We start from the raw sequence: 81,576 nt of genomic DNA, 5'->3' as shown, positions 1-81,576 counted from the left end.
TCTAAGCATCGGATGACTGACCACTTAATTTCAACACAGTACTTTAACAGAGCCTTCATTTACTGCTTTAAATTGAGTCTTCATCCCAAAAATCCTCTATTTCCTTCATAATTTCACTTGAAGGTGTTAAAGTAGCTTCTACAATTGATTTTCCTGTCTTTTTTAGATAATGCTTAACCATATGATAACCGCAAGCATATCCTGCACAATATGGAAGTCCTACAGGGAAAAAGCCTCGTAACTGAGCCATTTCATCACCATAAAGATACGCTGTAATATTCTCAAATCCAGTTGCATTTAAGCCATCTTTAATAATTGGCTTGATATAATTATTAAGAGTTTCCATATCCGTTTTACTTACCCAAGTTCCAATCATATCCTCACCAAATATTGAGGTGGCAAAGTTTTCAGCCAGACCCTCACTAATCATCATCTCTGCTAATGTAATATCATTTTTCCACTTTTCAAATTGAAAACGCACATTATGATTACATTCATGTGCCAAGGCTACAGGAAGTCTTTTAAGTGTATACTCATTTGGAACCAGGGATACAAAAATATATCCTGGGATACCTCCATCACCGCAATAACCATCATTCATAGACATATATGGGCTTTTAGGATTACCAAGTAAAATTGAAAATAAATAATCTTTTACAGGCAACTCATACCCAACTTTCATAAAACATTCTAAGGAATTTTTAATTGTATTTTCACAAGCACGCCATAAATTTGGGTCTGAAATCATCTCGATGTTTTTCTTTTGTTTATCATCTACCTCTGATGGGGCTAAAAATCCAAACATATTACTTGCTATAACTACATCATAACCACCTTTTTGTGATGATTTTATGGGTACATTAATGGAAGACCACTTAAATTCAAAAGGCTTCATCATTTCATAGCGATAAATGTCATCACGTTTTTCCTTTGGTGAATTCATCATTTTTTTATAAATTTCATCTGAACGCATTAGTGTAATATTCATTTAATCATCTCCCTTGTAATATTAATGTAAACTATGACGTAACGTGAATGTCAATATATTCTATAAAACAAATTGTAGATGTACAAAAGACCAGAATACATTTTTAATTTTACTATTGGCTCACATTGTAACAAGTCATATACTGTCTATGTATACTATATGCTGACCATATTAGGGTCATATTTAAACCTCTGTGAAACCTTCAAATATAAGAAGGAAGATCTAACCACTGCAATGCTAATGGATATAGCAGATAAGCCCTTTACTATGGAAGATATAATTTACTTTAAATAGCATATAAAAATTATTTTTGAAATATTTGTATTTTATGGAATTCCTATATATAATTATAATTAATACTTGTGGCATATGATGAATTGGATAAATAGAAATTTGTATATTAAAAAATTACGAGGTGAATTATGGAACAAAACAATTCAAATAATTACATAGTAAAATGGATTATCTTCATAGTAGTAGCAGTTGGAATTGCTTTTTTTATAAATAAAATATTAGAAAATATGGAGATAAATTTTTGGATTGCAAGGGTTATTGGTGGTGCGGTTATTGTTATTGTAGCAGTTCTTTTGTATAATTTGGTAATCAAAAACACTAAAAAATAAACCTACAAATCTAATTTGTATGTCAGTATAAATTATCGTTCATAATACACTTAAATAACAAAATAGAGGCAGCATCAATATGTAAAATAGACCCTATAGAATAGACAGTTAAAAAAACGTGCAAGACACGGTTTTCAATTGATTCTATTTTATAGGATCTTTTTTTATTGTAAACTATTTTAAAGGGGTTGATTATAATAGGAAAAAACTATTTTACAGAGGAACAATTAGAAAATGTATTAAAGAATCCTTACATAAAGAGCGCCAGCTCAAAGTCCATAACATACTCCGAAGAATTTAGAGCATATTTTGTATCAGAATATTAATCCGGTAAACTACCATCAGAGATATTAAGAAACTGTGGCTTTGATACTATTGCTTTAGGAAAACAAAGAATTGATAACATATCTCGACGCTTTAGGAATATGAGCAAACGCGAAGATGGATTTAACGACATGAGAAAAGGCTCATTTGGACGTCCATAAACAAAAAAAATTCCACACAGATGAGCAAATTGCACGCTTGCAGCACCAAGTTAAATACTTAAAACAAGAAAATGAATTTAAAAAAAATAAATTTTATAAACCAACAGGCGCAATGGAAGAACAAGCAAAGCCAGAAGAAAAGTTCAAAATAATTCAGAAAATGATTCGACGAGATAATAACTTGTTGAATATAAGCTGGTTGTGTGAATGTGCAGAAAGCGTACCTTTCAACTATCTTGGATGCTTAAACAAAACAGATTTTAATATATGTCTTAAGCGACTCTCTAGAAGTTGATTTTGTACTTAATACAGTAAATATACTGGTACGTGATCATGGTATTTCATTAACAAAGCAAACCATTTTTCTTGATATTAAAGTTTTAATACCACCAATCAAACCTGGTTCTTTTTTAAAGATGTTATAGACTTTACTTACATTCTTTACAGATATAAATTCACTCATTATATGTCTCCTTATTATAGTTATAGAATTACATATTCTCGCGAGTTAATTAATATTTTACCAGTATTTGTACAATTTACTAGACTTATAATTTCCTTTGTGTTACCCTATAGCTAGAGGTCTTTGTAAATATAAAATTGACTTTTTACCAAACAAGTCTTAACTAAAAATAACTTGGTATATTAACGTATTAGTTAAATAATTAAAGTATAAAATAGTATTTTCAAATATATATTATGATGATGAAAACTCTTACCTTGTAAATATGGTGAGAGTATTTTTATTTTCAAGGGTAATAGCAATGAAAAGTATTAGCTATTTAATGGAGCTAAAAAAAGATCCATGGATGAATTGATGGTAAAAGCTGATGAATGCGTTTATGTGGAAGATGGAGGAAGTTTTGAAATAGAAGCTGCTAAAGAACTAGGAATGATTGCAGTCCAAGCAGTTTTGGATTTACAAGATGGAACTTTCCAACCATCAGGCAGAAAAGAAAACTTTAAACAAATCGAGAAACCGCTAGATGTATTAAATTATATATAGATACTGATTGGGACAAGTGTGATCCCAATTTGTAGAGGAGGTCAAATATTGAATAATGATAGAAACTGGACAGTTTTATTTATTGGTGGAGCTTCAGGAATAGGAAAATCAAGCATAGCTTATGAAATTGCTAGATTCTATGGTGTGAATGTCTTGGAAGTAGATGATGTTCACCTATCTGTAGAAACAGTCACAACAAAAGAAAGTTTTCCTGCAATACATTATTGGGATACTGGTGTAAGTTGGAAAAGCATCGGAGTCGAAGGTAATGTAAACTGGTTGATTGATGTAAGCAAAGAAATGATTCCAATATTGAAAGCACTTGTAAACAGGCATCTCGAAGATAAATTACCTATCATTATTGAGGGAGATTTTATCAATCCTGAATTTACAAAATCTTTCCATAACCCAGAGGTAAAATCAATTTTTGTGAAGGAATCAGACAAAAATCAAATATTGCAGAATTATTTATCACGAGAAGGCGGCGATTTGCAACATTACAGAGCGGAAATAAGCATTGCATATGGAAAGTGGATCGTAGATACTTGTAATCAAAATGGCATTACAGTGATTGAGTCAAGACCTTGGGATAGTGTTTTAAATAGAGCTATAAAAAGTTTATTGTGATGCAAATGCTTTGCTTTGCAATCTGCAGTAAGATAATAAAGCAAAATGCTAAGCTCACAAGTTCCAGTTTAAAAGGGGTGAGGTTAAATCTGTGATTTAGAAATACGAAATAATGAAGTGAATAGAGCCATAGAAATTATGAGAGAAGTTGCTGAATGGGGAAGAAGTAGAGGCTTACGTGTTTGGTTAGATGAGTGGCTTTCTGCGGAACAATTAATTACTGATGAAGCTCAAGCAGAGAATTTTTATGTTGGAAGTGTCAATGGTGAGGATGTTTGCAGCTTTATTCTTCAATGGCAAGACAATGAATGGTGGCCGGATTCACCAAGGTATGAAGCTGCATATTTGCACAAGTTTTGTGTGCGTAGGCCATATGCTCACATGAAAATGACATGTAAGGTTCTTGAATGTATTAAGAAGGAATGTAAACAATATGGGGTTAGATGTATTAGATTAGATACTGGAAATAATGAAAAAGTAGTAAAGCAAATATATTTAGATGCGGGATTTAAGATAGTTAAGGTGATTGAGTTTGATAATGGAAAAGCAATGGCATTATATGAGCTGTGGTTTTAATATAAATAAGTTTTCACTTATAATTTCAATATGGTATTTTAACAGAGCTATAATTTAATAAAGTAAAAATTTAGAATGAAAAATACAGTTGTTTGTTTTATAAAAATTTGAATACTATAAAAAACGATTTGCACTATAAAAATAACTAAGTGTAACTAGATGAACTGTCTACATTGATAATACTATTTTAAAATTGAATATTGCAGATAAGAATGGTATTAGAAATTTCAAATAACCAAAAATGATATGGTATTAATTACTCCTAAATGATATAATTACAATTAATTGTATGATTTAGGAGTAATTAAAGATATAACAAATTATATTAAATGGAGAGTAAATCATGAATAAAGACATAAGAATGAATTATATATCTTTATCTATGGCTGTTTTTTTTATTTTTATTATGGGATTAATATACTTTTTGCTGAGAAAGTCAATGATTTTTCCATTAAAGGTAGGTTATACAGTTCTTGCATTGGTTTCTATTGCGTTAATCGTATTTAATATTATTATGATAATAAGAAAGTCAAATATAGAACATATAGAATAGTGGTGAAAAGTATAAGATATTATACTACCTTAGGGTTATTTAATATCTTTGCGTATAATCAACTGTTTTTTTACGGAATCTAATTTTTGAATATTGGTAGACCGCAAATTAAGAAGAGTAAGTTCTTAATCTGCGGTCTTTTGATTTGATGATGGCTTGAATGTAATTTGGTTGACACAGCTTTTTGTCGCCAATATAGAAAACTATATACTGCAATGTCTATAGCTTTAGTATTTATGAAGTTCGTAATCATGAATGGTGAACCAATAAACAATAGTAATTGAAATGTATAGTCTTAGGCGTTGTTATAACTTGACTAAGGCTATTTTTACAACTAAAAATACAGTTTCATAAGTAAGTTGTTAAAACAATTGGAATATACAATATTTATAAAAAATGTTATTATACACAATATACAAGGCTGATAAATTGTAATTCAGATAGGAGAATTAAAAATATGAATAATAAAATAATCATAGAAACAGATAGATTATTTATAACTGAACTAGATGAAAGTATGATAGAAAGTGTACATCTGAATTCATTAGATGATGATAATAGACGTTTTGTTCCAGATGAAGTATTTGAAACTATTGATAAAGCACGTGAAACTGTAGAATGGCTTATTTCTTGTTATCAAGGTGATGAAGGTCCTTTTTTATATCCAATGTTACTAAAGGACGGAAAAAACATTGGATATGTGCAAGCAGTACAAATAGAGAATGGGTGGGAAATTGGGTATCATGTAGCTAAAAAGTATACTGGAAATGGGTATTCAACAGAAGCAGTAATTGCTTTTTTGCCAGTGATATTGAAACAGCTTAATATATCAAGTATTTATGGAATTTGCCTTGAAGAAAACATTGCATCACAAAGGGTGTTGGACAAGTGTGGCTTCGTTATGGAATATGCAGGGCTTGGCAGTTATCAAGGTGTTGAACGACCAATTCGTCGATATAAATATAGCATATAGATAGTAAACAATTATATTATTAATTTTGAATAGCATAGTAAAAAGATTAAAAAGGGGATAAGATATGGGGAATTTTACACTTAAAAATACTTTAAACACAAGAGATTTAGGAGGGTATTTGTTAGAAGAAGGGGATGTAACACTTGAAAATTCCTTTATACGTAGTGATGCACCACTAAATTTATCAAATGAAGATATAAATTTATTAATAGAAAATAATATTAAAACAATTATAGACTTAAGAAGTGAGGAGGAAGCTAGGAAAAAACCTTATGCTATTATGAATAATAAAGATTTCAATTACTATCATTGTCCAATGTTTGGTGGAGCTGAGGTTCCTAAAAGCGAGGAGCTTGTGCCGAAATCATATTTTGAAATGGTGGATGAGCAAAAATCAATTTATAAAGTTATGAAGGTTTTAGCAAAGACACAGGATGGAGCTCTTTATCATTGTGCAGTAGGTAAGGATAGAACAGGTGTTATTTCAGCTCTTCTTTTATTACTTGCAAATGTAAAAAGAGAAGAAATCATTACTGACTATACAACTTCATGGGATAAATTGAAGAAAGAATTAATTGAATATTGCCAAGTAAATAAGAATATAGACTTAGGTATTGTAACACCTAAGAGGGAGTATATGGAGTTATTTTTGGATCTATTCCATGAAAAATACAATTCAATAGAAGAATATCTTATAAAAATTGGACTAGAAGAAAATGAAATTATAGCACTAAAAAGAAAGTTAAGAAAATAGATTAATTTACAGCGGGACGGAGTTTCTGTACCAAGTTTACGATAAATGATAGTTTGTAAAGGAGATTAAAATATGGGATTATTCGATTTTTTTAAAAAAGATATAAGTAAAATAGATTTTGCCAATATTGATTCTAATGAAAAGGCTCAGGAATTATATAAGAAAAAGATTCTTGAGCCTCTTTATTTGATGCCGTTGCGTTTTAATGGTCAACCTGTTCTTCATAATACATTATATGTGCCGCCGATAGTAGTTACATTAAAGGATAGGTATGATAATATGGTTGAAGAATTGCTAAAGCAGGAAAAGGTGAATGGCTATGAATGCAGACCAGAATATAGTGGTACTAGTTTCATTCCATGCTCTTTAACTATTATAGCTAAAAAAAACGGACAAGAAGTTTTTACTGAAACTATAAAAGTATGGTAAGTGGATTTTGATTTAAAATTTAGTAATGTAAATAGTAATTTATCGAGCAGTTTTAACTGCGGATTATTTATATTTTGCATAGGAGGGAAAATATGAAAAATTATACTCAGGTTTATGTGAAAAGTAGTTTTGAAGCGGCAGAAATGTATTGCAAAGCTTTTGGCGCAGAAATTACATTTGAAGTGAAAAATGATACCGAAACTGCTTATGTACACTGTGAATTATCCGTAAATGGTGAAGGTTTTTTAGCATTAGGAGAAGCAGCAAACCCTTGTGACATAAACATAGTTCACAAAATGAAATGGGAAACAATGACTTTTAATGTTTTTGAGATGGGAAGTGAGGAAGCGGTTTGTAATGCCTTTAATATTTTGAGTAATGGCGGTGTTATTATAAATCCCATTCAGGAAGTTCCATGGAGCAAGTGTTGTGCGACTGTTATAGACAAATTTGGAGTGTGTTGGTGGATTGCAATATGATAAACCCAATAAGCATAATACGAAACTGACAAATTCCAATTTGCAGTTAAGATATCTATACTATATAAAGGAGATAACATGAAAAAACATATAATTATTGCAGGTGTGCCACGTGCTGGTAAAAGCACAGTATCACAGATGGTTTCTAAAAAATTCGGCTATCAACATATTAGCATGGACTCAATTATTGCAGGAATCGAAAAAACCTTTCCTGAAACTGGAATTGATTCTGATGCTGATATGCAACCATGTGATAACCTTGTTAATATAAGTTCAAAAATGGCGCCATTTATTCGTGCAATGATGGACAGTGGTGAGTATGATGAGCTTGATTATGGAATGGTAATTGATATTTATCAACTTTTACCCCAGGACTTCATGCAATATATAGATGATTCTATTTGTGATATTTATTACTTTGTTACCTCAGAGGTTACAGCTAAAGAAAGATATGAGCTGTTAAAAACATACGATACACCAAATGACTACACATATTACTTATCTGATAAAGAAAATATGGAAAGCTGTATTTCAATTGTTGAAATAAGTAAATTACTAAAAGAACAATGCTTAAAGTTTGACTTACCTTATTTTGAAACCTCAAATAATAGGAAGGATGTTATTAAATCTTTCTTAAAATCATTGAAGTAATAAATAATGGGACATTCTTATAATACGAAGCTAACTAATTCTAATTAATATGTTAGCAAATACTAATAGAGCAACAAATTCCAACTTAAAGTTGAGTGATAAAATAGTAATTGTAAGTATTTAAGAAAGAAGGCTATAAGGTAATATGGATAAAGAAATTGCAAATAAAAAGTTCTGGGAAAAGGTTGCAAAATTTTATACACCAATACAGGAAAGAAAAAATGCAAAACTATATCGAGAATTATGTGAAATTATATCAAAGTCGCTGGATAACAATATGCAGGTTTTAGAATTGGCCTGCGGAACTGGACAACTTTCAGTTCCCCTATGTAGGAAAGTAGCTGCCTGGGAGGCAACGGATTTTTCAGAGAAAATGATTGAAGAGGCAAAGGTAAGAGCATCTAATTTACCTATTGCTTTTTATGTGCAAGATGCAACGGATCTACCATATGAGGATGGAAGGTTTGATACAGTTATTATTGCAAATGCGCTTCATATTATGCCTAATCCTGATAAAGTACTTACAGAAATTAGACGTGTGTTAAAAAAGGGAGGATTGCTGATTGCACCGACTTTTGTATATGACGGGAAAATTAATAGGATACGAATTTGGTTAATGGAAAGAGTTGGATTCCATACTTTTCACAAGTGGAAATCTAATGAATATGTAGAATTTGTCTGTAAGAAAGGTTTTTATTTAATCCATAGTTCTGTAATTGAGGGCGAAATGTTGCCTGAATGTGTATTGATTTGTAAAACTTAGATTCAAATTTAAGGTTAAGTAATATTAGTAATAATTTAATGATGATTCTCATACAAGGAGATAAAGGAATGATTTTATTTGTAGAATGTATTATTGCATGTGCATTATTTACACTAATTATATTACCGCCTTTCTACAAAGATCCAATTAAGCATATTATGTCTTATCCTAAGGAAATTAGAGAAAGAGTAGAAAGTTTGCCACAGTATAAAGATAGTATACAAGCAAAAGAAAAAACACATTTAGCAGTTAAACTAATTGCTTTATTGATTTTTTCAATTGTACTTGCTGTCGTTTCATATTTCTCTGGTGCAAAAGACTTTACAGCTGCATATTTCCACGTATTCATATTATTTTTTGTTGTGAACATTTATGACATGATAGTTTTAGACATTGGCCTTTTTTGCCATAGTAAAAAAGTAAGGATACCAGGAACTGAGGATATGGATAAAGAATATAGAAATCCGTGGCATCATATAAGAGGTGCTGTTATAGGAACTATAATTGGTGCTGTTGTTGCATTATTATCAGCTGGAATAGTTGGTGCTATCTAAATAATCCCTGTAATGTTGCTCGATATAACAGAAAAGCCATTTACTTTGGAGGATATAATATATTTTAAATAATAAACAATATTTCCTTCAAGGATTTGGAATTATGTTAATATTTTAGATATAATAATAGTTAATACTTGTATATTATGGTGAATTAATTGGAGGTAAAAGTAAATGGATTATCCATTTGATTGTATAAGTGAATTTATATTTGCTGAATCTGAGATAAAGAAATCAGATGTAATTTTAATACCAGGAGCAAGTCAACATCAACTTATGGAAAGAGCAGTGGAACTTTATAAAAGTGGATTTGCTAAATATATACTGCCAAGTGGGGGACCCAATTTTAAATTACCTAATAATAAGTCAGAGTGGGATTATTTAAAAGCAATAGGAATTAACTTAGGTATACCTGAAAATTCAATTTTAAAAGAAGATAAAGCACAGAATACATTTGAAAATGCTAAATTTTCATGGAATGTATTACAGTCATTAGATATGCAAATTGAAAGTGTTATTTTAGTGTGTAAAGCATATCATGCAAGAAGAGCCTTATTAACATACAAATCAGTTTTTCCTTCAAGTGTAAATTTTTATATCTCTCCTATAATAGATAAAAGAGGAATCTCAAAGGATAACTGGTTTTTAAATGAAGATAGTATTAGAATCGTTATGAATGAAGTGGTGAAAATAGGAAGTTATTTTGAAGATAAAATAAATAAGTTGGTTTAGTGTAATACTCAATTTTTATAAATAGCGAATAAAAACATGACAAAAACAGCACTAATATATGGGAATATTAGCGCTGTTGTGAAAATACAACATATCTCTTATGATTCAAGTTGAATTGTCTTGAATCTTTTTAATTCTTCTTTATTAAGAATGTGTTAGAAAGTACAAAAGTATGAATATCCTAATTTTTATTTTTATTACGTATAATGGTATTATTGGAAGATAATATAAAACGCAACAAATTAGAAATCTATTTATAAAGTAGGTGGAAGCGTTGATATATATATAAGATTCTTCTGAAAATGAAATGATATTAGAATTCATTTATGCAGAGTTATTTTTAGATAGATTTTCTGAGAAAGTTAATAAAGCAATAAGAGACAGTAATTCTAACATTGATATTATTACTAATCCAAACTTAAATTGTGATATCGAAAACCGATTAAGAAAAAATATTTTTGAAGAATATCATGACTATAAAAAGGATTGCAGGGATTAATATTTTTACAATCACAAGCGACAATAGGGAGAATATCTTAGAAAATATACTTTATGAAATATAAGTATTAATTCAATTACGGCATCAATCATAGATTATAATGAAAATTATTCTGAAGCAACATTGTAATATAAAACAACTAAAAGGGGTGGGATAGTGCCATATATAGAAAATGAAAATATACAAATTTATTATGAGGATATTGGTATCGGTGAACCAATAATTTTTTTACATGGGTGTTTTTCAAGGGGGATCATATCTTTTTCTTCTCAAATGTTTTTCTTTCAGGCAACGACAGAGTTCAGAAGTATTTTACCAGATCTAAGAGGGCATGGACGGACTATTTCAAAATGTAACGAATGGACAACTCCACAATTAGCAGACGATATCATTAAATTAATGGATTCATTAAATATTTATAAAGCACATTTAGTTGGACATAGTTTTGGCGGTGATGTTGTATTTTATTGTGCGATTAAGTACCCTGACAGATTTTCCTCAATTACATCTATAAGTTCTACAGGTTCGGTAAATGATAGTGTTCTAAATATGAATGAAGAATTTAATCCTGAAACATTGGAAGGCAAAGGGAAATTCAAATTAATAGAGATTTTAAAAAAGAATCATTTTGATTCTTGTAATGGAGATTGGAAGCATTTTCTTAAACAAGTTTTATTAAATAATGAGAAGTATCCAGATTTTTCAGATGAAGATTTGAGAAAGATATCTGTTCCAGCATTATTTATTTTTGGTAAAAATGATGATTTAATTAAGGAAGAAGAAATATTTCGTTTAAAAGAAAATATAAGAGATATACAAATTGAAATCTTAGATGGATGTGGACATAGCCCACATACCTTGTTAGAAGAACCTATGAAGGTAAATGATATAATATATAATTTTTTCAAGAAAGTAAAAAAAGAATGTTAACTCACATCTTTCTTAAGAGACTAAGATACTATCAAGGTAGCATAGATTTAGATTTAATAAGTAAAGGTTAAGATTATAGAAAGCTTGCCAAAAGCTATATAATATTCATCTGTACATTTGATTTGCTTAACAAAGGACGACATAAATATACTTTTCAAAATATATGTTTAGAAGATAATAGTATAATGTTAAATGATGAAGCGCAGAAGATAGTATTAAATACAAAAGGATTTATGAAGGATTTAAGTGAAGAGTTATTGGAACTTCTAGGGTATGTAGAAAATTCAACAGATTCTATGGCAAAAGGTACTAAAGGAAATCTCGTTAAAAGCATACATAGAAGGGGCCAAGAAGGAAAAATAGAAGTTGCGAAAAATTTACTGGATATCTTAGATGATGAAACAATTGCTAAAAAAACAGGATTATCAGTAGAACAAATAAAAAAACTTAGAAATAATGACAATAAAAATTAATGATTTAAGGCTAGCTATGAAGATTAGCCTTTATTTTTGTATCTGTCACAGATAAATTCAAATTTGAAAGGATAGTGCAATATGGTGAGAGAAATTTGGGATGCTTATGATAAAGATGGTAATAAATTAGGATTTGACCAATATAGAGATGAGCCTATTCCAGAAGGTATTTATCATATTGTTGTTGAGATTTATGCAATAACAGAAAATAATGAAGTGTTGATAACTCAAAGACATAAAAATAAACCATGGGCATTAAAATGGGAAGTGACTGGTGGCTCAATCTTGAAGGGTGAAACACCAGAGCAAGGTGCTATAAGGGAACTAAAGGAAGAAACGGGAATAGAAGTAACTGTTTCTGACCTGAAATTTGTATATTCTTATATTTATAAGAATATTCCTTCAATTTACAAATGTTTTGTAGTATTCATAGATAAAGAAACAACAAAAATTCAATTACAAGAAGGAGAAACTATTGATTATCGTTATCTGTCCTATAATGGGTTTAAACAATTTATTCAAACAGATGATTATGTCGATTTGGTAAGAGAACGTTTTTGTGTTCATGAAAAATTATTTGATACCGTTATTAATCAGAGATAAATTCCAACTTATATGCTTGAAATTAAAGTTTTTAATATAAAAAATTATATAGGTTTATTTTTTATAAAAATTTTACATTATATAAATAAGAAAAAATTAGTGCGCTAACACTAAGTTAATCCTTAGAACATTTATTTTGTTTTAGGGCTTTAGAAAGATTTTTATAGCTAATTCTAGCATATCTAATGCCACCCCTACTAACTATGATGAAATATTCACCAATAGTTTAGTGAAAATAAAGAGTAATAATTTTTACGGACAATGCCAGGAATACATAGGAGTAAAACCTTCAAAACTTCCGTAGCTATCAACTACTGATTTCAAAATATTGCTTTAGAATTATACCATAATTATTATAAATATGAGGTTTGGCAATGCATCAAAATCGAAGAGGAAAAATCAGCTCTACAGAGTAGATACTATAAATCTGTTTTGTAGAGCTTTATTATTTTGACTTTGGGGCTTTAGGTTTTGGCTATGTTAAACAGAGTACTTTAACAGAGCCTAGTTTTTAAATGCTTTTTAAGTGAATGCTGCATATAAACATATTTTTATTGTATATATGCAACAATATGTTGGATATATGCAACATTGACCGTATAATATATACAAAGGAGGATTGTTATGGTTAGAAGAGGAAAGATTTTTAATACAAAGATAAAATTATTAAGAACTGAACGTGGCGTTACACAAGAGGATTTAGCTATTGATTTAGGCGTTAATAGAAGTACAATATCAGAAATAGAGAGAGGTACTTTTAATCCTTCATTAAAACTTGCTTTTTCAATTGCTAACTATTTTAATAAAACCGTTGATGAAATATTTGAGGTGTTGGAGGTAGATGATAATGACTAATATGCAATCGATATACTTTGAACTACATTTACTATTTTCTGTAATGATTATGGGTGCATATATTGTTCTTATGGTTATTGTTAAGGATGAATTAGAAGAAAAAGCTCAAGGTTATGCTTTAAAGGCTTCAAATTTATTGACTATTATAGCATTTATATTATACGTATTATATAAAGCAGTAGCAGGAAATATTGACTTTACAGTTCATACAATATTATTTTTTATCAATATTCTCTGTGTACTTTATTTATTATTTAATCATCTTTATATGAAAGGTTTAGTAATATCTTTTAAGATTAAAAATGTTAAGATTTTAAATATCATATGTAGTATATCAGCAGGGATAAGCGTTGTTTTATTTATTACAGTGAGTTTTAAGGTGAAAATTTTTGAGCTTTCTTCAAGCTTTATTAGATTAGATACTTTATTAATGATGATAAACCTAATAATTATTTCATTAATGATAGGATTATATCCAAGGAAAAAGGTAGGTAGAGAAGAATATAAAGAGATGAAAAAGACTGCAGATAAGGTATCGAAAATATTTTATATAGTTTATGGAGTATTTACCTTATGTCTAATGGGATACTTTGTCTATAAATTTTATACTCAATAATATAAAGTGAATTCTTATATTAGTTTATTAGTTTAATAGTTTAAGATGCTATTTTACAACGGGATGAGTTCTCTTCTCTTTAAAAAGTGATAATAATTTGGGACAGGGGGACAGACTAATGTCCCACACAAGAGTAAAGTTGTAAGGAAGATAAAGATTGTAATGGAAATTATTAGACGAAGCTACGTAGAAATGCTATAATTAAAAATATTCTAATGAATAGGTTATCATTATGCAAGTTTTTACGGCAGAGTATGAATTAATATTTGTCAAAGCTTGTTCTAACAGAAAATCATATTTTTAATTATTAAAGGAGATAAATATATGTGGTGTCACTTCTTATATAATAACAATAAAATCCGTTAATTTATAATAATGAATAAAAATTTATCCACATTTAGGTGGTCTTTTTCTTGTGAAAAAAATTGTTATTATTAAGGAGAATGATATTATGAATATTAAAGATAATGTATTAAGAAAATATCTTGAGAATGTATATATAATAGGTGGAAATGCCTGTTCTGGTAAGTCAACAATGGCAAAATTAATAGCTGAAAAATATGGATTTACCTTATATCAAATGGATGAGCATTATGAAGAACACAGAAAAATGGCCAATGAAACCGACCAACCTAATATGTGTTATCCAAGAGATGATATATATGCATTTTTTAATCGTCCAGTTTTGGAGTATGCAAGCTCATTGCAAGGTGCCATAAAAGAAGAGGTTCCTATGGTATTATTAGATTTAATTGAGCTTCAAAAGGACAAGCCTGTAATAGCTGATGTATTATTTACACCAATGGATATTGAGGGGGTTATACCAAGAGATAGAGCTGTATTCTTGACATCTAATAGAGAATTGGTAGAAAGTGATTATTTTAATAGACCAGAGAAAAGAGACTTTTATGATTGTGTTATGTCATTTCCTAATCCAGAGGCAAGCTTTGAAAATGTGTTTAATGTAGTGGATTTAATCAATCAACGAGAAAAAGCTATTATTGAGGCAAGTGGATACTATTCTATTGAAAGAAAGATAGATAGTAAGGTATTAGATGTTGTTAGATGTATAGAAAAGCATTTTGATTTATAAAGGGACGGAGCTACTGTCCTAGGCCGTGCAAAGATAACTTTATGAATATGAAGATCATAACTTGAAGGTTTATTCAGATGAGGAAATATGTAGGATGAGGTTTAGGATAATTTACGGTTAACCGTACCATAAGTAAATGAGGTTTATAGTCTTAGACATTGATATTACTTGTCTAAGGCTATTTTTATTAGTGAAAATACCGTGTCATAAGTAATAATAACTTGGGGAAATATGTATGATAAAAGAAAAAAGTTTTAAAGTAATATACCAATAGTAATTCGTCAGTGGTTTCAGTTGTTCATTTCACAAATAACAGCTGAAGATAAATACATAGTGGGTGGAGGAAGAAATGGAAAATAATATTGAAAAAAATCAAAAGTATTTACACAATGGAAGTGATGAAGCTATGGATAATCGAATTGAAAGACTTAGAAAGTATATTGATGAAATTCTATTAAATATGAAAGACGCTGAAGAAAGAAGATGTGGTTATCTCCATCTATATGGAGTTTCACAAGCATGTGCAATGATTGCGCTCAAAAGAAATCAAGATGTTGAATTGGCCACCATGGCTGGTATGTTACATGATTTACATTCATATAAGACTATGAATACTGAAAATCATGCTGAACACGGAGCAGTTTTGGCACGTCAAATTCTTGAGGAGCTGTCACTGACAACTGATAATGAAACAGAACTGATATGCTCAGCTATCTGTAACCACAGTTCAAAGGCCACAACTGACTCTGCACTTGATGAGATATTAAAAGATGCAGATGTTTTGCAGCATTGTTTATATAATCCTCTTTTTCCTGTGATGGAGCATGAAAAATGTAGGTTTCAAAACTTACTAACTGAATTTGGTATTTTGAGAACATTATAAGCATAATGCTGAGTTCAGCAAATTCAAATTTGTAGCACTACTATTATTAGATGAAGGGACATAAGCTCCGTCCCCCTGTCCCATTCAATGCCTGGTCTGATTCTAGAGCTTGAAACACAAATTCAATATTGGTAGGGAACGGTTGAAAAAAGCAACGTGAATTAGATATAGCTTATGTTAAAAAAGTATTTAAAGCCACTGAATTTATTGAATTAAAAGCTTTAGACCATGGTGAATTTGCTAGGGGATGTCCCAAAGAGTTTGGAAAGAAGGTGGAAGCTTTTTTTTATGTTAAATTTATAAAATAAATAAAATCAATCAGGGACTAGCAGGAAGAAGCTTTTCTTAACTAAATAACATTTCATTTAGTTCTGCTTAATGTGTCCACTACTTTATACTAACATCTTTATAAAGCAGTGGAATACAAATTACTGCTGGCTATTCTGAATTTTAGCAATGGTCAATATAGATATCCTTAGAAGAGAATAAGCTAGGATTTGCCGACCAGAAAAGTACTAATATCTATTGACACTAGACTAAAAATCCACTGCTAGTTTTAAAATTTCATTACTCATATTTATTTATCTTTTTCAAAATTATTTGATATTCAACAACATTTTTGAAGACCTTAACGGTATACACATCTATGTGAAATCAAATTCCATTTAATTATGGTGGTAATTGTCATGCCTACTATAAGAGAAAATTTTAGTTACAATCAAAATAAAAATGATATACTTCCCCTGTTTACAGAACTGCTCGTAAGCAGAACTCCTGTTAAGCGTACCTGCGAGATATTAGATATAAGCCCTAAAACCTATTATCATAAATTAGAATGGCTCTATAGGAAGTGTCTTGAATTTCTTGAAAGGTATGAAACTAAAGCCTTTAAGAGCATGGAATTTGATAAGATATTGCTCAATACAGACAAGATGATATATTATCTTAATAATGTTAGGAGAAAAGGTAAAGGTGGACTTGATTATGATACTGAGGATACTAAATTTCAAACATACCTTGTAGCCAGTAGCGAACTTTATTCAAGGTATGTATTTAGAGCAGATATAGCCTATGACTTTACTATCACATAGGAGCAGATTGAGACTGATACAATAAAGTACCATGATGACAACCTATACGGTTTTGCAAGGAAGAATGAAAGATTGAGATTTCCTTATGCCCCACAGCCTCCTGTTTCTAATGATGATGAAACTAACTCAGAGTACGAGATAAGGCTGTCCGAGTTTAATAGAAGAAAGGACTATATAGAGGGTATGCACACAAATTCAAAATACACATCTGTAGCACACTATTGGCTTATTAAAGAAATGATAAACTGCAATAAGTGGAACTTCATATCTGATGAAGATAGTTCCATCATAGACACTATTATGAGAGTTTTTACACAGTCTATTAAGGATAAGGAATCTCACTACTTCCTTTGTAAATTAAACCGTAATTTAAGTAAAAAAGAGGCATATAATCTATTTACAGAGGCTAAGAAAGAACTCAATAGATGGGTTAAGGATAATGGAAAGAAAGGATTATCTTCCTTTGATATACAAAAGCAAATAATAGCAGAAAAATTAGCATATCACAGCCTTTATGACTATGAAGTTAAAGATGGAAAGAGTTATATATATTCTAACTATAATCCAAGGTACGCCCAATATGCTATAACTATTTTAAGGATATTTTATAACTTCTGTTGGGCTTTTAGAAGTTGGAATGGTGATGTATTAACTACTTCACAGAGAATAGGTATTACGGATAAGCAGTTTACCTACAATGATATAATATACTTTTCTTAAATCTTACTTATTTCATTATACTGGAAAAGACTACATGGTTAGTTTATAATATAAATATATAATGGTAGAATATTACTAAATATGAATTATATGGGGCGAAAAAGATGGAATACGAAATTTTTATTTATAGTAGACCTGGGAAGGATATAGTTAAAAGAATCAAGGAGATTACAGAATTATTAACAGTAAAATGGTTTACTAATAATGTACCAGAGGATACTGAACGAGATTTGATGTTTCAGGATGTGGTATGTTTAAGTGTAGATGGATTAATAGTATCATTTATTATGTTTACTTGTTTAGATGGTACAATAAACATCAGTATCATGGGAACAGACCCAGACTATAGGTGGAAAGGGTTTGGGACTACCATTATTAACTATTTTTTTAAATATGTTAAAAGTTTAGGGTTTAAGTACATAAGGGTTTTTACAGTACCACCAGAAGTAAAAATCTCCTACAAGGAAACTTTAAGTTTCTATGAAAAGAATGGCTTTAAAATTGAAAAAAGATACACTGAATTATGGGAAAATGGAGCAATAGAATTGATAAAGGACTTACAAGATATTTAAAGATTATTATAACACAAGTATAATATTTAATTCGCAACCTTCTTATATTATCAATCAATAATTAAATAACTGTAAAAAACTATGCTAAGACTGTTGTTAAAGCATAGGTTTTTTGTTGTAAAAATGCTTGTAATTTTTAAGTTTGCACCCCTAAAGTAAACCCGTTAGTACGAGGAAACATCTTTTTTATCCATTGTTCTTTTATTTGCTCATGGAAAGTGTGATCTGTATGAAGTGGGGGGGCACTATTATCAGCATAAAAGACATAAAAGCAATAATTTTTGTAGGCGAGATGCCAGCCGACGGATTCAAAGTATTTTAAGTATTCGGCTTTTTCTTCTTCTTTAATCGGGGGCAAGTCAACAGCGTATTGCATTTTCCTGGGAACGCCTTGCCTGAGAATTATGTGAAATTTTGTGCATGAGTCGTAGAGCCACCCATTCAAAGCTTGTTGCTCAAGTTCTTGTATTAGATATTTTTCTCTTGTCATCCATCCCATAAGATAGTTTATTTTCTTAGTTTTTGCTGCTTTCATAAATTATTTTCCCTCCTTATATTCTCGATGATATTTTTACTCTGTTCAACAATCTGTGATCTTCGTTTATATTCCTCAACAAGTAGACGTGTACCCTCTGGAGTTAATTGATAGCTTTTTTTATCTATTTCTACGATTTCAATCAGATGCGCATCTAGCAGTTTTTTCAAATTTGTATACATACTTGCAGGTCCTACAATAAAAGTTCCACAAGATATATGCTGAATTTTTCTCATCAGTGCATACCCATGATCCGGTTCAGTAAGACAAAGTAAAATATAATAGGTTGTATCAGTTAATTGTTCATTTTTAATTGAATTTAGTCGTGACAATTTTGGACCTCCTAATATATCCATTAATGATATATCCATTGATGATATAGTAGCATCATATTTTACCAATATCAATCTAAAATGTAATATTTACCTAAATAATGCTTGGGACAGTGGAGTGGGTACATAAATTTGGATTCTCATGAGGTTTGAAATAGGTAGAAGAGGCTGGGATTAAAGTATCAAAGGAAAAAGGGATTACAGCTTTATGGCAAAATTATTGCTAGCTAAATATAGTGATTTCAAAGGTTTAGAGTAGTTATTTTGGTTAAACAGTAAAAAATATGCCACCTGCCATAATTTCTTCACATAAGTTAAGAAAATTTAGATAAGCAAAAAGCTTACTAAAGAAAGTCACATCATCAACTTCAAATAGCTATATTTGGAGTTATGAGCAGTTGGAATCTAGAATTGTTAATTGGTATTTGCAACTTTTCATGCAATAAAAAAAGGGGAGTTCTCTCCCCCCACTTTAATTATACCACAACCAAAAAATAATTTACAGACTGTTATTTTGCCTCCCTAGACAGTATACTTAAGAAGAATTTTATGATTCGGTTATATGGTTCCAACTTTAACTATTAAGTTATGCATGCCTCAAAAATCCACAGATCACGGTGTTTTTGAACATGCATAACTTAAATTTTCTTAATGGAACCCTATATAAGGGTCCCAACTCAACTATTAAGTTATACGTGCCCGATAATCCCCATAAGCCGGGATTACCGAATAAGTATAACTTAAGTTTCGATATAGGAACCCTATATATCAGTTTCAAATATTAAGTAATGCATGTGTTAGGTTCATAGAAGTATGATTTTTCAGCAGGCGTTACTTAATTTTTCGTAATGAAACATTATAGGATTACAAGATCATACTTTAAGCTACAAGTTTTGCTAACAATAGATGTTGTAAGGCTTTGGATATGAGTATAAATTGAGTTTCCATATGTGAACTCTGTATATCCATTATGAGGAGGTAGATTTATGAGCATTAATGATTTTGAGGTGAAGAAGGAAAATGAATGGCTAGAACTGGTGCTTAATGAAGCTCAAAGACAGCTGGAGGAAAAGCTTGAATATAAGGATAAGTTTAAAAAGGATGCTCTTGAAACTCAAAAGGAAATGTGGGAAGAGCTAGGATTTCTATCAATATCCAATGGACTTGAGCAAGTTGTAAGCTTTATGGGCTTCATAGACAGGATGAAGTATCAAAAGAGAAACCATGAAATCACCAGAAGGCTTCAGGAGAAATACGAGAGAATGCTTGAATCACCTTACTTTGGAAGAATTGATTTTCATGAAAATGGAGAGGAGAAGTCGGAGAAGTATTATATTGGCATGTCAAACCTTGTGAACGAAGATTATGATTTTCTAATATACGACTGGAGAGCCTCAGCTTCAAGCATGTTTTACGATTATGAAGTAGGAAAAGCAGGCTTTGAATGTGCAGAAGGAACTATTGAAGGAGAGCTTACCCTAAAGAGACAGTACAAAATCAATCAAGGAAAGATGGAGTATATGTTTGACAGCAACATAACCATAGATGATGAAATACTCCAGGAGATACTTGGTAAAAGCACTGATATCAAGATGAAAGCCATTGTAACAAGTATTCAAAAAGAACAAAACAGGGTTATTAGAAATGAAGAATACAAGAACCTTATTGTTCAGGGGCCAGCAGGCAGCGGAAAAACCTCCATTGCTCTTCACAGAATAGCATATCTTTTATATAAACATCGTGAAAAGATAACTGCTGAAAATATAGTGATATTTTCACCAAACCAGATTTTTAATGATTATATTTCAAACGTACTTCCACAGCTTGGAGAGAACAATATGCTTCAAACTACCTTTAAGGAATATATGCATAAGGTTTTATCGGATAGATTTATTAAAGAAGATTACTCTAATATGATGGAATTCATCCTAAACTCTAGGCAACATTTGGACTATGAAATACGAATCAAAAATATAAAGTATAAATCCTCTCTTGAATTTATAGAGTTATTAAAGAAATACGCAGACCGTGTTGAAAAGTCACATAGAGGCTTTAAGGACATAGTTTACAGAGATAAATTAATAGTATCTTCCAAGGAACTTAAAGAGCTGTATTTTAGGGATTATAGAAATCTCCCTCTAAAGAGAAGGCTTGACAAGATTAAGGAAAGAATTTTATTTTTACTGAAGCCTTATAAAAAAGAAAGGATAAATGAAATTTATGAGGAGCTGTGGAACACCGGTTCTTTTGTGGATGAGAAGGAAGTTAAAGAGAAAGCTACAGCTAGAGTTTACGAAGAAACGAAGCATATATATGAGGAGATCCAAAGGATTACACAGTTTGATTTGCTTCATATTTATAGGAAGTTCTTTAAAAATCTAGATCCTGATATCAAAAACTATACTCTGAAAAATCTGCAGTTTAGAGTGCTTAACTACGAAGACCAGATACCACTACTTTATTTAAAAGGAGTCTTTGGGGATCTTCCTAAAACTTCTGATATTAAGTATGTAATAATAGATGAAGCGCAAGACTATACGCCGCTTCAGTATGAAATCTTCTATCAGCTCTTTAGTCATGCTAATATAACAATGCTTGGGGATTTAAATCAGTCCATAAATCCATTTATGAATGTGGGAGACTATAGTAACATTGCTCATATATTCCCTAAGGATAACACCTGCCTTATTAATCTTACAAAGAGCTATAGGTCCACTATGGAGATTACTGAGTTTTCCAGAAAACTTCTTGGCCATAAAGTTAATGCTGAGTATGTGGAAAGAAGCGGAGATAAGCCTATAGTACTTGGATTTGCTGATGAGAGCTCTATTAATGAAAGAATTTTAAAGGATATAGAGTCGCATAAGGAAAAGGGATATAAATCTATTGGAATTATAACAAGGACTAAAAATGAAGCAGACAAGGTATACAACTTTTTGAAAGACAACACAGAGGTTAAGCTTCTAACCAAGGAGGATGATGAGTATATAAACGGTACTTTAGTTATCCCAAGCTACCTTGCAAAAGGTTTGGAGTTTGATATAGTGCTGATATATAATGCAGGGAATGAAAATTACAGCTCCGAAGAGGAGAGACTTCTGCTTTATACAGCCTGCACAAGAGCTCTTCATAAATTGAATGTGTATTATACCGGAAGCCTTACACCTCTACTATAATTGGGACAGGGGGACGGAGCTTCTGTCCCTAGTTCAGTTTACAGCATAGTTTAGCTATAAATATATAAGTAAAAGTTTAAGGCTCTAAGAACAGTGTGGAATAAGCTGTACCAGATAGGGAGAACAATCCTACTAGATACTAAGGAATAGTGTAGCAAATGAGATAAAAGGTAGATTTGAAGTGAAATACTGCTAAGGCTTTAACCTTAGATAAAATAAAAGTCTTCAATGAAAGATATAATTAAATCTTAGAAGATCTATTTGATCATACAGTAGCTTAGCTAATATTATTTAAGGGGTATTAAGAATTTATATGCCCCTATTTGTCATATCTGAATCTTAAAGAATTATATGCTTGATTAGAAACCTTAACTACTAATATAACAGTAGTTAAGGTTTTTGTATTGTTAATACAAAAATATTGGTCTATGTCAATAGTGGATTTTAATACAGGAAAGCATAAAGTTCTTTGTCAGCTAAACCTTGCAATATTAAGGGCTAAAATGGCTATTTAAAGTAAATAGTAGAAAATAATTATATTAGACTACCTGATTAGCCTCTTGTATATTGGGAAAGGCAGATGCGCAAAAAGTCACTGAAGAATGGGCACTGCAGTGAATCTTTTACTTATATAATTGTTCATTAAAAGCTTAAAGGAAAATAAAATTAGGGTTAGCTTATACAAAGATATTATAAAATCAACATATAGGTACATTCGGTCTTGCTAGATATAACTGGCAACATTTGAGTAGAACTAATTAAGGAATCAATAGTAGGAGGAGTATTCTTAAAATAGCTCATAAAAGCTTAACAGATTTGATTCTTTTCCAGCTAGTTTTATAGAATTTCAGTAAATTTTGCATGTAGTACATAGAAAATGTTATATACAGTGTTATTAAGTTTTTATAATAACAGAGAAAAAGTATATTTTTTACAAAAAGTAGCAATAACCTCTTGACTCTTCCTTTGGGTAATACTGTATACTAAGTATATTATTGATAATTAGGAAAGAAGGTGGGAATGGATGCCAGGCTTGATCAAAATTAAAGATGTGTCAAGCAAGTATGACATTACAGCCCGTACACTGCGTTACTATGAAGACATGGGATTGCTGTGCAGCACCAGAAGCGACGACTACGCATATAGAATGTACGACGAAAATGCTGTTAGGAGGCTTGAACAAATACTCATTTTACGCAAGCTGAATATCAGCATAAAAGACATTCAAAGGGTTTTCAACACTTCCGGTTCCAATGTAGTTTTAGAAGTGCTAGGGAAAAAAGTACAGAGCATAGACGACGAGGTTGCGCTTTTGTATGAGTTGAAGGAAATAGTATTGGATTTTATACGGGAAATCGAACAAGTGAACTTTTCAGACAACTCTGACATAAAATTGTTGTATAACAAGGCTAAAGACCTTGAAACACAGTTGATAAGCGTTGACTATATAGGCAAGCCCTCCAATGTAAACCGCTTGATCGAAATAACGGAAAAATTAGATAAAAAAGTTCCCGATGTAATGGTTGTCAGGATACCAGAATTTAAAGCGGTAACTAGTGGTGAACAAACCTGGGGAGAAATGTTCAAAGTAGGCGGATATATGAACCAATTATGGCAATATTGCCATTTATATAAGTGTGTGATTTTCGATTGTTTTGATTTTTTGTTGTCTAGAAATGACAAAGCTGAATGGATATGTGCCGTTAAAGATGGTGTTACAAATGGAGATGTAGGACCATTTGAAATTATTGACTTTCCAGGAGGCTTATATGCTATGGCAGTGAGCATTGACGAAGATAATGAGAGCATACATAAGGTGGAAGACAAAGTTCGCAGATGGATTGAAAACACAAATTTTGAGCTTGATAAGGGACGCAATGTTATGTTCAATATGCCTTATTTATATGAAGATGGAAGAGATATTGCCTATAAAGATATAGAAAAGGGGCTTGGCTATAAACAAATGCAAAGATATTTTCCCATCAAGCTAAAGGAAGGAAGATAGTGGAACGGAGTTTCTGTCCCAGGTTAAAGGTAAATAATAGTTTAGCAATAGAGATATGGGTACATGGCTACAGAAAGAGCCTTCGTATGAGAAAATAATGTCTCTGTCAACATTGAAACTCATATTGAAGCTCTTTGTGGATGAGCTACAGGAAAAAGCAGGTGTATTTTTAAAACTTGAATTATTAAACCATAAAACCAGGCTTGCCATTATGAGTACTTTTTTTAAAAATAAAATCAAGTAAAACGTATTTACGGAAGATTTACAGCTTAATCGATTATTTCTGATTAAGTAGAGGGCTTAAGAATAAGTTGGAAAGGTAAGGCAGATTACTTATAAGAAAGAAGGAGGGAAGGTTATTAAATGGAAGATATTAAAATAGATTCATCGTTGTCATTCGGTGGGTATAATTGGAGGGTGCTGGATATACAAAGCAACAGGGCTTTGATTATAACAGAAGAAATAATAGAACAACGCCCTTACCATGACGCTTATAAAGCTATAACATGGGCTGACTGCTGGTTAAGAAAATATCTTAATGGTGAATTTTATGATAGATTCAATACAGCTGATAAATCAAGAATAATTCCAGTAGTAAACAAAAATCCTGACAATCAGTGGTATGGCTCAAAGGGCGGAACAGATACAAAAGATAGTATATTTTTATTAAGCGTTGATGAAGTGTGCAAATATTTCGGTGATAGCACTTCAAACCTATATAACCCAGGGAAAAATCAAAGATACTGGTTTGAAAGAAAAGATAAAAACAACAGTAAGCGAATAGCAAGGCTTCAGGGTAAAGAATGGGGTTGGTGGTGGTGGCTTCGGTCGCCAGGCCGCGTTAATGTAAAAGCCGTGTACATCTTTGGGACTGACGGTAATATTGGAATCCAGGGCAACAACATATTGAAGGGCAACATCAGCGATGGCAAGTGTACAGGTGGTGTCCGTCCTGCTTTATGGCTAAAGTTAGAATTGTAAACCTTAGGTCACTTTAAAATTAGCTAACTATAATTACAACATAAAATAATAAATTAAAGGAGAATTAAAATGAACAAATATGAAAATGCGATGAAACTTTTGGAGGAACGCTGCGGAAATGGAAAAGAGGAAATTATTGCACTTGCGACAATATCACTGTCCTCAAATGCCGCCGGTAATCCTCGTCCTGCTGTCCGTATGGTATGTGCTTATTATGAAGATGGCGTATTTTATGTTTCTACAGACGCAAAAAAGAATAAAATGCTGCAAATTGAAAAAAACAATGAGGTTTCTGTCTGTGGTTTAGGTTGGTACGCTTTACAAGGCACCGCTGAAAATCTCGGTTGGGTCAAGGATGAAAAGAATGCGGAAATCAGAGCAAAATTTAAAAAGGTTTTCGATTGGTTCGATGAAGTTGGCGATGAAGACAATCCAACATCAATCGTTCTGCGTATCAATCTCACCGAAGGCATTATTACTGACAACGAAAGAAAATACGGTGACTGGCAGTATGAAATTGATTTTATCAATAAAACAGCGAAATAAATTTGTAAAGAATAAGTAGTTTCTTACTTCATAGCAAAAAGAGCCACTACATTATTGCGAATATTTTCTAACTGAGTTTTCAAAAAACCAACATTAAATAGTTTATTGTTGAGATTTTTGTTGTATTAATGAATACCACAGGTTATACCTGTGGTTCTAAAAAGCTTATAGCTATGAGTAGAAAAAAATAATACCGACGGAGTAAAATATTAGTAGGTTTGCCGACCACTAACATTTTGAAGGAGGTATATCCTAAATTGATAATAATAGTTTAGCATATAGCAAATGCATACAAAGATGATAAACATATGCTCGTGAGTATACCGCCGAAACTTAGTGTAGCTCAGTTTATGGGATATCTCAAAGGTAAGAGTTCACTGATGATTTTTGATAGACATGCAAACTTGAAGTATAAGTATGGTAGTAGAGTATTTGGGTATAAGGGATATTATGTAGATACAGTAGAAAGAAATAAGAAAGTAATACAAGAGTATATAAAAAATCAGATACAAGAGGATTTAGAATATGAACAACTAAGTTTGAAGGAATACATTGACCAGTTTACGGGTGGGCATGACTCAATTTATGTTCGGTTAAAAATTACATTTAATTATTAGATGTAATTTTTCTTTAATATGGTACAATTAGTATAAATAACTAGATGTTTTATTACGGAATATTAATCAGAACAAGAGTAATTTAAATAATTAAGGGGTGGTTCTATGTATGTACTAGAACAAGAAGTAATAAATGGCATCCTTAAAGCATGGAACTTTAATGGTGCTGTCAGTGTAATAATGAATAATCGAAATGTATATATGGCTACAGTTGGTATGGCTGATTTTGAAAGTGGATGCCCCTTCACAACACATACAACAATGGAATTAGCATCTCTATCAAAACAATTTACGGCAGTTGCTATTATGAAAATGTCAGAGAGCAAATTAGTAGATTTGGAATCAAGAATTAGCAAATATATACCAGAATATTCACATGCAAGTGAAATCACTATCCGCAATCTTTTGAATCACTCATCTGGAATTCCAGATTACAGTGGCGAAATAATTGTACCGAATGCAATTAAAAAATTAGAGACCAAGTGTACATCAGGAAATAATATAACTACAAAAATGAAAATGGAATGTATAAACATGGCATGTAGGGCGTACAGTATCGATGAATGCTTGGAATTGGTGAATCCTTTACCATTACATTTCATACCGGGTGAAGGAACAGCGTATTCTAATACAAATTATTATTTCCTGTCATATATTATTGAAAAGGTGACTGGAAAAGCATATGAGCAATATCTAAGGGAAGCTATTTTTGAACCACTTGGGATGTTTGATTCACATACAAGTGGACTACTAGCAGAGGCAGCAGCATATGTGATGGACGAGGATAATAGCAGAATTAAATGTGGTAGACATGGGATGGGTAGCGGTGACAGTGGTGTTGTTTCTACAATTAAAGATTTGACCAAGTGGTGTGAGTCTATTTTAAATGGAAAGCTTCTAAGTCAAGAATCCTGGTCAGAATGTTTTAAACTGTATAAAGAGAGATTCGGTTTTGGATTTAGTAGTTATGGAAAATGGCTTGGACACAATGGAGGGATGCCAGGTATTGCTACATACGAAAGGATTCAATTAGAGAATAAAAATGCCCTAATATTAATGTGTAATTTAACTGGTTGTAGTCGAATTGGACATAGTGAGGAATGGAATAGTTTAGTAGGTGAATTGATGGAAAAGCTGAATTTTATTTAATGTAACAAATTGTTCTAAGTATAGATACTTAATTAATTGAAAAGTTCCAAGAGAGACTAGAATTAAATCACAGTATGGAACAATATTAATAAATAACTAATTTTTAATAATGCATGTAAAAGGGCTTAACTCAAGAAGTAATAGCACATATTTTTTCATATTCTGAAGCTATGGATTAGAAAAGTCAACTTTATACCAGTTACGGTGAACCGTATAATAAATTAATGAGGTTTATGGCCTTGGACAAGTAGTATCAATGTCTAGGGCTATTTTCATAGCTAAAAATACCGTGTCATAAGTAATAGTATATTTACAAAATATGTTATAATAAAAGGACAATTAACTTTTAAATACAAGCCAATATACAACAACTTCAACTTTGAATTTATACATTATCGCTAGTAACTAGAAGCAAGTATTATCTAACCTGTATAGATAAAGTTTTCAAAAAGCATACCCATAGTAATTTAGCTGAGAGTCTGAAATCATAATTATTTTAAGATGAAAGGAGAATAAAATTATGGCTTACAAATTAAAAGAAGTTACAATAAGGACGAATAATTCTGAAGAAGGAATGAACGCAATTGATGAACTTTGGGAGGATATTTCAAGCGGAGAACTTCCTATTTTGTTTGATAGTGAGCACAAGTTTCAACAAGGTATTTCGCCTATTTCAAGATATAGCAACTATTCCAGTGATGAGAGTGGAGATTATGATCTTACAATAATGGCTGTATCAGTGGATTTCTTTCAGAACATGGAAGTAGCTGTAAGTAAGGGCTTATACAAAAAGTATGTTGAAAAGGACGAAAATGGAGAAATAGGTGTATGTGCAAGAAAAGCCTGGGAAAAGGTGTGGAGTGACCAAAAATCAGGTGAAATAAAAAGAGCATTTACCAAGGATTATGAGAGCACCGTTCCTAGTGAATATACTAAAGATGGAAAGGCACATTGCTATTTATATATCGCTATTCAGTAGGGACAGGGGGACGGATCTTCTGTCCCAAGGGAACTCTTTGTTTATGTTTATAGTCTTTCCGTTGATTTCACATGATTAAGGCTATCTTCATTAATAAAAAAGCAGCAAAAAATATTACTCCTATAAAAAATGTTATATATAATAAAATAACTTTCCAATGAATGAGAAAGCTTCACTTTATTTTATACTAAAATGTATACTTTCCAAAGCTCCTCTCAAAGTACCAAGGAGATTTGAAAATAGATTTCAAGTTCTGATTAAATAAATTTTAATTTGATGTTATAATAAAGTTAATACAAGATAATAACTAAACTAATGATGAAAATAATGAGGTAAATATATATGAGAAGAGTAAAACCACTTAATGACTTTATTTTTAAGAAAGTTTTTGGTGAAAAAGGTAACGAAGATATTCTGATATCTTTTATAAATGCTGTTTTAAAGAGAACTAGAAAAGAACCTATAGTAGAAATTGAAATTATAGATAATAAGCAACTAACAAAAGATGTCATTTTAGATAAAACGGGAATCATTGATGTGAGGGCGAAAACTTTAACTGGTGATCATGTAGATATAGAAGTTCAACTAACAAATCAAGGTAATATGGATAAAAGAACATTATTTTATTCTTTAGAAAATTATATTTTAGAGAAGACCGTTAATAATTATGCGTGTACTGCTTAAACATAAATGGAGGGAAAAGAATAAAAAAATATAGTTATGTCGCCTGCCAAAATTTCCTCACATACGTTCAGAAAAGGCAGATGCGCAAAAAAATTCACTAAAGAAAGTCGCTTTAGCGAATTTTTTATTGGGGGAAGATGTATCTTGAAAATATAAAACAAGGGGAAGATTATGCAAATCTTGAAAAGGTCATAACTATAAATATTTTAGATTTTGATTTTTTAGGTACAAAAAACTATCAATCTTCATTTCATTTATGGGAAGATATCGAGAAAGATTATATGTTAACAGATGTTGTAGAAATACACTTCTTAGAACTACCTAAGTTTAGAAATAAGAAAAATAAAGATTATAGAGAAAATGACATAGAGAGATGGTTAATGTTTTTAGAGAAAGATATATCTGAAGCTACATTAAAGGAGTTGATGAGTTTGGATACAGCAATAGAAAAAGCTGAGCAAAGAATCGAATACTTAAGTAGTGATGAAGAAGCTATGAGAATTTACTATGAGAGAGAAAGATCACTACATGAAAGAGCAAACATGATTAGCTCAGCAGAAGAGAGAGCTAAATTGCAAATAGCAAAGAATTTATTAGATATATTAGATGATGAAATGATAGCAATAAAAACAGGATTAGATATAGAAAAAATTAAAACGTTAAGAAAAGAAAATTAAAGGGTAGGCTTTTGGAGTCTATCCTTAGTTTTTATAAAAATATATTAATGAAAAATATAATTTGTCAATGTTATTAGATATATTTTATATGGGTTTAAGTAATTGTAACAATGAATATTATGTCTTAGTAACTGCAAGAAAAGCCTGGGAAAAAGTGTGGAGTGACCAAAAATCAGGTGAAATAAAAAGAGCATTTACCAAGGATTATGAGAGTACCGTTCCTAGTGAATATACGAAAGATGGAAAAGCGCATTGCTATTTATATATTGCACTTCAGTAGAAGGGCAATGTTATTGAAAACATAATAGTAGACAGATAATATGAGGTTCCCCCTAACTATAGGAAGCATCATCAATAGTCTAGGGGGTGAATGTTCAAAGCTCCTGTAGTCATCCAAGTAGGGTTTTTCTACGATAAGTTGACAGGGAGTTTTTTTATAGATAGAATATAGTTAGGTAGACTAACTATATAGAGGTGTATTATGAAGGAAAATATAATTGCTTGTGAGGATGCTGTAACCAGGTTTTGTCGTCTCCAAATGAATGTAAAGAGGGATATACCCATAAGATCAAGTGAGATGGGAGTTTTGATATATGTTGAAAAAAATGATGAAGCAGCTACACCACTTATGATAAGTAACTTCTTTGGAATAGCCAAACCTTCTGTTACCGATATGGTTAATTCATTGGTTGCAAAGGGGTACTTAATCAAGATTCCATCTAAAGTTGACAGAAGAAGCTATACTATTGAGGTTACCTCAAGAGGTCATGAGCTCCTTGAATCCACTTATAGTGAGTATTTTAGAAGTCTAGAGATTCTAGAAGAAAGAATGGGAGAGGACGAATTTAAATTGTTTATTCAACTACTTCAAAAAGCTAATAGCATATTAAGCGAGGAGAAGAAATGATGAAAGTCTTAGTAACTGGTGCATCAGGTAATGTGGGAAGCTATGTAGTGAAAGAATTGTTAAATAAGGGAGAAAAGGTAGTCGCTGCAACTACAAGCATAGAGAAAATAAACAAATTGTTTAACAATCAGGTTGAACCTGTGCTCTTTGACTTCACGAATAAAAGCACATATGATAAAGCACTTGAAGGTGTAGATAGAGTTTTTCTTATGAGACCTCCTCACCTTGGAAAACCAGAAGATTTATATTCCTTCATTGATGCAATGAAGGCTCATAATATCAAATTGGTTTCATTCCTTTCTTTAATGGGAGTAGAGCATAATACAATTCCTCCTCATCATAAGATAGAAAAGTACATTGAGAAATTACATATTCCATATGCACATGTTCGTCCAGGCTTCTTCATGCAGAATTTATCAGGCATACACTCTGTTGAAATCAGAGAAAAAAATGAGATTTTTGTACCTGCTGGAAAAAGCATAACAAGTTTTATTGATGCTGCAGACATAGGACTTGCAACAGCAATTTTACTGAATAATCCTGAAAAATATAAAAATACTGCTCATACAATAACTGGTTCAGAAGCCTTGAATTATTTTCAGGTGGCAGAGATACTAAGCAGGGTGGTTGGAAGAAAAATTACCTACGTAAAGCCTGGATACTTAAAATACAGAAGCTATTACATTAAGAAAAGAGGCCTTGATAAGGCATATGTAAATGTGACAGTAGCATTATATTTTATGACAAGAATGGGCACAGCGAAGGAAGTTACAAATAATTTTTACGAATTAACAGGTAAAAGTCCTCGTACATTTGAAGAATTCGCAAGGGATAACATAAAATGCTTTAACAAATAAAGGACGGAACTTTTGTCCCAGGTTATAGTTAGCATAATATTTTAGAGAAAGAGAATCTGTTGTTGTAATTAAAAATAGTATCAATTTATTAAACCTCTGCAGGGTAAAACTTGCAGAGGTTTTGTGTATAAAACAATTATGTGGATGTATTATCTTGAAGTATAAAAAATATATAATTTACAATATAAGTATCTACAATTTTTGGAAGATGCGAGCTTGAAGCTATTTATATTTTTGGAGGTAAAGTTATGTTTAAACAAGATAAGATAATTGATGATTGGAATAGTTGCTCTGATGAATACTTTAGTAAAACCAAGTATGACGAACTATTTTCTGCTCTTGAGAAGGATCCATATAAAGGCTTTCCACATGCCATGGCAGAAATAATAAAAGAGTATTATCCTGACTTAAAGGGAAAGAAGGTTTGTGTTCCTTCCTGCGGGGACAACACTGCAGTTTTTAGTTTTTGTGCTTTGGGAGCAAAGGTCACAGCTACAGATATTTCATACAAGCAAATTGAAAATGCACGAAAGATTGCAGAAAAAAGGCATTTAAACATAGATTATCATGTTTCTGACAGCATGAAGCTAAAGGAACTATCAGACAATACCTATGATTTGGTTTATACGTCTAATGGTGTTCATGTGTGGATCAATGATTTGAATGCTATGTACAGAAATATTTACCGCATATTGAAAAATGGAGGTAAATATATTTTTTTTGATACACATCCATTTGTTCGTCCTTTTGATAAAAAAGTTTATAAGGGAGTTTTTGAGGTTATTAAACCATATGAAGACCTAGGGCCATTCGGAGAAGTTCCAACTTTTGATTGGAGAATACAAGATTATGTAAATTCCTTGGTTAAAGCAGGTTTTGCTATTGATAGAATGGAAGAGTTTCATAGTGTTGTTGAAGATATTCCAGACTGTAGCTACTTATTTGAAGAAGGTGATATTAATCATGATAACTTCAATTGGCGCAATAATCCATGGGCTGCTTTACCTCAATGTATAGGATTGTGTAGCCAGAAAGTTTGAGAATAGGGACAGGGGTACTGAGCTTTTGTCCTAGGAATATTGGTTTGTGACTTGGGAACATAGCTTCTGGCACTAGTGGACGAAGAATCTGCACCAAGTTTACAGTAACGTGATAGTCTAATTGTAGAGCTATGATAATGCAGATTGAGAAAAATTATTTTAGGCATATGTGGACTAGCAGTTGTAACAATCATTTATACAAGGGATGCCGTAGGTTGAAGGATATAATTGTTTATAGAGAAAAGTATCATAAATAAGTGAAGTTTTTAGGCTTAACCATTGATAATAGTAGGCAAGGCTGCTTTTGCATAGAAGAGTACCTTATCTTAAGTAATATTTTTACTTAATGATAAGCGAACAATAGAAATTTTTATATAATTTAGTGAAACGCAAAAAAATATATGAAAAGATTATTAATTTATATACTTACTATACCATAAAATTACAAAAAATCAAGAATTGTATTCGTTTTGGCTATGTGGTTTAATGGTTAACGACATAAGAAATGCTTTAAGGTTAACCATATAAGAAAAGGATGGATTGTAGATTTTATTCTTAAGGAGGTATAGTAAATGAAAATTGAAAACGGAATTTATATGCTTGAAATATTATCTGACACAATGGGAAATCCAACTATGATTTACCCAACAGTTATCTCAAATAATGATTCATTAATCTTAATTGATACTGGTATTCCTGGTAGGTTTAATCAAGTCGTTGAAGCTGTAGAGAAAGAAGGACTTCAATTTAGCAAATTAAACACAATAATTTTTACACATCAAGATATAGATCATATTGGAAATGTTGTTGAGATTTTAAATAAGGTACCTGCCAATGTTAAGATTTTTTCTCATGAGGAAGAAAAAGCTTATATAAATGGTGAAAAGACTCCGGTTAAACTTGCTAAGCTTGAAAGCAATCTGGAAAGTTTACCTGATAATATGAAGGTGGCCTACAAGATGCTAAAAGCAGGTTTTCAAAAAAATAAGGTAAATATAGATGAAACTTTGATTGATGGACAAGAACTGCCTTACTGCGGAGGAATTACTATTATCCATACACCAGGTCACACTCCTGGACATATATGCTTATACTTTAAACAGTGGAAGATATTAATTGCTGGAGATATTTTGTGTGTTAAGGATGGTATGCTTTGTAGAGAAAATCAAGATTTGAATTTTGATAATGAACTAAATGTGAAGTCTATTGAAAAATTAATGAGATATGATATCGAAACAGTAATTTCTTATCATGGTGGACTATATAATCACAATGTAAACAGCCGTATAGCAGAATTGGCAAATGAAGCATGATGCTAATCTAAAGTATTAAAAGCTTGATATTAAATATTGCTGATTTTAATTCAGAATATACAAGAGATACATCAAAACCTAGATCACTTGCTTATGATATGATGAAACGTATCATAAGTAAATGAGGTTTATAGCCTTAGGCGTTGAAATAACTTGCCTAAGGCTATTTTTTTATAGGTAAAATACCGTATCATAAGTAAGGTTGTATTTACAAAATATGTTACAATTGATTTAGTATAATGGTGAGGAGATAATATGCAGTGTGGGATTATTTTAAAAGAATGATAAAGAGGTCTGAAACTAATAAGAATAATGTAGATGTTAGAGAAGAGTGGGAGCAGTGGGGAGACAGTTGTAAAGAAATAGAAGATATTTGTGATCCAAATATGATATTAGGAGAGAATAAAAAGACAAGATATCAAAATTTTTTAGATATCTTTCCAGTGGACCTATCACCTTGGGTTTTTTATCAAGGGGTAGGAGTGAATATTCAAACTAATAAGTTATATTTTTTTGATAGCCAAATGTACAATATTGGAGGAGCGTATGGTAGCAATGACAGTTATCATTGTATAGATAGTAAGGAAAAGCTAGTAGATTATATAGATAGAGCTCTTGGAAATGGAAGGATTTCTATTGAGGAAGCTGAAGGGTATAAGGAATTATGTGGAGATAACTGGATAAGTATAGTTGATAAGTGTAAATATGAAGATAAGGTTAAAATGCTAAAGGAGGATAAGGAAAGGGAAGAAAAGCAAAAAATCATCATTAATAGAGAGGAATTTATATCAGAGGATTTGGGTCTGAGGTTTGAGAATTTTAATAGTAAAACATATGCTATTTCAAATTTTCAGGGCTTTAGGTATAAATCTTATTCTATGAATAATGGTAGGTTTGTTTATTTAAGAAAGGTTAGTGGAAGATATAGATTATTATTTGTTCATGGTACAAGCCAAGTACCAGATGAACTTGTATTAAATGAAGATGCTATAAAAAATACATTAAGTAATAAAGATTTTACAGGTAGTAGGTCTATGACTATAATTGATAGATTCTTAGAAGAGGATGAAATAATGTGGATATTAACAGAGTTTCATAAAAAATTGTCAGGAAGAGCATTACAAAGGGAATATAACTATAAGGAGCATATAGGTTGTTATGGAAATTTTACATTTTTAATTAAGCCTAATTGTAAGGATTTAATTAAGATTACTGGAAATGATTATCTTCAGTGCAGATTTGTATATGACTTTATTGAGATTATTAGAAAGGTTGTTTTAAAGGAATATAGATTCAAAGGTAATAGTGATTAAGTGTAAACGGTACATGTAGAGGTGATAGCAAGAAAATATGACGTGAGAAAATGTACAGGAAATAGAAGTGAGTGAAAATAAAGTAGATTAGATATTGAAATTTTATTAATTAGAATAATATTTAATAGAGTAGATGCAAGAAAAACCTCAGTTGACAAGGTAACGCTGAAACATACCATAAGTAAAAAAATAAACTTAGCCTTAGCCATTGTTCTCAATTGGGTAAAGCTAAGTTTTAAAATGAAATACTTTATAATCATAAGTAAATATGGATTTTTAGATTATATTAGGAAAACCTAGTTGTTAAATAGCTCATCACCACTTTTAAAATCAAACCCAGGATGATGATCGAATTTAACTGCACCAACGGATGCTTTCCCTTTTACCGCTTTGCTCACAAGTGCTATGCCTTCATTTCCAAAGCCAGCACAAAGCTCTAAGGCTTTAACCCCTTGATCTACTAATTCCACTGCAACTTCTACGGCTTCACTGTAATTTTTTACTCCAACAACAGTTAGGTGTACAACAGGAGTATCAACAACTGTTCTATGAAGCTTATAATCAACCTCAGGCGCTACAAAAATAAATGCTGCATTAACTTTCATATATAAAACCACCTTTCTATAGGGCGCCAACTTCAACTATTAAGGTATGCATGCCTGATAATCACAAGAAACTTGGAGCAGCTAAGCCCAAGAAGCAGGGCGAATCATCTAATCCCCTAGAAGCCTGACCAGAAATCATTTAAGCTTCATAACTCGGAATTATCTAATATTCATAAGCCTAGACAGCAATCATCTAATCCCCAGAACCTGCTATTTTCAAACATGAATAACTTAAGTTTTCTTAATGAAACCCTACAATACGTACTTTAAAATAAGTGTATTTTTGTTTGGAATTTAAGTACAACTTAATGGTAGCATATTGCAAAAAAAAGTAATTGTAAGATATTGCTCACTTTCTTATTAGGTTTTTCTTATAATCCTGAATGGATATGCCCATTTGCCTTTTGAAGATTTTACATAAATGGCTTGAATCTGATAAATTCAAATCAATAGCTAGATCGGTTTCAGATCTACCATTAAAGATTTGCCTTCGTATAATCCCCATTTTTGCTTGAATATAATATTGATAAGGGGTTACCCCCATTTCTTTTTTGAACATACGGATTAAGTGATATTTTGATAAGTAAAAGGACTGAGCTAAGGTGTCTAAACTAAAATTGTTAACTGCATTTTGCTTTATATACTCACAAATTAACAATACAGTGTCATTTGGAAAAGTCTTTTTAGCTGAGGAATCACTAGCTATAGCGCTATTAATTAATGTAAGAATGGAGTTTAAAAATTGTTCTTCATTACTATTCTCTTTAAAACTATCACATAAGGTGAGTATTTCATCATTAGACTTTAGCTTGAGAAAAAATTTCTCAAAAAGAATACTTTCTACTTGCTTTTTTAATTCATTTTTAAAGCATATTGTTATGTAATCATATTGGGAGTCTGTAGTTATGGAAATTCCAGTGTTTGGCGGAACAATAAAAACCATAGCTTCTTCTAGTAAGCACTTGTTATTATTTATTGTAAATACTGCGGAACCCTTGGTAATAGCACCAACACAAAAACATTCATGACTATGAAGCGGAAAACGATGGGTTGTCTTGCCATATAATATTTCTACTGAACCTTTTTCATAAAATTTAATAACATTTCTCATAATCATACTTCTCCTAATAGGGACAGGGGCACGGAGCTTCGGTCCCAAGTTTACGGTAACATTATAGTTTCCTTATAGAGATATGTCAATGTGGTTTCGGAAGGATAATCTATGTGAAAAATACCATGAATAAAGTAGGAACTTACTGATAAGAGCTTAGCAAGCTAGGACTATTATGAAGCCCCAGACAATACAGAAATGTTGAGAAGGGGCTTAGAATTGGGAACAGTGCTATAAGTAAATGAGGTTTATAGTCTTAGGCATTGGCATGACTTGCCTTAGTGCAATTTTTATAGATGAAAATACCACTGTTATAAGGGATAGTGAGTTTACAAAATATGTTATAATTAAAGAGTAAAATAATTTTTAAGTGATAAATAAATAGTAGTTTGTTAAAAGGATGAGAGGTTGCATTTATGATAAAAGCAGTAATTTTTGATATGTATGAAACACTAATAACTCTTTTCAAAAGTCCTCTATATTTTGGCACACAAATGTCTATAGATGCGGGAATATCAGAAGATAAATTTCAAGAACTGTGGAGGCCTACAGAAATTGACCGAACAATAGGAAAGATGACACTGGAGGAAGCCCTGGAAATGATTCTTACAAAGAACAAGTGCTATTCTAAAGAATTACAGGAAGCAATTGTTCAAAAACGTATAGCAGCAAAGGAAGAGTGTTTTAATCATTTGCATCCAGAAATAACATCGTTGCTTTGTAGTTTAAAAGAAAAAGGAATTAAGATAGGATTAATAAGTAATTGTTTTTCAGAGGAAGCATATGTAATTGAAAAAAGTGCACTGTTTCCATATTTTGATGCAGTTTGCCTATCATATGAACAAGGAATACAAAAACCAGATGTTGAAATCTATAAAAGATGCATGAATAAATTGATGGTAAAAGCTGATGAATGTGTATATGTGGGAGACGGAGGTAGCTTTGAATTAGAAGCTGCTAAAGAACTAGGAATGATTGCAGTACAAGCAGTTTGGTATTTAGAAGATGGAACTATTCAACCATCAGGCAGAAAAGAAAACTTTAAACAAATCGAAAAACCGCTAGATGTGCTAAATTATATATAGATACTGACTGGGACAGTTATACAAGTTCCAATTTAAGGTTGAGTGATATTAATAGTAATTAATAAATAGAGAGATGATTTTATCAGAGTATATTGAAACAAAATGCTTAATTCTATATAATGTTGTTAATAATGAAAACAAAAGATAACGGCAAGAATAGGGTAAGGGTAATATTATGAATAAAACTTTAAAAGAATTAAATCTGGAAGATGATTTTCTTTTTGCAAAGGTAATGAGCGACAAGAATATCTGCAAAGAATTATTGGAAAAGATCTTAGAAATAGAGATAGAAAAAGTTGAAATGGTTGAAGAGCAGAAAACCATAGATCTATTACTTGAAAGTAAAGGCATTAGACTTGATGTTTATGTAAAAGATGAAAAAAACACAATTTATAATGTTGAAATGCAGCGTGGGAAACATAAAAATTTACCAAAAAGACTAAGATACTATCAAGGTAGCATAGATTTAGATTTAATAAGTAAAGGTGAAGATTATAGAAAGCTTGCAAAAAGTTTTATAATATTTATCTGTACATTTGATTTGTTTAACAAAGGGCGACATAAATATACTTTTCAAAATATATGTTTAGAAGATAATAGTATAATGTTAAACGATGAGGCACAGAAAATAGTATTAAATACAAAAGGATTTATGAAGGATTTAAATGAAGAGTTATTGGAGTTTCTAGGGTATGTAGAAAGTTCAACAGATTCTATAGCAAAGAGTGCTAAAGGAAATCTTGTTAAAAGCATACATAAAAGGGTGCAAGAAGTTAAAAATGATATTTCAGTGGAGGTGGAGTTTATGACTTTATTGGAAAGAGATAGAGAAAAAATAGAAGAAGGGAGAGAAGAAGGAAGGCAAGAGGGAAGAGAAGAAGGAAAAATAGAAGTTGCGAAAAACTTACTGGATATCTTAGATGATGAAACAATTTCTAAAAAAACAGGATTATCAGTAGAACAAATAAAGAAACTTAGAAATAATGATACTAAAAACTAATGATTTAAGGCTAGCTATAGAGGCTAGTCTTTTTTATGGTCTGTTAAAATATATGTCTCTAATTAACTGATTGTCAATTGTAAGAAATACTATTTAATTGTATATAGAAAGACCGTATCATAAGTAATAGTGTATTTACAGAATATGTTATAATTAGATAAGGACAAATAGGATTTTATAGAGGTACAAATATGAGATTATTAATGCTTTATGGCGTAAATTGTACTAATAAAATATGGGATTATTTTAAATCCTATCTAGAAGACTTTGAAGTAGACTATGTAGAATATCCACATGATATTACATTAAGAGCAAATGAAGTAGAGGATATTAGCAAATGGGTTTATGAAAATTATCATCATCAATCATACCAAGCTGTAATTGGTCATAGTCTTGGAGGAATAATTGCGCTGCAATTAGCTTCAAAATATAAAATGAAGTTTGATAAGATAATTTATCTAGATACGAATTTAAAGCCAGCTAAGGAGTTTTACAGAAACCTTATGACTCCAGAGCATACGAAGGAATTTGGAGAAGATATTCTTCCAATGTTCCAGAAGGAAAGAAAGTTTTATACAGCAAAATTGTTTGAAGCTATTCAAGATGAATTTGACTATACAAAATATCTTAAGGGACTTACACAAAAAGTATATGCTATCTATGGAGATAGAAATCAACCAGAATACGGTGATAAAATTAATGACTTAAATTTATCCAATGAGATATTAGCAAAATTAGAATTGAGATTTATAAAAAACTCATGTCATATGATTATGATAGAGAATCCAAGGCAACTATATGAGACAATTAAAGGGATTCTAGAGTAAGGGACAGGGGGACGGAGCTTCTGTCCCACCTGTTATAGAGGAGCTGTTTGTAATTGAAGGTTGATCGTTTACTTGGGATAATAACAATTCTATTAAATAATGAAAAAATAAAAGCTAAATATCTGGCTGAAAAATTTGAAGTATCAATACGTACTATTTATAGAGATATTGAAGATATTTGCAAAGCAGGAGTACCAATTATAACTTTTCAAGGCGGAGATGGTGGGATAGGAATTGTTAAGGAATACAAACTAGATAAAAGTGTATTAACAAAAAATGAGCTTGAGAGTATTTTAATCGGATTAAAAAGCATACAAAGTATGTTTATAGATAAGAACATTGATTTACTTTTAGAAAAGCTTAACCCAAAAAAAGAAGATGTTATATCGATTAACAACATTATTATTGACTTGGCCTCATTTCATCAAGCTAGCTTAAAGGAAAAAATTGAATTAACAAGAAAAGCGATAGATGAAAGAAGAGAATTGTTTTTTCGGTATTATTCAAAAGAGGGAATCTCTGAAAAGAATATAGAACCGTATCTTGTGATATTTAGATTATCTGCATGGAATGTTTTGGGATTCTGTAAGGAGGATAATGATTTTATATTATATAAGCTTACACGAATGGCGGATATTAGATTATCAGACACTATCTTCAATGTTCGAGAGATTCCAGAGGAGAAGCTTGAAAAAAAGGATTTTTTTAATGATACATATACTGTAACTATGCTAATTGATCGTTCTCTTGAATATAAGTTGATAGATTATATTGAAGTTAGTTCCTATGAAATAACAGATGATAATCGAATAAAGGTAGATATGCCTTATATAAAATATGAATTTATAATTCAACTTATACTAAGTATGGGGGATAAGGTAGAAGTTCTATCGCCAAAACATGTTATAGAAGATTTAAAAATTCGTGTAGAAAATATTTTAAATAAATATAAATGAACATGACAAACTATTGTCATGTTCATTTTGTTATTATGAGGTAGATGATTCAAATAGAGAAAATAAGTTACCTATGCATAGAACAATTATCCTATTTGCTAAAAAATATAGAAATAATAATGAAAGAAATTACATTCAAGTAGTTAGATAAATTATAGACTACATTGTTTATATGTAGTCTAGATACAAAACAAAGAAAATCAATCGGTGTACAAGCGACTACACCAGATATAAAGAGGAGAATAATAATGAATCAAGTATTAGAAACAATATACAACCTACATGCTGTACATGGCAATTTTACACCAGAGCCTATTGAAGAGGAGAAACTTAAAACTATCTTAGATGCTTGTGTTAACGCTCAAAATGCCTCAAATAGACAAAGCTATTCAATTATAGTAATAAGAGGAGAGGAGAATGTGCAAAAAATCATTAGGTGTGGTTATAAAGCACCAATTGCACTACTATTCTGCGTTGATTTTAATAGAATACATGATATAGGAGAGCACTTAGGATATGAAAGCGATAATGATAATTTATTCAGTTACTTATCAGCACATACTGATGCTGTTTTAGCAGCTCAGACTGCTGTTATTGCAGCGACTTCTCTTGAAATAGGGACTCTTTGTACAAATAGTATACACAATTTATATCGTAAAAATCTTGTTGATATGTATGAAGAATTAAATCTACCTGATAAACACTTCTTCCCCGTTACTGCTTTATTACTTGGTTATGAAGATAAAAACAAAGCACAGCACCATAAAAGTGGGAGACTTAAAGGTTCTGGAATTGTACATTATGATACCTATAGAAAACTAACAACTGAAGAAAAAGAAGAGATAATAGAAACAGTAAATAATCCAGAAAATCATTTTGATACAAAGGGAAGAGAAAAAGGTAATTGTAATACATACCTTGACTTCTACTATACTAAGTGGGCGCCAGCTAGAAAGCCTGAAGTTATAAACAAGATGGATGATATGTTATATGACAAATTGGCGTCATTTATCAAAAAATAATTTTTTTGAATAAATGAATTAAGTACAGGAGTTATATAATAATGTCTTAAGATAAATTTACGGATGCTATAAATACTAATGTATATGAAAAAGATTTAGAAAAATCTTCAGCTAAAATGGAAGAAGGAATACTTAAAGCTTGATAATAAAGAGTTCTGTTACGAAAACTTAAGCTATGCATGTTGGATAATCCCGGCTTCAGGGTATTATCTGACATCTATAACTTAATAGTTGAGTAAGGAGCTCTTTTTATTTCAAATAATCATTTCCTTTCTAATTTGTAAAAATTAAATATATATTATCACTCTATAGTTAAAATTCTTCTTTTTTGTGAGAGTTAAAAACTTAAAAATAATCATTAATGATGTTTCCTACCAGAACTTCTTCACACAGCTTCAGAAAAGGCAGATGGACAAAAAAACTACCTTCAGCAACTTTTTTATAAGTAAAAATAAAGTAGCATAAGAAAAAGCTAATTTTACGTAGCTTTAACAACTTTTTTTAAAGTATTTTGATAAAAACTTATCAATATTTAATTGACAAGTTTTACGTGGAATTATATAATGATACAGGAATTCAAATGAAAATCATTATTAGTAACATATGATAATAAAAGTTCAATTGAAAATTATATGACAATTGGGAGGATAATTATGAAACTAAAAACAATAAGTTCTTTAATTCTAGCTTGTGCACTGTTAGTAACAGGATGCTCAAGTACGGCGGAAAAAACTCAGGTTAAATCTGATGAGGTGAAAACTACTTCTGCCACTTATCCAATTACAATTAAACATGCATTCGGAGAAACTGTAATAAAACAAAAACCAGAAAAGGTAGTAGCAATTTCTTGGAGTAATCAAGACACACCTTTAGCATTAGGAGTTGTACCAGCTGGTATATCTAAGGCTAACTATGGTAAAACAGATGCCAACGGTTTATTACCTTGGACAGCAGAAAAATATAAGCAATTAGGAGTGGACAAACCAGTTGTTTTTGACGACGTTGACGGTTTAGATTATGAGGCTATTAGCAATGCTAAGCCAGATGTTATTTTGGCAGCTTACTCAGGAATTAAACAAGAAGAATATGATATGTTAAGTAAAATAGCTCCCGTGGTAGCGTATCCAAAGCTTGCATGGCAAACCTACTGGAGAGATCAGATAAAAACTAATGCAACTGCAATAGGAAAGAAAGCTGAAGGAGAAAAATTAGTTTCAGATTTAGAAAAATTGATAGCAGAAAAAGTTGCCAAGTACCCTAACATTAAAGGTAAAAAGGTTGCCTTCTGTTACTTTAGCCCTACAGATTTAGGTAAGTTCTACATATACACTTCAACAGATCCTCGTGCAGCATATCTAAATGATTTTGGATTAGTAGAGGCTGATAGCGTTAAGAAACTTGCAAAGGATTCAAACAGTTTCGCTCTTACAATTAGCTCTGAAAATATTGATAAATTAACTGATGTAGATCTAATTGTGGCTTATGGAAATGATACATTATTAAAACAACTTCAAGCTGATAAGTTATTAGGAACACTTCCAGCAATTAAAAATGGTGCTGTTGCACTTATTGAAGATGGGTCAGCTCTTGCAGCATCTGCAACTCCAAGTGCGTTATCTATTCCAGCAACGATAGACGAATATTTAGCGATAATTGGAAAGGCAGCAGATAAAGTAAAATGAGATTAACAAAGATAGTAGGTATATATTTAGTAGGCTTTATTCTTCTAGCCATGTGTGTACTTGCATCATTGGCATTAGGGTCAAAAAACATAGGTTTTAGTCAGGCAATAAATGCTTTGCTAAATAGTCAGGATATGTCTTTTTCAGCATTAGTGGTTCGTGAGCGTATCCCAAGAACAATTTTTAGTATTATGGCAGGGGCTTCTCTTGGAATATCAGGAGCCCTTATGCAATCAATAACTAGAAATCCAATAGCAGACCCAAGTATCTTAGGAGTTAATACAGGGGCTTCTTTATTTGTTGTGATTGGGATAGCATTTTTTAATATAAATACGCCAAATCAATATATTTGGATTGCATTAGCTGGAGCAGCTATAACCTCAGTATTTGTTTATGGTGTTGCATCTATAGGAAGTGGAGGCATGACTCCAATAAAACTTGCTTTAGCAGGTGCTGCTACTAGTGCGGTCTTATCATCATTAGTAAGTGCAATTATACTTCCTAGAAGTGCGGCTATGGATACATTTAGATTTTGGCAGGTTGGCAGTGTAAGTGGCGCAACTTGGGATAGCATTCGTTTAATACTACCTTTTATGATAGTTGGATTGATAATAAGTGTAGTAGTAACACCAGCTCTAAATGTTTTAGCTTTAGGAGATGAGGTTGCAACTGGTCTAGGTGTAAATATAGGTATTATAAGAATTATATGTGCTGTTGCAGGAGTGATACTATGTGGTGCAACTACTGCAATTGCTGGACCTATTGGGTTTATAGGGTTAATGATACCTCATAGCATACGTCTTATTTTTGGTTCGAATCTAAAGGGTATAGTTCCTCTGTCAGCTATTGGAGGAGCAGCACTTTTAATAATTTCAGATGTTTTAGGAAGAGTAATTGGAAGCCCAGGTGAAGTGCAGGTAGGTATTATTACTGCCTTCTTAGGAGCACCAATTCTTATTATCATTGCTAGGAAAGCGAAGGTGAAAGCTATATGATGCAAAGTAATCACGCTATGATTAGACAAGGTTATACTAGAAGAAAAACTCGCTTGATTAGTGTTAATATAATTTTGCTTATTTTAACAATAGGCATTTGTACCATGATGCTTTCATATGGAAAAACTACTTATGATTTGAATACAGTTTTTAGGGTTCTCACTGGAGAGAAAGTAAAGGACGCCACCTTCGCGATAGCAACACTACGTTTGCCAAGAATGCTTTGTGGGCTTTTAGCTGGATTAGCTTTTGGTATAGCGGGAAATACCTTTCAAACTATGTTGAGAAACCCTTTGGCTAGTCCTGATGTAATAGGTATAAGTTCAGGTTCTAGTGTTGCGGCAGTTTTTTGTATATTAGTGCTTCGTGTAAGTGGAAGCAGTGTTTCTATAGCAGCTGTTGTTTGTGGAATAATAGTAGCAGCACTTATATACTTGTTATCAAAAGGCTCAGGCTTTTCAGGGGGCAGATTGATACTTATAGGAATTGGAATGCAGGCAATGATAAATGCACTTATATCATATTTGCTAGCTAGAGCTTCACAAAATGATGTTCCAACTGCCCTTAGATGGCTGAGTGGAAGTCTAAACGGAATGAGCATTGAAGATGTCCCAACTTTATTTATCGTTGTAGTTATATTTGGAATTACTATCTTACTTCTATCAAAACAGCTTCAAATATTAGAACTGGGAGATGAGTTTGCAACTACACTCGGTATTAAAATAAATTTAGTACGTATTGTGCTAATCCTAAGTGCAGTATTTTTAATTGCCTTTGCAACTGCCGTTACAGGACCTATAGCTTTTGTTGCCTTTTTATCTGGCCCCATAGCAGCTAGGCTTGTTGGACTAGGATCACCAAATGTTTTATCCTCAGGTTTAGTTGGAGCATTATTAGTACTTGGAGCAGATATGATCGGTCAGTTTGCCTTTGGTACAAGATTTCCTGTAGGTGTAGTAACGGGAATATTAGGAGCTCCATATATGCTATTTCTATTAATACTTATGAATAGGAGGGGTCAAGCGTAATGACTAAAAAACAACCATTATTTGAAGCAAAGGAAATAGTGACTGGATATGACAAAAAGATCATAGTTGATGGAATCGATGTAACTATTCCAAGTAATAAAATAAGTGTTATTATAGGTGCAAATGCATGCGGTAAGTCAACTTTACTGAAAACACTTGCTAGACTTATTAAACCTATGTCAGGTGAAGTTATGATTGATGGCAAAAAGATTACTTCAATGCCCTCTAAACAACTAGCACAAGTTTTAGGTTTACTTCCTCAATCACCAGTAGTTCCAGAGGGGATTACTGTTTGGGATTTAGTTTCAAGAGGCAGATATCCATATCAATCCTTTTTGAAAAGTATGGATAAAACGGATTTTGAAGCTGTAGAAGAAGCACTGGAAATAATGGGAATAACAGAACTTGCTAACCGCAGCGTTGATGAGCTGTCTGGTGGGCAACGTCAGAGAGTTTGGATTGCTATGGCACTTGCTCAACAAACCGATATACTGCTTTTAGATGAGCCAACTACTTATCTTGACATAGCCTATCAAGTAGAGATTCTCGATTTATTAACTGATTTAAACCGCAAAAGAGGCACTACTATTGTAATGGTACTTCATGATATAAACTTATCTGCCAGATATGCGGATTATATATTTGCTCTTCGTAATGGAAAATTAATTGATCAAGGCATACCGTCAGATATTATAACATCTGAATTAATTAGCAATGTGTTTGGATTAGATTGTGTAGTTATACAAGACCCAGTATCACATTCTCCTTTCATAGTGCCAAAAGGAAGGCACCATGCTGTATAAAGAGGTAGGACATTGAAAAATTTCCTTCATTATATATAAGAAATGTTATCGAAACCTTGCTCACCACTGAATTTCATTTCCATAGTATAAGCATTAGTAAAACATAGTGGAAAAATAATATGTATCTTGATTAGAGCTTATCTAATATGAAATATTAAGGATATTTGTTTTGCAGAGTAAGGGTTTTAACGAAAGATCCTTAAGTAGGCTAGTAACTGCCTGCTTTTGTGAATTTGTAACTATAATTAAACCTTACATATTACTCCTTAAGATTTTCAATTATACTTAAATTGAAAATGGTATATAGTGTAAAAGTATGATGAACCATATAATAAATAAAAGAGTCTTTTAGCCTTAGGCATTGATATAACTAGCCTAAGGCTATTTTTATAGATGAAAATACCCTATTATAAGTAATAGAGGATTTACAAAATATGTTACAATAAAATTAGAGACAAATTTGGGTAATAGGGAAATAGGGAAATAGTAATTTGTTATGAAGATTATTTATATTAAGATAGTGTAAAGTATCCTATGAAAAAACTTCATAATAGAGGGGGGACAATAGGTGAGTCTAGAATTTAAGAAAATAAGCGACTTTGATAACTTTTTCTTTGATAAGTTAGAAATTGCAGATAAATATGGTTTTATTACAACTTTGGATGGTGAGCCAATTGGACATATATCTTGGGATCCTAGAAATATGCCGGAATATGTGACAATTGCACATAACTGCATTGCAACCAGAGACAAGGATAATGGTTATGGGAAAATGCAACTTCAGGAGGCTATTGGTAGAATCTTTCAGTATGGTGGTGTAAAAAAATTGTTGTGAGCACAAATGGCAAATTAATTTCAGCATAGCATAATTATGAAAGTGTCGGCTTTAAACTTCGCCAAAGAAGGGAGAATAGAGATGATACAGCTTTTTCGGGTGAGCACATTGATTATGAAATTATTTTATGAATAAGCTTAATTATAAAACAAATAAGTAATGTATAAATAGTAAATTAGGGGTGTGTACATTGAAAATTACAGTAAAAAAAGAAGATGTGGAGAATTATGAATACTATTTGTGGAATAGATTTATAGAATGTTTGATTAATGAAGAATTCGGTGATGATTTATCACGAGTACAACAGATAGCAAAACTTTGTTTTTGGTATGATGCAGAAATGAATAATGGTGGTCATAGTGGCTATTTTGATTGTTATGCAGATGAAAATTTTGATAAGGTTGAAAAGGCACTTATGGATATTGGAGCAGAAGAATATTCAAAAAATTTTAAAATTGCAGTTGAAACAGCAGGAAATGATGGTTATATAAGTACAGATGGTAAGTTTGGAGAATTAACTCCTGGGTTAACTTATATTGTTGAAAAGTATGTTATGGATAATATCAATGAGTTCTTTATTATTGAATGATAAATAATATTTCAGTTTAAGGTTCAATAATAAAAATATAAATTTAAGTGGATAGCAAAAATTGAGATTTTTTAAGAGGTAACTTTTTACTAAGCGATTAAGGATATATAAATATAATAAAACAGGAGAGAACGAAATGTATATTAAAGAATTTAATTTATTAAGACCAAATCAGAGATTAGTGAAATGGGAAATAGTAGAGAATGAACTAGGATATGAAATATGTGATGATGTGAAATCTTTTTTTTCACGAACATCTGGAGGTTACATAAGAGAAACAGTGCATTTTAAGGAAGATTATTTTTTTAAGACAACAGGAAATGATAAGTATGACCATTGGATTTCATTTAATGGATGTGAAGGAGAAGTTGAAGTATCGTTAAATACACCAAAAAGTGAAGAAAATATTGAGAGTTTTATAATTAAAGCGTTTAGGGATTGGACTGGAGGTAATGATTTTGGACATAGAATTTTATTGGGCGATTTTGGATTTAATATTGGCAGTATACTAATATTGCTTAATAACAATAGCGGTCAAGTTGAATGGATGGACTGTGAATATGGGTATTTTGATGTCTATGAGGAAAATCCTAATGGTGTTGTTGCAAATAGTTTACAGGAGTTTTTGGATAAATGTATTGATATCAGGGGAGAGGACTAATTTTTGAATGAATGATAAATTCCGATTTGTTAAAAGGTTTTGTTAGTATATAAAGAAGCTATGAGGAGAAATGCATTATGGATAGAAAAGAATTGATTGAACAGAAAAAGAAACAGTTATACTTTAAAAATTTAATGAAATCCATGAATGCGGTAACTACTATAGAAATTTATGAAGCTGGTGCAGAGAGAGAGTTATACAAAAAAATTATTTCTTCCTACTATGAAGTGTGGAGAAAAAGTAAGATTAAGCCATACAGTAAATTGACATGTGAGGCCAATGATAATCAATGTTATAAGTGGATTATAGATAAAGCAAAATTAACAAGCAAAAAAGATTATATCTTTATTAATGGTGGATATTATGAAGGTTATGCTAAAATTATTCTTAATAATTTATCTGAATCAGTACTTCAATTGTGGGATTATAAAGGGAAAATCAATGCTTTACAAGGTTCTCTCAAATGTGGTTTTAGCAAAGGATTTTGCTTAATTGACCTATTAGACAAAAGAGTAATTGAAGTTGCTTTAACTAGTGATGACGAATATAATTATCATCTTTGGCAATGGTACTATTGAGACGCCTTTCTATAATAAAAATTTCAATTTCTAGAGGTGATTTTATGGAAAAGTTGGTATTAAAGAAAGTAGCAATAGAATATGGTGATGATATATTTTCATATAAGAATGAATTTATTTATAATAATGAATCAATGGACGGAACAGGTTTTTTAAGAAGTTCTAATTCACCACAAGAATATATTGAAAAATCATTACTAAATGAAACAGAAGAAGTAGATGGAAGAAAAGTTGCAGCTACACAGTTTTTAGCAATTAGAGAAAGTGATAATCGTATTGTTGGAATGATACAAATAAGACATTTTCTAAATGATTATCTTTTACAATATGGTGGCCATATAGGGTATTCTGTAAGAAAGTCTGAAAGAAACAAGGGATATGCAAAAGAAGAATTAAGACAAGCATTAATTTATTGTAAGGACATATTACATATTAATAGAGTGTTGTTAACTTGTGATAATGATAATTTTGCTTCTAAAAAAACTATATTATCTCAAGGTGGAAAAAAAGAAAATGAAGTATTACTTAAAGAAGAAAATTGTGTTATTGAAAGATATTGGATAGACTTATAAATTCCAATTTAAGGCTAGCTGTAAAGGTTAGCCTTTATTTTTTGTATAAGTCACAGATAATTTCAATTCATATTATTGAAACCTAAATTTAAAAATAGAAAAAATTATACAGGCGTCAAGAAATAACATTTTGTTATACTGGAGTAAGTAGGAATAGGAGGAAATGATATGTCAGAACAGAAGTGTCAGGAAGAGTATATACGAAGAATTCATAAAGTGCAGGATTACATAGGGCATCATTTAAGACAGGGGATGTCTATTGAGGAACTCTCAAATGTCGCTGGCTTTTCAAAATATCATTTCAGCCGTATTTTTCAGGGGATGCTTCATGAATCGTTAGCTCATTATGTAAGCAGGATTCGCATGAAAAATGCGCTTTTTATGCTGGCACATCGTACAGATAAAAATATGACGGATATTGCCTATGAGCTGGGTTATACGGATTCGGCTATATTTTCCAGGTCATTTAAGAATTATTATGGCATTAGTCCAAGGGAATACCGAAAGGAATATAGCAAGAAATGCAAAGATTCTTTTTTATTGTCCGAGTACAATAAGGACGTAGTAAAGAAAGAATGGGCAGGCGATCCCTTCCCTGTTACCGGCCGGATTACTATTACAAAGCTTGATGAGAAACAGGTGGCTTATGTGAGACATATAGGCACTTATGAGACATTAGCCAAGGAATATGCCAATTTGATGCAGAGGCTATTTACTTATGCGAAGACTCAGAACCTTCTTGTGGATGGTCAGAACTGGCCTCTTGCCATATATCATGACAATCCTGAATTCGGAGAGGAGAGTCAGTTTCGTACTAGTTTATGTCTGACGGTGCCAGAGAACATTAATATAGAGGAAGATGGAATCCTTGGAAGAATGAAATTAGAAGGAGGTCTGTATGCGGTGGGGCATTTTCAGATTCAGCAGGAACAGTACAGTGACGCCTGGAATTACATGTACCAGCAGTGGCTCACAGGTAGTGGGTATGTTCCCAGAAATTCTTATCCATTTGAAGTGTATCTCAACAATCCCAAGGACAATGCCAGCCATATCAATGAGGTGGACATCTACGTTCCCATCGAGCCCATTCGTTTCTAACATGCTGCAAATTAATTCAGAGGTGAGCATATGGAAGAAATCAAGATTCAAGAGGCAAGAATCCATAATCTTAAAAATATCAATCTAACAATTCCTAAGCAGCAACTGGTAGTTATTACTGGTATCAGTGGTTCTGGTAAATCAAGTCTTGCATTTGATATTCTGTTTGAAGAAGGTAAGAACCAATATCTAAGTTCCATTGGCATTTTGACAGGACTTGATAACGAAGACCGGTTTCATAGTATAGAAGGCATCGGTCCAACGGTGGTGAGGTCATTGCCAAAGGAACACCAGAGATGCTTAGAGACAATGTGAATTCCAACACAGGGAAATATCTTGTATGAACTTAGAAGCATTAATATAAAAGAATTGTCGCAAATTTGGTGAGGAGGAAGTCATATGAATCAGAGAGAAAATATAAGGTTAGAAAAGCTTATAAACAGTAGCTATAACAATACTGCAGGTATAATTGTGCTAAAAAACGGTAAGACATTATACGAAAATTACTATAATGGATATACTGCTGATGACAGCATTCATGTTTTTTCAGTAACAAAAAGTATTATTTCCATATTGCTTGGTATTGCCATAGACAAAGGTTATATCAAAAATATTAATCAGAAGGTATTGGACTTTTTTCCTGATTATGTAGTTAAAAGAGGAGAAAAAACCATACAGAAGGTTACTCTTAAGGATATAATGACTATGACAGCCCCGTATAAATATAAATCAGAACCCTATACAAAATATTTTACAAGTGATAATTGGGTAAATAGTGCCCTTGATCTATTAGGTGGTAAGGGGAAGATAGGAGAATTTAGGTACACTCCTCTCATAGGACCGGATATTTTGTCTGGTGTTCTTGTAAAAATAACAGGACAATCCGTGTTTGATTTTGCAACAAAATACTTATTTTCACCATTGGAGATTAATGTTCAGGGCAATGTAGTTTTTCGTAATAAGGAGGAACAACTTGCCTGGTATAAAGAGAAAAAGGTCAGTGGCTGGGTTGCTGATCCACAAGGTGTAAATACTGCAGGCTGGGGACTTACCTTGACTCCTATGGATATGGCAAAATTAGGCCAATTGTACTTGGATCAAGGAATGTGGATGGGTAAACAAATTATATCCCCAGAGTGGATAGAGGAGAGTACAAAGGAACATAGTAAATGGGATAAGCTAGCCTATGGTTATCTGTGGTGGATTATTGATGATAAAGAACATATCTATGCAGCTTTAGGAGATGGAGGAAACGTGATTTACGTCAATACAAAGAAGAAGATGGTGATTTGTATTGCTTCACTTTTTATGCCACGTGCTAAGGATAGAATAGAACTTATTAAAGAGTATATTGAACCGATGTTTGAGAATTGTATATAGTGAATCTAAACAAGCCTTTAAGGTTTGGGATTTATACCTTTGCCATAATGAGCTTTATTTCAAATGTTGGGTACACCTTATTTAAGTTATCTGATAGTGGCTATGCAGGAACCTTTCAAGATTTTATGCATGTTTTTGTTATTACTGCATTGGTGGTATTACTTTCTTCATAATATATACAGGCTTTATCTGTAACTGTATCTTTAGTAGCTACTCATAACTTTACCTTAAATAACATAAGTCTTTCTAAGCATATAATTATCTATTAATGAAGAAAGTTAACAGCAGAGTAGGTTGAGTTAATTTGCGCTTAGTGGTAAAATAAGTACTAAAATACAGTATTTTACATTAAACGAAAGCTTCCAAAGTTATTTGTAAAAAATATTCAGATATTATAGGTGATTTTTACCAAGGCAAAAGAAATGAAAAGAGCGTATAAGATTATTGATTACAATGACTATACAAAATTTTATTTTGTAGATAGGAGGAGTTATGGATACCAAAGTATTATCACAACCGTTAGAGGGATTTTGTGGGCAAACTTGTATAGCTTTACTTAAAAATATATCTGTTGAAGATGTTGTTAGATATACAAAGTGTGGGAAAAATAAAATGTCAGGCAAAAAGCTATTCCAAGCATTAGATTTATATGATATAAAACGTGCAGACAAAATGAAGTACACAAAGGGACAAGCTGTAGAATTACCACAATGCTGTATTCTAAGTGAACATGGGCATTTTCTTTTATATTATAATGGGGTTTTTTATGATAATATACGCGGAGTTTTTACAGAGTATGATTTCTCAAGATTAGTAGCATATTTAGAAATAAATATTGTGAAATAAGCAGAGTATATAGTACAGTCTGCTCATAACTTATCTGAACGTTTAAATTTTAAATATAAAAAAATATATATGTTTATTTTTTATGAAAATTTGATATTATATAAATAAGAAAAGCTTAGTGCGTCAACACTAAGCAATCCTTAGAACATTTATTTTGTTTTAGGGCTATTGGATGAATTAAATAAAGATTTAATTAAGAGTGAAGCACTATTCTTCGTCGGATGGGTGCTTTTTCTCTTTGCCATTAAGTTCTATATGAATACCAAGAAATTTAATCTTAACAATTAACTTAGAAATATAAAGATTATTCTGTAAAACTAATTTAATAATATAAATAGTAACAAAGCTTTTTATAGTTAATTCTAGCATATCCAATACCACCCCCTAACTATGATGAGATTTTCACCAATCGTCCAAGGGGATAAAATTTTCAAAACCCCCGCAGCCATCCACTACGGAAATTTTTATTTCTACTTTAGAATTACACCATAATTATGTAGTATATATACATAAGAAGATAATGGAAAAACCTCACTTGAAACTGATACGGAGAAACGTACCATAAATGGGATGCTAAATTTCACATTTGATTAGATGGACGCATGTGGGAAGGAGTTTTCTTTTGGAGTATTTTATAGCTTTAGGCATTGATATAACTTGCCTAAGGCTATTTTTGTATGTGAAAATACCGTATTATAAGAAATATTATATTTACAAAATATGTTATAATAAAATTAAAAACAAATTTAAGTAATAGAAATAGTAATTTGAATTAATTCAGAGGGAATATTATGGATTTGTTTAATGCCAGTTCATTATTTAATGATCATGAAAAAAATGAAATATTAAGTGTTGTAAATAATCCGGAAAAATTAAGAAATAGATTAATTGAAGCAAAGAAAAGGCTTTTAAAAGTATACAACTTTAAAGCTTATAATCTACCAGAAGATTTTACAACTACTTCTTATATAATAGCATCTAATCATTTAACTGATTCTGAAAATTATGTATTATATTATGTCGCAGAGTAAAATTATAGTAAACTGCTATTAGCTTTCTATTATATATGAGTTATATTGAACAATACTACAAGAATATTCGGGAGGGGCTTATGAAAAATATACTTACTATGATTATAATTTTATCAAGTCTATTTATAATGGGTTGTGCTAATGATTATAATAAATCGCAAAAAAAGATACCTAAGACAACTGATAAGATTCTTTATATTATGATAAGTAAGTATTCGTCAGATGGGAATAAATCAATAGGGGCAAATGATACCATAGCCTTTAAACCTGATGAAAAAGCAACAGTTGTTGAAGATATTCTTAAAATATTCGACAATAAGGAACCTATAAAAAATGAAGCAATGGAAAAACCTGAATATAAAATTGTATTTTTATATAATTTAGACCCTAGACAATCTAAAGTACGTGAAGAATTTTTAGAAAGTGATATATTTGAACTAGTAGCGAACAAAGAATATTTACTTGTAAGAAATGAGAAAACTAAGGAACTTTTTAAAATACAAGGAGCTGATTATAATAAATTAATTCTTTATATGAAATTAGTGAAATAGTTAATAATTTTTTAGTAGATATTATTCTTAATTTCACAAACTAAAGTGGACAAATTAAATGTCCACTTTAATTTATACATTTATCAACATTAGTTTAAAACAGAGCTTAATAAAAAAACATTAAAGAATCGTTATTTACATTTATTATCTTCTTTTCTACAATGTTTATCTAGGGTAAACACCAGAAAAGGAATCTTATTTGCCCTATCCATGGGTTACGTTGACACACTGGTTATTTTTTGCTAGCATTATATCACCAAAATAGAAGATTAAAATAGGACTCAAAAATATAACAATAGCTTAAGGATCCATACCAGAGGTGAATATATGAAAAAGATTATGGATGAACAATTAATTTATGAAATACTTTCTGCAGTGGAAGAAATCCCAGAAGGTAAAGTAGCTACATATGGACAAATTGCCACCCTTATTGGTAGAGAAAAAAATGCAAGACTTGTAGGTAAGGTTCTCAGCCAAGCAGAATTTTATGGGAGATATCCATGTCATCGTGTGGTAAACCATGCTGGAAGGTTGGTACCAGGATGGCAGGAACAAAGAATTCTCCTATTAGAAGAAGGGGTATCCTTTAAAGATGAGAGTCATGTTGATATGAAGAAAAATAAGTGGGATTCTTAAATTAGAAATTAAAAATGACTGAACAGAATTGCGAAGACTTTCGTTGTTTTAAGCAAAGGTCTCATAACACAGCTTATAAATATATCATGAAGTATTGCCTCCAAGAGTCAATGATTACTTACAAGCAACAAAACCCTTAAAGGTATTAGAAAACTTGATTATTAGATTTTGGCCGAAGAAGGTTGTTTTGTAAGTTCTAACAAAAGTAATTATTCTGAGGCAAATATAAATAAGAAAAGCTTTATACATAAAAGTTAAGCTCAGTCTTTAAATAATGATTTTGATTTAGGATAATTGTATCCTAACTAAATATCAAGAAGAAAAAGTGCTAATCTTTCAGTAAAATTGGCCCTATGGCAAGGACATTTTACAGAGGATATAGCACTTTTTTCTTTGCTTTTAACTTATAAATCAAGACCAAAGGACTTAATCTTGATTTTCTGGGTAAGCCTCATAAAAGCATAGGATGACTGAAAAATTAATTTCAACACTGTACTTTAACAGAACCTAATTTTTAAATGCTGCCTAAAAGATATTCTTTAGAATTATTTATATTTGCTAAACAATTAGCTTCTATATTATATAATCATTTTCTGATTTTATAGCTAGGGCTTCTTTTAAAAGCCTTTGCAATACAGCTGTAAATACTGCAATTACTGCCGAAGCAAAGATTGAGAATAAACTCAATATTACTAGCCCAGGAAAATCATATTTTCTGCTGTATAATGAACAAACTGGCAATATTACTATATAGAATATACTTATTGAGCTTGCACAGTATTTGATATTCTTTAAAGCTTTCACAGATAGCTCAGAAAAAGCATTATTCTTATAAATATAGCCTAGTAGTCTAAAAGTTTGATACAAAGCAAAATAAAAAGGTATACCTGTTAGATATATACCTATTATGATAGGAAGTAGTATTAACTCATGATTTGTTAGGTTTAATGGATACTTATAAAAATCATACAATCCAAATATACCAAGAGCAAGAATTGGAATTCCAACAAGTATAACTACTAGCTTTAAAAAAAGTGTTGATTTAAGTCTCATAAGGAGCACCTCTCTAATCTGTTGTTATTTCATTTTATCATAGTATTTATCGTAAAACAATAAAAACGGGCCGGAAGATCGAGGTTTTGTCCCATTGTTTTGTTGGCAGGTATAATACTTTAATTATAGGGAGATTAGAATTGTCCTTAGGAAAGATTCTTTAGATAAGGAAATTTGTAAAGGTAGCTAGAGGATTATTAATTTATCCATACACTAAAATTCCCTGAACTTACGATTTCACAACAAGTATAAATTAAGTTTTATAATAGGAACTCTTTAATATAATCAAATTTTTTATAATTTTTTTAAGTGATTAAAATACGTATTTTAAGACATAATTATTGTTATAGTACTTTGAAAATAAATTGTTATTTTTAAATCATCTCACTATTATTTGAGATAGATTTAAAATAGATTATGGATAGATGATACAAAAGTTATAATTGTACCACTTTGTAAATAAATTATACTCTCAAACCGTTCGCTCAAAATCAAGAGGAGCTTATGAGAATAAATTAAGGATTGAAGTGACACATATTAAAGCCAAGTAAAGGGGATGAGGAAATGAACTCGATAATTGAAGTTAAAAATTTCACTAAAAAGTATGGTGATTTTATAGCTGTAAATGATATTTCTTTTACGGTGGAGGAAGGTAGTATTTTTGCTTTTTTGGGACCTAATGGTGCTGGTAAGAGTACTACCATAAATACTCTATGTACAATATTTGATAAGACCTCAGGTATGCTTATAATAGATGGAAAAGATGTTACTACGCAAAAAAGTCAGGTTAGATCAGCAATTGGAGTGGTATTTCAGGATTCAACCTTGGATTCAAAAATGACAATTGATGAAAACCTTAAGATGCATTGTGTATTTTATAATGTTCCAAAAAGAGAAGTAGAAGAACGTATCCAGTTTGTTTTAAAGCTAGTTGATTTATTGGGTGAAAGAAAGAAATTAGTAGGTGCTTTGTCTGGTGGAATGAAACGTAGAGTAGAAATTGCGCGTGGACTAATTCACTACCCAAAGGTTTTATTTCTGGATGAACCAACAACAGGGCTTGATCCCCAAACTCGATCTCACATCTGGGAATATATTGTGAAGCTTCAGAAAGAGAGAAATATAACTATTTTTCTTACCACTCATTACATGGAAGAAGCAGAAATATGCGATAAGATTGCAATCATAGATGGTGGTAAGATAGTGGCCCATGATACGCCTTATGCTTTAAAAAAGATGTACACTAAGGATAAGGCATATATCACTACAAAGAACGAAGCTGAACTTGAAAAGCTACTTGCAGAATTTGAAATGAATTATGTGAAGAAGGACAGCTACTATAAGATTGATGCTGAAAATATTAAATCTTTATTGAATGTTTTGAGTTTGCAGAAAGATGTGATTACTGACATTGAAATAAAGAAGGGTACCTTTAATGATGTTTTCTTAGAGATAACTGGAAAGAAAATTAGGGAGGAGTCATAATATGAATACGGTATTTGCATTGTGGAAGAGAGGCTTGAAGGCTTTTATAAGGAATAAAACAGGATTAATATTTTCCCTTGTGTTCCCTTTTTTCTTTGTTTATGTATTTGGTGCTATTTTTAAAATTAACTCAATAGAAAATCCTATTGCGTATATGCTCTCTGGAGTTATCATAACAACAGTGTTTGAGGGTTCACTTAATCTAGCCTCCTCTACCGTTGATGATATGGTAAGCGGCTTTATGAAAGAAGTTTTGGTTTCTCCTGCCAAAAGAATAACTGTTGCTTTGGGCCAATTATTATCCGCAGCAACGGTCTCCACCATACAAGGACTTATGATATTAATTCTTGGATTATTTATAGGTATAAAATTTACCACATGGGTGACACCATTATGGGTGCTTTTAGCTATGATTAGTGTGGGAATTGTTTTTTCCGGCGTTGGATTATACTTAGCAACCATTGTACGTAATGGGCAAACCTTTCAAATAGTTAAAACTGCTGTAACCATGCCCTTAACCTTTATATCAGGAGCATATATTCCCTTATCCATGCTGCCTGAAACCCTTAGATATGTTGCTTATATTAACCCAATGACCTATGCAACTGCATTTTTCCGTATGGTTGTTTTAGAAAAAACAAATTTATCCTCTGAAGAACTTGTGAGACAGGGCTTGGCTATTAAAATTAACGGCTTTATTGTTACTCCTATCATGTCCTTTACTATAATTATGGTCATAGGTGTTATATTTCTCATATTATCAACTAATTCATTTGTAAAAACAGACTTTTCTCGTCTTAACAGAAGTTCAAGTGACGCCAGTGCATTATGGGGATAGGAAAGAGACAGAGGGACTAGGCACAGAGGGATGGAGCTTTAGTCCCAAGGTTCAGATGGAATATATAATAATTTAGTTATAGTAGAATAGAGTTCTTAAAGATTATTTTCATAAGGAAATATGTAGGGGAGTTGTAGGATTATTGATGGTGAACTATATCAGAAATAAGAGCTCTTTATAGCCTTAACCATCGGTTTTACTTGGTTAAGGCTATCTTTATTCATAAAAGATATAACAAAAATCATATTAATTCATTGCCCAAGCTCATCAAAGCATATAATAACTGACCACTTAATTTCAACAAGGTACTTTAACAGAGTCAAACTCCAAAATCATATCATACCATTGAGAACCACCATGCTCAGATTGTGAAACACCTTTGTTTTTAAATCCAAATTTAGAATAGTAATGAATAAGCTTTTCTTTGCAGGTTAGAATAACACCTTTTCTATCTTCTAGTCTTGCAACTTCTATCATATGCTTCATTAATTGCTCAGCGATTCCTATATTACGATATTCAGGTATTACATCAAGGCCAAAAATGGTCTGGTAAGCTCCATTTTCAATATGTAGTGTAGCATCATTAAATAATTCATCATAGATAGTGGTTCCATCGATTATGCATCCATTTATAAATCCTATTATTTTATCATCAGCTTCAGCTACAAAAAAGTGTTCAGGAAATGTGTGGATTCTTTGTTCTAGTGATGTCTTAGTAGCAGCCTCAGCCTCTGGAAAGCACCTGGCTTCCACTTCAGTAACTGCATTTAAGTCTCCTATAAATACTCTTCTAATTTTAATGTCCATAATACTATCCTCCTGTTGCTCGCTCTGAATAGAGTTTATTATAGCATAAGATAGATGAAAAGATTAGCATCTGACCAGCCATATTAATTGAGGGCTATGTTAATCTGAATTGATTATATAATAAGATAAACTCAATATACTAGGTACATCAATAAATAATGTAAAAGCCTCTTGACATTTCGGAATAGTATTGTGATTTTTATATATAATTACTGTAAAGAACTTTTTACATTTGTGAGGTGATATAATATGAAAGGTTTTAGAAAAATGGATGAAATGGAGAAACATATTTCTTTGAAAAGTTTGAAGATTGCTTACTTTTATACTATCACATTTTTATTTGTATGGGTGGTAATAGAGTATATATCAAGAAGAACGGTGTCTTCAAGTATAGCTTTTTTTCTTCTAATTACACAAAATCTTGTATTGATTTTTAGTCAGGCATATTTCAAAAACAAAATTGGCAATGCAAAATGAAAAATAATCTAAAATTATACAGGAAGCAGAAGGGATTGACCCAAGAACAATTAGCAGAACATTTATCTGTTACAAGGCAAACAATAAACGCCATAGAGAACAACAAATATAATCCTACGCTTGAATTAGCTCTTAAAATGGGTAGATTTTTAGGTGTATCTGTTGAAATATTATTTATACTTGATTAGCCAAGCAACAGCATGGTAGATGCTGTTGTTTTTGCTTATATTACAAGGATGAATTATACATTAAAATGGAACCTATATAATGGACACTCATAAAAAAGGTCTATTTATATAGGTTCTTTTTTTGTACAATAATAGCATGAGGTGAATAATAGTGAGCAAGAATGGAACGGTGGTAAAACAAAGTAAGGCTTATAATATAATTACCACGTGAGAACTAAAGGAGTAAATTAATGAAGTATTCAGAGAGTATATTTTCATGCCTTCAATATATTGAAGATAATATTACAGAAAGCCTAACCTTAGAAAAAATAGCAAAGGCAATTGGATATTCCACCTATCATTTTTCAAGAATGTTTAAAGAGGAAATGGGAGTATCTGTTATGGAGTACGTTAAAGATAGAAGGCTATTAAGAGCCACAGAAGATATTATTTTAGGAGAAAAGATACTTGAGGTTGCAATAAAATATGGCTATGAAACAAACAATGGCTTTACAAAAGCTTTTCGCAAAAAGTATGGATTTTCTCCAGTGGTTATTAAAGCATTTGGCATAAAGAAATCATATAAGGAAAATGGAGGAGAGTATTACATGGATAAAGGTAAAATATTTGAGAATACAAATATGTTCCTAAAAGCTACGGAGTATTATAAAGATCCTGAAGAATTATATAAGCAGTTAGTTAAAAGCGTTGAAGAGAATGAATTATTTAATGATTTCACCCGCTTAAAGAAAGCATATGAGTTAGCTTGCTTGGCTCATGAAGGGAAGCAAAGAAAGTCAGGTGAAGCTTATGTTACTCACTGCATTAATGTAGCTATTATATTGGCTGAAATGGAAGCCGATGAGGAAACAATAATAGCAGGCTTATTACATGATATTATCGAAGAAAAAACTTCAGTTACATTAGAGCAGGTGGAGGAGACTTTCTCACCATTAATATCAACAATCATAGAAAGTACAACCAAGACCTATGATCTTTCTGTGGAACTAAAAGAGGAAGATGAGATTTTTGATAGAGTAAGTTTAATTAGATTGGCAGATCGTCTTCATAATATGAGAACAATCCAATTTATTGAACCTGAAAAATGGAGAGAGAAGGCCAAAGCAACTATAGAAATGTTTTCACCACTAGCAGCTAAGCTTAATAAATCAAAATTGAAGGCAGAATTAGATGATCTAGCTTTGAAGTACGGACAGGGGGACGGAGAAAGTGTCTCTATGTAATATAAATAGTAGTTTATTTAATCAGTAATAGAAGTACATGGGAACAGGACTTTAGTTCCCATGTTTTGTTGGCATAAGTAATATTTTAGCTATACATTATAGTAGAAATAGCTTATGATAATCAAGTTGCTCAAAGGGGTTCAAATACTGGATACAGATAAATAGACCGTAAAGAATAAGAACTTGATGGATTAAGCAATTGAATTTATTCAGATAAAAAAGTAATAAATTAAAAAGAAAAGCGTCAAACTATGCACAGAATGTGGCAAATATGAAATTGAGAATAATATGTTTTACATTGTGTTGTCATTTATGTATAATTAATGAAAATAACTGATTAAAAAACTATAACTTCTAAATTAATTGCTTAATAATTTAATAATGGTTTGGATTTAGTTTTATTAAAAATAGCCGGCTAGGCCATTTTTTAGCGTAAACAATTTATTCAATTGGAGGAATTATGAGAGAAAATTTAGTTGATGTTATTTATTCTTTTAATGAGGAGTATAGGTATGTAATATATAAAGAAAGTAATGATTTGTATTGTGTTGGGTTGCAGCAAAAGGTATATGACGACTATTATATGACAGGTGAAATGGAGTTTGTACCTTGGTGTGGTAATAAAGATTATATTCATAAAACAGATTCTTTGAAAAATGCCTATGAAATAGGCAATGAGGGATTAAGATGCTTAGGCGGAAATCATGTTACAGTGAAAGATATGAAGTGTAAATGGTTAGAAAAATTTGCGCCTAATATAAGTGATGCAGACAAAGATGAACATATTACCTCAAACGGAAACTACCTATGGCATATCTTCTCGTGGAATTATGTGGAACCTATGACTGGTGATGATGCTAGAGCAGAGTTTGAAAACTTAACAATAAAAAAGATATATGGGTTTAATCAGTTTGATAATGATGAAGATATTATTAAGGAATATGATGGATTGACAGTTGATTCTATTGAGAACGAATTGGATTATGATATATATTTATTTGATCAGTCTCTAAAATGGACATATGTAAATACACATGAAACCATGTGTGGACCGTACTTTTTTAACGGGACAGAGGGACGGAGATAATGTCCCATATAGATTGAGGACTAAGCATTATAAATCTGGATTTTACATTCTAAAAGAGGAGCTATAAAATGAGGACTTTACGTACTGATGTAAGTGATGGTGAAATTAGAAATATGGTTATTCAGTGGAATGAACTCTTAGCCAATGAGAAATACGAGGAAGCACTTTATATGTTTCTCTCTGATAATTCGGAAGTCGAATGGACACCTGACCTACTAGAACAAGCTATATATGGCTATGGTGTTGTTGGCTATACCAGAGAAGAAATAAAGGAGATGTTTGGACCTGAGGACTATAAAATTACTTCAATTCATGATAATAAAGAAAAGGATAAAATAATAAATAGCATTGAAGTGAGCCGTGACTGTAATTTTAAAGATAAGAGGATTATAGGAAGTGTACATTATGATTGCATTCCATTAAATGGTCAACTAAGTGATTTAACAGCCAGATTTTATATCAAGAAAATGGATGATAACAATCTAACTTTAGAATTTTTAAATCTTCATGTCATGTAAACATTATAGGTGCAATTGAAAAATACTGGTTGAAATTAATATAATTAATAACAATCAAAATATGGGTACAATCGAAGGCAGCAAAATAGCTAAAAAGAAATACGCTGTTATTATTTAAAATTAAAATAAGTAAATGTATTCATACTATGAGGCATTGGGGAAAGAGGGATAACATATGAAAAACTTAGTATTATTGGTCAGTAGTCTTATTATAATAACCATATTGATACTGCTATCAGTTAAGAATTTAAAAAACAAATATAAGTCTAAAACCGCTACTATAAATATTCTCGTAGTATCTGTAGTATCAATTTTAGTTGGTTCATCAATATTTGCCTTGTGGAGTTTAGGGGGAAGATTAACACCTTTTCAAGCTTCAAAATCTAACAAGCTTATAGAGGCTAATGGGAAACTCTTGAAAGAAATAGAAGTAGATAATAATTTCCTTCACATTTACTATAATCCTAAAGAAAACCTATACAGGACTACTATTACTAAACCTTTTGGTTTTCTTTATAAAAGTAAGTCTTCAACCTATTACTATCCGCATGAAGAAGATATGGTTGTAACATTAGGAGGAAACAATATTCAAACTAAAGAGGGATATAAATCGGTTCTATATATTCAAAATAAGGACCCCCAAGTAACAGAATTTGCAGTGTTAGATTCAGATGGAAATTACTTAGCCAGACAACCGGCTAAATCAGGTGAATCTGTAATTATTCAATACCGATATCCAAGTAGTGAAAGTGAATCAAACTATAAAATTTTAGCTTTGAATAAAGACTTAGATGCTGTTTACTACTATGGTTACCCAAGAAATTCTAAACAGATAAGTATTAATGATTATAAATGGCATGCAATGAAAAACGATAAATTAGACAGCAAATTTGCAGCAAAAATTAAATCAGGAAACTTAGTTACTAACTATAAAATTGAGACAGTTCTTAGTGATATTGATACCTTAGGACTTAATACCATAAATATTCCCGTTGTTATAAATATAAGCGACCTTTCAGCCAGTGATATGTCAATTGATAATAACAGCGAAGAACAGGCGATAAAACTTATAAAGAAATTACAAGGTAAAAACATAAATATAATACTTGAGCCATATCCATGGATAGCTAATGGCAGTAAAGCTGAGTCAGATTGGAACCCTAGCAATATTGATGATTTTTTTAACAATTGGAAAGCCAAAGTATTAAAGCCGTTAATTGATGATATCGCAGTGCCTTATCATGTTGAGTGCTTTAATATAGGTACGAGCTTCACCAACATTGAGTTTTATGAAAACCAGTTCTGTGAAATGATAGACTATGTAAAGGGACAGTACAAGGGCTTAGTTACATATAGAACGAGCTGGTGGGTAACAACTAACTGGAATGATCCTTCAACTAAAAAGATTGAGGACAACTTAAAATCAGCCTATAACAAAAAACTGAATAATAAATTATTTTCAAAGCTAGATTTCATTTCTATTGCTTCTTATTTTGAACTTACTGAAAATGATACAAACACAGTGGACAACTTAGTAAGTGCTCTCCAAAGTACTCAGAGATACAATAGAAAACAAAATGTAAAGCAAGAGGTTAAAAACTTTAATAATAAATGGAGTAAACCAATCTTCTTTGGTGAATTAGGGTTTCCACCAAAGGCTAAAGCCTCTATTGAGCCATGGAACCCAGATTTAACCTACAAATGGAATGACAAAGAGCAAGCTAATTGTTTTCAGGCATACAGAACTGTATTTGAAAGCGAACAATGGAATTTAGGATTTTCAATTTTTGCAATTGGAAGTAAGCAATCTGACAATAACTATTATCCAAGTGAAGACAGTATCGAAGTCATAAAAGGATGGTATTCGAAATAGAGGGACATGGGGACAGAGCTTCAGTCTTATAATTTTAACTTAAGAAAGCCATATAAGTGGGAATGGTGGAGAATAAGAAGAAAGACTTAAATTCATTGAAGTATTATCTATTTTAAAAGTATTATGATAATAGGCAAAGAGATAATACCCTTTTGTGAAGCAATTGGATTTAGAATATAAAATCATTGGTAAAGAATAGTATAAAATAACTTGTCATAAGCAAAAGTACAATTAAACAGTATGTTATAATTTAATAAGCAACAAATTTGAGTAATAGACAAATAGTAAATTTGCAAGGTGGATTGAAAATGATTGAAATTAAAAGGATTGCTGAAGCTAATAAGAATGATATTAACATTCCTAATGAACCTTTTGAATTGTGGGGAAAAATGATACCAACTTACGATGGTAACAAATGGGCTTACACAACCGAGGAGTTTATACAATAGGTCAAGATAACAATCTTTCTGCATGTTTATTCTAAATAAAATCCGGATTTGCAATAGGAGGACTTAACACACAGGAATATAGAGGAACCAGACAAGCCCACAAGAGTAATGTTTTTTTGAATGATTACCCTGGAGAAATCATTATTTCATCCGGGTATTTTTACGTCTAAATTTAAAATATAATTAGGAGGCAATGTAAAAAGAATATTCCATTGTTAATAATTGATGTCCAGAAAGCTTTGATTTCTTTTGAGGTTATTTCATATATGCTTAGCAAAGGCGAATACAAGAGAAAAGATTGAAGATATTAACCGCTGGAGATATTGATGGTATAGAAATTAATGGCTTAAGAGTGTTATGAAAATTTGAGTTTATTGTGAAGTGAAGAATATAAGGTATACTTGTTTCCCTTAAATTATGGAGGTAGAATTGTGATTAGTTCGTTATTAATGAAGCAGATTGCCAAGCTTTTTTTAATTACGGCTATGGGATTCGTATTGGTTAAAACGCGTTTAATGAAAGTTAAAGAGAGCAAAAGTCGTTATTTATCTAATAATGCCTTGCGTTATTATTAATGCCTTTTAGGTCAAATATACAGAAAGCATACGGAATAGATTGCTTCTTGCTTTTGTGGCTGCAATAGTGATTTATAGTATTTTGTTGATTTTAGTAAAGGTGCTTGAAAAGATATTTCACTTGGATGCAGTTGAAAAAATATGTATTATGTACTCAAATGCTGGCAATCCGATTATCCCAATTGTAACTTCTGTCCTAGGCAAAGAATTAGTTATTTATTCCAGTGTTTTCTTATCTGTACAGATAATTCTTCTCTGGACTCATGGCAGTAGGGGACTCTGCGAAGAGCGAAAAATAGATATTAAAAAAATTCTTTTTAATACCAATATGATTACTATCTTCCTTGGAATTTTATTGTTTGTTACAAGAGTCCAACTACCCAATATTATACTCAATCTCATCAAAGCAGACAGATGCACCTAAGGAGAACAACATTAAAATATTCAAGTAGTTTTATAGTCATGGAACAGTTTTGGTAAATATGGTATGATTGCAAGTAATTATGTGGGAACAGTAAGATGTTGTTCACTAATAATATTTGTATTTATTTGTATGCAAGTAAAAGAAACTGAAAAGCGGAGGAGTAATAGATGAAAATTATAATAATCGGGTGTCCAGGTGCGGGAAAATCAGTATTAACAAAAAAAATTAATGATTTTCTGCATTACCCAGTTTTACATTTAGATAAAATTTATCATACTAGCGGAAAATCGCACATAACAAGAGACGAATTAGTTGCAAGAGTAAGTGATTTTGCACGGATACACGAGAAATGGATTATTGATGGTAATTATATTTCTACTCTTGAAATGAGGGTTAAATTAGCTGATACAATAATAGCATTAAATATACCTTCAGAAATATGTGTAGCCAACGCTTATAAAAGAGCTGAAGAAAATATTAAGCAAGGTGTAATTAGGGATGACATGGCAGAGGGCTTTGATTATACAGTGGAAGAAGAATTTATTGAGTTCATAAAAAATTTTGAAATGGATACAATGCCTAGAATTAAAGATATATTAACAAGTTTTCCTGATAAGAACATAAAGATTTTAAGTAATTATAGAGAAGTAGAAGAATTTATAGACAGTTTAAGAAAAGAATATGCTGAATAAATTGCTGAGTATTACTTTTAAAGGAACTGTTAATATGGACCTGCCCTCTTATTTTCTGTCCCCACAGGAATACCACACTATATATTTATTATGCTTTGTGCAAGCTTATTAGCAATGCTTTATCACTTATAAGCTTGTGCAAAGCTTCCTTGCTCTTTTTCAAAAATACCTAGCGGAGTTTCTTCCACTAGGTACAGGACAATCAATATTTATTATTGTATTAAATTGTTCTATGACTAAAAATTAAACATATCTTAGCTATTGATCTAAATTTGGTATCTCAATTGTAGTGCTGGCTCCCTCTACTTCACTATTAGTTCTATTATCATAAACCTTAATTGTAATACTTTTATGTCCTTTATATTCACTTGAAATAAACGGTTTTGTAATCACAGATACCTTTTTTCCACTATCATAACTCACACCCGTACCTTTACAGTATAATTGTTTGCCTGTTTCATCGAACAATCCAAAATAGTAATGGTCTTCGCCTTCAAAATCCCATCCACCTCTGTTCTCAGAAAAGAATACAGCACCAAAAGGGGTGAAAGAAATAGAGTCTAAATATATGGAGCCTTCTTGTATTTTGATATCTTTGTTTAGCTTAACCTCTTTTAATGAATTGTTAAGCTTAGTCTTATCAACTTCCACATTAATTGTTTTTACAATCTCAGCATCTTTCCTTGGATTATTAGTATATAGGATGTCGAAAGGCAATGTCATTTTATCTGGAAGATTTAAATTTTTTATAATCATGTAGCTATAATGGGTAAAAGAATTATCGGTCTTCTCTGTAATAAAATCACCTCCAGAGGTGCTTTGATCATCTTTTACAGGTACTTTTGCTGAGATCATTAGTTTTTCATCGTCAAGTGATTCTATTGGCTTTCCATCTGTCCTAGACACTGTATATGAATAAATAAGAAAATTATTATCATAAATAACATCGTGAATATTAACATTGAGATCATAAAAATTATCGACGGTATCAACATGCTGAGCGTATTTATCATATTCTTCAGGTGCATAGAAATAATTCTTAATATTTTTAACTACTGGTATATTTTTACCGAATACCATCACTGTAGATGAGAGCACCATAAATGCAACCACGGCTGCAACTGCTATAAAAGGCCTTTGCCTTCTTTTCTTCTTGGGTAAATTACTTAGAGTTTGGTTAAAGAAGTTATGAAACTCTGTATCTATTGCTTTATTCTTTTCCTTATTAAATAAATCCTCAACACTATAACCTTTCATAACGTTTATCCTCCTTACAATTAATCATTTCATATAACTGGGCTTTTGATCTAAATAATCTAGATTTAACTGTCCCCTCAGGTATATTAAGTATCTCTGAAATTTCCTTGTAATTAAAATCATTGAAATAGAAAAGTATAATTACAGCTCTGAAGTCTTCTGGTAATTTCTTAAGCAGTTCATAAATTTCTACTCTTTCTAAAGATTCATCCATAGTTGGGATTACAATTTCCTCATCTAAATATGTAACTTTGCTTTCTCTGTGAAGATGGGTTTTACACTTATTAATCAATATTTTTATTAACCAACTTTTAAAAGAAGCTGAATTCTTTAATGTACCTATTTTCTGGTAGGCGGTTATTATAGTTTCTTGAACTACATCATAAATAAAATCAGTATTGCCAAGCATATGTTTTGATAGGTTGTACATATCACGTTCATATAAACTCATTAACGAAACAAAAGCTTCCTTATTTCCACCTTTAGCTTTAATAATAAGATTTTCGCTGTCCAATTAATCACCTTCTTTCAACTATACATTAACAAGACTCGCGTTAAAGGGGTTTTGTTCCCTTAAAAATAAATATTTTTTCCTTAGGAAATTTCAGCTTATTTTTTTGATAAGAATAATTCAAATAAAATAAATATTTTCCTCTAAATTTTCTTGAAAGTACCTTTACAGGGATAAAAAGATTCTTTTTTGATTTTATCCTATTACTATTATCAAGACTTAATCCTCCTCCAGGAACTATACAATGTATATGTGGATAATACATTAAGTTTTGCCCCCCAAGTATGGAAAATAGTTGTAAAACCGATATTGGCATTTAAATATTTCGTATCCTTTGCTAATTCTAGCAAAGTCTAGGAAACAGCAGTAAATAGGATAGAATACATTGTGGATATTATATCTTTATGTCTTAAATAAGTAGTAGAATATAATAAGAGTCTTATTTCTTCTTTTGTTAAATATTTATGTAATTTCTTATCATATCTAAGTATAGGAATTCTCAAATCACTCCACGATCCCTCAAGAGTTACAACATAAAAGAATTTTAGAGTACTATTAATATAACTTACAGTTCCTCTGCATAATTTTTTAACATTTATGCAATAATTCAGATAGTTGAAAATTTGTTGTTCACCTAGCGTTTCAGGTGGCTGATTATAGAATTTAGAAAACTTCTTTATAGTTAAAACCATACTGTTTATAGTAGCTTTGCTACGACCACGAAGTTCTAGATATTTAATCATTTTGTCTATTCTTTGATACATTTTATCACTCCTTCAAAAGGCGTGTAAAATCTAAGAAGTGAAGTTTCCTTGAGAAAGAAACTTCACTTCTTACTTTTTCCATATAAACTTAAACTAATCACTGACTTAAGCCATCGCTTTTAGCGATTTAGTTCTATGAAAAAAAAGACGTCGTAACTTGTGAAGTTTAATATGCGAACAATGCTTTTTGAAAATTGAATAATGCAGTGTAGAGAATAATATTAATACCTTCAAGTGGCTTTATAGTCATGGAATAACTTGGCGAAATATGGTATGATTACAAGTAATTAGTTGGAGATAGTAAATTTATCTGAAATAAAAATAATTCATATTTTATTAGGAGATAATAATAATGAAAAAGGCAATCTCTCCCATACTGGGAATAGGACTTCTTATATCTGTAATGTATAGAATAACAGAAAGGTTCATTATGCCAATACCCAATTGGTTTGCAATACCACTGCTTTTAGTTGCAATTATTTTAATAATTGTAGGTGGATTTAAAACAAAATATATAAAATAGGTATTATACGCTACGAATTATGTTTAAAGTTAAAATGTAATATTCTTTTTTATGTCACAACAATAAAAACGAATAATTAATTAAACACTGGATTATTCATAATTGAGTTTTGCAGTGTTTTGCGTCGCAATGCAAGAAAATTTCCACGATAACTGGTTATGATTTGAAAAATTATAAATCAGCATATCCTAAAGTAAAAAAATTGATCTCAGGGACAGGGGGACGGAGCTTTAGTCCCATATATTCATCTTATAAACTTAATTTATATAGGTTATATAATCTAATCTTTTGGAGACTATCCGGAGTGCATAATTAGTAGATTAAGTTGTATATATTTAATATTTAGCTAGATTGGAGGAGAAGATGGAGGATCTATATTCAGATAAGTTCATTGCAGCATTAAAAAATCATGATATGGAGAAATTAAGAGCCATTCCAAAATCAGATTTGCACAATCATTTTGCCTTAGGTGGAAGTAGAGAGTATATAAAACTCAAAACTGGAGTAGAAATTCCTTATTTTAAAGGAGTTTTGTCCACCATGCAGGATATGCATAGATGGAATGATAAGTACATTGGGGACAAGTTTAATAATAAAGAAATGCGAAAACTATTAATTGATGCAACTTTTGTACAAGCTAAATATGATGGAATTAAAGTTCTAGAGATTGGTGAAGATGTTTGGGGCTTAGGAGAGTTTTTTCATGATGATATAGAAGCGTTAATTAATGTGTTTCAAGATGCAAACCAAAGGATAGCACCAGAGATTGAATTAAGGCTGCAAATAGGATTATCAAGGCATTGTCCTATAGATTATTTGACAGAGTGTTTAGAGCATTTTTGGGGAAATGAAATATTTTATTCTATTGATTTGTATGGAGATGAGCTTGCACAGCCAATTGAAAATTTTATTCCAATTTATAAGAAAGCTAAAAGCCAAGGCTTGAGGCTTAAAGCTCATGTTGGAGAATGGGGCACTGCTGATGATGTGAAAAAGGCAGTTGAGTTGCTAGAACTGGATGAAGTACAACATGGCATTGCCGCGGTTACTTCAGAAAAAGTAATTGAATTTTTAATAAATAACCATATCCGCTTAAATATTACTCCTACAAGCAACATTAAACTTGGTAGAGTTGAAAGTTTAGAAAAACATCCAATTAAGGAACTTTATCGTTCAGGAGTTGATGTAACCATAAACTCTGATGACATACTTATTTTTGACAGCGATGTATCAAAGGAATACATGAGATTATATAATGCTGACACATTGACTGCTGAGGAGCTTGATGATATAAGGATTAATGGATTGATAAGGTTATGAAAGTTATATTAGTATGTGAACATAGGAAAATAATGTGATGCAATTGGCAAATTTAAAGATATGAATATTCTATTGAAAAAATAAATAATGCGGTAAAAAGATATTTTAAGTCACCCTTAGAAGTAGAACTTTTATTGAATAGAATGTAATATAGTGCAATGATTGTAGGAGATGCCATGTACTTGTAAGCTATGACGTACAAAATAATAGATACTTATAATATATTCAGAAGGATTACTAATTTAAGTAATATATTGAGAGGAAGTGGATGATTTGATTAAACCATATATTTCTCAACCTAAAGGTAGTATGTATTGTGGTGCATATTCAATTGCCTACTACTTATGGGAAACCAACAAAGCTGAACATATAAATGATAGAGCTTTTGTTGATAATATTTACAAAGAAATACAATTAGGTCCCAACAATATGGGTATCCATGAAGCTTGTTCAGATCCAGAAAAGATGGCCAAGCAATTAAGGGATAGGTGGAATTCGGATTCCTATCTATGCGTATTACCTAATAGTCCCTTTATGAAACTTGCAAATGACTTTAACATATCTGTTGAAAATATAAATGTTATTGATAAACTTAAAGCAGGTGCTAATAAATATGCAATTATTATGTGCGGTTCGGAAAAGTCTGCTAAAGCCTTGCACTATATACTTATCAAATATGAAGATAATACATTGAAAATGTTAAATTCATCAGCTTACTATGGTAATGGTACTGATAACGTTACTTGGGAGAATTTTGTTATCGAAACTAATGGTAAGTTTACCTTAGAGAGGGAGACTCCATACCTGTATACAGGAGCAGGCATTCTTATAAAATAATCTTATGAAAAATTATCTATAATTCATAGTTTTTTTATATAGCCTCACATAAAAAACTAATGACTGCTTAAAACACCCTATGGTCTAGAATTTTTTTAGAATCATTTGGTACAACATGGTATAATTTGTGATAATTAAGATGCATTGGTAAAGTGTTCAGTGTTGCTTATACCAAGCTTCCATATTGATAATCTGTTTAGCAAAATTGGGAGAAACTATAAATGAATATAATAGGCTTACTAATGATTACATTAGTTTTAATAATAACTTTGCTTTTACTTTCAAATCAAATAAGAAATATAAAGAAAAGAAAACATTACAGTAAAAGAACATATATTTTAACTTTGTCCGTTATTTCGTTCGTATATATAGCACTTCTTGGCTATGGCATTTATGCAAAGAAAGGACTATTCTTTGTCATGTGTATATTGATAGAACTTGTTTTAATAATATGTTTATTTATCCGTGGTATGGGTGTTTCAAAACAATAAATTATTATGTTTTATTCTTGTCTAACCTCATATAAATAAAAATAAATAATCACTTAAAACACAGCATGGTTCGTAATGAACTGAACCCTATCAAGTAGACAGTTTAAACAATAAGGCTATGGGTTAGAACAATGTTGATAATGTATCAATTTTTAAGGGAAGTCAGAAATGGCATCCCTTAAAACGCATTTAAGAAAAAAATGAAGTAACCTTCAGATAAAAACTTATTTTAACCTCTAAATAGATTAAGCGTTTAGTAAATTACTTATTTTCTGACCTCTTAGTTTTTCATCAACCCATAAAAATGATACCTCTAACCAATTACCATGAGTTTCTGCTGAAATTCCTCCTATTTTATTATCATTTTCAAACAATTGCAATCATTTGAATCAATACATATAATTACTGATATATTTAGTTGCAACACCATTAAACCTAGGGACAGGGGTATGGAGCTTCTGTCACATATATTCATCTTAAAAACTACACAAATGGCAATATTGTAAAACAAATTGGATTACCTAAATAAGTATTTAAAGTCTTAAGTGGAAAGAGGTTTTTCTAGGAGCTAAGTGGAGCAAACCTATTAGAGAAATAGGTGAAGTATATTAATACCCCTATAAAACATTAAAAAGCAATATAAATGTAAACTAACCTGCTTATACCCCTGTATTATTTTACAACTATATGAAACTTATTGAATATTGTGGTAAAATTATATTTGTTGTTTTTAAAGTAAAATTGTAATAATTAGTGGAGCAAGGGGGCATTTTTATGAATTATTGTAATAGTCCCAATGAATTTTATGGGAAACCTTATGTATTAGTAGATAATGAAACCGTTGTAGAAGTGAGTGAGTCTTTTACTCTTATGACTGAATATTCAGTTGAGGAACTGCTAAACAAGAATATCAAGGAATTATTTAGTGTTTTAAGAATAGGACCCAATTTTAATGGGGAAAACACAGAAGGTGATAAAGAATATTTCATATTTACCAAGTCCTTTGGGGTCAGGTTTGTAAGCATAGATATAACTGGAGATTCATTTCAGAAGGTATTTGTTTTTTCAGAGGATCCAAATTCACGATGGGATGTTAAATTCTCAGCTATAGAAGCACTATGTTCTCATAAAAAATTTGGTGTTGCTGTTTTTAGCACTCCAGATATAACTCTACTGAAAGCTAATCAAACTTATCTTAACTTTTTGGATAAGCCTTTTAATAATATGGAAAATTCTATAGGAAAAAGAATATACGAAATCATACCAGGATGGATTGGCAGCTCATCTGAAGATATATGGAAAAGCGTACTTGCAGATTCAAAACCGTTCTATAGCGATGAATATATGTTTAAATTCGAAAGAGGTTTGACTTACTGGGAAGCAAGCCTCACTCCTGTATTTGAGGATGGCGTTTTAAAATATTGCATTGAAATTACATCAGAGATAACAGAAAAGGTTTTAAACAGAAAAAAGGTAGAGGAACAGTCAAAGTTTATTGAGCAGCAAAAAAGGGAGCTAGAGGTAATACTCGACAATATGTCGGATGCATTGTTTATAATAAATCCTGACGGCAGTTATAGATATATTAATAAACGTGCTTACGATATGACTTATCGATCAGATAAAGTCCAGAAGCATGGAGATAGCATAAATCATACAAAGTATTATTATATGAATGGAAAAGAATTAATTAGGGAAGAGCTACCAGGTTCAAAGGTTCTAAAGGGTGAGAAGATAGATAATATTGTCCTTAAGGCTGTCAGACCTGATAAAACTATGTATTTAGGTTTTACCGGAAGTTCCTTATATGATAATGATGGAAAATTGACTTCAGCTATTATTTGTATTCGTGACATGACAGATTATATAATAAGTACGGAAGCCTTAGAAAAAAGTCAATTAAGTTTGCTGCAGGTAGAACGTGAGAAAAACGAAGCTCTTGAAAAAGCAATGTTGATGAAGGATGAGTTCTTATCACTTATTTCTCACGAGTTTAAAACACCTATAAACGTCATTAACATGGCAATACAAACACTGAACAATATATACGAAGATCAAATGACTGATAAAGTTAAAATGTATATGGGAACTATTAAGCAGAATACTAATAGACAGTTGAGATTGGTAAATAACCTTCTTGATATCACTCGTGCTAATGAAGGTCGTATAAAAATGCATAAAAGCAACTTAGATATTGTTTTCTTGACTAAAGTTATCACTGAGTCTGTATACGAATTTGCAGCCAAAAAGAAAATTCAGATGAAGTTTGTATCCAAGCTTGTAAAGAAGGTAATAGCTGTTGATGATGAAAAATATGAAAGAATTCTTTTAAACCTTCTTTCCAACGCAATCAAATTTACCCCTGAAGGTAAATCTATAGTTGTAAGCTTGTATTCATTAAAAGGGAAAGTATGTGTAGACGTAAAGGATTCAGGAATAGGTATACCTTCAGACAAGTTAGAGGTTATCTTTGAGAAATTTGGTCAGGTTGACAGTTCGTTGTCAAGACAAGCAGAAGGTACTGGAATAGGATTGTCGCTGGTAAAGAAGTTTATTGGAGTTTTAGGTGGAAGCATATCAGTGAAGAGCAAAGTTGGCGAAGGCACAACCTTTACAATAATACTACCAGATGAAATAGTAGTAGAAGAAAGTAACGATAAACCTATGATTGACTTGATGAATGATAATCGTCTCACCCAAGCAATGAATGTTGAGTTTTCAGACATATACTTATAGAAATTGATTTATTTAGCAATTATTCTTATTTAATTATACATAGATAAAAGCAGATAATTACTTGAAACACCGCATTATTTATAATGGAATTATGCGGTGTTTTCTACGTTGTAATACAAAAAAACAACATACATAGATTTGATTTACACAAATCTATGTATGTTCCCTTACCAACTAACTACTGTCACATGTATAATATAATAATTTATCTAAACAGCACACTTAATATCATAGTTATAAATAATCTCATTTAGCCCACACTTAAAAATATTTAAAGACATAGCTTTACCTCCAGATAATTAATAAACAAGATATACATCTATAATCTCTTATAAATAGATTGAACATCTAAATTAAAAATACTTTAATCTTGTATCAATATGTGAGAGCTTTAGCGAACTATTTACTGTCTATAGCATTTATGCAAAAGAATATTTGCTAGAACATTTGATTTCGATGGCTTATAACAGTTATTTATGGTGAACAGTAAAAATAAATCTTATTTATCACCAGTTTATTTGATGTACATTCTGAAAAGAGTATGCACAAAAAGTTATTTATATAATTCAGAAATCCAATTTGGTAATTATTTGACTAAAAACATCAGCAGGAAGAAGGCTTCCTTTCATCGACACCACTTTAGCTGATACTTCATTGGCTATCTCTAGGCTTTTTATGTTGGAATAACCTAATTTTCTAGAAGCCATGAAGGCTCCAATATGTGAATCGCCAGCACCTATTGTATCAACAACATCAGCTTTGATACCTATGGCATGCTGCAAGAATTTGCCGTCATACATATAAGATCCATTTTCACCATCTGTGATGATTATGCAATTATTGGTTAAGGAATAAAGTAGCTTAACAGCTTGTTCTAAAGTTGCTGCTTTTGTAAAGGTTAGGATTTCATCCATATTTAGATGAATGATTGGTGAAAGCTTGAAAATATCATCAATCTTCTTTTTATCTATTATGGAGAATCTTGGCCCAGGGGCAAAGAAAACTTGTAGATGTCTATTATTATTAAGAAAAGATATGATTTTATCACCTGTAGGCTCCTCAATTTCCAGACCACAGATGTAAGCCTGGTCAAAATCATTCATATTAATGCCATCAAGCCACTTAGGATCAAAGGTGTATTCCGCACCGTGATAGGATAGAAAAGTTCGTTCTCCATTAGCTTCAACATAACAATAACAACACCCGTTATCTTGATCTGAAACTCTCACAAAAGGCGATAAGCCTATTTTCTGAAGCTTAGAAGCTACATAATCTCCATAGATTCCAGTACCTATAGGTGAACAAAATACATAAGGGACCTCAAAAAGCTTTATTATGTTCTGCACATTAAAACCACAGCCACCAATAGACATAGTTTGGCCATTTATGTGACGGTCTTCAGTGGTAGTGGGGAGCTTTTCTATATTGATGATTATATCAAGTACAGTAGATCCTATAATAAGTGTTTTTTTCATGGTTACCTCCTAGGCTTTTGTTAGATAATTATATTATATCATAGGGACAGGGGGACGGAGCTTTAGTACCAAGTGTTAGTCTCACAGTTTACAGTAAGCAAAGGATATTAATAAGTTTTGTGCTATAATATTCCAAAATATGCTATAATTGAAAGAAATAAAAATGAGAATTAGAAAATAATAATGTGCGGAGGGGCTTTATGACAAAGGTTAGAGCTGTTGTTTTTGATTTGTTTGAGACATTGCTTCATGATGTTAAATTTGATTTTAATTCTGGCTTATTTTATCTGCATGAATATATTTTATCAGAGGACACAGATAAAGTTGAATTTTTAGATTATGCAGCTACATATTGGAAGCAGCTTTATGACAGAAGAAATGAGGACAATTCAGAAGTGGCTTTTGAGGACGAACTTCTTGATTTCAAGAATAAATATGGCTTTAAAGTGGATTATCCTATAGAAGAAATTTTATTTAATTGTGCACTTGAAATAAATGCTACTGAACTGTTTAATGACACTATTTCTACATTAGAGCAACTTAAGCTATTAGAAATTCCAGTATATTTGTTAAGCAATTCCATATTTAAAAAGAATGTAATGAATAAATTTATTAACCAATATGATTTGGAAAAATATTTTGTTAACACACATTTTAGTGCAGATTATAACATAAGAAAGCCACATAAGGATTTATTTAAAACCGTATTTGAGGATATTAAAAAATATGATGCCAGCATAGGCGTGGGACAAGTTTATTTCATCGGAGATAACTTTGAAGTTGATGTTCTAGGGGCTAATAATTTTGGATTTACACCAGTTTATATAAACCGTAAAAAAGATACAGTTATTAATAAAGATTTTATTATGATTAAGTCTCTAAAGGAATTATTAGAAGTAATTCAGGGTCATGGGGACGGAGCTAGTGTCCCAATGTAAGACAAATAGCAGTTGGTTTTATTAATAATATGAGGAGCTAGGGATATGAGAGAAATACCTCTATATAAATCTTTTTCTAAAATTGAATTAATTACAAAAGGTATGGCAGGTGATAAAAAATATTATATTGAAACTGTTGATGGAGAGCATATGTTACTTCGTGTTGCAGATGTATCGGAGTATTCGCAAAAAAGAGCAGAGTATGAGAAAATGAAGCTTTTAGCTTCGTTTGGTGTACCAATGTCTTCACCTATAAATTTTGGTACTTGCGATAAAGGCAAATCTTTATATACCTTATTAAGTTGGGTTGATGGAGTTGAAGTTGAAATGATTCTGCCAGACTTAAGCTTAAGAGAACAGTATATGTTAGGTGTTAAGTCAGGTGAAATACTTGAAAAAATTCATTCAGTTCCTTTTACACCCCTATCTGATAATTGGGATGAAAGGTATTATTCTGTAATTGGTCCACGACTAGAAGCCTTTCGCTCTGAGGGAATTCCCTTTGAAGGCAATTCTATTATTTTAAATTACCTTGAAAGTAATAGACACTTATTACGCCAAAGATCACAGTGCCAGCATCACGGTGATTATCATACTGGCAATATGATATTATCGGATACTGGGAATTTATCAATTATTGATTGGCATACTGTTGACTTTGAGGGTTATGGAGATCCGTGGTACGAATTTAATCGTATTGGGGTTGAGTTTCCCGCCTTTGCATCTGGTCAGATAGACGGTTACTTTAAACATGAAGTGCCAGAGAGTTTCTGGAAGTTGTTAGCTTATTACCTTGCAGCCAGTGAAATAACATCCATTGTCTGGGCTAAATATTTTGCACCAGAAAGAACAAAAAGCATTTTAAAGAAGAATACAGATATTTTGTGTTGGTTTGATAATATGAAAAAACCTATTCCAACATGGTATCTCAGAGATTTTTCTTAATTATAGAGTTCCATTACGAAAACTTAAGTTATTTTACAAGTAATTACACTAGAATAATAATCTTGTATACAACTATTTTAGAAATATTAAGTGAACTGGGGGATTTTATGAGTTTTATAGATATATTTTTTATTGTGGTTTTTTCTATTCCTATTATTGCAGTTCTTTTATATATGATATTTTATCCAAGAGAAAGTGCTTTATTCGGTAGGAGGTGGCAATTTAAGAACGAAAACCTTGAACCAAGTGACGAGGCAGTTAAATATAATCGTACTATGGGAATCATTGGATTAGTTTTTGTACTAATAATAATAGTGCTCTCTATTTTAAAAGCATTACTATAATAGCTTTTGCGATGATACCATTTAGGATTAACAAAGATTTTCTTACTTAATGGCACAACAATAAAAGCTAATAATCACTTGAAGCACTGTATTATTTAAAAAGAATGTTGCAGTGCTTTTATGTCTTAATAAAGGAATAATGTACAATAGCAGTATTTTACATATAAATAAGTTAGGAGGATATGTTTATGGATTTTCAATTAATATTAGGAATAAGTATTATCTTAATGTCAATGATATTGACGTTATCTATATTAATATCTAAGAAAGAACAGTATAATATTTTTCAAGTAAATATTGAAAAATATGAAATAATTAATAGACCTAAATATAGATTTAAACTATTCATTACAAACATTTTATTCGGAATACTTGGATTTATAATGGGTTTTCTTATAATTTTTTATTTCTCAAGATATTCGGGATATATTGTAATTTCCTATTTCTTAATAACAAAATTATTAGAAATGTGGACAAAACAAGGTACTGTTAAAAGGAAGATGATTAGGTAGTAATATGAAAATTTTACGTCTTAAAAGCTATGAGGAATTAATTCTTTATAGCTTTTTATATTTGCTTTACACCATTTAATTCCACTTACTTTTCAGTACATGACACGGATGCTGCCACTACCCCATTTTAGGAATTATAGATAATAAGCAACTTGATATTTTTATCTATATTGCTGAAAATACTAATCACGTCACTAATACCTTCATAGGGACTTACGAAAAAATTTCAAGGGATACTGGAGCTTCTTCAAGAACTATAGCAAAAATTATGAAAAAGCTTCAAGTTAATAACTTTATCAAAAAGGTGCAGAATGGTGTATGGCTTGTAAATCCTAACATCTTGATGAAAGGTAATGATAATAAAAGGAAAATCCTTTTATCGTATTACAATTCCGAAAACCCAATTGATGAGATATCCGTTTCAAGAGTAAAAAGAAAAGCTCTTGAGGAAAAACTTATTCTGGAAGGTCAAATTGACAAAGGAGTGAATGGAATTGAAAAATAGACTAGAAGGTGCTGAACTCACCATATATAAAACAGATGGTGAAAGTTTTGCATTTGATTTAAGCCCAACTCAACTGCTAGCAATTTGCAAAATATTAGGAATTAATTTTGACGAAAAAGGCAATATGACTTGTTTTTCAGATGAAGGACTTAAGAAGTTTATGGAAGTAACAGTTGATAGGATGAAACTTAGTCAGGAATAAGATGGAAAACCTCCGCGATAAAACACGTTATATCGGCCTTTAAAAAAGCGAAGGGGAGTTGTTAAACTCCCTTTTTATCTCCAAAAAGCCCCGCAGGTCACACTGGAATTCACGTAGTAAATTCCAGTGTGTGTTGGAAAGTAAATTAAAATAAGGGTACAGCCAACTTATGTGTAAATACCAGCCACATAATAATGACTTGGTTGAGCTATTTTACAATTTAACATAATATTTATTATTAATTAACTTTAAAAATATTAATAATAGCATCATCAACTTCAAAAATTTTAGATATTTTTGAAGTTGAAAATTCATAATAATATAATGCATTTGAAGTTACAGTATTGCCTTTATTAGATTGATCAATAATATTTGAGTTTAATGTAGAGCCCAAAAAATAGAATCCTTTTTCATCTGGTGAAAATTGTGGACTTTTAATTATATTAAATTTAGTATTTTCAAATTTATCGCCAGGCTTTAATATAACTTTTTCATATTTATTTTTTAAATCAATTAAATAAATACTGTGTATTGTCTTTTTATTAACTATATCTGTAGCATCAAATAAAAGTTTATCCGCCTTATTATTAACAGAAATATTATCAATAAATTTATTTGCACTATAAATTTGCTTTTTATTTTCTCCACTTTTATCATATTCAGCTACTTTATTACTTGGTATATTAGGAAATTTAGTTGACGCCATTTCACTTATAGAACGTTCTATTGTATAAATTTTATTATTGACCTTGTTATAATAAAATTTATATATTTGCAAATCTGCATCATTCTTAAAAGTACGTATATCTTGATTTACTATATCAAATACACCTAATGTATAATTTTTATTATTAACATTTTGAAGAGTTCTAAAAATTAATGTATTATCATATAAATCAAACATATCTCCACTACAATTATTAAACGCTACCCTTTCAGTATTATTGTAGATTGTCAAGTACTTTTGACCCACTTTTTCACACAAAACTGACCCACT

At 31.1% G+C, this 81,576-nt stretch carries 94 protein-coding genes and 4 pseudogenes; 83 read left to right on the top strand and 15 right to left on the bottom strand.

Annotated features, from left to right (window positions below):
• Positions 1–67: 67 nt before the first annotated feature.
• A complete protein-coding gene (locus GXK57_RS20435; RefSeq protein ID WP_160679877.1) occupies positions 68–988 on the bottom strand; it encodes a DUF2268 domain-containing protein in 921 nt (306 codons plus the stop codon).
• Between the two features lie 422 nt (positions 989–1,410).
• Here GXK57_RS20435 and GXK57_RS20430 point away from each other — a divergent pair, with 422 nt between their 5' ends.
• Positions 1,411–1,611 (top strand): hypothetical protein, encoded by a 201-nt coding sequence (locus GXK57_RS20430; RefSeq protein ID WP_160679876.1) that lies wholly within the window; start codon positions 1,411–1,413, stop codon positions 1,609–1,611.
• 471 nt (positions 1,612–2,082) lie between these two features.
• The gene (locus GXK57_RS20425; RefSeq protein ID WP_160679875.1) at positions 2,083–2,391 is read left to right on the top strand and encodes a hypothetical protein; all 309 of its coding nucleotides are present in this window, start codon (positions 2,083–2,085) and stop codon (positions 2,389–2,391) included.
• Positions 2,392–2,427: 36 nt separating this feature from the next.
• Here the strand turns inward: GXK57_RS20425 and GXK57_RS26930 are convergent, their stop codons facing one another.
• Complete coding sequence (locus GXK57_RS26930) at positions 2,428–2,559, bottom strand: hypothetical protein (protein WP_279285521.1); 132 nt, start codon at positions 2,557–2,559, stop codon at positions 2,428–2,430.
• 342 nt (positions 2,560–2,901) lie between these two features.
• On the opposite strand from GXK57_RS26930, the gene GXK57_RS20420 reads away from it, so the two are divergent.
• From GXK57_RS20420 to GXK57_RS20315, 22 genes and pseudogenes are all read left to right on the top strand, one after another.
• Positions 2,902–3,102, top strand: a complete 201-nt coding sequence (locus GXK57_RS20420; RefSeq protein WP_202127758.1) for a hypothetical protein — start codon at positions 2,902–2,904, stop codon at positions 3,100–3,102.
• Between the two features lie 48 nt (positions 3,103–3,150).
• Positions 3,151–3,729, top strand: a complete 579-nt coding sequence (locus GXK57_RS20415; protein ID WP_160679874.1) for a hypothetical protein — start codon at positions 3,151–3,153, stop codon at positions 3,727–3,729.
• 138 nt (positions 3,730–3,867) lie between these two features.
• On the top strand, positions 3,868–4,305 hold the full coding sequence (locus tag GXK57_RS20410) for a hypothetical protein (protein ID WP_207710240.1): 438 nt from the start codon (positions 3,868–3,870) through the stop codon (positions 4,303–4,305).
• Between the two features lie 343 nt (positions 4,306–4,648).
• Complete coding sequence (locus tag GXK57_RS20405) at positions 4,649–4,858, top strand: hypothetical protein (protein ID WP_160679872.1); 210 nt, start codon at positions 4,649–4,651, stop codon at positions 4,856–4,858.
• Positions 4,859–5,315: 457 nt separating this feature from the next.
• Positions 5,316–5,831, top strand: a complete 516-nt coding sequence (locus tag GXK57_RS20400; RefSeq protein WP_160679871.1) for a GNAT family N-acetyltransferase — start codon at positions 5,316–5,318, stop codon at positions 5,829–5,831.
• A gap of 64 nt (positions 5,832–5,895) precedes the next feature.
• Complete coding sequence (locus GXK57_RS20395; RefSeq protein WP_160679870.1) at positions 5,896–6,585, top strand: tyrosine-protein phosphatase; 690 nt, start codon at positions 5,896–5,898, stop codon at positions 6,583–6,585.
• Positions 6,586–6,657: 72 nt separating this feature from the next.
• Positions 6,658–7,014: a hypothetical protein gene (locus tag GXK57_RS20390; RefSeq protein ID WP_160679869.1), complete on the top strand. Its 357-nt coding sequence runs from the start codon at positions 6,658–6,660 to the stop codon at positions 7,012–7,014.
• A 92-nt stretch (positions 7,015–7,106) separates the two neighbouring features.
• Positions 7,107–7,493, top strand: a complete 387-nt coding sequence (locus tag GXK57_RS20385) for a hypothetical protein (RefSeq protein ID WP_160679868.1) — start codon at positions 7,107–7,109, stop codon at positions 7,491–7,493.
• A 78-nt stretch (positions 7,494–7,571) separates the two neighbouring features.
• Entirely contained in the window at positions 7,572–8,144 is a 573-nt protein-coding gene (locus tag GXK57_RS20380) for a hypothetical protein (protein WP_160679867.1), read from the top strand.
• Between the two features lie 145 nt (positions 8,145–8,289).
• Positions 8,290–8,907 carry a class I SAM-dependent methyltransferase gene (locus GXK57_RS20375; RefSeq protein WP_160679866.1) on the top strand — a complete coding sequence of 206 codons (618 nt, stop codon included), beginning with the start codon at positions 8,290–8,292 and terminating at the stop codon, positions 8,905–8,907.
• Between the two features lie 68 nt (positions 8,908–8,975).
• The gene (locus GXK57_RS20370; protein WP_160679865.1) at positions 8,976–9,461 is read left to right on the top strand and encodes a hypothetical protein; all 486 of its coding nucleotides are present in this window, start codon (positions 8,976–8,978) and stop codon (positions 9,459–9,461) included.
• A gap of 174 nt (positions 9,462–9,635) precedes the next feature.
• The gene (locus GXK57_RS20365; protein ID WP_160679864.1) at positions 9,636–10,193 is read left to right on the top strand and encodes a YdcF family protein; all 558 of its coding nucleotides are present in this window, start codon (positions 9,636–9,638) and stop codon (positions 10,191–10,193) included.
• A 655-nt stretch (positions 10,194–10,848) separates the two neighbouring features.
• The gene (locus tag GXK57_RS20360) at positions 10,849–11,622 is read left to right on the top strand and encodes an alpha/beta hydrolase (RefSeq protein WP_160679863.1); all 774 of its coding nucleotides are present in this window, start codon (positions 10,849–10,851) and stop codon (positions 11,620–11,622) included.
• A 14-nt stretch (positions 11,623–11,636) separates the two neighbouring features.
• Positions 11,637–12,095, top strand: a pseudogene (locus GXK57_RS20355) (transposase); the annotation flags it as partial.
• Positions 12,096–12,176: 81 nt separating this feature from the next.
• Complete coding sequence (locus GXK57_RS20350; RefSeq protein WP_160679862.1) at positions 12,177–12,698, top strand: NUDIX domain-containing protein; 522 nt, start codon at positions 12,177–12,179, stop codon at positions 12,696–12,698.
• Between the two features lie 624 nt (positions 12,699–13,322).
• On the top strand, positions 13,323–13,553 hold the full coding sequence (locus GXK57_RS20345) for a helix-turn-helix transcriptional regulator (protein ID WP_160679861.1): 231 nt from the start codon (positions 13,323–13,325) through the stop codon (positions 13,551–13,553).
• A complete protein-coding gene (locus GXK57_RS20340; protein WP_160679860.1) occupies positions 13,546–14,169 on the top strand; it encodes a hypothetical protein in 624 nt (207 codons plus the stop codon). Before GXK57_RS20345 ends, GXK57_RS20340 begins: the two co-directional genes overlap by 8 nt.
• Positions 14,170–14,620: 451 nt before the next feature.
• A complete protein-coding gene (locus GXK57_RS20335) occupies positions 14,621–15,262 on the top strand; it encodes a hypothetical protein (RefSeq protein ID WP_160679859.1) in 642 nt (213 codons plus the stop codon).
• Positions 15,263–15,611: 349 nt separating this feature from the next.
• Positions 15,612–16,145 carry an HD domain-containing protein gene (locus tag GXK57_RS20330; protein ID WP_160679858.1) on the top strand — a complete coding sequence of 178 codons (534 nt, stop codon included), beginning with the start codon at positions 15,612–15,614 and terminating at the stop codon, positions 16,143–16,145.
• A 686-nt stretch (positions 16,146–16,831) separates the two neighbouring features.
• A complete protein-coding gene (locus GXK57_RS20325; protein ID WP_160679857.1) occupies positions 16,832–17,236 on the top strand; it encodes a hypothetical protein in 405 nt (134 codons plus the stop codon).
• Between the two features lie 72 nt (positions 17,237–17,308).
• The gene (locus GXK57_RS20320) at positions 17,309–17,956 is read left to right on the top strand and encodes a hypothetical protein (protein WP_160679856.1); all 648 of its coding nucleotides are present in this window, start codon (positions 17,309–17,311) and stop codon (positions 17,954–17,956) included.
• Positions 17,957–18,060: 104 nt separating this feature from the next.
• Positions 18,061–18,528 carry a GNAT family N-acetyltransferase gene (locus GXK57_RS20315; protein ID WP_160679855.1) on the top strand — a complete coding sequence of 156 codons (468 nt, stop codon included), beginning with the start codon at positions 18,061–18,063 and terminating at the stop codon, positions 18,526–18,528.
• A 136-nt stretch (positions 18,529–18,664) separates the two neighbouring features.
• On the opposite strand, the gene GXK57_RS20310 is transcribed toward GXK57_RS20315, so the two are convergent.
• Both GXK57_RS20310 and GXK57_RS20305 read right to left on the bottom strand, forming a co-directional pair.
• The gene (locus tag GXK57_RS20310; protein ID WP_160679854.1) at positions 18,665–19,063 is read right to left on the bottom strand and encodes a DUF2812 domain-containing protein; all 399 of its coding nucleotides are present in this window, start codon (positions 19,061–19,063) and stop codon (positions 18,665–18,667) included.
• Positions 19,060–19,395: a PadR family transcriptional regulator gene (locus GXK57_RS20305; protein WP_160679853.1), complete on the bottom strand. Its 336-nt coding sequence runs from the start codon at positions 19,393–19,395 to the stop codon at positions 19,060–19,062. Before GXK57_RS20305 ends, GXK57_RS20310 begins: the two co-directional genes overlap by 4 nt.
• A 986-nt stretch (positions 19,396–20,381) precedes the next feature.
• Here GXK57_RS20305 and helD point away from each other — a divergent pair.
• The 15 genes and pseudogenes from helD to GXK57_RS20230 all read left to right on the top strand — a co-directional run bounded on the left by helD (position 20,382) and on the right by GXK57_RS20230 (position 35,639).
• Positions 20,382–22,571 carry an RNA polymerase recycling motor HelD gene (gene helD, locus GXK57_RS20300; RefSeq protein ID WP_160679852.1) on the top strand — a complete coding sequence of 730 codons (2,190 nt, stop codon included), beginning with the start codon at positions 20,382–20,384 and terminating at the stop codon, positions 22,569–22,571.
• A gap of 1,024 nt (positions 22,572–23,595) precedes the next feature.
• Positions 23,596–24,576, top strand: coding sequence for a MerR family transcriptional regulator (locus GXK57_RS20295; protein ID WP_160679851.1), 981 nt, complete (start codon positions 23,596–23,598; stop codon positions 24,574–24,576).
• 363 nt (positions 24,577–24,939) lie between these two features.
• A complete protein-coding gene (locus tag GXK57_RS20290; RefSeq protein ID WP_160679850.1) occupies positions 24,940–25,557 on the top strand; it encodes a DUF6273 domain-containing protein in 618 nt (205 codons plus the stop codon).
• A gap of 69 nt (positions 25,558–25,626) precedes the next feature.
• Positions 25,627–26,103, top strand: coding sequence for a pyridoxamine 5'-phosphate oxidase family protein (locus GXK57_RS20285; RefSeq protein ID WP_160679836.1), 477 nt, complete (start codon positions 25,627–25,629; stop codon positions 26,101–26,103).
• 281 nt (positions 26,104–26,384) lie between these two features.
• Positions 26,385–26,720: pseudogene (gene tnpA / locus GXK57_RS20280) on the top strand (IS200/IS605 family transposase); the annotation flags it as partial.
• Between the two features lie 105 nt (positions 26,721–26,825).
• Positions 26,826–27,869, top strand: coding sequence for a serine hydrolase domain-containing protein (locus GXK57_RS20275; protein WP_160679834.1), 1,044 nt, complete (start codon positions 26,826–26,828; stop codon positions 27,867–27,869).
• Positions 27,870–28,389: 520 nt separating this feature from the next.
• Entirely contained in the window at positions 28,390–28,848 is a 459-nt protein-coding gene (locus tag GXK57_RS20270; protein ID WP_160679832.1) for an AraC family transcriptional regulator, read from the top strand.
• A gap of 342 nt (positions 28,849–29,190) precedes the next feature.
• On the top strand, positions 29,191–29,532 hold the full coding sequence (locus GXK57_RS20265) for an Rpn family recombination-promoting nuclease/putative transposase (protein ID WP_160679830.1): 342 nt from the start codon (positions 29,191–29,193) through the stop codon (positions 29,530–29,532).
• A gap of 119 nt (positions 29,533–29,651) precedes the next feature.
• A complete protein-coding gene (locus GXK57_RS20260; RefSeq protein WP_279285523.1) occupies positions 29,652–30,209 on the top strand; it encodes an Rpn family recombination-promoting nuclease/putative transposase in 558 nt (185 codons plus the stop codon).
• A gap of 136 nt (positions 30,210–30,345) precedes the next feature.
• Positions 30,346–30,489: pseudogene (locus tag GXK57_RS20255) on the top strand (AraC family transcriptional regulator); the annotation flags it as partial.
• Between the two features lie 201 nt (positions 30,490–30,690).
• The gene (locus GXK57_RS20250) at positions 30,691–31,116 is read left to right on the top strand and encodes a MarR family winged helix-turn-helix transcriptional regulator (protein ID WP_160679826.1); all 426 of its coding nucleotides are present in this window, start codon (positions 30,691–30,693) and stop codon (positions 31,114–31,116) included.
• Complete coding sequence (locus GXK57_RS20245; RefSeq protein ID WP_243156478.1) at positions 31,116–31,973, top strand: SDR family oxidoreductase; 858 nt, start codon at positions 31,116–31,118, stop codon at positions 31,971–31,973. The genes GXK57_RS20250 and GXK57_RS20245 overlap by 1 nt, the downstream gene beginning before the upstream one ends.
• A gap of 248 nt (positions 31,974–32,221) precedes the next feature.
• On the top strand, positions 32,222–33,013 hold the full coding sequence (locus GXK57_RS20240; protein ID WP_160679822.1) for a class I SAM-dependent methyltransferase: 792 nt from the start codon (positions 32,222–32,224) through the stop codon (positions 33,011–33,013).
• A gap of 572 nt (positions 33,014–33,585) precedes the next feature.
• Positions 33,586–34,326 carry an MBL fold metallo-hydrolase gene (locus tag GXK57_RS20235; protein ID WP_160679820.1) on the top strand — a complete coding sequence of 247 codons (741 nt, stop codon included), beginning with the start codon at positions 33,586–33,588 and terminating at the stop codon, positions 34,324–34,326.
• A gap of 260 nt (positions 34,327–34,586) precedes the next feature.
• Positions 34,587–35,639, top strand: a complete 1,053-nt coding sequence (locus GXK57_RS20230; protein ID WP_160679818.1) for a hypothetical protein — start codon at positions 34,587–34,589, stop codon at positions 35,637–35,639.
• Positions 35,640–35,935: 296 nt separating this feature from the next.
• On the opposite strand, the gene GXK57_RS20225 is transcribed toward GXK57_RS20230, so the two are convergent.
• Positions 35,936–36,244 (bottom strand): DUF6506 family protein, encoded by a 309-nt coding sequence (locus GXK57_RS20225; protein WP_160679816.1) that lies wholly within the window; start codon positions 36,242–36,244, stop codon positions 35,936–35,938.
• Positions 36,245–36,593: 349 nt separating this feature from the next.
• Entirely contained in the window at positions 36,594–37,355 is a 762-nt protein-coding gene (locus GXK57_RS20220) for an AraC family transcriptional regulator (RefSeq protein WP_160679814.1), read from the bottom strand.
• 416 nt (positions 37,356–37,771) lie between these two features.
• Here GXK57_RS20220 and GXK57_RS20215 point away from each other — a divergent pair, with 416 nt between their 5' ends.
• The 19 genes from GXK57_RS20215 (at position 37,772) to GXK57_RS20125 (ending at position 53,312) form a co-directional block, all read left to right on the top strand.
• Positions 37,772–38,440, top strand: coding sequence for an HAD family hydrolase (locus GXK57_RS20215; protein ID WP_160679812.1), 669 nt, complete (start codon positions 37,772–37,774; stop codon positions 38,438–38,440).
• A 175-nt stretch (positions 38,441–38,615) separates the two neighbouring features.
• Complete coding sequence (locus tag GXK57_RS20210; RefSeq protein WP_160679810.1) at positions 38,616–39,440, top strand: Rpn family recombination-promoting nuclease/putative transposase; 825 nt, start codon at positions 38,616–38,618, stop codon at positions 39,438–39,440.
• 191 nt (positions 39,441–39,631) lie between these two features.
• Positions 39,632–40,267, top strand: coding sequence for an alpha/beta hydrolase (locus GXK57_RS20205; RefSeq protein WP_160679808.1), 636 nt, complete (start codon positions 39,632–39,634; stop codon positions 40,265–40,267).
• Between the two features lie 53 nt (positions 40,268–40,320).
• Complete coding sequence (locus GXK57_RS20200) at positions 40,321–41,223, top strand: YafY family protein (protein ID WP_160679806.1); 903 nt, start codon at positions 40,321–40,323, stop codon at positions 41,221–41,223.
• Positions 41,224–41,471: 248 nt separating this feature from the next.
• On the top strand, positions 41,472–42,245 hold the full coding sequence (locus tag GXK57_RS20195; protein ID WP_160679804.1) for a nitroreductase family protein: 774 nt from the start codon (positions 41,472–41,474) through the stop codon (positions 42,243–42,245).
• Between the two features lie 653 nt (positions 42,246–42,898).
• On the top strand, positions 42,899–43,927 hold the full coding sequence (locus GXK57_RS20190) for an iron-siderophore ABC transporter substrate-binding protein (RefSeq protein WP_160679802.1): 1,029 nt from the start codon (positions 42,899–42,901) through the stop codon (positions 43,925–43,927).
• On the top strand, positions 43,924–44,922 hold the full coding sequence (locus GXK57_RS20185; protein WP_160679800.1) for an iron chelate uptake ABC transporter family permease subunit: 999 nt from the start codon (positions 43,924–43,926) through the stop codon (positions 44,920–44,922). Before GXK57_RS20190 ends, GXK57_RS20185 begins: the two co-directional genes overlap by 4 nt.
• Positions 44,919–45,950, top strand: a complete 1,032-nt coding sequence (locus GXK57_RS20180) for an iron chelate uptake ABC transporter family permease subunit (protein WP_160679798.1) — start codon at positions 44,919–44,921, stop codon at positions 45,948–45,950. Before GXK57_RS20185 ends, GXK57_RS20180 begins: the two co-directional genes overlap by 4 nt.
• The gene (locus GXK57_RS20175; RefSeq protein WP_160679796.1) at positions 45,950–46,753 is read left to right on the top strand and encodes an ABC transporter ATP-binding protein; all 804 of its coding nucleotides are present in this window, start codon (positions 45,950–45,952) and stop codon (positions 46,751–46,753) included. Before GXK57_RS20180 ends, GXK57_RS20175 begins: the two co-directional genes overlap by 1 nt.
• Before the next feature lie 568 nt (positions 46,754–47,321).
• Positions 47,322–47,588 carry a hypothetical protein gene (locus tag GXK57_RS20170; protein ID WP_160679794.1) on the top strand — a complete coding sequence of 89 codons (267 nt, stop codon included), beginning with the start codon at positions 47,322–47,324 and terminating at the stop codon, positions 47,586–47,588.
• A 190-nt stretch (positions 47,589–47,778) separates the two neighbouring features.
• Positions 47,779–48,177, top strand: coding sequence for a DUF4375 domain-containing protein (locus GXK57_RS20165; RefSeq protein WP_160679792.1), 399 nt, complete (start codon positions 47,779–47,781; stop codon positions 48,175–48,177).
• A gap of 136 nt (positions 48,178–48,313) precedes the next feature.
• Complete coding sequence (locus GXK57_RS20160; RefSeq protein ID WP_160679791.1) at positions 48,314–48,838, top strand: hypothetical protein; 525 nt, start codon at positions 48,314–48,316, stop codon at positions 48,836–48,838.
• 77 nt (positions 48,839–48,915) lie between these two features.
• Positions 48,916–49,416: a hypothetical protein gene (locus GXK57_RS20155; RefSeq protein ID WP_160679789.1), complete on the top strand. Its 501-nt coding sequence runs from the start codon at positions 48,916–48,918 to the stop codon at positions 49,414–49,416.
• 44 nt (positions 49,417–49,460) lie between these two features.
• On the top strand, positions 49,461–49,988 hold the full coding sequence (locus GXK57_RS20150; RefSeq protein ID WP_160679787.1) for a GNAT family N-acetyltransferase: 528 nt from the start codon (positions 49,461–49,463) through the stop codon (positions 49,986–49,988).
• Between the two features lie 168 nt (positions 49,989–50,156).
• Positions 50,157–51,086 (top strand): GyrI-like domain-containing protein, encoded by a 930-nt coding sequence (locus tag GXK57_RS20145; RefSeq protein ID WP_160679785.1) that lies wholly within the window; start codon positions 50,157–50,159, stop codon positions 51,084–51,086.
• A gap of 30 nt (positions 51,087–51,116) precedes the next feature.
• A complete protein-coding gene (locus GXK57_RS20140; protein ID WP_160679783.1) occupies positions 51,117–51,401 on the top strand; it encodes an ATP-binding cassette domain-containing protein in 285 nt (94 codons plus the stop codon).
• 84 nt (positions 51,402–51,485) lie between these two features.
• Positions 51,486–52,466 carry a serine hydrolase gene (locus GXK57_RS20135; RefSeq protein WP_160679781.1) on the top strand — a complete coding sequence of 327 codons (981 nt, stop codon included), beginning with the start codon at positions 51,486–51,488 and terminating at the stop codon, positions 52,464–52,466.
• Positions 52,466–52,639: a hypothetical protein gene (locus GXK57_RS20130; RefSeq protein WP_160679779.1), complete on the top strand. Its 174-nt coding sequence runs from the start codon at positions 52,466–52,468 to the stop codon at positions 52,637–52,639. Before GXK57_RS20135 ends, GXK57_RS20130 begins: the two co-directional genes overlap by 1 nt.
• A 319-nt stretch (positions 52,640–52,958) precedes the next feature.
• A complete protein-coding gene (locus GXK57_RS20125) occupies positions 52,959–53,312 on the top strand; it encodes a hypothetical protein (protein ID WP_160679777.1) in 354 nt (117 codons plus the stop codon).
• Between the two features lie 207 nt (positions 53,313–53,519).
• Here the strand turns inward: GXK57_RS20125 and GXK57_RS20120 are convergent, their stop codons facing one another.
• Positions 53,520–53,681, bottom strand: coding sequence for a hypothetical protein (locus GXK57_RS20120; protein ID WP_202127759.1), 162 nt, complete (start codon positions 53,679–53,681; stop codon positions 53,520–53,522).
• 422 nt (positions 53,682–54,103) lie between these two features.
• Here GXK57_RS20120 and GXK57_RS20115 point away from each other — a divergent pair, with 422 nt between their 5' ends.
• The 3 genes from GXK57_RS20115 to GXK57_RS20105 all read left to right on the top strand — a co-directional run bounded on the left by GXK57_RS20115 (position 54,104) and on the right by GXK57_RS20105 (position 55,530).
• Entirely contained in the window at positions 54,104–54,343 is a 240-nt protein-coding gene (locus tag GXK57_RS20115; protein ID WP_160679773.1) for a hypothetical protein, read from the top strand.
• Positions 54,344–54,423: 80 nt separating this feature from the next.
• Positions 54,424–54,894 carry a hypothetical protein gene (locus GXK57_RS20110; RefSeq protein WP_160679771.1) on the top strand — a complete coding sequence of 157 codons (471 nt, stop codon included), beginning with the start codon at positions 54,424–54,426 and terminating at the stop codon, positions 54,892–54,894.
• Between the two features lie 327 nt (positions 54,895–55,221).
• The gene (locus tag GXK57_RS20105; RefSeq protein ID WP_160679769.1) at positions 55,222–55,530 is read left to right on the top strand and encodes an MGMT family protein; all 309 of its coding nucleotides are present in this window, start codon (positions 55,222–55,224) and stop codon (positions 55,528–55,530) included.
• A gap of 573 nt (positions 55,531–56,103) precedes the next feature.
• Here GXK57_RS20105 and GXK57_RS20100 read toward each other — a convergent pair.
• Positions 56,104–56,583 (bottom strand): DUF2975 domain-containing protein, encoded by a 480-nt coding sequence (locus GXK57_RS20100; protein ID WP_160679767.1) that lies wholly within the window; start codon positions 56,581–56,583, stop codon positions 56,104–56,106.
• A gap of 564 nt (positions 56,584–57,147) precedes the next feature.
• On the opposite strand from GXK57_RS20100, the gene GXK57_RS20095 reads away from it, so the two are divergent.
• The gene (locus tag GXK57_RS20095; RefSeq protein WP_160679765.1) at positions 57,148–58,068 is read left to right on the top strand and encodes an ATP-binding cassette domain-containing protein; all 921 of its coding nucleotides are present in this window, start codon (positions 57,148–57,150) and stop codon (positions 58,066–58,068) included.
• A 1-nt stretch (position 58,069) separates the two neighbouring features.
• Entirely contained in the window at positions 58,070–58,906 is an 837-nt protein-coding gene (locus tag GXK57_RS20090; RefSeq protein WP_160679763.1) for an ABC transporter permease, read from the top strand.
• A gap of 297 nt (positions 58,907–59,203) precedes the next feature.
• On the opposite strand, the gene GXK57_RS20085 is transcribed toward GXK57_RS20090, so the two are convergent.
• Complete coding sequence (locus tag GXK57_RS20085; RefSeq protein ID WP_160679761.1) at positions 59,204–59,713, bottom strand: GNAT family N-acetyltransferase; 510 nt, start codon at positions 59,711–59,713, stop codon at positions 59,204–59,206.
• Positions 59,714–59,962: 249 nt separating this feature from the next.
• On the opposite strand from GXK57_RS20085, the gene GXK57_RS20080 reads away from it, so the two are divergent.
• The 9 genes and pseudogenes from GXK57_RS20080 to GXK57_RS20040 all read left to right on the top strand — a co-directional run bounded on the left by GXK57_RS20080 (position 59,963) and on the right by GXK57_RS20040 (position 67,219).
• A complete protein-coding gene (locus GXK57_RS20080) occupies positions 59,963–60,190 on the top strand; it encodes a hypothetical protein (protein ID WP_160679759.1) in 228 nt (75 codons plus the stop codon).
• Complete coding sequence (locus GXK57_RS20075) at positions 60,187–60,378, top strand: helix-turn-helix transcriptional regulator (protein ID WP_160679757.1); 192 nt, start codon at positions 60,187–60,189, stop codon at positions 60,376–60,378. Before GXK57_RS20080 ends, GXK57_RS20075 begins: the two co-directional genes overlap by 4 nt.
• A gap of 230 nt (positions 60,379–60,608) precedes the next feature.
• Positions 60,609–61,601, top strand: coding sequence for an AraC family transcriptional regulator (locus GXK57_RS20070; protein WP_160679755.1), 993 nt, complete (start codon positions 60,609–60,611; stop codon positions 61,599–61,601).
• A 460-nt stretch (positions 61,602–62,061) separates the two neighbouring features.
• On the top strand, positions 62,062–62,688 hold the full coding sequence (locus GXK57_RS20065) for a DUF4275 family protein (protein ID WP_160679753.1): 627 nt from the start codon (positions 62,062–62,064) through the stop codon (positions 62,686–62,688).
• 68 nt (positions 62,689–62,756) lie between these two features.
• On the top strand, positions 62,757–63,206 hold the full coding sequence (locus GXK57_RS20060) for a hypothetical protein (RefSeq protein WP_160679751.1): 450 nt from the start codon (positions 62,757–62,759) through the stop codon (positions 63,204–63,206).
• Between the two features lie 877 nt (positions 63,207–64,083).
• Positions 64,084–65,079, top strand: a pseudogene (locus tag GXK57_RS26680) (hydrolase); the annotation flags it as partial.
• Between the two features lie 308 nt (positions 65,080–65,387).
• Positions 65,388–65,528 carry a hypothetical protein gene (locus GXK57_RS26395; protein ID WP_202127757.1) on the top strand — a complete coding sequence of 47 codons (141 nt, stop codon included), beginning with the start codon at positions 65,388–65,390 and terminating at the stop codon, positions 65,526–65,528.
• A gap of 431 nt (positions 65,529–65,959) precedes the next feature.
• Entirely contained in the window at positions 65,960–66,103 is a 144-nt protein-coding gene (locus GXK57_RS26675) for a hypothetical protein (protein ID WP_243156477.1), read from the top strand.
• A gap of 591 nt (positions 66,104–66,694) precedes the next feature.
• Positions 66,695–67,219, top strand: a complete 525-nt coding sequence (locus GXK57_RS20040; RefSeq protein WP_160679747.1) for a topology modulation protein — start codon at positions 66,695–66,697, stop codon at positions 67,217–67,219.
• Between the two features lie 258 nt (positions 67,220–67,477).
• Here GXK57_RS20040 and GXK57_RS20035 read toward each other — a convergent pair whose 3' ends face one another.
• The 4 genes from GXK57_RS20035 to GXK57_RS27005 form a co-directional block, all read right to left on the bottom strand.
• Complete coding sequence (locus GXK57_RS20035; protein WP_160679745.1) at positions 67,478–68,476, bottom strand: DUF4179 domain-containing protein; 999 nt, start codon at positions 68,474–68,476, stop codon at positions 67,478–67,480.
• Positions 68,463–68,990, bottom strand: a complete 528-nt coding sequence (locus GXK57_RS20030) for an RNA polymerase sigma factor (protein WP_160679743.1) — start codon at positions 68,988–68,990, stop codon at positions 68,463–68,465. The genes GXK57_RS20035 and GXK57_RS20030 overlap by 14 nt, the downstream gene beginning before the upstream one ends.
• Before the next feature lie 40 nt (positions 68,991–69,030).
• On the bottom strand, positions 69,031–69,252 hold the full coding sequence (locus GXK57_RS27010) for a transposase (protein ID WP_160679741.1): 222 nt from the start codon (positions 69,250–69,252) through the stop codon (positions 69,031–69,033).
• Between the two features lie 88 nt (positions 69,253–69,340).
• Complete coding sequence (locus GXK57_RS27005; protein WP_160679739.1) at positions 69,341–69,751, bottom strand: phage integrase N-terminal SAM-like domain-containing protein; 411 nt, start codon at positions 69,749–69,751, stop codon at positions 69,341–69,343.
• 352 nt (positions 69,752–70,103) lie between these two features.
• Here GXK57_RS27005 and GXK57_RS20015 point away from each other — a divergent pair, with 352 nt between their 5' ends.
• From GXK57_RS20015 to GXK57_RS19995, 5 genes are all read left to right on the top strand, one after another.
• Positions 70,104–70,274, top strand: a complete 171-nt coding sequence (locus tag GXK57_RS20015) for a hypothetical protein (RefSeq protein ID WP_160679737.1) — start codon at positions 70,104–70,106, stop codon at positions 70,272–70,274.
• Between the two features lie 363 nt (positions 70,275–70,637).
• Positions 70,638–71,594 (top strand): adenosine deaminase, encoded by a 957-nt coding sequence (locus tag GXK57_RS20010; RefSeq protein WP_160679735.1) that lies wholly within the window; start codon positions 70,638–70,640, stop codon positions 71,592–71,594.
• 273 nt (positions 71,595–71,867) lie between these two features.
• A complete protein-coding gene (locus GXK57_RS20005) occupies positions 71,868–72,431 on the top strand; it encodes a hypothetical protein (protein WP_243156476.1) in 564 nt (187 codons plus the stop codon).
• 221 nt (positions 72,432–72,652) lie between these two features.
• The gene (locus GXK57_RS20000) at positions 72,653–72,922 is read left to right on the top strand and encodes a hypothetical protein (RefSeq protein ID WP_160679733.1); all 270 of its coding nucleotides are present in this window, start codon (positions 72,653–72,655) and stop codon (positions 72,920–72,922) included.
• 774 nt (positions 72,923–73,696) lie between these two features.
• The gene (locus GXK57_RS19995) at positions 73,697–75,658 is read left to right on the top strand and encodes a PAS domain-containing sensor histidine kinase (protein ID WP_160679731.1); all 1,962 of its coding nucleotides are present in this window, start codon (positions 73,697–73,699) and stop codon (positions 75,656–75,658) included.
• 566 nt (positions 75,659–76,224) lie between these two features.
• On the opposite strand, the gene GXK57_RS19990 is transcribed toward GXK57_RS19995, so the two are convergent.
• Positions 76,225–77,133 (bottom strand): PfkB family carbohydrate kinase, encoded by a 909-nt coding sequence (locus GXK57_RS19990; protein WP_160679729.1) that lies wholly within the window; start codon positions 77,131–77,133, stop codon positions 76,225–76,227.
• Positions 77,134–77,333: 200 nt separating this feature from the next.
• Here GXK57_RS19990 and GXK57_RS19985 point away from each other — a divergent pair, with 200 nt between their 5' ends.
• The 6 genes from GXK57_RS19985 to GXK57_RS19960 all read left to right on the top strand — a co-directional run bounded on the left by GXK57_RS19985 (position 77,334) and on the right by GXK57_RS19960 (position 80,579).
• Complete coding sequence (locus tag GXK57_RS19985; RefSeq protein ID WP_160679727.1) at positions 77,334–78,071, top strand: HAD family hydrolase; 738 nt, start codon at positions 77,334–77,336, stop codon at positions 78,069–78,071.
• A 45-nt stretch (positions 78,072–78,116) separates the two neighbouring features.
• Positions 78,117–79,016 carry a phosphotransferase gene (locus GXK57_RS19980; protein WP_160679725.1) on the top strand — a complete coding sequence of 300 codons (900 nt, stop codon included), beginning with the start codon at positions 78,117–78,119 and terminating at the stop codon, positions 79,014–79,016.
• Positions 79,017–79,123: 107 nt separating this feature from the next.
• Positions 79,124–79,360 (top strand): hypothetical protein, encoded by a 237-nt coding sequence (locus GXK57_RS19975; RefSeq protein WP_160679723.1) that lies wholly within the window; start codon positions 79,124–79,126, stop codon positions 79,358–79,360.
• Positions 79,361–79,548: 188 nt separating this feature from the next.
• Positions 79,549–79,872 carry a hypothetical protein gene (locus GXK57_RS19970; protein WP_160679721.1) on the top strand — a complete coding sequence of 108 codons (324 nt, stop codon included), beginning with the start codon at positions 79,549–79,551 and terminating at the stop codon, positions 79,870–79,872.
• A 124-nt stretch (positions 79,873–79,996) separates the two neighbouring features.
• Positions 79,997–80,377 carry a replication/maintenance protein RepL gene (locus tag GXK57_RS19965; RefSeq protein WP_160679878.1) on the top strand — a complete coding sequence of 127 codons (381 nt, stop codon included), beginning with the start codon at positions 79,997–79,999 and terminating at the stop codon, positions 80,375–80,377.
• Entirely contained in the window at positions 80,367–80,579 is a 213-nt protein-coding gene (locus GXK57_RS19960; protein WP_160679719.1) for a hypothetical protein, read from the top strand. The genes GXK57_RS19965 and GXK57_RS19960 overlap by 11 nt, the downstream gene beginning before the upstream one ends.
• Before the next feature lie 238 nt (positions 80,580–80,817).
• Here GXK57_RS19960 and GXK57_RS19955 read toward each other — a convergent pair.
• Positions 80,818–81,576 (bottom strand): hypothetical protein (locus GXK57_RS19955; RefSeq protein ID WP_207710239.1); only part of this gene is annotated, 759 nt, incomplete at its 5' end.

It is taken from the genome of Clostridium sp. C8-1-8, from assembly GCF_009928445.1.
In the GTDB taxonomy this organism is placed as follows: Bacteria; Bacillota; Clostridia; order Clostridiales; family Clostridiaceae; genus Clostridium_AR.
This window is presented reverse-complemented; position numbering and strand designations above follow the sequence as displayed.

Coding starts and splice junctions, on each gene's coding strand:
- GXK57_RS20435 (WP_160679877.1), bottom strand. CDS start 988: ATGAATATTACACTAATGCGTTCAGATGAAATTTATAAAAAAATGATG.
- GXK57_RS20430 (WP_160679876.1), top strand. CDS start 1,411: ATGGAACAAAACAATTCAAATAATTACATAGTAAAATGGATTATCTTC.
- GXK57_RS26930 (WP_279285521.1), bottom strand. CDS start 2,559: ATGAGTGAATTTATATCTGTAAAGAATGTAAGTAAAGTCTATAACATC.
- GXK57_RS20420 (WP_202127758.1), top strand. CDS start 2,902: ATGGATGAATTGATGGTAAAAGCTGATGAATGCGTTTATGTGGAAGAT.
- GXK57_RS20410 (WP_207710240.1), top strand. CDS start 3,868: ATGAGAGAAGTTGCTGAATGGGGAAGAAGTAGAGGCTTACGTGTTTGG.
- GXK57_RS20405 (WP_160679872.1), top strand. CDS start 4,649: ATGAATAAAGACATAAGAATGAATTATATATCTTTATCTATGGCTGTT.
- GXK57_RS20400 (WP_160679871.1), top strand. CDS start 5,316: ATGAATAATAAAATAATCATAGAAACAGATAGATTATTTATAACTGAA.
- GXK57_RS20395 (WP_160679870.1), top strand. CDS start 5,896: ATGGGGAATTTTACACTTAAAAATACTTTAAACACAAGAGATTTAGGA.
- GXK57_RS20390 (WP_160679869.1), top strand. CDS start 6,658: ATGGGATTATTCGATTTTTTTAAAAAAGATATAAGTAAAATAGATTTT.
- GXK57_RS20385 (WP_160679868.1), top strand. CDS start 7,107: ATGAAAAATTATACTCAGGTTTATGTGAAAAGTAGTTTTGAAGCGGCA.
- GXK57_RS20380 (WP_160679867.1), top strand. CDS start 7,572: ATGAAAAAACATATAATTATTGCAGGTGTGCCACGTGCTGGTAAAAGC.
- GXK57_RS20375 (WP_160679866.1), top strand. CDS start 8,290: ATGGATAAAGAAATTGCAAATAAAAAGTTCTGGGAAAAGGTTGCAAAA.
- GXK57_RS20370 (WP_160679865.1), top strand. CDS start 8,976: ATGATTTTATTTGTAGAATGTATTATTGCATGTGCATTATTTACACTA.
- GXK57_RS20365 (WP_160679864.1), top strand. CDS start 9,636: ATGGATTATCCATTTGATTGTATAAGTGAATTTATATTTGCTGAATCT.
- GXK57_RS20350 (WP_160679862.1), top strand. CDS start 12,177: ATGGTGAGAGAAATTTGGGATGCTTATGATAAAGATGGTAATAAATTA.
- GXK57_RS20345 (WP_160679861.1), top strand. CDS start 13,323: ATGGTTAGAAGAGGAAAGATTTTTAATACAAAGATAAAATTATTAAGA.
- GXK57_RS20340 (WP_160679860.1), top strand. CDS start 13,546: ATGACTAATATGCAATCGATATACTTTGAACTACATTTACTATTTTCT.
- GXK57_RS20335 (WP_160679859.1), top strand. CDS start 14,621: ATGAATATTAAAGATAATGTATTAAGAAAATATCTTGAGAATGTATAT.
- GXK57_RS20330 (WP_160679858.1), top strand. CDS start 15,612: ATGGAAAATAATATTGAAAAAAATCAAAAGTATTTACACAATGGAAGT.
- GXK57_RS20325 (WP_160679857.1), top strand. CDS start 16,832: ATGCCTACTATAAGAGAAAATTTTAGTTACAATCAAAATAAAAATGAT.
- GXK57_RS20315 (WP_160679855.1), top strand. CDS start 18,061: ATGGAATACGAAATTTTTATTTATAGTAGACCTGGGAAGGATATAGTT.
- GXK57_RS20310 (WP_160679854.1), bottom strand. CDS start 19,063: ATGAAAGCAGCAAAAACTAAGAAAATAAACTATCTTATGGGATGGATG.
- helD (WP_160679852.1), top strand. CDS start 20,382: ATGAGCATTAATGATTTTGAGGTGAAGAAGGAAAATGAATGGCTAGAA.
- GXK57_RS20295 (WP_160679851.1), top strand. CDS start 23,596: ATGCCAGGCTTGATCAAAATTAAAGATGTGTCAAGCAAGTATGACATT.
- GXK57_RS20290 (WP_160679850.1), top strand. CDS start 24,940: ATGGAAGATATTAAAATAGATTCATCGTTGTCATTCGGTGGGTATAAT.
- GXK57_RS20285 (WP_160679836.1), top strand. CDS start 25,627: ATGAACAAATATGAAAATGCGATGAAACTTTTGGAGGAACGCTGCGGA.
- GXK57_RS20275 (WP_160679834.1), top strand. CDS start 26,826: ATGTATGTACTAGAACAAGAAGTAATAAATGGCATCCTTAAAGCATGG.
- GXK57_RS20270 (WP_160679832.1), top strand. CDS start 28,390: ATGGCTTACAAATTAAAAGAAGTTACAATAAGGACGAATAATTCTGAA.
- GXK57_RS20265 (WP_160679830.1), top strand. CDS start 29,191: ATGAGAAGAGTAAAACCACTTAATGACTTTATTTTTAAGAAAGTTTTT.
- GXK57_RS20250 (WP_160679826.1), top strand. CDS start 30,691: ATGAAGGAAAATATAATTGCTTGTGAGGATGCTGTAACCAGGTTTTGT.
- GXK57_RS20245 (WP_243156478.1), top strand. CDS start 31,116: ATGAAAGTCTTAGTAACTGGTGCATCAGGTAATGTGGGAAGCTATGTA.
- GXK57_RS20240 (WP_160679822.1), top strand. CDS start 32,222: ATGTTTAAACAAGATAAGATAATTGATGATTGGAATAGTTGCTCTGAT.
- GXK57_RS20235 (WP_160679820.1), top strand. CDS start 33,586: ATGAAAATTGAAAACGGAATTTATATGCTTGAAATATTATCTGACACA.
- GXK57_RS20225 (WP_160679816.1), bottom strand. CDS start 36,244: ATGAAAGTTAATGCAGCATTTATTTTTGTAGCGCCTGAGGTTGATTAT.
- GXK57_RS20220 (WP_160679814.1), bottom strand. CDS start 37,355: ATGAGAAATGTTATTAAATTTTATGAAAAAGGTTCAGTAGAAATATTA.
- GXK57_RS20215 (WP_160679812.1), top strand. CDS start 37,772: ATGATAAAAGCAGTAATTTTTGATATGTATGAAACACTAATAACTCTT.
- GXK57_RS20210 (WP_160679810.1), top strand. CDS start 38,616: ATGAATAAAACTTTAAAAGAATTAAATCTGGAAGATGATTTTCTTTTT.
- GXK57_RS20205 (WP_160679808.1), top strand. CDS start 39,632: ATGAGATTATTAATGCTTTATGGCGTAAATTGTACTAATAAAATATGG.
- GXK57_RS20195 (WP_160679804.1), top strand. CDS start 41,472: ATGAATCAAGTATTAGAAACAATATACAACCTACATGCTGTACATGGC.
- GXK57_RS20190 (WP_160679802.1), top strand. CDS start 42,899: ATGAAACTAAAAACAATAAGTTCTTTAATTCTAGCTTGTGCACTGTTA.
- GXK57_RS20185 (WP_160679800.1), top strand. CDS start 43,924: ATGAGATTAACAAAGATAGTAGGTATATATTTAGTAGGCTTTATTCTT.
- GXK57_RS20180 (WP_160679798.1), top strand. CDS start 44,919: ATGATGCAAAGTAATCACGCTATGATTAGACAAGGTTATACTAGAAGA.
- GXK57_RS20175 (WP_160679796.1), top strand. CDS start 45,950: ATGACTAAAAAACAACCATTATTTGAAGCAAAGGAAATAGTGACTGGA.
- GXK57_RS20160 (WP_160679791.1), top strand. CDS start 48,314: ATGTATATTAAAGAATTTAATTTATTAAGACCAAATCAGAGATTAGTG.
- GXK57_RS20155 (WP_160679789.1), top strand. CDS start 48,916: ATGGATAGAAAAGAATTGATTGAACAGAAAAAGAAACAGTTATACTTT.
- GXK57_RS20150 (WP_160679787.1), top strand. CDS start 49,461: ATGGAAAAGTTGGTATTAAAGAAAGTAGCAATAGAATATGGTGATGAT.
- GXK57_RS20145 (WP_160679785.1), top strand. CDS start 50,157: ATGTCAGAACAGAAGTGTCAGGAAGAGTATATACGAAGAATTCATAAA.
- GXK57_RS20140 (WP_160679783.1), top strand. CDS start 51,117: ATGGAAGAAATCAAGATTCAAGAGGCAAGAATCCATAATCTTAAAAAT.
- GXK57_RS20135 (WP_160679781.1), top strand. CDS start 51,486: ATGAATCAGAGAGAAAATATAAGGTTAGAAAAGCTTATAAACAGTAGC.
- GXK57_RS20125 (WP_160679777.1), top strand. CDS start 52,959: ATGGATACCAAAGTATTATCACAACCGTTAGAGGGATTTTGTGGGCAA.
- GXK57_RS20120 (WP_202127759.1), bottom strand. CDS start 53,681: ATGCTAGAATTAACTATAAAAAGCTTTGTTACTATTTATATTATTAAA.
- GXK57_RS20115 (WP_160679773.1), top strand. CDS start 54,104: ATGGATTTGTTTAATGCCAGTTCATTATTTAATGATCATGAAAAAAAT.
- GXK57_RS20110 (WP_160679771.1), top strand. CDS start 54,424: ATGAAAAATATACTTACTATGATTATAATTTTATCAAGTCTATTTATA.
- GXK57_RS20105 (WP_160679769.1), top strand. CDS start 55,222: ATGAAAAAGATTATGGATGAACAATTAATTTATGAAATACTTTCTGCA.
- GXK57_RS20100 (WP_160679767.1), bottom strand. CDS start 56,583: ATGAGACTTAAATCAACACTTTTTTTAAAGCTAGTAGTTATACTTGTT.
- GXK57_RS20095 (WP_160679765.1), top strand. CDS start 57,148: ATGAACTCGATAATTGAAGTTAAAAATTTCACTAAAAAGTATGGTGAT.
- GXK57_RS20090 (WP_160679763.1), top strand. CDS start 58,070: ATGAATACGGTATTTGCATTGTGGAAGAGAGGCTTGAAGGCTTTTATA.
- GXK57_RS20085 (WP_160679761.1), bottom strand. CDS start 59,713: ATGGACATTAAAATTAGAAGAGTATTTATAGGAGACTTAAATGCAGTT.
- GXK57_RS20080 (WP_160679759.1), top strand. CDS start 59,963: ATGAAAGGTTTTAGAAAAATGGATGAAATGGAGAAACATATTTCTTTG.
- GXK57_RS20075 (WP_160679757.1), top strand. CDS start 60,187: ATGAAAAATAATCTAAAATTATACAGGAAGCAGAAGGGATTGACCCAA.
- GXK57_RS20070 (WP_160679755.1), top strand. CDS start 60,609: ATGAAGTATTCAGAGAGTATATTTTCATGCCTTCAATATATTGAAGAT.
- GXK57_RS20065 (WP_160679753.1), top strand. CDS start 62,062: ATGAGAGAAAATTTAGTTGATGTTATTTATTCTTTTAATGAGGAGTAT.
- GXK57_RS20060 (WP_160679751.1), top strand. CDS start 62,757: ATGAGGACTTTACGTACTGATGTAAGTGATGGTGAAATTAGAAATATG.
- GXK57_RS26395 (WP_202127757.1), top strand. CDS start 65,388: ATGATTGAAATTAAAAGGATTGCTGAAGCTAATAAGAATGATATTAAC.
- GXK57_RS20040 (WP_160679747.1), top strand. CDS start 66,695: ATGAAAATTATAATAATCGGGTGTCCAGGTGCGGGAAAATCAGTATTA.
- GXK57_RS20035 (WP_160679745.1), bottom strand. CDS start 68,476: ATGAAAGGTTATAGTGTTGAGGATTTATTTAATAAGGAAAAGAATAAA.
- GXK57_RS27010 (WP_160679741.1), bottom strand. CDS start 69,252: ATGTATTATCCACATATACATTGTATAGTTCCTGGAGGAGGATTAAGT.
- GXK57_RS27005 (WP_160679739.1), bottom strand. CDS start 69,751: ATGTATCAAAGAATAGACAAAATGATTAAATATCTAGAACTTCGTGGT.
- GXK57_RS20015 (WP_160679737.1), top strand. CDS start 70,104: ATGAAAAAGGCAATCTCTCCCATACTGGGAATAGGACTTCTTATATCT.
- GXK57_RS20010 (WP_160679735.1), top strand. CDS start 70,638: ATGGAGGATCTATATTCAGATAAGTTCATTGCAGCATTAAAAAATCAT.
- GXK57_RS20000 (WP_160679733.1), top strand. CDS start 72,653: ATGAATATAATAGGCTTACTAATGATTACATTAGTTTTAATAATAACT.
- GXK57_RS19995 (WP_160679731.1), top strand. CDS start 73,697: ATGAATTATTGTAATAGTCCCAATGAATTTTATGGGAAACCTTATGTA.
- GXK57_RS19990 (WP_160679729.1), bottom strand. CDS start 77,133: ATGAAAAAAACACTTATTATAGGATCTACTGTACTTGATATAATCATC.
- GXK57_RS19985 (WP_160679727.1), top strand. CDS start 77,334: ATGACAAAGGTTAGAGCTGTTGTTTTTGATTTGTTTGAGACATTGCTT.
- GXK57_RS19980 (WP_160679725.1), top strand. CDS start 78,117: ATGAGAGAAATACCTCTATATAAATCTTTTTCTAAAATTGAATTAATT.
- GXK57_RS19975 (WP_160679723.1), top strand. CDS start 79,124: ATGAGTTTTATAGATATATTTTTTATTGTGGTTTTTTCTATTCCTATT.
- GXK57_RS19970 (WP_160679721.1), top strand. CDS start 79,549: ATGGATTTTCAATTAATATTAGGAATAAGTATTATCTTAATGTCAATG.